The sequence below is a fragment of the Fictibacillus nanhaiensis genome (assembly GCF_023715445.1).
Lineage (GTDB): Bacteria > Bacillota > Bacilli > Bacillales > Fictibacillaceae > Fictibacillus > Fictibacillus nanhaiensis_D.
This window is the reverse complement of the sequence record NZ_JAMBOD010000005.1, coordinates 1-115,343: the sequence shown is the minus strand read 5'-3', so window position 1 is coordinate 115,343 and position 115,343 is coordinate 1. Positions and strand designations below refer to the sequence as shown.

The window sequence follows — 115,343 nt, the reverse complement described above, 5'->3', positions numbered from 1 at the left end:
TAACTCGGATTACAAGCTCTCTTGGCATAAACGGTTTAGCCAAATAATCATCACTTCCCAGTTCAAGACCTACTATCCGATCAAGGTCCTGATCTCTTGCCGAAATGAAAATTACTGGTATATCAGAATTCTTTTTGATTTCTTTTATGATTTCATAGCCGTCCATACCTGGGAGCATAATATCTAAAATCCAAAGATGAGGAGGGGATCCTTCAGAATTCTTTAATGCTTCCTCTCCGTTGTGAAAAACAGAAACATTCCAACCCTCTTTATCCATATAGGCTTTTAAGACGTGTGAAAGGTCTTGCTCATCCTCTACTAAGTAAATCATATACTCATTTGACATGGGCATTCCCCTCCTTTAATTATTTTTCAGCTAAAACAGAACGATCTGGCCAGTGAATAAATGGAACATCCGGCACAATCGACTCTAAATGTGAGTGGCATGTAAAGAACAGAACCTGTCTATCCCGTGCGAACTCTTGAATCAATGACAGCGTGCGACGTGTTCTTTTTTGATCGAAATTCACTGCAATATCATCCATTAGTACCGGGAATCCAGCAGGACCGGCATTCGCTGCAACAGCGAGCCGGATCGCTAAATAAACTTGCTCTGCTGTTCCACGGCTCAACTCATGAGGATAAAAGCGTGTTCCATCCCCTTTTAACACTAGCAGTTCGTTTGCATCCGTAAATAAAATAGATTGATATTCCCCTTCTGTTATTTTACTAAAATAACCACTCGAAGTCTCTAAAACTGCTGGCAGCTTCGTTTGCTGATAGTCTTCCTTTACTTTTTGCAGGGCATGCTGGGCAAGCTTAAAGCCCGCCCACTTCTTAACAAGCTGATTCCATTCCTCTTTTAATAGTTCATAACGGTGCATGTGCTCTGAATAGCTGCCGTCTTCAAGAAGCTGTTTCAGTTCCCATTTAAGTTTAGCCCTGTCTTCAGTAGCTGTTGAAAGCTCTGTTTGCTGTTCTTTTTCTTTTCTCTCGATATCTTCAAGGAGCTGAACGGAATCCTCGTATTTCTCAGTAACCTTTTCTGCCATACTGTCCATTTCAGTTGAAGAATAACCTAAGGATAAGAGCTGGTTGTAAAGTCTATCTCTTTCTTCAGAATGCTTTATATAGGAAGCCGTTCTTTTTCCATTTTCATAGTATTGTTCTGCTGTGTCAGCACCAGCTTCATTCAATAGCTTTACGACCTGGTTGTTTATGTGCTGAATCTGTTTTAGAAGTGTCTTTTTCCGTTCTGATAGTTCATTGCAATTTTTCCTAAAATGTTCTCTCTCCGTTTCTTTTCTTACCTGATTTTCTAATCTTGCATGTAATTCCTCTATCAGTTTAGGAACATCTTCAGTGATCTCTATGTGAAAGAACGATGCTAGTCTTTCAGCTGCCTCTTTAAAATGGGAAAGTTCTGATGCAATATTGTGCCGCTTTTGATTTGTGTTCACTTTTTGCTTAATGATTTCTTTTATTTTATAAAGACTGTTCATATAACCAGACATCAAAAGCTTCTCATTATCGCCTTTATATCCATTTGATCGCGCCCATTTTTCTGCTTGTTCATATACACTTGCTTCTTCTATTTCTAAATAATCAAGCTGTTTAGCAACCTGCAAATATACAGTATTTTCGTGCTGAAGAGCAGCAGTGAGCTGAATCCATTGTTTTCGGTTTACCTCATCCTCAAGTAAACGGTGATTGCTTGAGACAGGTGTGTCCTGTGTAGATCCGTCTTTTTTATAACTAGTTAAAATCATCACACCAGCTGCAAGCAAAAGCAGTACTCCAGCGAAAACAACTGAATTTTTATCAGATGTCCAGCCAGACCAAATTAACACTATTGCTGAAATAACAGGCAGCATCATAGCATAATAAGGCCGATTTTTTTGATGTTGATATGTTTTGCTTCTTTCCTGTTCATAGCGGGCATGTTCTTCTTCAGGTAAAAGCCTTTGTTTTTGCTCTGCTTCTTCTTTTTCTAATCTTTCAAGCTTTACTCTCGATTCTTCTAATTCCGTTTCTAACCTTCTCTTTTTCTCAGTCAAGGCTGTCCTTTTTTTCAGCATCTCTTCATGCTCATGTAAAGCAGAAAGAGAAACATTCAGCTGCATCAATTCCTCTTCTGGCCATATTTCTCCAATAGCTTCAAATAAACTAGATTCCTGATTTTGCAATTCCTCAGCATGGTTGGTTAATTCTTTAAGCTGTACCAGTAAATGCTCAAAATGCGGCAGTTTATTAAACAACTGTTTAATATCTCTTTTATATGAAAGCAATTGTTTATCCGTTTCCAGCAGCTTTAGTTCTTTTTCCATTTTAAGCAGCCGGTCTTCAATATATTGGAGTTCACTGTTTAGTAATGAACCTTCTTTTTGCCACTGCTCATAACGGTGGATACCGTTTTCCGGAAATGTCATTTTTTCCGGATCAAATGACTTCAGTTCATGCTGAAGCTGTTTGTATTTTTCCAAGACTGGCCGCAATTCAAACAAACGTTTTAAAGACCTTAACTCTCTTTGTATAAAATCTAATTCTTCCTGTGTTTGATGAATTTTCTTCTCGATGATTTCTTTTTGGTTATCGAGCATCTGGTAGCTTTCATTCTTTTCCCTGAAGGATTGCAAAGATTGCCCAGTAGCTTTTAACTGTTCTAACTTCTCGTTAATAACTGGCTTTTTTCCGGCTTTTTTAAATAATAGGGATTGTTTCCGTTCAAACGTTTGTTCAATTTCAAGCAAATCACGGTCACCTGATAAAGCAGTACTCAACAAGAAGTTACCAAGTTCTTCAGATGTTAATTTATCCAGCTTCTGCAACCCGTCAAGCCCAAAGCAATACGCCCCTGTAAATAAAGACACATCCATCCCATCTAAAAGATGCATGATAAAAGATTCATCTTTGTGCTGACCGGTTTCATCATAAATGGTTACGTCTCCAGCAGCCTTAGTGCCGGCAATTCTTTCAATTGTCCATCTCCCCAATTTTGGATGATCTACGGTTAATTTTCCACCGAGGCGGTTGCCGTTTTTCGGTTCATACCGGTGCTGTGCCTGGTTTTTCACAGGAAAACCGAACAGCACACACTTAATAAAATCCATCAAGGTTGTTTTTCCTGCTTCATTATCTCCAAAAAGCAGCTGAAAACCTGTACGTTCCAGTGATAATTTGCAATCCTTTAAGGCTCCAAAATGATAGATGTGCAAAGATACTATTTTCATAATTTCACCTAGCCTTTGTACAGCTCTGATAATAATAATTGTTCTGCTTGTTTCTTCACATCTTCCCAGTCTTCTTCTGTGAGAGAAAGATATTTTCTTGCTGTTCTATGAGTCTTTAATTCAGATACCGCTTTTTCAAGCTCCCTGTCATCTTGTAAAACGTTTAAAACATCTTGGAAGAAAGCAGACTGCTTAATAGACATTTCATCTTTCAATGCGGGACGAACATCATTTTTTATAGAAACAATATGGACAAAAGATGCAGCATCCTCTTCCCGCAAAATGTCCTCAAGTTCTTCTAAAAAAATGCCATCCAGCAATTCTTCGTACAATAGCGTATGGCCTGTTAATCTAATAGAAAGAAAAACCCCTTTATGCTGATGTTGGTATGTATTTTTTGCTTCTTCACACAATGTAATAATTTCCTGGAGACTTTCTGTTTCATCTAATTCAATGACTGCCTCATGCCATTCAATATCAGATGTTGCATAAAAAACGCTTGTTGCTTCATTTCCATTAAGAGTGACGATAAACCCGCCTTTTTCACCCGTTTCACCACTATGTCTTCCTTGTATATTTCCTGAATATCGAACTGGCGGTTCATCATGCAGATCCATTTTTTTATGAATATGTCCAAGCGCCCAATAGTCATAGCCCTTTTTTAAGAGTTCCGATAATAGAAAAGGAGCATACCGGCTATGCCCGCTATACCCGTCCGCTTGTCCGTGTAAAATACCGATATGGTACAGCTCATCCTGTTTCTCAGGAAAATGAATGGTACGGTTATCGGTCACAGCTGCTGTTTCATAACTAAACCCATGAAGACAGGCAATTTTCTGTCCCTCTCTTGCATAGTAATAACTCTGAATGCTGTTTCCTTGAAAAAAATGAACATTCTCAGGCCAATCAAGTGTGACCCACTGACCATCGAGCGGATCATGATTTCCATGGCTTATATAGACTTCTATATGATGATTCTCCAGTTTCAGAAAACAATCTTTTAAAAAGGACTGTGCTTTTAAGCTTCGCTGCCCGCTGTCATAAAGATCACCGGCAATGATAACAAAATCTACTTCTTCTTTGATCGCTATATCAATAAGTCTTTTAAATGACATAAATGTACTTTCAAATAGCCGTTCCAGCATCCCTTCCGGCAAAGAGGAAAGGCCCTTGAAAGGACTGTCTAAATGAAGGTCTGCGCAATGTAGGAACTTTATCATTTCACTCATCCTTTTTTTCTATCATTCTTCCCCTCATTTTAACATATATACGAAAACACGTTCGCTAAATTGTATACAAAAAAGGAGAGCAAGAATCACTCTCCTTCTTATAGGATCATCCGGTCGTATTTTTCTTCTCTTGTTTGGATAGAAGAATAGCCTGCTTAAATAGTTTCAATGATGGCGCGTTGCCGTACATAAGTACACCGCCACGATAAACACGTGCACCAATAACAGCAAATAGTAAAATGGCACCCACTAGAACACCAATGCCAAGGGCTACTTCCCATACCGGCAATGAAAGCATTCCTACCCGAAGCAGCATAAGCATCGGTGTAAAGAACGGGAAGTAAGATGCACCTGCAACAAAACCAGATTCCGGATTTTCTCTGCCGTACATTGCAATCATGAATGCTGCTACGATCAGAATAACAACAGGAGTCATTATGTTGTTCACTTCTTCTACTCTCGTAATCAATGAACCCAGCATTGCAAAAAGCGTCGCGTAAAGGAAGAATCCTAATACGAAGAACAATAGTGCATAGATGATCAATGGAATTGGAATCTCATTCAGTTTAAATTCTTTTATTATGCTTTCACTTCCGCTAAGTCTTTCATTTAATTTAGCAGATGTAATTCCTGCAGCAACAAATACCGCTAGTTGTGTAAGAGCTATTAGAACAATACCAAAGATTTTTCCAAACATCTGTTTAACTGGAGAAACAGATGAGATTAAGATTTCCATTACTCGGGATGATTTTTCAGTAGCTACTTCCACCGCAATCATACTGCCGTACATCATTACAGACATATACATGAAGAACAATAATACGTAAACAAGTATATATACTTGAGCTGCTTCTTCTTCACTTTTTGCAGTGTCGGACAATGAATCCTTTTCAAATGTCACAGGCAGGTAAATCGCTGCCAGCTGTTCTTGATTCAACCCGATGGATTCTGCTGCACTTTTATTCTTTATCTGTTGAAGTGCCATTTCAATGTCCGTAATCAAGTCTTGATTTGTAACATCCTCCGCCTTATAGCTTCCCGTTATCATTCCTGACGTATCTTTATCTAAAATAAGAAGACCGTCCAGCTCACCATTAAGAACGGAACTTTCGGCATCTTTCTCTGATTTACTAAAGGCTTCAGCTTTGATGTCTGCCCCTGCTGCTTTGAGTTGTTCTTTCAGTACTGGAAGTGTATTTCCTGTCTTATCGATGACTCCAACTTTTGCTTCTTCTTCTCCGCCAAACATTTTTGTGATCTCGTTCATGTTTGTCACGACAAACAATAAAGCAATCGTAATTAGTGTAGAGATCATGAATGGTTTAGACTTTATCTTAGATCGGTATGTATGCATCATAACAATCATAAATTTATTCATGAACCACACCTACCTTTTCGATGAAAATATCATTTAATGAAGGTTCTTCGAGTTCAAACTTCCTTACAAATCCTTTGGCTTGAATGGCTTGGAACAAATCATTGGCGACTTCTTCACGCTCTACTTGCAGCGTAATGCCATCCGCCGTCAGACGGTGTTTCAACACACCCTTTGTATCTTTCAAATATCTCAAATCAAAGTCCGCTTTTACAGAAACGTTCTTCTTGCCAAAAGCACGCTTAATATCTTTTAAGCTTCCATGTACGACAGAATTGCCTTTGTGCATGATGCATAAATGCTCGCAAAGTTCCTCAACATGCTCCATTCTGTGGCTGGAGAATACAATCGTCGTACCTTCTTTTTTCAATTCATGTACAGCGTTCTTTAATAGTTCAACATTTACTGGATCCAGCCCGCTGAAAGGTTCATCTAAGATTAATAGTTCCGGCCGGTGAAGAACGGCAGCAATAAACTGTATCTTTTGCTGATTCCCCTTTGAGAGTGATTCAACTTTTTTATTTAAGTATTCTTCTGCACCAAATCGTTTTAGCCATTTCTCTGTTTGTTCTTGTATAAGTGTTCGTGACATTCCGCGCAATTGGCCTAAATAGATAAGCTGCTCTCTTACTGTCAGCTTTGGATAAAGACCCCTTTCTTCGGGTAAGTAACCTACAAGATCACTAGTTTCATAAGAAATTTCTTTCTCGTTCCATGAAATTTCACCACGAGTAGGTGTTAATAAGCCAAGGATCATCCTGAAGGTTGTCGTTTTCCCAGCACCATTCGCACCCAGTAATCCAAAAATTTCACCTTTAGGTATTTCTAGATTCAGTCCTTCTACAGCTGTAAAAGAACCAAATTGTTTCCGGACATCTTTTATGGTTAACATAAACTTCCCTCCCGCTGTAAAATATACCATATTCTACCTTGTGCGTGGTGCTAAAAACCTAAGTTTCAAACAATTTATCAAGGATGTTGCAGGAAAAATCGGTCGAATGTTGAAATCAATTTTTAGATACGAAAGGAGTTAGACTTTTCATGAATACATATGCATTAACTGCTTACGAAAAGAACGGCGAAAAAATATTAGATGAGGCAATTACAGCATCTAATGATTCAGAAGCAAAACAACGGGGAGAAGCCCGTCTGGCTGAATTAAACATGCAAGAAAAAACGCACCGTCTGACTTCACCAAAAGGACAGTTGCTTCTTTTCCATCGCTGATGAGACTCATGGAAACGAGGGGAAAAACAGTGAGTGAGGTTTTAATTCGCGAAGCACGATATGAAGACAGCTATGAACTTTCTTATTTAATGGGGGAACTCGGATATCCAACCTCCCCTGAAGAAATGACAGAACGCTTAGAAACGCTTCTTCCCAATACAGCATACGCCTGTTTTGTAGCTTGTGTAAATGAACAAGTTATAGGTATGATCGGTCTTACGAAAGGCATCTACTTTGAAAAAAACGGCTGTTACGCAGGAATTTCCGCGCTTGTAGTGAGTGAAGAATTCAGAGGAAACGGCATCGGCAAACAGCTTGTTCGCTATGGAGAAGAATGGGCAAAGGAACAAGGTGCAACAGCTATCTTACTGAATAGCGGAAAACACCGAACAGATACTCATGAGTTTTACCGAAACTTAGATTATGATGATACAGGATTGCGATTTATAAAAGTAATGCTTTAAAAATGAGAAAACCGGGTGCTGAATCGCCAGCACCCGGTTTCTACTATTTTCCGATCATTTTATTGACCCCGTAATGTCTATGTTGTTTATTTAAGGTTAACCCAAACGCTCTTCACTTCAGTGTAGTTGTTCAACGCATAAGATCCCATTTCACGGCCGATGCCAGATTGCTTGTATCCGCCGAACGGAGATGCAGCATCGAACGCATTGTAGCAGTTCACCCAAACTGTACCTGCACGAAGCTTGTTAGATACATAGTGAGCTGTTTTTAAATTCTCTGTCCATAGTCCTGCAGCAAGACCATACTCAGAATCGTTCGCACGTGCGATTACATCATCCAAGTCATCAAACGGCATTGCCGCTACAACTGGTCCGAAGATCTCTTCTTTTGCGATCGTCATCTTATCATCAACGTCAGCAAAAATCGTAGGTTCTACGAAATATCCTTTCTCAAAAGGAACAGATCCTCCTGAAAGAAGTTCAGCACCCTCATCTTTACCTTTTTGGATATAGCTTAGAACGCGATTATGCTGTTCTTGAGAGACTAGAGGTCCCATTGTAGTTTCTGGATCAAGTCCAGGTCCTTGTTTGATCTTTTTAGCATGTGACACAAGGTCAGCTACTACATTATCAAACGATTTCTTCTGAATATATAAACGTGATCCGGCACAGCAAACTTGTCCTTGGTTGAACATGATTCCGCTAAGTGCACCAGGGATCGCACGGCTCATGTCAGCATCCGGAAGAATGATGTTCGGCGACTTTCCGCCAAGCTCTAACGTAACACGCTTCAATGAATTAGAAGCATTACGCATGATCAGCTTACCAACTTCCGTTGATCCAGTAAATGCGATTTTGTCCACATTTGGATGGTCAACTAGAGCTGCTCCTGTTTCACCAGCACCTGTTACTACGTTAAGCACGCCTTCAGGGAACCCAGCATCTTGAGCTAATTTAGCAAGGTATAGTGCAGAAAGAGGCGTTTGCTCTGCAGGCTTCAATATAACTGTACATCCAGTCGCAAGTGCTGCTCCAAGCTTCCAAGCCGCCATCAATAACGGGAAGTTCCAAGGAATGATTTGTCCAACTACACCAAGTGCTTCATGACGTGTATAGTTGAAAAAGCTTCCTGCAACAGGAATGGTTTGTCCAACAATCTTAGTGGACCATCCTGCATAGTAACGGAAATGTTCAATTGCCAGCGGAACGTCAGCGTTCGTTGTTTCTCCGATAGGCTTACCGTTGTCTAATGTATCAAGTTGTGCTAATTCTTCTTTATTTTCTTCCATTAAATCTGCTAGTTTGTAAATTAAGTAGCTGCGCTTTGATGCAGGCATCTTCGACCAGTATCCAGTTTCGAATGCTGCTCTAGCAGCTTTTACTGCCTTATCGATGTCTTCTGGCCCACCTTCTGAAACCACTGCAAGTACATCGCCAGTTGAAGGGTTTAATGTTTCAAATGTTTTTCCGCTTGCTGAGGAGACCCATTCTCCATTAATAAAATGTTTTTTTGTTCCGTTCAGGAACTCAGCCACCTTTGGTTTTAATTGTAGGTCTAATGTTTTTTCCATTTGAATCCTCCCTTTACAAAGTGAATCTTACATAAATATTATTCGTCAGGATTCATGAAAACCCTTTCATTTTCAACATTTGTAATAAAAATGAAACGTTTTTGACTAAATTCGGCAAGAGAGTGTCGAATCTTCAAGGATTTTTGATGAGGGATGATATGTCTCTGGGCGCGCATAAATCTCCCTGAGCGCGCATAAATCCTTCCCATACTCCCGTGAACCGCTATTTTCACAACAAAAAAACTCTTCCTGGGACAATATAAATCCAGAAAGAGCCCTCATCTAACATTATTTCATTGTCTGGAAGCGCATTTGCTTTCGGAATACCTCTTTTACCATGTAAGGAACGCCAAGCTGATCATTCGTTCTTGTGATCCACTTCGCCTTCTTCTTTACCTCATCAGGTGCGTGCGCCATGGCCACACCTAACCCGGCAAATTCGATCATATCCATATCATTGTACGAATCGCCGATTGCCACCATTTCATTTGGAGCAATTCCAAGCTTTTCCCCTAAGAACCGGAGTGCATTCCCTTTTGTTACTTTTTTAGCGGTTATCTCCAGCTGGCACTTTGTTGAGGAAGAATACTCGAAATCTGGCATATGCTCCTTCAAATACTTCATAGCAGACTCGCATTCTTTTTCATCAAAAAACTGTACATCCATTTTCGGCGGTGAAACTTCCTGAGATAATACATAATCTCCGAGATTCTCCGTAAAGGAAACAGGATAAAACAATGGATCGCCCGTACTTAACGTCAACTTTGCTACAAGCTGGCTTTTTTGCTTAAGCTGATTACCTACTGAGAAGCGCTCATGAACGACTCTCATGTGACATTCGTAGTTCTCGAGTACATCTACAATTCTGTAGGTATCCTCCACTGACAGCCGGTTTTCATGAAGCGGTTCATCAAGAGATGAAGCAATGAAACCGCCATTATGGCTGATGAGATAATTGTTGATCTTTAGTGCCTTTGCAATCTTTTGTGTAGATGGAAAGCTCCTTCCCGAAGCGAGTGTGACATATACCCCTTTTTGCTGCACATAATCAATGGCTTCTTTCGTTTCTCTATCGATGCGGAAATTGCTTCGCAGTAGGGTTCCGTCGATGTCAATCGCCAGTAAACGGTATACCATGTTGCTCCCCCCATTTCGCGAAAATAAAGTATAAGGACTCGAGTTAAGTCTATGACCTTTAAACATGCTTTAGAACGCTGACAAGCCTAGGAATTCTTGCTCCATAAGAAAAACCCCTGTTCGGTTAGAAACAGGGGTTTAGTTGATTTACTATTATTGTTGTTGGCCTTCTTCTTCAACCATTGGTCCATAAAGCTCTTCAAGGGGCTTTGTGATCACTTTGTTTAGATCGTTGATGATCATGCTCATGCGCTGTTCTGCTGCCATTAGCTTTGAGATTGTTTCATTTTGCTGAACGTCAGCAAATAGCTTTTGAGCTTCTTCAATCTCTTCCTGAGTTACTTCTTGACCGTTCATTTGTTTTTGCTGAAGATTAACTTGAATATCACGGAATTTCCCAAAAAGTTCTTTTGTTTCCGGATTATTATTAACTTCATCATAGCTATTTTTTAAAGCTTGGAAGTCCTCGCTGTTTCTTAGTGCTTTTTCTAGATCGTAAGCAACATCATATACGTTTGCCATTGGTAAAATACCTCCCATGAATTAAAGTACGGTACCCACTATAACAGACTCTACAAAAATAGTACAAGGATACCCTGAAACAGGCCAATAATTCCCCCTAAAAGGGCTCCGAGCCACGTGATCATTTTAAGCTCGCTTTTTGCGATCGATATGATGATTTCCTCTAAACGCTCAAGTGAGAATGTTTCAACTTGTTCTTCCACGATTTTGGCCAAGTGCATCTTTTCAAGAAGGACGTCAAGTCTTGCCACAAATAAATCTAATCCAGCTGCTACTGCTTTTGGTGTAAGCTCATCAATGAGCCAGTTTTCAAAAGTTTCAGAAAGAGTATTTACTGGTGTGTTTAAATATTCTTCGATCGGCAGTCTTTGCGTGACTTCTTTTGCCAGTCCTGCAGTAATATCCGGCATGTTCAACAGGGCAACAGCTTCTCCCATTCTTTTTTCCATAAAACCACGGTACTCTTGCTGAAGAAGTTTAAGCAGCGTTTCACGGGTATTTTCGTGTTTTAGGAATTTAATGAGTTCTGGCTGTACCTTTTCAGCGATACTTACATTTCCAAAAAACATAGATACCATATTAACGAGCATTCCTTTGTCCATCAGAAAAGCATCTATTCCGCTTGCTAAAGCTTTTCTGCCTTCCGTGCTCTCTAAATAGAGCACTCCTCTGTTTAATAGCCAGTCTACTACTTCCGGCAGCTTCTCTTCACCTGCGGCTACAAATTTTTCTGGCAGAACATCTTTCATTTCTTTGCTGTTCGATTCCTCAAGCATTCGTTTCATTCTGTTTGCAAGCCAGGTTTCGGTAGTAGTTTGGATGCGATTTTGAACATCATCAACGCCAAAGTCTTTTTTTAATAGCTCTTTTAATGTAATGTCACTTTGTAAAAAGCGTTTAACCTCACCTTGGACGAGTTCAGTCATCTCAGATTGAAAGCCGGTATCGTTGATTTTCGCCTGAACACCCTCTGCAGTTAAAAGATGATTTGTTACCGTTTCCCCAAGCTGTACAGCCAGTTGATGCCTTCGCTTCGGAATAAGTCCTGGTGTAAAAGGCACTCGGAATTTTCCTATATATAACGTGTTAAAGGGCCTGAATAACATACGGATCGCGATGGAGTTCGTCAAACCTCCAATAAACGCTCCGACAACGACCATGATTGTCAATGTAAGCCACATATTCATATTTGTTTCTCTCCATTACTGCTTATTCTATTTAATTAGTATAAGCCATTTTGAAAGTTACAAGCAATTTGGACCTAAGACGTAATTACATTTCATTGCCATCAGGTAAGATGTCAACATAATAGAAACGGTCCATATTTGTATACATATCTTTGGCTAATCTGGTTTCACCAAATTTAAACTTAATCGGAAAAGAAAAGTTTGGACCATCAAAAACATAGGTATGAAACTCTCCATTCTCACCGCAAATATCCTGTCCATCAGGATAATCATTTAAAAATTGCTGATCCATTATTCTGCCTGCAAAAGACTTATCTATTACAGAAATATCAATACAGCAGACAACAGTCTTAAAATCTTTCTCCAAAAATTCTTTCATCACTTGTTTTGAATCTTCTCCCCATATAGGAAAAATAGGTGTTAAGCCAGTACCTTCAAGCATCTTTTCTCTGTAGGATTTAATATCTTGTAAAAAGATATCGCCAAACATGATGTATGGGATGCCATCCGAGACTATTCCATTTACCGCTTGTTTCATTCGCTGCTGGTAGACTTCATTCGGACAATCACGCGGAATCCAAACTTTCCGAAGCGGTATACCGAGTGATTTCGCCTGCAGTTCCAGCAGATTATTTCGCACCCCATGCATCGTTGTTCTGTTATAGCCTTCGGTTAAAGTCGTCAGCAAAGAATCAATTTCCCAATCTCCTGATTCTTGCAATCTATGTAAGGCCAGAACAGAATCTTTTCCCCCGCTGAACGATACTACAATCCTTTTCTTCATACTCTCCTCCAGTATCTTAACTTTATCAATTAAAAGGCGGCAGATCGAACGAAAAATCTTCTGCTTTCAGTTCTAATAAAAGTTCATCTAGGATTTCCGCTGTCTGCTTCAATTCATGAAGCAAAATGATCGATCCATCTTTTGAATGATTGATTATGTTATAAACGATATGCACTGCACTTTTCTTATGCTCCCAATCTAGTCCTGCAACTTCCCATAAGAATGGTATAAGCTTTAATTCCTTCAGTACCTCAAGGGTATCCTCATTAAACTGGCCATAAGGCGGACGGAAGTATTTCATTTTCTGCCCAGTTAAATTTTCAATTTGCTTCTTATTCGTCCAGATATCGTGAAACTGCTCTTCCCGGGTAAGCCTAGTTAAATCTCTATGACGGAGCGAGTGGCCTCCTATAATATGACCTTCATCTATTACACGCTTCCATGGCCGGTGTTTATGGAGGAGTCTTGACTGCCAAAAGAACATCGCTTTAACTTCATGCTTTTTTAAAATATCCAAGATCGGGACCAGCACCGAAGAAGGTCCATCATCAAAGGTCAGAATTAGAGACTTCGAAGTTTGCTTGTTCCAATTTTGTTTATTTGTCCAGATTTCTTTATTTGACCAGTCGTACACGACCGTTGATGATGTGATTCATGGACACTTTCTCACCGTTATCTCCTCCTGCTCTATGAAACCCGTTTAGTATATAGCGCAACATTGCTATAATAATAACAAGCTTTTCCTTGAAAGGATATGAAATAGGATGCTCAATAAATTAAAGATGCACTACAAAAAATCTATTACAACCGACCTTTCACAGCAAACAGGATACCTCTGGTTTATCACAACGGATGGTGAACCGTTTGGCATCAAACGATCTGTTCTTGCCGAATCAGAAGTTCAGCTGCTGCACTCTATGTTTGATAAATATGAGATTGAAACATCCCTTACATACAACTCATCACAAATTAAATGGAAGAAAATCCTTTCAGGTGAACACACAATAAACGAACAAAGTTTTTACCGCTTTATTCATTTCTTCAGTAAACAGCCCATTACCGATCACACGGCATTTACAGAAGCGGTTAACGGACTTTTCCCTGAGGAAGCTGTTCTATTATTTAATGAAGAAAGCAAGAGCGGTGTGATTATTGAAACCTCAAAACAAGACTATAATGACACACCGTATGAAGCTTTAAAAGATATGCTTTCTACCGATTTTTACATCGATCTGTCCGTGTATATCGGCTTATTCAATTACGATCAAAATAAAGCAAAACAAATCTATGAACATGAAAGAAATAATTTCTTAACGGTCAAAGGCAGTTTACCCCCAAGATCGATCTATACGATTTCAGACATATTACCGTCTATACTGCTTCATGAAGCGAGTACCGAAACAAAAGAAACATTAACGGACATGCTTGCTGAATGGCTGGAAGATGACAAAGAAACTATAAACACGATTAAAGTTTTTGTAGAATGCAATATGAATATCTCACTTGCAGCTAAGAAATTATATATTCACCGCAACAGCCTGCAATACAGAGTAGACAAGTTTTTTGATAAGACAGGAATCGATGTGAAGCAGTTTAAAAATGCGCTTGCCGTTTATATGGCTATCCTGTCTCTCGAACAGAAATGAACCTTCTAGAATGGTCTCTTTGTGCACCTTGCATAAAGCGACCTTTTTATTTTGGGCATGTCGTCCATTTACGCCATCATTATGAAAGCGTAAACTTAAAACATCAAGAAAACGTTTACATCGGAAGGGGATTATTAAAATGGCAGAAATTAAGTTAAATAACATCGTTAAACGATATGATAACAAAGTAACAGCTGTACATGACTTCAACCTTGATATCTCTGATAAAGAGTTCATCGTATTCGTAGGTCCATCAGGCTGCGGTAAATCAACAACACTTCGTATGATCGCTGGTCTTGAAGAGATTTCGGAAGGTGAACTAGTAATCGATGAGCGCGTTGTTAACGATGTTGCTCCAAAAGACCGTGACATCGCGATGGTATTCCAAAACTATGCGCTTTATCCTCACATGAACGTTTATGACAACATGGCGTTCGGATTAAAGCTTCGTAAATTCAGCAAAGATGAAATCGACAAGCGTGTTAAAGAAGCTGCTCGTATTCTTGGTCTTGAGCAATACTTAGACCGTAAACCCAAAGCTCTTTCAGGCGGTCAGCGTCAGCGTGTTGCACTAGGACGAGCAATTGTTCGTGACGCAAAAGTATTCTTAATGGATGAGCCTTTATCTAACTTGGATGCAAAACTTCGTGTTCAAATGCGTGCAGAAATCACAAAGCTTCACCAGCGTCTGCAAACAACTACGATTTATGTAACGCATGACCAAACAGAAGCAATGACAATGGCGACTCGTATCGTTGTTATGAAAGACGGACGCATCCAGCAAGTTGGATCTCCAAAAGAAGTTTATGACACACCAGAAAATATCTTCGTTGGCGGATTTATCGGAAGCCCGGCAATGAATTTCTTGAACGGTACTTTAGAAGATGGCTTCTTTAAAATTGGCGACACTAAGATCGCAGTTCCTGGCGGAAAGATGAAAATCCTTCAGGACAAAGGTTATACAGGGAAAGAAATCGTACTTGGTATTCGTCCTGAAGACATTCATGATGAGCCTTTGTTCTTAGAGTCTTCTTCTAACACAAAGATCGATGCGAAGATTGACGTTGCTGAATTAATGGGAGCTGAAACGTTCCTTTACTCTACAGTAAGCGGACAAGATTTCATCGCACGTGTTGACTCACGTACAGACATCCGCAACGGACAAAGTATCTCCCTTGCGTTTGATATGAACAAAGCACACTTCTTTGACAAAGAAACTGAACTTCGTATTCGTTAATATACCTTTTTATACGAGTCCTGCTAATTTGAAGCAGGGCTTTTTTGTTGTATGAGACCCATAACATCCATAAAATAGGAACATATGTGATGAGGTCTTGTTTTTATGTGATGATTGTACATTTTTATGTGATTGTCCTTAATTTTTATGTGATTATGTATACCCCGTAAAGAAATAGAACAAATTCCCTGTTATTTTTTTTTTACTCGGGGAAAATGTTAAATGATTGACGAAACAGAAACCGCTTTATACAATTAATTCTATAAAATTTGTCGGGATTACCCCGGCTAGGAGGACTTCATTTGAAAAATACACTTAAATCTCTGTTGGCACTTACCCTTTCAGCTGTTCTTTTATCAGCTTGCGGAACGTCTGACAAATCAAAAGACACTGGTTCCGATAAAGAAGAAAACGTATTAACGATCGGTACAGAAGCTACATATCCACCGTTCTCATACCGAGATAAAAAGACGAATGATATTACCGGCTATGACGTTGACGTAGCAAAAGAAGTAGCAAAACGACTTGATATGGAACCTAAATTTGTAGCTACTGAGTGGAAGAACATGTTTACTTCACTTGATTCAAAAAGATTTGATCTTGTAGCAAACCAAGTAACTGTTACGGATGAAAGAAAACAAAAATATGTATTCTCAACTCCATATACAGTTTCAGGCGGACAGATAATCGTCAATAAAGACAATACAGATATTAAAGGAATCGAAGACCTAAAAGGAAAAGTTGTTGGTACTACACAAGGAAGCAACTATGCAGCAGAAGCTGAAAAAGCTGGAGCAAAAACAAAGTTTTACAAAGGTATCGCACAAGTTCTAACAGATCTTGATGTTAATCGTGTAGACGCTGCAATGAACGACCAGTTATTCATTTTAACGGAATTAAAGAAAACGGATTATAACGTTAAACCTGTAGGTGAACCTTTTAACAAGAATGAAATGGCATTCGCATTCCGAAAAGATGATAAAGAACTTGTTGATAAAGTGAATAAAGCTCTTGAGGAAATGAAGGAAGACGGAACTTTAACAAAGATCTCCGAAAAGTATTTTGGAGAAGATGTAAGTGAATAACCTTTCAGAAATTCTGGTCAACTCCCTCCCCTATTTGCTGGAGGGAGCTGTTTTTACTATTTTAATCAGCCTATTTTCAATCCTTGGAGCACTTATTTTCGGACTGGTTATTGCATTATGCCGGATGTCATCAAGCAAAATTCTTGCGGGGTTTGCTAAAGGATATATTTCTTTTTTCAGAGGAACACCATTATTAATTCAATTACTGATTCTATATAATGGCTTTACATTCATATATGTACCTGAGGGATGGCAAGCTGCTCTGGCTGGTTTGATCCTGCATTTCAGCGCCTATATCGCGGAATCATACCGTGGAGCCATTCAATCTATAGAAAAAGGACAATGGGAAGCCGCTTTTTCACTGGGGATGAACAGATATTTGACTTATAAAGAGGTTATTTTACCTCAAGCATGGAGAATCTCTATCCCTTCTGTCTGGAATTCATTAATCGATATCGTTAAAGCTTCCTCTCTTGCTTCTGTTATTACGGTACCGGAATTGACACTAATGGCTGACCAGATCAGCGCTTCTCAGCTGATCGTATTGCCAGTATTATTAGAAGCTGCAGTCATCTATTGGATTTTAACCTCTCTACTGGATGGCCTAAGAGTCGTTCTCGAACGGCGCATCAGAATAAGCCAATAAACTTCATGTCCTTGTATTAGGATATGAAGTTTTTTATTGCCACTCTCCAATAAAGAAAAGAACTTCTTGATCGCATGCATCGCAATAAAAGACATGCGGACATTGACTGTCTTTGAAGTCTGTCGGATAGCCATCCTCTAATTTAAGTTCGTCTACTTCCATATAAGGGCTATAATCATCAAAAAAATCACTTACTTTCCCTTGGTCTTGAATAGCCCGGCCGCATTCCGGACATCGGACATTTATCGTTTGAAAGTTGTTGCAAATTGGACACATTGCCATAAATAAATTACACTCCTTCATAAAAAGGAGTGGATTACTCCACCCCTTTACAGCCATGTTTTTATAAGAGTTAGCGTGATCCGCCTAATTGTTGTTGTGCCATCGCTACTAAACGTTTCGTAATTTCCCCACCTACTGAACCGTTAGCACGTGCTGTTGTATCTGGTCCAAGTGTTACACCGAACTCAGATGCAATTTCATTCTTCATTTGATCGATAGCCTGTTGTGCACCAGGTACCACTAATTTGTTACGTCTTGCCATGTTGTTTCACCTCCTTGATACATATTGTGTATACATCACAATTTCTGTATGCGCTTTTAAACCTGGCAATTTATAGTGTACTTCCCATACCATTTACGTTTTTCTTAATCATTATTTGCATTGAAAAAGAGTGCATTCTATAAAGAAAGAAGCGACTCAGCATCTGCTGAATCGCTTTTATTTTTTTAGCAGCTGTTTGTAAAATGAACGTAGAAGCGCCGCCTTTTGTTTGTTATTTGAAAAATAAGCTCGTATAAGGGTCCGTACTTTTTTATATTTATTCTGATAAGGATACCAGTTAATCTCTTTTTGCTTTATTCCAGGATCTTTCATAACGGACATTTGACGGCTGAATGTATACAGCCCTTCATCACCATGATATCTGCCGGTGCCGCTGCTTTTTACACCCCCAAAAGGCAGATGAGGATTTGCGACCGAAATAAGAACATCATTAATCACGGCGTTGCCCGTCACAAGTCTTGACGTAACACGGTTCGCTTTTGTGCTGTCTTTCGTCCAAACACTTGCATTTAAGCCGAATTCAGTACTATTCGCTTTTTGAATCGCTTCTTCCTCTGTAGTAAAAGCAATGACAGGCATTACAGGACCAAAAGTTTCTTCCCTGACAATCTTCATGTCTTCCGTGATATTTGTTAAGATCATCGGCTCAATATACATGCTTTCTCCCCACTTATCAGGGTGTTTACCTGTCAGTAATAATGCCCCTTTATCGATTGCATCTAAAACATGATCTTTTATAATCTCTTTTTGCTGTTGAAAAGTTAAAGAACCAACGTCCTCTCCTATCTTCAGCTTTTTCGTTTCCTCCACAAGGCGGTCTATAAATTCTCCATGAACTGAGCTTTGTACATAAACACGTTCAACCGACATACAGACTTGGCCGGCATTGGTAAATGCACCCCATACAGCACCATGAACAGCTCGTTTTAATGGAGCATCTTCAAACACGATCATCGGGTCTTTACCGCCGAGCTCCAACGTATATGGAATGAATCTTTTGCTTGCTTCTATACCAATTTTTCGGCCCGTTTCAACTGAGCCTGTGAAAAAAATACCGTCTGGTGTTCCAGAGACAAGCTCCTGACCTAACTCTTTACCTCCATGTGCTACTTGAATTACATTTTTCGGCAGATTGATCTCTCTTGCAATTTTTTCAATCAATAAACCTATAGTTGGTGTGACCTCAGATGGCTTTAATATTACTGAGTTACCTGCAATTAAAGCTGAAATAACAGGTGTCATGGAAAGTTGAAATGGGTAGTTCCATGGTGAAATGATTAAAACCGTTCCTAAAGGAAAATAATCAACATACGATGACTTTCCTACAAAAAGAAGCGGTGTAGAAATTCTTTTGCGCTTTAATACTTTTGGTGCGCGCTTTTCATAGTGCTGCAGAATATCTATAACTGGCATAAGATCTGCGGTTAATGCTTCTGTCCTTACTTTACCCGTTGCCGAACATATTTCTTCAACGATTTCATCCATATTATCAAGCAAATATTGCTTCATTTTCTTTATAAATGTAAGCCTGGTTTCTAATGAGCGGCTGGACCAAAACTTGAATGCTGCCGACGCTTTTTCATACATTTCAGGTACATGCTGAATTTCAGTTTCAAGCCACTGGTCAATTGTTTCGCCGGTTGCAGGATGTTTTGCTATTAATACATTTTTCATGTGGCGCACCTCCTTTGTCAAAACATTCATACATCTTTCATCATACCTTTTTTACGCTTTAATGTTTATTTATTTTTTCGAATTGATAATATGTCGATATTCTTAAACCTATAAACATAAAAGAAACGGGGTATAACCTTTATGAATAAAACAGTTTTAATTACCGGTGCCTCAAGCAATTAGTTTAGAGTTCGCATCACTCTTTGCCAAGGATGGATATCACCTCGTCCTAAACGCAAGAAACGAAACGAAGCTCAAAGAAATAGCTGAGCAATGGGTTTAAAAATAAAGCTTTAGCAAACTTAGTCCGTTTCCTTCCGCGAAAGTCAGTTTTGAAAATTGTCCATTATGTTCAAGATAAAAAATAAATTACCTTTAGGAACTGCCTGCTAACGGCTGTTCCTAATTTTTTATATCGACCACATATATTTCGAATTAAACACCTGTTTTGTTTCTTGATAGCATAAATGTAACAGTGTAATATTACACTTAAAGAGAATATTATAAACCAATAATCTGAAATCTATCTTACATACATATACTTGAATTGAGGTGGGAATAAGATGAATCAAAAATGGATGAGACACGAAGGACAAAAATGGGTTGAGGAAAAAATCATTACATCTGACCAGCTTGATCGAATTGTTTCCCGTTATTCAGATTCAAAAGAACAAAACAAATTTACGGGAATTCTTCCTGTATTAGCAAGCATCTTAATTGCTATCGGAATCTTATCGTTTATCGCATCAAACTGGGGTGAAATCCCCCCTCTTGTACGTCTTTCCCTTTTAATCGTAATCATGGCCAGCTTCTATCTAGCTGGTGAAAAGTTTATCAAAAAAGGGAATGAAATATTAGGTACATCCCTTAACCTGCTTGGTATTGTGACATTTGGTGCCAGTATTATTCTTTTAGGGCAAACCTTTCATTTAACCGCTGTAGATGCAAGGCTATTTGTGTTCTGGAGTTTACCTGCTGTTTATTATTTGTTCAGAGACAGGCACAAGCTTTTCTTCCTGCTTTTAATTGTTTTAACGATAGGCGGACAATTGTACAATATGGGAGAATTCAATAGCTTTAGTTATTTATTATTCCTTCTCTTTTTGATCAGTGTCGGAGGTTTTGTATTTTTATATCCAAGAAGGCAAGAAACTTTGCTTTTCACGCTAGGTGTAAGTGTTCAAGTGTTACTGTTTATTATTGTTGAAGATCTGAACCTGCTCTGGTTCTTCCTTTTCGGGTTCGCGCTTTATACTGCAGGACTTTGGGTAGAAAAACCAGTATTTAAACAATCGTTTAACAGGATTGGATCCCTTATTGGATTTGGTTTTGCCTATGGGTTTTATTTTACACTGACTAATGAATTTACTTCTGAATTTGAACTTCCAAATGCTGCCCTCTATCTGCCATTATTAATGGTTATCATTTGCCTTGCGATTATCGGAAAAAGAAAAGAAAATCGATTTTTGTATTTATGGGAATTGCTTATTTTTGTTCCTTTTTTCTACTTAGTAAATGCAGCAGATTCATTAATGGTTGGTCTTTTATATTTGGTTGTTATGTTTGTTTATTCTGGATTCATGCTGGCAGAAGGGTACCGGAATGAAAATCGGTCTCAGATTAATTTTGGAATCGTTTTATTCTTGCTGGTATGCCTAATAGGGTACTTCAACCTTGCATGGGATTTCATGCCTAAATCAGTATTTTTCTTATTGGGTGGAATTCTGCTGTTTATTCTTAATGCTTTCCTTCAGCGTAAGAAAAAGCGAATCCTGAGAAACGGAGGAAACGCATCATGAATAAAAAAAGAGGATGGATCATAGTTGTTATACTTCAAGTCCTATTTTTGCTTTTCATCGCGGGTAGCTATTACAGCATTGATTATTTTGGCAAAGAGATTAAAATCAAAACTGCTCCCGTCGACCCTAGAGAAATTTTATACGGTGATTATGTTACTCTCCGTTTTGAAATAAGTACGGTCTCCCTTGCAAAATGGGTAGGTGACGCTAGTTTATTAGAGCGCGGCGATCGATCAGTTTATGTTGTTTTATCTGAGAACAAAGAAGGTTATTATGTAGTTAAAAATGTTTATCCAAACAAACCAGATGTTTCAGATGAACAAATCATCTTAAAAGGGAGAGCTGAGCGAATCTGGGGTGAAACATCAGATCAGCTACAAATCGATTATGGTATTGAACGATATTATGTTCAGGAAAATACCGGGACGGAATTGGAACAGCAAGCAGGAGATATGGATGCTTTCGTAAGTGTTTCCCCATGGGGGTCACATAAAATCACATCATTAAAACCTCGGTAAAATAAAACCTCTTCTTAAGGGGGCTTTTTTTCTTCGGTTTAAGATTGTTATTTACGGGAAAATTGATAATGAGGTGAAAACAATGTCTGATACTAAAATAATTGAACTAAAAGATGCAATTAACGAATGGTCCGGAAATCAGATTTCAATACGCAAGGAAGAAACAGGTGATATTGACCAAATAAGAATTTCATTGCAAGAAGCGACATTCGAACAAAGAGATGCTCAAGACGAATACTTGGGAGACCATATATTGTTTTTACACGGCACAGCTTATGCAGCTGAAGAAGGTACACAGGTAGAACTCCCTTCAATTACTTATGAGATTCCAATTGACGGCATAACTGACATTAGACTTGATTCGGATATTGTATCTTTTGAAACAAGTAGAGCTCAATATGTTATAAATAAAAACTAAGAGCTGATCCAATTGGATCAGCTCTCTTTTTAATCTTGCAAGCTTCTTGTTACGCTGAAAGGGTATCTGCAGAAATAGCAATTTGATCTACTGCTTGACTAAGTTCTTCGATTACCTCAGCCATTACTTCAACTTCATTTTCAAGCTTCCCGCTCCGTTCTGTACTTCTTCCATTTTAGATAAAATCACATTAAAGAAATCCGTGATCTCTATTAGCTTCAGAAACACTGTCATTTATGTAGTGATGAATGCTGTCAACAGACTCCGAAACAGCTGCTATCCTTTTATGGGTGTTTTTCACAAGATCTGAAACACCCGATACTGATGTTTTTGTTTGATCCGCTAATTTACGGACTTCATGAGCTACAACCGAGAATCCCTTCCCTGCTTCTCCTGCTCTTGCTGCTTCAATTGCTGCATTTAAGGATAGAAGATTTGTTTGTTCAGCAATGGCAGTTAGATATCAACAACATCATTGATTTTAACGGTAGCTTGTTCTAAGTTAATCAGCTCCGCAGAAATTTGTTCAGATTGTTCTTTTACTTTATGAATCATCTGTTGATGTTCATCAAGCTTCCTTTATAATCACTTATTTACTGTATTCCAATATTTAGCGAATCGATGTGACATTTATCACATTTTGTCGCTCCTATGTTTTATCGACAACAGAAAGGGTATCTTCAAGTAAGCAAATATAACGATTACAAATAAACGAAACGAGGAGTGATTCACATGTGGAAGAAGAGATGGGCAGCCGGTACGCTGGCAGCAATGCTGACTTTAGGTGGATTAACTGCTTGCGGTGATGGTGTTGACCAGGATAACGGTGTAGATGACGGCGAACAGAACGATGAAATGGATGAAAAGAATAAAGAAGAAGGTTAAATACAAGAAAACGAGCTGGCTCAACCGAAGTTGAATCAGCTCGTTTTTGCTGTTTACGGTACGTGTTCTTTTATTTATTACACGTTCGCTCAAGAATGGCTTTTTACGCTCAGAATACGTCCAGTTACGCTCAAACTGCTCGAGCTACGCTCAAAACCCATCCCGTTTCACTCAAAATCACCCTACCAGCGCTCAAATACATCTATTTTTCACAATTACACCATTAAGCTGTTTTTTCAGCACGTTTTTCAGTTTTCCCTTGCTGAAGCTGATACATCTGGAAGTAGCGTCCCTTTTGTCCCATCAGGTCATCATGGTTTCCTCGTTCAACTATTACACCGCGGTCTAGAACAAGAATCTGATCTGCACTTTTAATAGTTGAAAGTCTGTGAGCTATAATGAACGTCGTTCTTCCCCGCTTCAATACATCAAGTGCCTCCTGAATAACGGCTTCTGTTTCTGTGTCGATGCTTGCTGTTGCCTCATCCAGAATCAAAATTGCAGGATTATATGCCAATGCTCTTGCAAACGAAATCAGCTGACGCTGTCCGGATGAAAGTGTGCTTCCCTTTTCTATAACCGGTTCATCCAAGCCTTTTGGAAGGTTATTGATAAAAGGCATAGCACCTACATCAGTTAGCGCTTTTTCCACTTGCTCTCTAGAGATCTCTGGATTATCAAGACTGACATTGGAAGCAATCGTACCTGTAAATAAGAACGGATCTTGTAGAACAATACCCATATGCTGCCGCAGTTCTTGTTTTGACAGTTCCATAATGTCCCTACCATCAATCATGATTTTCCCTTGTTTGATGTCATAGAAGCGGAACAGCAAGTTCATAATAGAACTCTTTCCAGAACCAGTATGACCCACAAGTGCAACAGTCTCGCCTTGCTTCGCCTCAAAAGAAATATTCTTTAGAACTGGTTCGCCTTCCACATAACTGAATGTTATATCGTTAAACTCTACATTACCTTTATATCGTTCGATCTCATTCTCTGTAACCTTCTGTCCTGGCTCATCCATTAATACAAAGACTCTCTCAGCCGAAACAAGCGCCTGTTCGAGTTGGGCAAGCTGGTTAACCATCCCTGTAACGGGGTGGAACATTCGGTTTAAATAATCTACAAAGGCATATAGAACACCGATTGAAATAACTGAACCTATACCAAGTGCCTGACCTCCAAAGTGCCAAATAAAAGCCATGAAAGCAAGGTTTTTCAAGAATAGAACAAGGTTGTGGCCTGTCATCGCATTCAAGCTTAACAATTTATTTTGAAACGTGAAGTATTCCTTATTCATTGTTTCAAATTCTTCAGTCGTTTCCCTTTGTCTCTTAAACGCTTGAATGATTGTCATACCGTTTATAGATTCGTTAATCATTCCGTTAATGTCACTAAGTGTGGAACGGATTTTGTGATTATATTTTGATGCGAACTTACGATATACCTTTATCCAAACGACTAAAATCGGTACGAGAACCAAACAGATCGTTGCAAGCTTAACATCTAGCAAGAATAATGCGGTGAAAATACCTGTGAGATAGATAATTCCCGTAAAGAAATTCGCCAGTACGTTAATAAATAGTTCTTTAATGGCTTCTGTATCATTTGTAATACGAGAAACGATTTTACCTGCAGGCTGGTTATCAAAATACGTGATCGCCACTCGCTGTACGTGAGCGAAAACGTCTTGACGGATTTTTTTGATAACCAAGTTTGATGAGCGCTGCAGCATGTAACGCTGCCCGTACTGAAAAAATGATGCAAATAAAAGTAATCCTAAATAAATCATCATAAGCTTCATGATTCCTGCTATTTCAGGTTCATAAAAAGCAAATGTTTCACGTACATTCAGCTTATCTGCCGGGTATGTTTCAGACTTCCCTTTAAAAGAAATCGTCACTTCTCCATTGTTGGCTGAACGTTCACCGTTAATAGAAACAGGCTGATCGATTATATAATAATCACGCTTTACCTGGACAACCCGAATCTCTTTTCCTTTATTTTCTCCCTGATCAAAATGATCACTTCGTTTATACCAGTTCCCATCATACTTCACTGCTGCTCTTTCTTCTTCACTTACCTGATACCATGGCTTTTCGATTCCAAGGATATGATCGTCTATCATAGTTTTGGCGATAAACGGCCCCGTAAGCTCAGCCGCAATTGCGACTGTCAGCATGAGCAAACCAAGGATGAAGTTCTTTTTATATTGAAGTGCGTATTGAAACAGGCGCTTCCCAACGTTCATGGCTACACCGCCTTATTATCATTTAAGTTTTGTTCGATCTGCTGGCGTTCATGCTGCTCTTTGTACCAGCCATCTCTGGCAATCAAGTCTTCATGTCTGCCTTCATCCACGATCTCTCCATCATCAATAACGATGATCCAGTCTGCATGTTCAACAGCAGATAACCTGTGAGTCGTAATAAAAGTTGTCTTACCCGCACGTTCTTTACGGATATTCCCGATAATAGCAGTCTCTGTTTTTGCATCAACAGCAGACAATGCATCATCTAAGATCAAAATTTCAGGATCAACACATAACGCACGAGCAATAGAAACGCGCTGCTTCTGTCCTCCTGACAACGCAACACCCTTCTCGCCAACGAGGGTTTTCAAACCCTCAGGAAGATATTCAACGTCATTTTTAAAAGAGGCCATTTCCATAACGTGGTTCAGCTTATCTGTATCAGCTAAACTATTTCCGAACAAAATATTTTCTTGAACGGTTTTAGAAAATAAAATAGCATCCTGCGGAACATATCCAATCCAACCTTGCAGGTCCTCAAGTGCGATATCCTCTATTCCGATTCCAGAAAAGCTGATTTTCCCTTTTCCAACCGGATATTCTCTCAGCAATTGCTTCAGCAATGTTGTTTTACCGCTTCCGGTACGCCCTACTATCCCGAGAGTCTCTCCTTTTTTGATTGTTACATTAATATCTTTTAGATTATCGGTTTCCGATGAAGGATATCTGAATGAGACATCCTCAAATTTAATTGTTCCTGGATCTGATAAAGGAACAAGGTCCTCGCCATTCTTAACATCTGGTTCGTACGCCAGCGTTTCATTTACTCGATCCAGTGACGCGCTGCCTCTTTCCATAACATTAATTAATTCACCTACTGCGATCATCGGCCAGATCAGCATTCCTAGATAGACGTTAAATGTTACAAGCTCTCCGAGTGTTATCGTATTATGAAAAACCATGTATGCTCCATAACCTAAACCAATTAAATAGCTCATCCCTACAAGGATCTTAATCGTTGGTTCAAAAAGAGCATCGATTCTTGAAACTGCCAGGTTCTTTTCGAAAACATCTTCCGTTACTTTATTGAACCGTTCTACATCCGCTTCTTCCTGCACATAGGCACGGATTACTCGGACTCCTTGGATACTTTCCAGAACAGAATCGTTCATTTCTCCGAATGCATCCTGTGCAACAGTAAAACGCTGATGTACTTTTTTACCGTATTTTTTAATGATGAACGCAATGACTGGCAGCGGAATAAGAGCCGCAAACGTCAATTTCCAGCTGATCATAAAACCCATGACAAACAGAATTGTAAGCATGAACAAACTTGAATCAACGAGTGTTAAAATTCCGAATCCCGCTGTCATTGAGATCGCCTTCAAGTCGTTCGTCGCACGAGCCATCAAATCTCCTGTTCTATTTTTCTCAAAGAATGTAGGAGTCATTTTTAATAAGTGACGCATGAAACTTGAACGCATTGTCCGTTCAATAATAAAAGCGCCCCCAAAAAGCTGATACATCCAGATGTACATCGTAATATACATCGAGATTAATACTGCTACAAAGATTCCAAGAGTTTTCATCATATCGTCTTTAGTAATCGTACCCATATGAATGGAATCTATTGTATTCCCGATTAGTTTAGGAGGGATAATCTCAATAATTCCAACACCGGTAAGCAGGACGATCGCTACTGTATACCGAATCCAATGCCTCTTAAAAAACCAGGCTAACTTGCCTAAAACCGAAAACATAACTTTCTCTCCTCTCAATCTCGCAATCTGCATGTAAACATATGTTTAAACGAGCTACCCAAAAAGTGTATGATCCTTGCGTTCTAGCCACACAAATAACACTCCATTTTTCATTTCGTTTCCTCCAGATTTTTTATAGGCTGTTTTCGCAAACTTTGTTGCTCTTGAAAGTGGTTGATTTCCGCTCCAGGATGCTCGCTTTCCGCGGGGCGTGCGGTGAGCCTCCTTGGCGCTTTGCACCCTTAGGAGTCTCACCTGTCCCGCTTCTCCCGCAGGAGTCTCGCACCTTGCTCTCCAATCAACTTGCCAATGAAGAGAATGAAAAAAATGACCTGAAAGCAACAATCTTTTAGAGAAGAGCCTTTTTATATATTGCATAAGAGAGTGATCTCTTCGAGCAAACGAAAAAACAAAAAAGCATACCACTCGAAGGCGATATGCTTTAAAAACCAGAAAAAAACACACGTCACGACTGGGGTGACCTGTGGTATGAATATGTATAGTGATCAGAAAAAATTAGAAAGGAATCCTAATACAATTCTTCAGGCAGGTCATGATATGAAGTTGTAGAGTCTTTGCCCATTGCAATACAGACCATTAATTGAGTAACAATCATTTTTTTCACCATGACACAACCATCCTTTCCAAAATTTTGTAGTTTTCAACTTTGGTAATCTTAACACTATTCTAATAACTATGTCAATTCCATTTAGATATGCATTTAATTTATTTTGCTGTTTACTATATGACTTGGAGTGCTGTATGGTGTGTCCATTTTTATTAAATTGTTTTATAAAGTTTCGACCAAAGGAAACATACGTTCTAATTATTAATATTAGACTTCTTCTTTGATATTCCTTTATAAAATTAAAATATTTTTGTTTATATTTTTCCCATAAAAATGTCCTTCACATAATATGAAGGACATTTTATCAAATAGTTTATCCAATTTGTCTCGTTAAGTTTGCCATTTCGATTGCAGAAACAGCCGCTTCCCAACCTTTATTTCCAGCCTTCGTTCCTGCTCGTTCAATCGCCTGCTCGATGGAATCTACTGTTAAAACACCAAAGATTACAGGAACACCGCTAGTCATAGCGGCTTGAGCAACACCCTTAGCAGCTTCATTACAGACATAATCAAAATGTGGTGTAGAACCGCGGATAACTGCCCCCAATGTGATTACAGCATCATAGTTCCCGCTGTCTGCCATCTTTTTCGCGATTAATGGAATTTCAAATGCTCCTGGCACCCATGCGATATCAACATCTTCCTCTGAAACGCCATGTCTCTTGAAAGCGTCCTGTGCACCGGAAACTAATTTATCTGAAATAAAATCATTAAAACGCCCTGCAACGATTCCTACTTTTAATCCTGATCCAATTAAATGTCCTTCAAACAATTTTGCCATCTTTGGTTCCTCCTGTTTTAGAAATGAAGCATGTGCCCCAATTTGCTTTTCTTTGTTTTCAAATAATCTTCATTACTTTCGTTGTGAGGCATCTGAAGTGCTACACGTTCAGTAACTTCAAGATTATGGCCTTTTAAACCGGCAATCTTTCGCGGGTTATTTGTTAGGAGTTTCATTTTATCGATCCCAAGTTCTTTTAAAATTTGAGCTCCGATTCCGTAATCACGCAAATCCGGTGCAAACCCGAGCTGCTCGTTCGCTTCAACTGTATCAAGACCCTCTTCTTGAAGCTTATAAGCCTTCATTTTATTAATAAGCCCGATGCCTCTTCCCTCTTGTCTCATATACAATAAAACGCCGCGGCCTTCTTTTTCAATCTGAGTAAGTGCCGCATGCAGCTGAGGCCCGCAGTCACAGCGGTTTGAACCGAACACATCTCCTGTCAAACATTCAGAATGAACCCGTACCAGGACAGGCTCACCATTACGGATATCACCTTTAACAAGTGCTACATGCTCTTTGTTATCTAATATATTTGAAAAACCGACTGCTTTAAAATCACCATATTCAGTGGGAAGCTTAATCTCGACTTCCCGCTTGACCATTTGTTCCGTCTTATTTCTGTACGTGATCAGATCTTTGATCGTGATCAGCTTCATATTGTGCTGTTTAGCCAATTCTACAAGCTCAGGCACTCTCGCCATCGTTCCATCTTCTTTCATAATTTCACAGATAACTCCTGCGGATTTGCTGCCCGCCATTTTTGCCAGATCAATAGCTGCTTCTGTATGACCTGCTCTTCTTAAGACTCCTCCTTTTTTTCCGATTAACGGAAAAATATGGCCAGGACGCTTAAAATCAGATGGAACCGAATCTTTATTCACAAGCTCACGAACAGTGGCGGCCCTTTCTTGCGCTGAGATTCCTGTTGTGGTTGAAATATGATCGACACTAATCGTAAAAGCCGTTCCATGTGAATCTGTATTCGCTGCTACCATTGGAGATAAATCCAGCTTTAACGCAATTTCTTCGGAGATCGGCGTACAAACTAAGCCTCGTCCATGTGTTACCATAAAATTAATGGATTCAGCGGTAATTCCTTCAGCCAGGGCAACGAAATCCCCTTCATTTTCACGATCTTCGTCATCCACTACGATAACAATTTTTCCAGCCTTTAAATCTGCTACTGCTTCTTCTATGGAGTGAAACATGAACTCTCCTCCTAAAATCCGTGCTCTTGCAAGAAATCAAGAGACAGCTTCGACTTTTGTTTCGTTTCTTCTTTTTCTGGAGACAGCATTCTAGATACATATTTCGCAAGCATATCACACTCAATATTTACAAGGTCTCCAGGTCCTTTTTTTCCTAACACTGTGTGTTCTGCTGTATGCGGAATTAAGGAAATCGTTATCGTATTTTTGGTCACATCAAAAATGGTTAAACTTGTTCCATCTATACATACAGATCCTTTTAGCATGAAATACCTCATGAGATGATCCGGCAGAGAAATGGTATAGTAGATCGCATTTTTTTCAGGACGCTTTTCTATAATTTCCCCAGTGCCGTCTACATGACCTGAAACAAAATGCCCGCCAAACCTTCCGCCTGCAGCCATCGCCCGTTCTAGATTGACAGTTGAACGGTTGTTTAAAAGTTTCAATGTTGATGATCTAAACGTTTCTGGCATAACATCCACAGTAAAATGGTTCGGATTGTATGAAGTCACGGTTAGACAAACACCATTTACTGCAATACTGTCACCAAGATTTACATCCTGCAGCACTTTTTCAGCAGATATCGTAAGTACAATCGTTTCGTTCCCTTTGCTGATGGATTTGATTGTTCCTAATTCTTCAATTATGCCTGTGAACAAATACCCTACCTCCATTTTTTATTTTTTGCTGCGTTCGATAATCGTAAATGTGCATGAATCTGGGAGTTTTCATGTTAAAAAAAAACCCCGAGAACGTAATAGTTCCCGGGGTTGTCATTAAAAGTTATAACGAAATAAACCTTTAAAATTACTGTTTAATTAAACAGCCGTTTAAAAGCGCTCACGTTCCTTCTCCCATCCAGACTATACTGTCGGCTTCGGACTTTCACCGAATCCACCGTTTTTGCTCAAAACAAAACCGGGTCACGGACTAAGAGGCATTTCATCAGCCTCATCACCGCCGGTTGGGAATTTCACCCGACCCCGAAGGACACTATTTACTTATGTTCATTATAATTAAACGGTAGAGAGAATTCAAATATGATTGCTATTACTGGCCGATTATTAGTTTTTCTTTCGGATAATGAATGTTTTCTGTAACCACTTTTCCTCGAATGATGAAAAGGAAGGAAAGGACACCGATTCTTCCGATAAACATGAGGATCATCAGAATCACTTTGCCCGTTGAACTTAATGTACCGGTAATTCCTGTTGACAGCCCTGTTGTACCGAATGCTGAGCATACTTCGAAAAAGATATATTCGATCGGCATTGGATCAGTAATTGCAATGATAATGGTTGACGTTGTACACAGCACCATGGCAACGATTATTACGATAAATGATTTTTGTATATCTTCAGGGTAGATTTCACGATTAAAGATTTTAATTGTATTTCTTCCTTTGGCATAAAAGAAAATAGCCAAAGCAGCTACTGCAAATGTCGTTGTCCGGATTCCGCCTCCAACACTGCTTGGGGATGCTCCAATGAACATCATAACACCTAAGAAAAGCATCGTCGGAACTGTAAACTCTGAGACGTCCATCGTTGATAAACCGCCGCTTCGAGTCGTCACGGACTGGAACATCGAATAGAAGAAAGTTTCATGCCATGTTTTCCCTTCAAAAAAAGCATTCATCTCCAACAGATAAATTCCCAGAGCTCCTGTTATGACTAATAAAGAAAATGTAATTGTTGTTACTTTAGTGAAAAGCGTAAACGTATAGCGCTCCAGGTACTTTCTTTCTTTTATAAAGTTATTAATCTCTACCAACACAGGAAAACCAATCGCACCTGAGGAAATTAAAAACATGGTTACGATCTGAACCAAATAATCATGACGGAACGGAATAAGGGAGCTCCCTGTAATATCGAATCCCGCATTCGTTGTTGCCGTAACAGAGGCGAAGAAAGCATGATAAAGCACATCAAGCTCCGTATCATAATAAGGCTGAAAAAGGATAAAGAACAATACGGTTCCGACGATCTCAATTCCAATGATCAGTGTTAATATTTGTTTCATAAGCTGAACGAGACCTGCTAGAGTGGATTGATTTTGATCGGTCATAATCAGCTGCCGTTCCCTCATCCCGATTCTTTTACCAATTAACAGCCAAATCGCTGTTCCTAGCGTCATTACACCAATACCGCCTATTTGTACAACGATAGCTAGGAGGATAACTCCGGTATGGTTAAACGTTTCAGAAATGTTTACTGAAGTCAGCCCTGTAACACTTACAGCACTTACAGCTGTAAATAATGTATCAATAAAAGAAAGCTTTACTCCTTCTTTATGTCCAACAGGCAAACTCAATAAAATCGTAGCCACAATTACGGAAAGTAAATAAAAGATTACGATTAGCTGAACAGAAGTTAAAAAATTCTTTTTTTGTTGTGTTGTAGCAGAATTATTTTTAAACATAATATATTTTCACCTGTCGGGAGGATTTTTCTATAACCTTCTGAAATCTTAACAATAGCATTTCCATTTAACAAGATGAAATCGAACATTTGTAAAAAAAAGACTCGTATTTCAAAAACTTTTATTCTCAGAAGTCTTACTCTTCTCTAATATGTTCATTAAATAACCGGATTCTCTTTTTCCAAACTAGTTACAAAACCTGCCAAAATAAGACCACTACGCATCGATAGGCGGGTGGTCTTTCTTCATTGAATGATAACTTTTCTCCTTAACAGGAAGGAATGCGATTAAACACATACAAAAAGCAACTAGTTCTAAACCAAGGATGTACCAAGGGTAAGGACCTAAATAATCCATAATTGATGCATTTCCTGGCTTTCTCATAAGAAACATATAGTTTGTATCCAGCAAAACATTGATGGCATAAACTCCTGCAGCATATAAGTTAAGACAAAGAAAGGATTGAAGAAATCGTAACCAGCTTATTCTGAATGACCGCACGATCGCAAAATACATAGCAGTCCATACGATTAAACCATGTGCGATAAAAAACTGGATAAACCTGAAATGCCATGCCTGCTGATGGAGCTCAGGCGTGAGAAGACCCTGGAGCGCACCCGTAAACCCAAACAGATAAACAAATGCAAATAGTTTTTTATTTTCTGTTACTAGCAAAACTGCACTCAAGAAAATATTAAAACTGCAAAGCTGAAGCGGAAGATACAATTTTATGGTCCACATCTCATTATATATAGCCCAACATTGGTAACTTACTTCCGATAATAACAAACTTATAAAAAGAAGTTTTTTTATATAGGAGATTTCCCTTATATAGGAACGAAGGATATACATGAAAAGGACGACAACAAATATGACCGACAAACTGAAGATATGCTCCCATCCAAATGTAACAAACCCATCCTCACCTTTGTTAAACCATTGTTCCATATCTTCCCCCTCCAGCCTAATACATTGATATTCAAATAAATATGCAAATCCCCTTTAAAAAATGGAAATTTCATTTGCGTAGCGTAACAGTGTTATGTTACATTATCTTCAAGGAGGTTGATTATGGAAAATTTAATCTCAAAAAAGGATCTTCTTGAAGCTGCAGATATATCATATGGCCAATTATATCGCTGGAAAAGAAAAAATTTAATTCCCGAAAATTGGTTCATACGTAAATCTACATTCACTGGTCAGGAAACATTTTTTCCAAAGGAAGACATTCTGCAGCGAATAGAAAAAATAAAAAACTTAAAAGATGACTTATCACTTGATCAGCTTGCTGATATGTTTTCCCCTTCACCCACTATTACTTCTTTATCAGCGGAAGAATTAACAAAACGTAACATTGTTTCTCCAACAGCTCTTGAGATGTACAGCAATCATTACGGAGTTTCCTACACTTTCTCATTTGATCAATTATTAACTCTTTACTTACTAGACACACTCCTTCAAACAGGAGAAATGAACCGTTCAGAAGGCATGGAATTGCTGCAGATCCTGCAGAATCATTCAAACGAAATAAAGGGTAAAGAAAGTGAATTGATCTTTATCCGTAAAATGGGTGTATCTTTTTTTATCCTCTCACCAGCACCAGCAGAGTTGCTGGTAGAATCTCAAACAAAAATCATAGCTCATTATAAACTGAATCAATGCATTGAAGAGTTGAAACTAAAGATTTCGTAATTATTGAGGAGGATATCCATGGAAAAAACAACTGAAAGAAACATTAGTATTTCAGGTTCAGGAACAGCTTCTGGCGGAGATTATCATCAAGTAAAAGTTAATGGGTCCGCACATATAAACGGAGATATTCAGTGCGAGACATTTAAATGCAACGGGAGTTCACATATCGAGGGAAATATTACAACAAAAACCGCGAAAATCAACGGTTCTGCCCATATCGAAGGAAACATGGATGCAGCTGAAATGACTATTAACGGCAGTACTGACATTGATGGAGACCTTCATTGTAAAGAACTTAAGGTTCAAGGATCATCTTCCGTAAAAGGGGACTTAAAAGGGGAAGAAATTATTATCCGGGGCTCTGCTTCAATAAAAGGAAATGTTTCTGGTGATGAAGTGGATGTTAAGGGACAAGTGAAAATAAGCGGCGATTGTGAGGCTGAATCATTCAACGCTCGCGGGAATTTTAAAATCAATGGGCTTTTGAATGCGGGTAACATCGATGTAGAGCTGCTTCGCCTTTGTGAAGCTAAAGAAATCGGCGGTGAAAATATCGTCGTAAAAAAGAATACAGATTCTTCAGGCTTCAAAAAGCTGATTAAATTCTTTATCGGACAGCAAACCGACCAGCTTACAGCTGATGTCATTGAAGGCGATCATATGTACCTTGAATATACACATGCAAAAATAGTGAGAGGCAGCACTATTGAAATCGGTCCAGGATGCGTCATTGACCGGATCGAATATAAGCAAAGCCTGGAATTAGATGAAAACGCAAAAGTTGGCGCACAAGAGAAAATTTAAAACACTCGTTATCTATAATATAGAAGCAGCCTTAAACATCTGTTTAAGGCAGCTTCTACTTCTATTAAACAATTCTAATGATTCCCTGCCGTTACCTTCAAACCTATAATTCCTGTAATAACAAACGCTAAAAACATAAACCGAAGCAGTGTTTTGGGTTCGTTAAAAAGAATGATTCCTAATATAACAGCCCCCGCAGCTCCTATTCCGGTCCATATCGTATAAGCAGTGCCTATCGGCAATACTTTTGTAGCTTGAGACAAATAATAAAAGCTTACTATCATACCTACAACGGTCACCACTGAAGGCCAAAACTTTGTAAACCCATTTGTATACTTCAGTCCAATCGCCCACACAATTTCAAAGATACCTGCAACAAACAAGTATATCCAAGCCATAATAAATACCTCCTAAAGAAAACTTGGCTGATGCTCAACCTTAATTGCTCTTATAATTTATTACTAAACTTGTCTACTGCATCGTTATCAATCAGTTAACAAGTTATGCTTTCTTAAAGTGAAAAAATAAAGCCCAGAAAGATATAGTATCTATATCCTCCCAGGCTTTTATCCTTCCGTGTACACAATGATCCATTGTGCGCTTTCTCTCGGACCAGACCAGTGAGTACACCGCGGAACCCTAGAAAGCTTTCTATTTTATATTATTTGCAATTGTTTAAAGTTGTCAAGCAACTGCTTCTTTTGCAATTCATTGTAAACGTCACACAATAAAAAAGCTTCCTGACATTTAATGTTAAACGATGTGCAGGTGTACAAAAACTTTTACGAGGTGGAAATATGCTGAAGATTGATGCTTTATCACACCGATTTGAGAACTTTGCAAAGTTAGAATGCTCCGGATCAAGTGATTTATATGAATTTTTGTCTTTAAATGTAGCAAATGACGAAGATCTGCTTCAATTAAGTACATATGCCCGTGAAGGACAGCCTGCTCCGAACCTCTTATTCGGTGCTGTTCATTATCTATTATTGATCGGATCACAACATGAACTAAAAGATTTCTTCCCTAGCATTACAAAACAGTTCAAGAATCCTTCAGATTCTTACGAGGCTTTTAAAAATTTCTGTTTGAAGTATCGTACGGAAATTATCTCTTTGCTTCAAACAAGGCTCGTACAAACCAATGAAGTTAGACGCTGCGGCTACTTCTATCCTTGTTTCTCATATATATACAATAGATCGAACAAACCTCTAGCTTTAATTGAAATTGGAACGAGTGCCGGCTTACAGCTTTTTTGGGATAAATATCGGTATTCGTATCATTCAGGAAAAGTTTATGGAAACCTTAAATCAAATGTATTAATAACATCCGAGTATCAAGGAGTAAAGGAGCCCCCTTTTTCACCAGAAAGTCCGCCTGTATCCCATCGCTTTGGACTTGATTTGCATATAAATGATGTTACGGACGATGAAGATGCACAATGGCTAAACGCTCTAATCTGGCCAGAGCATCATGAGCGGAGAGAACTATTCAAGAATGCCGCTATGTTCGTAGATAAAAACGATGCTGTTTTTATTGAGGGTGACGGGGTTTCACTGCTTCCTCATGTGATTGAACAAATTCCTGAAAGCTCCATGATCTGTGTTTTCCATACACATGTGGCCAACCAAATTCCTGCCCCACTTAAAACTCAGCTTCAGGAGATTATACATAAATTCGGACAAAAACGCGATATCGCCCATATTTACAACAATATGTGGGACTGTGAACTCCACATTGATTCCTATTTGAATGGTTTAGAAAAAACTGAAATTGCTGCAGAAACGGATGGCCATGGCCGATGGTTTACCTGGAAGTTATGAGCTTAATTTAAACAACTGTTTAAAAATCAAAAATGGCAGCCCTTTTTAGGACTGCCATTTTCTTTACATCTCTCTTTTTTCGACTTGACCGCTCCAAGCTGTTAGAAGAACGGCACCGAATACCATAACTCCGCCAATCCATGGAGTATGAATAATTCCAATAGAATCCACAATGATTCCTCCAACAAAAGCTCCAATTGCAATACCAAGGTTAAATGCAGCAATATTTATCGCAGATGCCACATTAACTGCTGATGGTACATATCTTTCGGCTAGTTTAACTACATACACCTGAAGACCAGGAACGTTCATGAAAGCTAACAATCCTAAAAAGAATATCGTAATCGTTCCCGCGACCTTAAATGGTGCAGTAAACGTTAAAATAATTAGGACAATCGACTGGACTACAAACATCCAGAACAAAGCTCTTATAGGATTTTTATCAGCTGCTTTACCACCAATGGTATTACCGATTGCAACAGCAATTCCGTAGCCTAATAAAATAAAGCTTACTGCCTTTGGAGCATACCCTGTCACGTTTTCAAGAATCGGTGCTAAATAAGTAAAAGCGACAAAAGTTCCTCCATAACCTAAAGCTGTTATTGCAAATGCAAGAAGCAAACGTCCATTTTTAATAACTTTTACTTGATCTTTCAAACTTGAAGCCGGAGTTTTCTTTAAGTTTTTTGGTACTAGGATTGCACTAGCGATGATGGCAACTACACCTAAAAGTGCTACTGCCCAAAACGTCGCTCTCCATCCAAATGTCTGGCCAATAAATGTACCTAAAGGAACACCTGTAACAGTAGCGACTGTTAGCCCTGTGAACATAAATGCAATAGCACTTGCCCGCTTATGCTCTGGAACCAAATCAGCAGCTATCGTAGCCCCGATCGAAAAGAATACTCCGTGAGAGAACGCTGTAATAAAACGTGCAATCAGCAGCAAACTAAAACTTGTAGAAAGAGCTGCAACACTGTTTCCTGCAATAAAAACTATCATGAGCAATAAAAGAAGTGTTTTTCTGTTCATTTTATTCGTTAAAGCTGTAAGAATAGGAGCTCCAAATGCTACACCCATTGCATAACCGGATATCAATAATCCTGCTAATGTGATGGATATATTCAAATCGTTGGCTAATGATGATAATAAACCAACTGGTACAAATTCTGTTGTTCCGATTCCAAATGCTGAAATCGCTAATGCTAATAATGCTGGGAAACCGCCTTTTGTTCTTGCGGAATCCATTTTTGCTGCAGCTGTATTCATATATATTTCCTCCAGTTAAATTTGATTAAGTCATGCGAACTGGTCAACTGAATGACTTGATGCTATTATGTTTGATATACGAACTTAAAGTAAGTACGCACTTTAAAGTAATGTAGGCACCAAAAAGTAATAAATGAATTCTGGAGGCTTTTATCTCATGAAAAAATATAATATACCTGTTGAAGCAGCACTTGAAGTGATCGGCGGAAAATGGAAAGTGGTAATCTTATGCCACCTTATAAAAGAAAAGCGAAGAACCGGGGAACTAAAAAGGTTAATGCCGGGAATTACACAAAAAATGCTGACACAGCAGCTGCGGGAACTGGAGGAAGACGGCGTGATTCTTCGCGAAGTCTATAATCAAGTTCCCCCTCGTGTAGAATATTCCCTAACGGAATATGGATGGTCTTTAAAAGGAATCTTAGATGCTCTTTGTGCATGGGGAGAACAGCATATTGAGAAAACATACCCAGACAAAGAAGATATTTTAGTAAAACCTGTAGAGATAAAGCAGTTATGATATAAAGAACGGCAGCCTATATTGGCTGCCGTTTTAGTTTTATTTACAAATTAATATTTTAGGAAAACATGAAATACATTATTAAAACTTAAATCGAGATATAGAAATTAGGGGGATTCATATGAACTTCAGCCGATTAACAGAAGAAGAGATGCTGAGTGCTATTAAGTATGGTTTAAATAAGTCGTCAGCCCCCCAGAAAATAATAATTGTTGGGGCAGGCATGGCGGGACTGACCGCTGCTTCCTTACTAAAATCAGCTGGACATGACGTACACATTCTTGAATCTACCCATCGGGTTGGCGGACGTATTTATACGATAAGAGCTCCATTTTCACATGGTCATTATTTTGAGGCTGGAGCTATGCGCATTCCGGAAACCCATAAACTTGTTTTAGAATATATTAAAAAGTTTAACTTACCAACAAATGAATTTATTAATAGCAATCCTCATGATTTTATCTATGTCAATGGTGTCCTTACCGTTCAAAGCAAGTACGAAGAAAATCCAGGTATGCTTCGTTTTCCAGTTGCAGAGACGGAGAGAGGTAAAACCGCTGAACAGCTCATAAAATATGCTGTTCAGCCTTTAATTGATTTTATAGAAAAGGACCCTGAAAAGAACTGGAGTATCGTTATACAAAACTTTCAGCAATATTCATTGGACAACTTTTTAAGACATAATCCCTTTGGAAGGTCTTTGTCCCCTGGTGCAGTTGATAAGATTAAGGTTCTCCTCTCACTTGAGGGGCTTCCAGAGCTGTCTTTTCTCGAAGTCCTGCGTGATATCCTGATCATTTTTATTAAGCCACAATTAAAATATTTAGAAATAACAGGCGGGAACGATCGTCTTCCCCGGGCTTTTCTTAAAGATTTAAGACATCATATTTACTTTGGACAGAAGTTGAGCCGTATAGTAAATGAGCAAAATAAAGTGATTTTATACACGGAAAGCCCTCAAACTTTGCACCGCTTCAGGTTTGAAGCCGATAGAGTCATCATCACAATTCCGTTTTCCGTTCTCAATTTTGTACACATTGAGCCTTTTCATTCCCTTTCCTATTACAAACGAAAAGCAATAAGGGAGCTCCACTATGTACCGTCGACTAAAATAGGAATTGAATTCAAGCACCGATTTTGGGAAAAAAACGGTTTAACCGGAGGTAAATCGGTTACAGATTTCTCTTCACGCTTTACACATTATCCAAGTAAAAATAAACCTGGAGTATCGTCAGGAATCGTTTTAGGAAGTTATACATGGGAGGACGATACAGTACCCTGGAGAAGCGTTTCAAATGAGATGAGGATAAAAGAGACCCTTCACTTTTTATCCCATTTTCATGGAGAACTAGTCTACCATCACTTTGTGACAGGTCATGCTCACAGCTGGTCATTCGATCCCAATGCTGGAGGTTGCTTTGCTATGTTTAAACCATATCAGGAAAGTGAATTATACGAAGCTATAAAAGCTCCAGAAGGAAAACTTCATTTTGCTGGTGAACATACTACACTTAAGCACGGCTGGATTGAAGGTGCAGTTGAGTCCGGTATAAGGGTCGCCTGGGAGGTGAATAGCACGTGAGGTTGAATTCGGGTACGCTTTTCAGCTCAGGAATCTGTCCACTTTCAAATAAATGAATTCGGGTGCACAATCTGTGCACCCTTCCTTTTTTATAGTTTTAAATAACGTTCTTTTATTATATTCCTGTGGTGTAATTCATGACCGGCAATAATAGTAATTAACGCCCGGGCCGTAACCTCATTATTATTTGCAGTTCCTTTTCTGGAAAGTGCTACACCACTTAAACTTTTAATTAAATGAATGGTAGACTGTCGTACACAGGCAAAATGATCAAGAAGGTCTTTTAATGACTGACTATCGAAATTTGCTTCTTCTACATATTGGTTTTCATCATACCCGGGAAGCGAAGCTGTTTCTCCTCTGGCGATTGAAAGGAGCCTGTAGCTCATAATCCTCTCCGTGTCAGTGATATGACCAATAACTTCTTTAATACTCCACTTCCCCGGCGCATACCTGAATTCACTTTGGGGTTCAGATAATGCGCTTAGCATTGTAACTGTCTCTTTCATTTGTTCATTTAAGATCTGAACGATATCCCCTTCAGGCACTAATTTCACATAAGTTTGATAATAATCTGCGTATTCGTAGGTTGCTGGGATTTTATCCATGTTTCACACCTCATTTAATTTATTTTATAGGACGTAATTTGGAGTTTCTAGGCCGTAAATCTTCTTTCTAGACCATAAAATGTATTTATAGGCCCTAATAATGATTTCTAGGCTGTAATTCGAAACTTATAGGCTTTTCGACAAAATACTTCACTGTATATGTTATTTTTCTATTTGCCTTCCTTTTTTCCTCTAACATTAATTCTTTATAAATTTTATTTCTTTTTATAAATGTATTTCACTTCTATTTCTATGAAAAACAAAGAAAATGAATGCTATTTAAAGGAAAAATCTGATTTAAACGCTTACATTCAATTACCTATTTTTTACTTAACATGATATAATCGATCGCGTTGACATCGGACCCGACTTTCATGAGAGTTGAAAGTCAAAAAACAGTTTTCATATAAAAGAGAGAGGTGTATTTTTTTGGATTTACAGACAATTAAACAGGAGTGGTTTGGGAACATACGTGGGGATGTTCTTGCTGGAATCGTTGTTGCATTAGCCTTGATTCCAGAAGCGATCGCTTTTTCAATCATTGCAGGTGTAGACCCGATGGTGGGCTTATATGCCTCATTTTGTATTGCGGTCGTGATTGCATTTGTAGGCGGACGGCCTGGAATGATTTCTGCTGCGACAGGTGCAATGGCATTAGTTATGGTTACTTTGGTTGCTGATCATGGTTTGAAGTATTTACTGGCCGCCACGATTTTAACGGGTGTTATTCAAATTATTATTGGGTTATTAAAGCTAGGTAAATATATGAAGTTTGTACCACGTTCCGTTATGGTGGGCTTCGTAAATGCGTTAGCTATTTTGATTTTCACAGCTCAGCTTCCTCATTTCGTTGGAGAATCATGGTTTATGTACGCGATGGTTGCTGGTGCATTAGCTATCATTTATTTATTCCCTAGAATGACTAAAGCAGTACCCTCACCTTTAATCGCGATTATTGTTATCACTCTAATCGCAGTTATGTCAGGATCTACTGTCCGAACCGTTGGGGATATGGGTGAATTAACGCAGGCACTTCCGATGTTTTTAATTCCGGATATTCCATTAACGTTTGAAACATTGCAAATTATTTTTCCTTATTCTTTTGCTTTAGCACTTGTTGGATTATTAGAATCCCTTCTAACTGCTCAGATCGTTGATGATATGACAGATACTGAAAGTGATAAGAATAAAGAAGCAAAAGGACAAGGTATTGCCAATATTGTGGCTGGATTCTTCGGAGGAATGGCTGGCTGTGCAATGATTGGACAATCAGTGATTAATGTTAAATCAGGTGGCAGAGGACGTCTTTCTACTTTTGTTGCTGGTTCTTTCTTAATGGTCCTTATCATTTTATTAAACGATGTATTGGTTCAAATTCCTATGGCAGCTTTAGTTGGCGTAATGATCATGGTTTCCATCGGTACTTTCGATTGGTCTTCACTAACGAGATTGCATGTTATGCCTAAAACGGATGCGGCTGTTATGATCGTAACAGTAGTAACTGTTGTTTTAACACATGATCTTTCAAAAGGTGTCCTAGCTGGAGTCATACTAAGTGCTCTATTCTTTGCTGCTAAAATCTCAAAAGTTAAAGTTGAATCTAGACTAACCAACAACACCAAAACTTATATTGTTAAAGGACAATTGTTCTTTGCTTCTGTTACAGATTTTGTTTCTCATTTTAATTTTTCTGAGGAAGTAGAACATGTAGTAATTGATTTATCGCAGTCTCATTTATGGGATGATTCAGCTGTTGGTGCAATTGACAAAGTGTTTACGAAATATCGTCAAAACAGCGTAAATGTTGAAATTACGGGTTTAAACAACGAAAGCTCACTACTTCTTAAAAAGCTGGCTGTTCATGATAAAGCAAATGCAAAAATTTCAGCTCATTAGAATAGGAGTTTCGGTAAAGGGTACACTTTTATGGTGTACTCTTTTTTTAGATAGATAATTGTTAGAATATTTTGATTTATATTCTATAATTCTATATACTAAAAGTGTGAAAGCGATTTCAATAGGAAAGGAAGCGAAGTATCATGTTTATTCATGAAACTGATCTCCGTAAAAAAGCCTTTGATGAGCTATTCAGTCCTCAAGTAGATACAGCAGAGGAAAATAATGCCCTTCACAATTACAGTGTTGCCCTTTTAGGCATTCTAGCGATAGTTATAAGTAAATTACTATAAGAAGAGCTAGCCATTAAATTTGGCTAGCTCCTTCTTTATTGAATTGGCATAAACGCAATGTTCCAAATGCCGTCTTCATCTTTTATCATTCTAAAACCTGATTTAGCTTCTGTATTTTTACTTGCCTCATATTGAATATAACCTTCAATTTCACCAACTGTAATAAACTTTCCTGTATCAATATTATTATAAGCCGTTAAAGTTTGGGCGATTGTACCCCGGTGAGACTCTGGAATTTTTTCATCTTCTTCCTTCGTCCATTGGACAAATTCTTCTCGGTCCGTGTAAAGTGCATATGTTACATCGTTTCTACTATCTAATTGAGACTGTATATATAACTTTGCGATACTTATGGGATTTAGATCTTTAAGATGTTTCTCATCAAGGTCTTTCTGGAATTTCTCATAAATAACTTCTTCTTCAGGAGTTAAGGTAAATCTAATGACATCTAAGTTATCTTGTTCTCCTAAAACCTTTGTATCAGAGTGGATTCTCTCAATCATACGACCGTTCAATCCCTTTGAAATCATATAAACTGAATCCCCGTCTGCAAAACGAATTGTTGTCCACATAACTTCAGACTTATTAGAAAAGCCGATGACAAACTGAACCCCAATATCTCTATTCAGGATACTTTTAACATCAGTTTCATTTGAGATTTTAAGTTGATCTGCGGAATCACTAACTAAGAAATTATAACCGATTTGTTTTACAGATCCACTTTCACTATCTGAGTTATCTATTTCCATGTAATCTTTTCCTAATAGGTTAATCACCTTATCTTCAGAAAAGCCAAGACCTATATTACTTTGAAGAAAACTTACTTTTTCTAAAATCTCTTTATCACTATATTTAGGGAGGGTTTTAATTGGTTCTTCACTAACAACCTTCGTTTCTTTATGTAGTGTTGCAGGCTTACTATTTTCGCCTGCATCCGAGAGGTTTAAAATTAAAAAAACGATCAAAGCACAAAGAGATACGAGTGTAATCGAACTAATTATTTTTGGAAAATACAATCGTCTGCTATTTTTGGAACTAGAATATTTAGCCTGATTCAGAATTTTTCTTTTTTCTTGTTCGGAAAAAACCCTGTCAGCAGCTAAATAATTCTCAAAGTCATTTTTCATTTCCTTAAGTAAATTATCCAAACTAAAACCCCCCTTTCATTTCGATTTTCGATTCTAAGCTTTTTTTCGCTCTTCTTAGACGAGATTTTACAGTATTAAGATTGATTCCTAATGTAGTCGAAATTTCCTCTAATGAAAACTCCTTAAAATAATAAAGAATAATAACCTCTCTATACTTGATTGGCAGCTGCAGAATCATTCTGCTTATTTGTTCTTTTTGCTCGGTTTGAAGATATTCTTCTTCCGGGGATAATCCGTTCGATCTTTGATAAAACGTGTTGGTTAATTGAGTCTTCGTATAATTCCAGCTTCGAACATAGTCTTTGCATTTATTGATCGCAATTCGATAAATCCACGTTTTCATTGTGGATTGCTCACGAAAATCTTTCAGGTTATTATAAGCACTGATAAAAATTTCTTGTGTGATGTCTTCCGCTTGCTGCCAGTTCTTTGTGTACGTGTATACTAACCTTTTTATTTCTTCACCGTATTCATCCATTAAATCATTTAATTGTTCAATCTCACTTTTTGGATACTCTTTTACGGCTGTATTACCCTTTACCACATACGTCGCCCTCCCAAGTATTAATCGTTTGTTAGACGGAGACCCAATATTAAAAGTTGCAATAAAAATGAATTAATTTCCATTATCGTTATTTTATCTGAAACTAACTCCATCTAATATATAAAAAAGACAGCTCCAATTTCTTGAAGCTGCCTTTATACATATTTATTTTAAAATATTCCAAATATCAGCAGGTCCTCCGCCTACATACCAAGCAGCAGATCCCCGTAAATGATATTTCTCCACAAGATCAGAGCGAAGTTTCATCGATGTTTCGTCTTCTACCCAGATCTGATGTTTTTCGCCATTTTCTATGAATTCTACATAATTTTGTAAAGTATGAGGATCCCACTTTTTGTCCAGACCTTTATCCTTAATCAGTTTTTCTGTTTCAAGGATCGTTCTGTCAATACTCCTAACTTGTCCATTCCCATCCGTTATCCACTCACGCGTATAAAATGGTACGCCCAGAATTATTTTATGTGCCGGTACTTCCCTCATCAACAGCTCTATTCCTTCACTCGTCCAAGGAATAGACGCCACAGAGCCTGCCTTTGGACTGCTTGCCCAATGCTCATCATAACCCATCATCACGATATAATCAGCCGCTTTTCCAAGACCTTCTCTGTCGAGGCTTCCCGACCAGAACGGATCTGCATTCTCCCGGCTGACATCTACTGAAACGGCTATATGATAAGGTTCTAATTTAGTTTTGAGCTCCTGAACAAACCCGACATAATCCTGTTTATTCTTAGGATCAATATTTTCAAAGTCAACATTGATTCCCTGACTTTGTGTACGCAATAGAGATTCAGTTACCTTTTTAATCACTTTTTCTCTTTTATGAGCATCTGTAAGAATTTCATTAGTGAGTTCAGGATCAAACTTGTTTCCAAAAAGCGGCCATACTTGCTTGCCTGCTTTCGCTGCTTCCTTGGCATAATTTATATTCTCATTTATTTCGATTAATTCTGTTTGACTTAACGTATACCACCTTGGCGATACAACATCTAAACCGTTTATGTGAAGCTGTTTATTATAAGCTTCACTTGTTCCATTATACTTCCAGCCAAGATTAAAGCGGTCCAACTCCAAAACACCGACCTCAAATTTGTTTATCCAGCCTGCTTTACCTCCTAATAACTGAAGTTGATAGTACTCCGCTGGAATCTTCAATTCAGCACCATGTTCAAGGACAATCGAGTCTAACCTATTAACCTTTATCAGGAGATCTGCGGAGACATTATATTTTCTTTCAATCTTCCATAAGGCATCTGCCCTCTCCACACGATGGCTTATCCACTCCTGAGGAATCATTATTTGCTGGCCCACATAAAGCCGAGTTCCTAAAATCTTATTTACACGCTGCAGTTCCGCTACTGTCACCCCATATTTTTTTGCAATAAGGTACAGAGTATCTCCAATTGCTACTGTGTGCCGTTTCGGTTCTGCTGCATCCTTCTGATCAATAATTGGAAATTCTTCACCCTTTGCCAAATGCTTTACTACCTGGGAATCCGAATTTGGTGATGAATATATAGCTGTGTTCTCAGCCGTAACTGCTGCAACTGAAATCGAATCATCAGCCTCAACGGGTTTTGAAACAATGACCAATGCCATTGAAAAAATGATTAAAGTAATAAAAACGGACTTATTCACTGTTCTCCTCCAAACGAACCTATTAATCTACTTATTTAGGTTACATTCTGTAAAGGAAGAACTGAACAGGTACATAGTGGAAAATACGTTTTTTCATCCGCATTTCCCCAAAGAATCAACGCCGGTTTAAACCTTATCTAGTCAATCACCTAAGAGATTCTTGCTGGACAAAGCAACCATTTTTTCTTATCTAGTCTAGTATACAATCGTTTTTTACTATTCTTCATATAATGTAGGACAAGTACACTTAATTTTGATATTTATATCAAAGAAAGAAGGGACGAAGAACGTCTATGAATTTTCACATCATGATTTCCGTTTTCGTCTTCCTTATGACTATGTTAGTTATATTTTGGAGACCTAAGGGCATTAACGAGGCTTGGCCAGCCGCGATTGGAGCTGGCATTATTATAATTACAGGAATCGTCACTCAAGATAATGTTTTTGATATCCTTCATAAGATTGGTGGAGCGTCAATCACAATCATTTCAACTATTGTAATGGCCGTCATTCTAGAAAGTTTCGGATTTTTTCATTGGTCGGCTTCCCGCCTGGCTGTATTAGCTAGAGGATCCGGGTACCGCCTTTATTGGTACATCCAATTGTTATGTTTTTTAATGACCCTTTTATTTAATAATGATGGAAGCATATTGATTACAACTCCTATCTTAATCTTGCTTCTAAGAAATTTCCGATTAAAACCTCATCATCAAATCCCGTATTTATTAACAGGAGCACTTATAGCAACAGCATCCAGTACACCGATAGGAGTAAGCAACATCGTAAATTTAATTTCTTTGAAAATTGTAGATATGACCTTGTTTATGTATACAGCCATGATGTTCGTGCCTGCTATGCTGGGGTTAATATTTATGTCCTTACTCATGTATATCCTCGTTAAAAACACGCTTCCCAAAAAATTGCCGCCAATGACTTATGATATTGAACAAGCCTATTTCACCAAAAAATTCCATCCTCTTAAAGGAACAGTATCTGTAGAGACAAAACGCCAGCGCACAAAATTCATGCTAAGGATTCTTCTGTTTGTTTTACTCATTCGTTGTTCGATCTTTGTAGCATCCTATTTATCTATCCCTATTGAAATCATTGCAGTTCTGGGTTCACTCGTTTTGTTAATCTGGAGATGGTATTACCTTAGGACAAACCCTTACGATATTTTAAAGAAAACGCCATGGCATATTCTTATCTTTGCTTTTTCAATGTATGTCATCATTTACGGACTTCATAATTCGGGACTGACTGTACTGCTGCTGAAAATTTGTGAACCGATTGTTGAACAAGGTATATTCCAGGCAACACTTCTAATGGGAAGCTTAGTATCCATTCTCTCAAACTTCTTCAACAATCACCCAGCATTACTTATTGGTACGATTACACTTACGGAAATGAACCTGGACCCGATAACGTTAAAAACCATGTATCTGGCAAGCATCCTTGGAAGTGACATAGGTGCTTTATTGCTGCCGATCGGTACCCTCGCTTCACTCATATGGATGCATATTTTAAAACAAAACAAAATAAAAGTGGAATGGAAGGATTATTTGCGGATTTCATTAATAGTGGTCCCTCTAACTTTAATTGTTACTGTTATCCTATTGTCCGCATGGGTCCATTTCATTTTAGGTTTACGCTGATGGTCTGGTGAAACTGATGAATATAGATAGGAGAAGATTAAATTGAATCATTTTAGTCACATGTTAAATAAACAAATAAAACTAAAAATTACCGGACACAGTTTTAAAGGAATACTAACCGATTTTGGAAACGACATTTTAGTCCTTTATGATGGACAAAAGTTCTATTATATTCCTCTTCTGCATGTCCATAAAATCACACTTTCTGAGGGGGACAGCGACGATGCCATTCAATCTCCTAACCTTCCTTTTACAGGAGAAGATACGCCAATTTCATATCGCAGCATTTTAACTAATGCAAAAGGACTGTATACAAAGATCAATATTGTTGGAAAAAAACTGCTCCATGGAACCATAATCAAAGTTCTAAGCGATTATTTGGTATTTTACTCCCCGGTATATAAACATATCCTCATTCCACTGGCTCATTTAAAGTGGCTGACACTGTATGAACAGAATCATACCCCTTACTCTGTTAATATGGCCCTTCCTGACGCTCCAAACTTAAGCCGTTCATTTGAAGAACAATTAAAGAAATGGGAAGGAAAAATAGTGGTATTCGATATGGGTGAGGACCAAGATAAAACAGGATTGCTCATAACCGGGAAAGGCAATCTGATCGAACTGATCAACGGAAATGGAGAAACCATTTATTTTAAATTGAATCATGTAAAATCAGTTTATATTCCATAAGCATGTATGTTTGGCTACCAGCATGAATCTCAACTAAACGGCGGGATTCAATGCTTTTTTTTTCCAATAAGAGCAAAACATTTCAGTTAGGTGATTTATGTAGTATAAAATATACGTATTCAGAAAATACCTTGTTTTAAATACGTAAGTACATTAAAGGAGAAAATGATATGTTGCAAAGCACTTTTAAAGAAAAGATTCTTTCTGTTTTAGAAGATAAAATACAATTGATAAAAAAAGACGAAGGTGCCATTTATTTAGTTGGACCGATTCGCCTGCCTGTAAATCTATATGGTGAGACAGTCGTTTTTAAATGGTACTGCTGGCTGGAAGGCTGTGAGCAAACCGATAATTTTGAAGAAGTGATCGATAAATTGTCTTCATCCAATCTGGCAGAATACCAGCAATCAAGCGTGCTCGTATATGGTGACTTTGAGTTTAATGAAGACGCTCTAATTCGCATGCACTCTATTTGCCATACAGGAGATATTTTTGGCAGCAAGCGCTGTGATTGCGGCTACCAGCTAAAACAATCGATGAAAATGATCGTGGAACACGGAACGGGCGCCTTATTCTATTTAGCAAATCATGAAGGACGCGGAATCGGATTGTTCAGTAAAGCGATGGCTTATGTCCTCCAAGAAAATGGACAAGATACTGTAGAAGCAAATGAAAGCTTAGGGTTTGTAGATGACTCAAGAAATTACGAAGATGCGATTGAAGTATTAAAAGTATTACGCTCAAAACCTGTAACACTTATAACAAATAATCCAAAAAAACTTGAGGCATTAACAAATGCAGGGTTACACGTTTCTGGCCGAACACCGATCTGGGGTGATATCTCTGAATTCAATGAGAAATACCTGCAGACAAAGATTAACCGATCCGGTCATTTAGAAGATGAAGGGACATTTACCGATGAGCAATCATGAATTCTATATGCAGCTGGCTTTGGACAATGCGAAGGCTATGAAAGGACAAACAGACCCTAACCCTTTAGTAGGTTCTGTAATTGTTAATGAAAACCGAATCGCAGGGGTCGGAGCACATCTTAAGGCTGGTGAGCCGCATGCAGAAATTCATGCGATACGCATGGCTGGAGAGAAAGCTCGCGGCGGTACGATATATGTTACACTGGAACCCTGCTCCCATCATGGAAGAACAGGTCCATGTGCACTAGCGATTGTAGAAGCCGGAATTAAGAAGGTTGTCATTGCCACACTTGACCCTAACCCGCTCGTTTCGGGCCGTGGTGTAAAAATCCTGGAAGATGCGGGCATTGAGGTTGAAATAGGAGTACTGGAAAAAGAGTCGCGTCAAATGAATGAAGTGTTTAATAAGTTCATCGTACAAAAACTTCCCTTCGTTACATTAAAATCAGGAATAACACTCGATGGCAAAATCGCGAGCCATACGAATAACAGCAAGTGGATTACATCAGCTGAATCAAGACTGGATGTTCATAAGCTCCGAAATGAAAATCAAGCGATTCTCGTGGGTGTAAATACAGTTATCCATGATGATCCTGAACTGACAACGAGAATACCAAACGGCAGAAATCCGATCCGTGTAATTATGGATTCTACACTAAAAATACCTCTAGAATCCAAAGTACTTAACGATAAACAAGCTGAAACATGGGTGTTTACAACAGAGAGCTGTGATACAGGAAAAATGAAACAGGTAGAAGAGCTCGGGGCAAAAGTATTTATGGCAGGAACGTCTCAGGTGGATCCCAGCATCGTTCTGAAAGTTTTAGGTGAACACCTTGTCTCTTCCCTTCTGATTGAGGGTGGAGGAACGATAAACGCTGCTTTTCTTGAGAACAAGTTGGTCGACAAAGCCATATTTTATGTAGCACCAAAGTTAATTGGAGGAAAGGATTCACCTTCTTTTTTTGGAGGTACTGGAATGGCAAAAATGGCCGACGCAATTGAGCTAAATGGGCTAACTGTCACACAAATCGGTCCAGACTTTAAATTTACTGGTTATCCAAAATACAAATAAGAGGTTTTGCTAATGAGATTTGGTTTTGATATAGACGATACTTTAATAAATTTACGAGAGCATGCTTTTCATATATACAATAAAAAGCTAAAGAAAAACGTTCCTATTGATATTTTTCATACGATTAAAACGTTAGAGATTCATGAACCTTTTGGTCTTTCAACAAAGGAAGGAAACCAGTTATGGCTGGATTCTATGGAAGAAATCTATTTCACAGATTGTCCTCCCTATCCGGAGGCTGTAGAAGTTTTACAAGAGCTTCACGACCAAGGACATGAAATCTACTATATAACAGCCAGACCTGCTAAACATTGTAAACAAACAAAAAAATGGGTAGAAGAAGCAGGCTTTCCCGTTCAAGAAGGCAGATTTTTCTGCGGTATGAAAGATGAAGAAAAGATTCATACCATAAAGGATTTGAACCTGGACTACTATTTTGACGATAAACCGAACGTATTAAATACCCTTACTGATCAATCTGTTCAGCTTTATGTGAGAGATCAATCTTATAATCAGCATATGGATATTCCAAGACTGACAAATTGGTCTGAACTAAAAGAAATCATAAAAAAACATACGAATAAAAATTAGTGCGCTCTTAGCGCTCTATTTTTTTGCCTGAAAATTTATAGTCTGTAGGCTCATACACTATCTCTATACCACTCTTTTTCATACCTTATCATGACATGACTTTTTCTGATGAGAAGAATGGTGGTGACTAAGGTTTGATTGAAATCAAAAAATCTCGTTACGGCAGAGGCATATTTGCTACACGCACTATTCAAAAGGGAGTATTGATTCATGAAGCACCTGTAATCGTATGTCCAAATGATGAATATAGGAAACTGCAAAAAACAGTTTTAAGAAATTACTATTTTAACTGGGGTGAAAATTACGATCACGTTGCAATCGCCCTTGGCTATGGTTCTTTATTTAACCATTCCTACACCCCTAATGCTGTATTCGAAAATAACTTAAAAAAAGAAACAGTAGATTTCTTTGCCCTAAAAAAAATTAAAGCAGGTGAAGAAATCCTTGTAAATTATAATGGTGACCCAAATGACAAAGAAGCATTATGGTTCGATGTCTGGTAGAAAAAGAAACAGCACGCTTAATCCGCGTGCTGTTTTTCATTATGAGTAAGGGCTATTGACAGGAAACTGAAAGGAAAAAATGGTCCCTTTTTTAATTTCACTTGTAATCTGTACTGTTCCATTCATCGCTCTAACTACGCTAAAGGCTACCATCATGCCAAGCCCCGTTCCTTTGGCACCTTTCGTTGAGTAATAAGGCTCGCCTAAACGATTAATCTGCTCTTTTGTCATACCTACCCCTGTATCTTTAATCTCTATTGTTACTTTGTTATTATCCTTGTTTACTATAATTGATAATTTTCCTCCATGAGACATAGACTCTATCCCGTTTTTCATCACGTTTAACATACATTGCCGGAACTTTTGCCGGTCTCCTAAAACAAATGTAGAAGGTGAAAATTGAGCTGTTATAAGAACCGAATGCTGATTGGCTGTCGGCACCAAGATCGTAATGATTTGACTAAGTTCATGCTGTACGTTTAATTCTTCCAAAGAATCAATCGTCGGTTTAGAGAATGTTAAGTAGTCTTGGATTACTTGTTCGGCTGAATCGAGACCTTCGCGTATCAATTCAAGGTATTCCTTTTGTTTATCAGGTGTGATTGTTTCCTTTTCCAGCAGCTGTACAAATCCTTTTGAAACAGTCAGCGGATTTCTTATCTCGTGTGAAATGGCAGCCCCCATTTGTTCAACCGCTGCTAATTTTTCAGATTTAAAGATTTGCTGCCTCATCTGAAGATCGGATCTCACAAACTCAATCGTGCTCGTGGTGATTAACATTCCGAGCGCCGGAATAACCAGAAACGCAAAATAGGCATCAACACGGTCCAGATCCATCTTCCCAATTTCCATCGTTGCAATCGTTGCTATACTTGTTAATACCGTTACACTAACTGATATAATGATCCTCTGTTTGGAACTCTTTCTCCAAAACAACGGATATACTCTCCATAACAGCAAAGCGAGCGATCCATAAATTAAAAGATTTAAAAAGAATCCGGTATCTATACCAAACAATCCTCTTATCAGTATAATAGCTAAAGAAAGGGTCGGTCCTATTCCCATATATAGACCACCTATAATGACAGGCACCTCTCTTAAATCAAAACGTGTGGTGTCCGTTAATTCATAGGCAAACGCAATACATGTCCATATCGCTGCAATACCGCATACAAGGGCTGCTCGTTTAGAAATTAACGCTGGTTCTTTTCTTTTTAAAGACCAAAAGATACAAGTGAAAATAAAAATAAGCAATAGAGACAAGTTATATAATAAATGCTGGGTAATCTCCAATCCGTTCACCATCCATTAGAACTATTAAAGAAAATATTACATTTAGTTCCAAGTAATGACAATACAATTTCATTCATACTTTTAATTTCAAAAAATGATTGATCCACTATTAATAGTGGTTTCTAGGATTGAGGGTGCATATAATGATGCTTTTCTTATTGCTATGTTTAATAACAGCAGGATTGGTAATAGAAGTGATACAAAAAAGAGTGCTGAAAATAAAAGATCCTGATATTCATGAGCTATGGACAGAACTCGAAAAGGAAGAATGGTACATAGTACTTATAAATGATACTCAGTTAAAAGAATGGATCACACTTGAAAAACAAAGCGGATTATTAAAGGATCCCTATTATGTCCGTAAAATAATGGATAGCGAAGGACACCGAGAAGGTTTTATCAACTATATAAAAAATAAAACGAAGTAAAACAAAAAGCACGCTTAATCTGCGTGCTTTTTTCTAAACAACTGTTTAATTAAGCATAAGATCTTATGCTTTCAATCGCCTGTTTCACGTTAGCAAATGTTTTTATGGAAGTAAAATCTATTCCCTCTGAAACAGCACTTATCGCCAGTTCCGGACGAAGACCTGTAACTAGTACATCAATTCCTAATAATCCAAGCACTCTGTATACATTAAAAATATGGGATGCCACTTCAGTATCAATGGCTACGATTCCCGAAAAATCTATGATAAGACACTCAATATTCATTTCAGGAATTTTTGGCAGTACACCATTCATTAGATGCTCTGTTCTGTCAGCATCAATTGACCCGATTAATGGTAGAACAGCAAGTCCATCCTGAACGGGTACGATAGGTGTAGATAATTCCCTAAGCTCTGTTTTTGCTTTTAAAAGCAACTCCTCAGAACGTTTCTCAAATGCAAGAACCGTCTCATTTAGGCTGATATCAAGCATGTGATGGACACGTTTTAAGATTAACACTACGTCTTTGGTATCCAGTCCATGCTCCAAACTAATATTCATTATGAAATCTGCAAATACCATCCGTGTGTCAGGATAACGAATCAGAATATCCGAGATTCTATTATGTTTCGCTGCTGCTTTCTCACCGTTTTCTCTGCTCCAGACAACTAGTTTTTCTGGGACAGATCCTTCATTACAGTCAATAGATTCACTTAAGAATTCTAGAAATTCAACATACACCTTTTTTGCTTGAGTTATATCTTCAGAGCTGACTTGAAAACCAAACTGTTCAATAATATCATCAACGATTTTATTAGCTAGAAGCTCTGAATTTTCTTTTAGATAATTAACAACCGTTAATGTCGCTTTCACAGCTTTCACACTCCGTATCTATTAGTTTTATTATGATAGTTTCTTTCCATTGTACCATTAAAAACCATAAACTGACTAAACTGTGAAAAAAATTAAGTATTTAAGTGTTTTTTTAAGAATCCCTACTCTCAAGAAAGATTTATTAAACTTTTGTAAATCATAACCCTGGACGGTTGAACTTCTTTTTATCCCGTGTTAATTTATTATCGAAAGCCGATATTGATTTTCGAAATCATTCAACATACTGGTGGTGAAGCAATGGAAGAGAAAGTTTTGCGAAAACTATTCCTCGGGTTTATTCAAATACACATCTTGCACCATGCCAAAGAACACCCCATATACGGTGTATGGATGGTACAAGAACTTAAAGAACATGGATATAACATCAGCTCAGGCACTCTCTATCCTATACTTCACAACATGGAGTCAGATGGTCTCTTATCAAAAGAAGAAAAAAATGTAGAAGGAAAAATAAGAAAGTATTACACCGCTACAGAAAAAGGAAATCATGTGCTAATCGAGGCAAGAAAAAAAGCATATGAACTTTTCAAAGAAATTAAAGATTAAATGAGGTGAAATCTGTGAACCTTGAAAGGAATCGTTTAAAAACTCTATTAGAAATACTACTAATCTCTACCAGACTTGGCTTAACATCTTTTGGCGGGCCAATTGCACATTTGGGATACTTTCACGAAGAATACGTAAGAAAAAGAAAGTGGATGGATGAAAAAAGCTATGCGGATCTTGTAGCATTGTGCCAGTTTTTACCCGGGCCAGCGAGCAGCCAGGTTGGCATTGGAATCGGCGTAATGCGCGGCGGCGTCTTAGGAGGCATTATCTCATTTATAGGGTTTACACTACCTTCAGTTATCGCACTAATACTATTTGCACTTATTTTAGACGGACTTGATATTGGTGACGTTAGTTGGATTCATGGGCTAAAAATTGTTGCTGTTGCTGTTGTTGCTCATGCCATTCTAGGCATGGCAGAGAAATTAACTCCCGATTTAAAGCGAAAGTCCATCGCATTGTTTGCTTTAGTGGTTACCCTGCTCTGGCAAACGGCTTTTTCACAAGTAGGAGTTATTATTATTGCTGGAATTATTGGTTTTCTCATATACCGGCAGCATACAGAAAATGAAGATACAGAATTTGAATTTCCTGTCTCTCGTACATTTGCAATGATTTGTTTAACATTATTCTTTGGTTTACTTGTGATTTTGCCTATCGTAAGGGAAGCAACGTCAATCGGCTGGATTGCACTCTTTGACAGCTTTTACCGCTCAGGTTCATTAGTGTTTGGTGGCGGTCATGTTGTCCTGCCTTTATTGGAGCGTGAATTTGTTCCGACAAACTGGATCAGTGAAGAAGCATTTTTAGCTGGATATGGTGCTGCCCAAGCTGTACCAGGACCATTATTCACATTTGCCGCATATATCGGAGCAGTTATGAACGGATGGCAAGGAGGATTACTAGCAACGTTTGCAATCTTTCTTCCAGCGTTTCTCTTGATCTTAGGTACACTTCCCTTTTGGAATATGCTCCGCCGAAACCCAAAAATCAAAGGCGCATTAATGGGTGTAAATGCGGCTGTTGTTGGGATATTGATCTCCGCATTTTATAAACCAATCTGGACGAGTACGATCATCAGACCACTGGACTTTGCTTTTGCTGCAGTGCTGTTTAGCATGCTAGTCTATTGGAAGCTTCCGCCATGGATCATTGTTGTAACAGGTGCAATCGGCGGAGTGTTATTGACATTTATTTAAACAAATGTTTAAAAAAGCTGCCGGGAATGGCAGCTTTTTTGTTTTCGTTTATCATTATCATGCACAGCAATTTTTGTTTTCTTTATCATTATCACAACAAGAAACTTCAATACTCTCAACTTCTTTAATTTCTATGCTGCAGCATTCATTTTGCTTTTTCTCTCCAATAAGTATCTTAATAAAGCTCATTTTTTTCACCTCCTTTCATGTATTTTTATTAAACGAAATAAAAGATGAAACCTGATACCGTAGACATTGTTACGACAGAAAGTACAAACGTAATCACTAATTCTTTCTTAAATATAGATTTTAAGAGCACAACCTCAGGGAGACTAGCCCCAGCAGAGGAAATCATAAGCGCCATTACAGGACCTAACGCCATACCTTTAGCAATTAAGACTTGAGAAATTGGTAGCATACTTGAAAGCCGTATATATAGGGGTATACCTACAATTGCAGCGATTGGAACGATCCACCAGTTATCACTACCAAATGTGCCGGCAATCCAGTTCGTTGGAACCAACCCATGGATTATGGCTCCTATTGCAGCCCCTATTATAAGATAAGGATAAACGCTCTTCATCAACCCAAGTGTCTCCTGAAGAGCAGCCGTTACGTCAAACTTTTTTGATTCTTTTTTATAGCCCGTCATCACGACGTTTTTCACTGATTTCTCAAATCCAAAAGCTTCTAACGCGAAACCTATTACCACAGAGAAAACGGCTGTAATTATGGTGTAGATAATAGTAACTTTCCAGCCAAGGATAACCCCCATTATGGTAATGATTGTTAGATCTAGTACGGGAGATGAGAACAAGAAAATCATTACAATAGAGAAAGGCAGCTTCTTTTTGAGCATGTTCACGACAACTGGGATGGTGGAACAAGAACAAAACGGTGTAATAAAGGCAAAGATTAGAGCAAATACAGCGGCTAAACCTTTGTTCTTACCGCTCAGATACTTCTCTACTTTTTCATATGGAATATAAGACTGAAGCAGGTTGATAACAAATGAGATAACCACGAATAATACGGTAAGTTCTAAAGCAATGCTCAAAAAACTTTTAATGGTTTCCAACCACATGATTTTTTTCTCCTTTTCGATCAAGCACAACAAACTTGGTTATTTTGAATCACTGTCTTTCTTGTAAATAAATTTCTAAAAGATACTTTTTTCTTTTCACCTGATTGGAGTTTCCAATTCTCCCTAGTTACTTGTTCTAAATCTTTACGCTGTTTTCGAATCATGTTTTCCAGATAATAAAGATTCATTAAAGCAGCCTCCCTTATATTAAAAAAATTTGAATATATACATCAAAAAAATTTGATGTTTTGTTTAAAAAAATACTACAGATTGTAGTACGTCATTTAACAACAAGATGGAAGGAACACACAACACAATTGATCAGATAGAAGACCTTTAAGTTCCTTAACATTCAAAGAATAATAGTTCCAGGTCCCTCTCTTTTCTTTTTGAATCAAGTCAGCTTCTAATAGAATCTTGAGGTGATAAGACAATTTAGATTGCGGCATATCGATGATCGGTGTTAAATCACAAACACATACACTTTCTTTAAGCGCTAAGATATTAATGATTTGTAGCCTCTGCTGATCGGCTAGAGCTTTAAATTTTTGTTCATACTTTTCAAAGTCAGTGTTTGCAGCTGGATTCATATTATTTAGTAAAGGTATTTCTTTCTTCATTTTTACCACTCCTAACATCAAAATTATTTGATGTAATTTCATTATATCCTTATTTTTCTAAATTGCAACTAATAAATCAAAAAAAATTGATGAGTCGCTTATATTTTTCTAAAACATAAACTATTACGGGAGGTGATCCTTATAAATTACTTTAGACAACAGCCATATGATCAACCATATTCCACTATTCAAATTGCCCAGCTGAATTTTTTAAAGCATGCAGCACTCGAACAACATTTTGAGCGGCTAAAAACTGCAAATGCAAACAATCACAACTTGTATTATCAGTATGCTGAACTGCAATACTATCATAAATCAAGGGCAACCCATTATAAGGGGCAATTCTCAGCAACTACCTTCTTGTAGATTCAAAAATTTATTCAAAAAGTACTCTCTATGGAGTGCTTTTTTTAATTAAACTGTATCATCCTTATAAATAATTCCATGCTCTACATATACTTTTAAAAGTGTCAGTGCTTCTCCCCAGCCTGCAGCACATCCGATACATGCATTTAAATCCTTCTCAGAATTTAAATATCCTGTTTCTTTCAGACTGACTAAAGTTCCATCTTTATACGACTCGAGTTGGAAACTGACTGTTGTTTTGCTTTCACCTGGAGACCATTGAAAAATAAATGTCCTGTTAGGTATAGATTCTAGTATCTTCCCACCGTCTTCAATATTCGTCTTATCTATACCATAATCGATCCATCTTAGTTTAATGTCGCCTGTTCCATCTGGATATATTTTTAAAAAGGTATCATCAGTAAACCAAGCATTCCAACCTTCTGAAGTAGTAAGTATTTTATAAATAAGCTCTTTTTCCGCTTTAATATACGTTCTATGCTTAATATATGGCATATTTCCATCCTCCTGTTCTTTACTCACTTCATGAAAAACATTTGATTTCCTTCTCCTTCTATCAAAAAGTTTTTTCTTTTTTTCATTTCCTTCACAACTTCTTCATAACTTCCTTTTACAATGAATTAAAACTAGAGCCTTGTGACTCTTGTTTAACATCTAGCTCGCTAATTTCTACAAACGGTATATTTAATGGGTAATCTTTTATTAGAAGGAGGATGTAAAATGAACATAAAGAAAAACTTATTCGCCACTTTACTGCTTGCTCTATCCCTTACTCTCGCTGGCTGTGGTAATGATGAAAAAGAAAATCAGAAAGAGAAAGAAGAAACACATGAAGGAATGGATCATTCAGGGTCTGGTAAAGTTCCAAAAGATTTAAAAGAAGCCACGAATCCAACATTTGAAGTAGGCAGTCAGGCAATCATTAATGCTGATCATATGAAAGGGATGAATGGAGCTGAAGCAACGATTGTTGGCGCTTATGATACTACTGTTTATACCGTATCTTATACTCCTACAACTGGTGGAAAAAAAGTAACTGATCATAAATGGGTTATACACGAGGAGATTAAAGATGCTGGAGATCAGGCATTAAAGCCTGGAACAAAAGTTATTCTTAATGCAGATCATATGAAAGGCATGAAAGGTGCAAAGGGTACCATTGATTCTGCTGAACGAACGACTGTCTATATGGTTGATTACATCCCTACAACAGGCGGTGAAAAAGTTGCCAATCATAAGTGGGTAACAGAAAGTGAATTATCCGCTGAATAATTAAAATAAGTCTCCGACATGGAGACTTTTTTATTTAGAAAAACGAATATGGACTTCCGTACCTTTTCCAAGTTCACTTTCAATCCAGATTTGACCGCCATGAGCTTCTACAATTCTTTTAACGATCGTCAAACCAATTCCACTGCCGCCAAACTCTCTATTCCTTGACTTTTCGCTTCTGTAAAACCGTTCAAACACTTGTTCAACTTCTTCTTTTGGAATTCCTTTTCCTGTATCCTTCACCGTTATATGAACGTGGTCGTTAACTTGCTTTGCTGAAACAGTTACTTTGCCATCGGCAGGGGTATATTTTAATCCATTGGTTAGGAGGTTAATAAAAACTTGAGTAATACGTTTTGCGTCCAGATTTAATTCAATGGGAACCTTAGAATTGCTTTCAAGTTTGACACCTTTTTGCACATAAGATCCTGATACTGCATTGATACTTCTGCTTATCACTTTACTTAAATCTTCTTGTTTAAGTTTAAGCACCGATTGTGGTGATTCCATTGCAGTAAGATGTTCCAGATCTTGTACCAAAAGTATAAGCCGTTCTATTTCTTCTTTAAGCGATTGAATTCTTTCCGGCGTTGGATGGAACACACCATCTTCAAAGGCTTCTAGGTGGCTTTTAATGGTTGCTAAAGGTGTACGTAATTCATGTGCAATGTCAGAAGTCATATTCTTTCGGGCTGATTCTTGCAGTTGAAGCTGAGAAGCTAATTGATTAAGTGATAAACCGAGTTCATTCAATTCATCGTTGCCTAATGTCTTAATTCTTGCATTAAGTTCTCCCTTAGCCATTTTTTCTGCTGCTTTCCTCATTTGGATAAGCGGAGTTGAAAGGTTTTTGGCAACAAAATAACTAATAATACAAACCAGGACGATTGCGCCTATTGATGTCCAAAGTATAGAACTTAACAACGCCCTTTCAAAGTGATGCGTTAATGGACTTATACTATTGAAGTCTGGTACATCTTCTTTAAACATGCTCAAATGATAATGTACTTCTAGCATGATAATAATGCTCGCAATGATAAGAATAGAGGAAGCAGCAAACACAAAACTAATCGTTAATCTAGCATGCAGGCCTCTAAACATGAGAACTCCCTCCTGTAAACTTATACCCCATCGCAAAAACGGTAACGATATATTCGGGTGCCTTTGGATTGCTTTCAATTTTTTGACGCAGGTTCTTCACGTGCTGGTCGATGGTTCTTGTACCACCTTCATAATCAAAGCCTAATATCTTCTCGATCAATTCATCTCTAGAGAATATACGGTTAGGATGTCTTGCAAAAGTAATCAGCAATTTATATTCATTTGGGGTGAGGTTAACAAGCTTTTCATTTACATACACCTCTTGTTTGTTAGCCGTTATTTTAAGTTCACCATCGTTATATGTAATCTGTTCAGCTAGTAATTCTCCATCTCCTGAACGGCGTAAGATCGTTTTTACTCTCAAAACAAGCTCGCGAGGGCTAAACGGTTTTACCATATAATCATCAGCACCGAGTGATAATCCTTTAATCCGATCTTCCTCTTTTACTTTTGCAGTAAGCATAAGTATCGGAACGCTTACTTTTCTCCTTATCGTTTGGCAGATTTCCTCTCCGCTTATATCAGGCAGCATTAAATCCAGTACAACAAGATCCACAGCTTTAGTAGAAATATAGTGAAGAGCATCCTTTCCATTTGACGCTTCCAGAGTTAAAAATCCATCTTTTCTCAAATAGGAAGAGACCACTTCCAGTAATTTTGGTTCATCATCAACAATTAAAATGGTTTTCATTCAACGTCTCCTCAAGGTTTATTTATCTGTATTATAACTGAGCATAGCGAAAAGCACGCCATTAGCGTGCTTCTCAGATGCAGATTTAAACACTTGTTTAAGTTAAGGGGTATATAAAAAAGATAGTCTAAAAGACAACAGACCGTCGCTGTTCCATTACAATCATCTTTGCTTAATTATTTTTTTCTGTTTCCATAATAATAAACCACAACTGGAACCAGCATTAAGGACAATATTCCTCCAGCAAATGATAATACCGTATAACTGGAATAAGCTACAATCATTCCAGACATAGCTCCTCCAGAAGCCCCTGCCAAGGCTATTAATACATCAATCGTGCCTTGAGTTTTAGCGCGGGTTGATGATTCTGTTGAATCTACTAATATAGTGGTACCACTGATTAATCCAAAATTCCAGCCTATTCCAAGTAAAGAAAGAGCAATAACAAGAAGTAACATAGAATCACTAGGCGCAATCGCTGCTATTACACCTGCAAGAAGCAATGTGATCCCTGAAGCAATAATCATTACAGTCCGGCCAATCTTATCAACAAGGACACCAGTAATGAGTGAAGGCAGATACATCGAGCCTATATGAACACCAATGACTAGACCTATTTCGCTAAGTCCGTGTCCATGATGTTTCATATGAACAGGGGTCATCGTCATAATTGCAATCATCACCAGCTGTGTAAGGATCATGACAGCAGCACCGATTGCAATGCCCCTTTTATCATTGGACTGATTACGATTAGTTATAGATAGTTTATTGATTTGCTTATTTTTACTAGATTCTAACATTTTTACGATTAAGAAAGGATCTGGACGAAGCATAAGAAAAATAATAAGACCAGCTATTATAAATGCCGTTCCCGATAAGATGAAAGGTCCTGCAAGGGCTGGAACACCAATAGATGAAGCAAAATCCCCCATCACATCGACTAAGTTTGGACCTACAAAAGCACCAACAGTTGTTGAAACTAAAATAAAACTAATCGCTGTCGCACGCTGATTCTGACTTGCCAAATCTGTACCTGCATAACGAGCTTGCAAATTCGTAGCAGTACCCGCACCGTATATAAAAAGAGAAACAAATAATAGCAAAATGCTGTTTGTTATAGCAGAAATAACAACACCTAACGCTCCCAGTCCCCCCGACATAAATCCGATCGTTAACCCTGTTCTGCGTCCATACCGTTGAGAAAGACGTCCTACTATAAATGCAGCCGCTGCTGAGCCGATCGTAAAAAGTGCAGCAGGCAATCCAGAAAATGCATCTGTACCTATCATTTGCTGTGCAAGAAGTGCACCCACTGTGATACCTGCAGCGAGTCCAGCCCCTCCAAAGATCTGCGAAATACTTACAACGAACAACGTTCTCTTATATATCTGTTTTAGTCTTTCAGATGAAATGCTGTTGCTCTGATCTAATGCTTCTATTTTGTCATTTAGCATACTCATTATCCCCTTTTAATGCCAGCAATCTTAACAACGTCTTTTGCAAGCTCGATATCCTCTTCCTTTACTTTTAGAAGGATGCAAGATGACGACATTTCAAGTTTAAAGGGAATTCCCCATGTACTTAATAATTGTTGTACCTTAAATGACTCACCAGTACTTATCGTTAAATGGACTAAATATATTGGGTTTCTTTTAAACCAAAACATAAGATCCTCTCCCGAATAAGTTACCTTTCTTCCATTCTATTCTTCATTGAAATATAATAAAAATGCATATTTGTAATACCCTCTATACGGTTTGGTTATGAAAAAGGAGAAGGAATCCATGGATTTTTATCAGCTTAAAACGTTTTATCATGTTGCAAAGCAAAAAAGTTTTACACGAGCTTCAATTGAACTCTCCATTAGTCAACCAGCTGTTTCAAGACAAATAGAATCATTGGAAAAGAAGTTTGGATTAACCCTTTTCCATCGGGTAGGAAGGGAAATTCAACTGACCGATTCTGGTTTGGTTTTGTTTGAAATGGCAGAAAAAATTCTCTCTTTAGTAGGCAAAACAGAGTCTGTTATGGAAGGGATGAAAAACCTAGAAAGTGGATCAATCGTGGTTGGAGCTAGTACTACAATCGGAAACTACTTGATGGCTCCGATTGTTATCAACTTTATGAAAAAATATCCTGGTGTAAGCATTAAACTAGAAATCCAGCCAACAGATGAAATTCTCAGTAAAGTTAAAAACAATTTACTTGATATAGCCATTATCCCAGAGGTGCCTGTAATTACATCGTTAATCAATGAGATTCTGTTACAGGATGAGATTGTCTTAATTGCAAGGAAGAACCACCCCCTTACCAATCAGAAAAATGTAAGACTTGAAGACTTAATCAATGAGAAGCTCGTTATGAGAGGGCAAGATTCCAATACACGCAAAACTATCGAAAAACACCTTAAACAACATGAGGTTAATCTTCAAAAGTATATCGAACTTGACTCAACAGAAGCGATCAAACAAGCAGTATTAACTGGAGAATACATTAGTTTCGTTTCGAGAAGAACCATTCAAATGGAAACAAAGTTTGGAGAGATTCAAGTAATAGAAGGAAAAGACTTAAGTACCATTAGAAACTTTCATATTGTCCGACATAAGGAGACTTTCCCTAGTCCTGTGGTAGACGCCTTTATTAGATTTATTAATCACGACTCCTGCGTAATTTAATTCAAATAAGAAGCTCAATCCATTAGGATGAGCTTCGATTTTAAACTTATGGAGAAGGGTATGTTTTGCACGTGCTTTTTCCACTTATTATTAAACACTTGTTTAATTTTATAGATACTTCCGATGCACCGTTTTCCGTCATACGTGAACAGAACAGGCTTCTGCTCGATCTTTGTCTCCATATGAACAGGTAGACCCCAGAGATGATAGATGTGAGGAAGAACCTTCTCCAGATACTTCACGTCATATAGGATTACTTGTTCAACATCCTCTCCATCAATTGTGCCATTTGTTGAGCATTCAAATCCTTTTCCTCATAGAGTTTATTAACGATGTTATGATAGTCCTCTTGATTACGATTTTGACTTAGTTTATTGGCAGCTTGAATTTCCTGTATTTTAATCTTAAACCCAACAATACCTTTTAGTTGCTTTTCTAATAACTGAGGAGAAAGATTATTCCATAAAACTGGATTCTTACGGTGTTTTTCATATTTTTGCAGCAACATTGTCAGGTCCTGTTTTAACTCTTCTTCACTCAAAATGCTGGCTGTACCATAAACATGTACAGATTGATAGTTCCATGTTGGGACATTTTCCTCTTCATACCAGGAAGAAGAGATATAGGCGTGTGGTCCTTGGAACATAACCAATACATCTTCACAGGAATCGAATGTTCTCCATTGAGGGTTCCCATAAGCCATATGCCCCGTTATATAATAAGTATCTCTTTCTTTAATTAACTGCAATGGCAAATGAGTGGCAATTGGTTTCTCTTGTTCTGTTGTTACAATCGTGGCAAAAGAGTTTTTTTGAACAAAATCCCATATATCATCAATATTTGTTACCTTAAAATACTTTGGAATATACAATAATAATCCACCTTTCAAAAAAAGTTATATGAGTGTTTTGGTCATTATGAAGTCAATTTGTTCTTCATCACCCATATAAAAAGAGTGGGCTCCAATTTGAACAAACCCCATTTTCTTATAAAAGGCAATAGCATTTTCATTTTTTTCCCATACGCCTAGCCAGATTTTCTTTTTATTACTTTCCATCGCAATTTCCATAGCTTTATTTAGCAGATATTTACCAAGCCCATGTTTTTGAAATTCATTCTTTATATAAATCCTCTCGATTTCAAGTGATTCATCACCCATTTCTTCAGACTGATCATCATCGGTATTGACCTTTAAATATCCAGCGACTTCATTATTAAAATAAATAAAAAAGAATTGCGATGAAATATTGGACAGTTCTTTTTCTAATTGTTTTAAGTTAAATGCCCTTTCCAAATAGGCATTCATGTTTTCGGGTGAATTCTGATGCTTAAATGTCTCATGAAATGTTTCATAACTAATTTCTTGAAGTTTGCGTGAAACTTCAAGGGTACATTTTTTTAAGTTTATAGCCATTTAAATATGTCGCTCCTTATATAATCAATAATTTCTCTTGTTTCCCTTTTTTACAAATTCCCAGTCTTTTTCTATATTTTTTCTTACTCTTTGAAGAAGATTGAAAATGCTTTCTATTTCTCTTTCGGAAAATCCCTCTAATGCCACAATATTAGAATAATCATTTTCTCTTTTTATAAAAGGATAAACATTCTTCCCTTTCTCTGTTGGAAAGAGTTTTTTAATTTTTTTGTTATGTTTATCTTCTTTCTTTTCAATAAAGCCATTAATTTCAAGTTTTTTAATAGCACGAGCTGCTGTTGTTCGATCTACTTTTATCATCTCAGCTAACTTTTCTTGAATGATCCCTGGGTTTTCACATATTCTCACAAGGTACAAATACTGCCCTTTTGTAAGGTCATATTCTTTAAATTCTATATTACTTATAGAATCTAATGCCCTTGCTATCATTCCAATTTCACGAAGAATTTCCTTCATAATTAGCTCCTTAGTACATATTTTTGTTGCAAATACAATAAAAACGGCATATATTAAATTTAACCTAAATTTGTTGCATTTGCAACAAAAAAATAATGATTAAGAGGTGAGTAAAGTGAAATATGTTTTTTATGTCTTAGGAATTTTAATATTAACCCTTGGTATTTCTTTCACTATACAATCAGACCTTGGAACTTCACCTTTTGATGCACTTTTGGTAGGACTTTCCGTTAATGTGGGGCTAACTGTGGGAAGTTGGGAAATAATAATAGCTTTAATAATGATATGTTGTAATTCATTTTTAAAAAGGCAAAGACCAGAAGTTTTGGGGTTGTTAACAGCACTTATAACAGGAATTTGTATTGATACGTGGCTTTTTTTATTGCACAATTTGATAACACCTGAACTATGGTACAGCAAAGTGGTTTGTTTTGGAATCGGCTTAGTTGTTATAGGATTAGGAACGGCAACATATTTACACACAAATTTTGCACCGATTCCAGTTGACCGATTAACATTAATCATACAAGAATTAACTAGAACAAATATATTTTTGTCGAGAACATTCATTAACCTCGTATTCTTGATAATGGCAATAATTTTAAATGGACCAATTGGCATTGGAACTTTATTATCCGTTTGTTTATCGGGGCTACTACTTAATCACTTTATGCCAATTACTAAAAAAGTATTAGACCGCATATTAACACACTCTAGTACATCACCAATTTATGACAAAGGAAAAAAGCATTCAATATAGAGTATTCCTTCCCCTGCTTTTGGAACAAATACATGTCTTCCCGTTGAGCTAGATCTTTAGTTAAGTAGTTTCGGATGAACGACATGTCGAATTCTAGTCCCGGACCCCCTTTTCAAATAGTTCAGCTGCTCATCTTCATAAAGTTTATTATTTTCAACAGTATTAACATAGGAATCATAAACAGCAAAACCATAAACAGATGGAAGAAAAAGTAACCACTCTGCATTTAAAACGGAGGTAGCTTTTTGAACCTGCCCAACAAAAAGCAATGAGACGGCTTCAAGAGTGTGTGAAAAGTAGAAAAAGACAACAGACCATACTATTACAAAAAATGCTGTGATAAGTCTATGTATGTAAAGTTGACCTAGACCTGGCATAAATAAGGACCATAAAAATGCCATAGTGGGTTCCCTTTTATCCAAGTAGTTTATTTCCATAGCTCCAATGCTAAAGGAATTATATCGGTGGTTCTCACGTTCAGCTAAAAGATACACTTTATTTATATCAACTGTAGTACGGTAACTATCCCATATTGCAAAAAGATAAACAGGAATATAAATAAGCAACCATCTTGTATTTAATACATCCTTCGCCATGTCAATTTTTCCTTGAAATGTGTAAATCATGGCTAAGTTAATATGTGAATTAAGATTAATTACTACTTCCCATATAAATAAGACAAATCCTCGTAAATATTTAGATAATAGCAAATGCCCAAATCCAGGAAAAGCACATGACCACCAGCTGATGCTATAAGGATTCCTTAGGTGCAATTGAGTGGTTCCAAGAATACTAACGTGAGCCTTATAGCGTCTTGCTGTATTGTCGTTTGTATGGTTTTGCATAATAATTCTCTAGGCTCCTATTCATTTATGTAGAAAATTAAACCATATTAATTATTTGTAATATGTTGGTACCTTATTCGTTGCCCGTTAGTAAAATAAAAAAGACAGCAAAAAAACACTCCTTCATAGGAGTGTTTTTAAACACTTGTTCAATTTTTTATAGATACTTCCGATGTACCGTCTTCCCATCAAACGTGAAAAGTACAGGCTTCTGCTCGATCTTCGTCTCCATGTGAACAGGTCTTCCCCAGAGATGATAAACATGCGGTAGTACTTTTTCGAGATATTTCACATCGAGTTCCATATCTTCATAGCTATGAACGAGGTAGAGCTCCCCGTTCTTCATGTAATCCGCATCATTTACTGTGATATACGGAAAGCCTCCGTTCACCCGCATACTAACGAGCTGATCACGAACTTCTTCCCACTGTTTATCGACAATCTTGTATTCCTTCCCCTGTTTTTGAAATAAATACATGTCTTCTCGTTGTGCCAGATCTTTAGTTAGATAGTTTCTTAAGAACGACATATCGGACTCCAGTTCGCGTACTTCAAACATTTTCTCACGTCCTGAGCCAGGTTTAACACCCTGTCTGATTAACTCTTCATCTGGGTTGTTATATCGTTCTTCAATGTCTTTAAACACTTGAAGTCCTAAGTAGTAAGGGTTGATGGATGTCTTCGATGGTTGGACAACCCCCGCGTTTAATTTGGCAAACTCGATCGTCTCATGAGAGGTTAAGTCCATTTCTTGCAGGATTTTGGCGTGCCAATAGCTAGCCCAGCCTTCGTTCATGATTTTTGTTTCGAGTTGCGGCCAAAAATACAGCATTTCTTCTCTCATCATTGATAGAATATCCCGTTGCCATTCTTCAAGCTCCCGACTGTATTGCTCAATAAACAAGAGAATGTCTTTTTCAGGCTGCGGCGGGAATGATTTTTTCTTTTTCAATGCCGGTTTTGGACTTTTTTTATCATCAAGCTTCCAGAGGTCATCGTAAGGTGTTTCCTTTTTAGCTATTATTTCATCATCTTCTCCAAACACATAGTTCAATTTGTTCCTTACAATTGATGGATCGATATGTTCCTGAATGGCAAGAACAGCATCTAGAAACTCTTCTACTTCTTTTTTTCCGTACTGATGTTCGTACTGAGCCACACGTTCTGCAGTAGCTGTCATACACTCAACCATGTCCCTTCTTGTGTTTGAAAAACGAACGTTATTCTTAAAGAAGTCACAATGGGCAAGAACATGGGCAATAATCAGTTTATTTTGTATGAGTGAGTTTGTGTCTAAAAGAAACGCATAACAAGGATCTGAGTTAATAACGAGTTCATAGATTTTACTTAACCCCAGATCATATTGAAGCTTCATTTTATGAAACTGTTTTCCAAAACTCCAATGTGAGAAACGGGTCGGCATCCCGTAAGCACCGAATGTATAAATAATATCTGCCGGACATATTTCATACCGCATAGGGTAAAAATCAAGGCCAAAGTGCTCGGCAATTTCCGTAATTTCAGCAATTGCTTTTTCTAGCTCTTTATTCTGTGTGTCCCAGTTCATGTTTTCCCCCTCCTGCTTTTTCCTTACTTTTAACTGTATGAAAGTAAACGGGCATTCATGAGAAAACAAGCCGAAAAACCGGACGGGTTTTAAAATTAAGCTTTTCGAACGGCCGGTAATAAATAAAACAGAAACGTACTTGCTGTGACGACTCCACCAATTGTGATAGTGAACTCTGAACTGGTGAATGAAGCCAAATAACCTGAAAGCATTGCTGAGACCGGCAACAAAATCCATGTCATCCATCTGCTTGTAGCTTGAACCCTACCTAAAAGTACATCAGGAGTATACGTCTGACGAATCGTACGAATACACGGATTGATCATACAAGCTGCCAATACTCCAATAGCATTCGTTATCGCAACTGTTAAAAATGTTGTTGAGTATGCAAGCCCTATTATGGAGAGACCACCAGCAAGATGAGCAAACATTAAAATCGTCTGATATCTGAATATACAGCTCATTTTATTCGTTATCAGCGCTCCGGCGATCGCCATAATCCCCCCTAACGAGAGTATGATTCCAATCTCAGCAGGCTTTAAAAGCAGGACTTCTTTCAGGTGAAAAATAAGTAATGTTAAAAACATGGTTGTTCCAAATGTAGATATCATGAGAGCCAAGTTTGTATACCAAATGATCTTTGTATGAAACACATGTTTAAATCCTTCTTTAAGTTCTGTAGTGAATGTGTGAAAAAATGTACGACGGTTAAAAGAGGTTACCTTGTTTTTGTACTCAATATGGATTTTAGTAAGCATCCAAAAAGTTAAAAAGAAAGAAAGTGCGTTTAAGAAGAGACCGACTCCAGGTGCAGTCATAGAAACAAGCAATCCTCCCAGTGCAGGACCAATTATGATTGCCGTTTGAAATAAGCCTTCAACCCATGCATTTGCTTCATGAAGCCGTTCTTTTTGGACGAGGTGCGGCAAAAATGCAAAACCAGCTGCATTATGAAGCTGGGTCAGCCATCCCATGAATAATGCACCTGCTGCAATATGCCAAAATTCGAGTGTACTGGTCTGATAGAGAACGGCAAGCAGAAGCAGCAAAACGCCTCGTGAAAGGTCACTGAAATAAAGAATTCTTTTCCGGTTATATGTATCCGCTATCCATCCTGCTATAGGCTGAAAGAAAACAGGTATCCTTTCTACTGCAGCTATGATCCCCATAGAAACCGCTGATCCTGTAATCTGAAGTACAATCAGCGGAAGTGCGAGAAGATAAATTTGATCGCCCAAAAATGAGATGAATTTACTTCCAAGCAAATTCATTACTTTTACATTCTTATATAACGGCTGTGTTTCCTGGTGTGAATTTTTACGTAAAGACTGCATAATTAAATCCCCCTTCTATCTGCTTAATAAAATTACTTATTAAGCAGATAGAATCCTTTTAAAGAAAATAAATTGTTGGGGACTGTCCCCCAACAATTTATTTCCCTTCGTCGTTTCAGGCTCGAGAGCTAATTAAATGATTCAAAAGGACTAGGGTTTTTACTGGATTTACTTTTTCTCTTTTGTACATCTGGTTTCTTCGACAATTATTTCCCGGCTTCAAGCATAATAATAAAGAAGCATTCACTAATGGCGAATGCTTCTTTAATTACCTCGCTTGATATACATCCAATACACTTGGCCAACCGTAATATTCTTGGGTCGGTTTTTCTAAACGATCGATCCAAACGGTTTCTTTTTCTCCTGAATCAAGCTTTCTCATCACTTTTTGTGTATTAGAGTTTTCAAATGACCTTACCCAAACGATTTCTCCTCCAGGCAGAGTGTTAGGATAATTATCTCCCGCTCCTTTACCTGGCTGGGTGAATCTTTTTGCTGTTCTAGTGGTCGTATCAACTATCGCTAAAAACGGTTTAGATCTTTTTTCTTCAGGGACTTCCCACCCCCACTCAATCTGTCTGCTTACAACCATATTCCGATCATTTCTCCACGTGAAATCACCATCTGCATAACCATCAAAACCTAGATCGATTTCTTTTCCGCTTCGTGAGTCCCAAATGGTTAAGCGCTTATTTTCAGAGATAAGTCTTCCAATTCCTTTAATATAAGCCAATCTTTCCGCTTTTGGAGACCAATGGAACCAATTCTGATTATTTAACATATTTGCGATAATTTTAGTGCTTGATCCATCCCTTGATACAATCATCAATGTATTGCTGTCAGCTGACAGTGATGCAGTTGGACACGCAATAAATGCAACAACTGTATTGTTTATCCCCCATTTGAATTTTGTAGTACTAATCGCAAAAAATGATTCACTCATTTCAGGGAGTGTTGTAATCTTTTTCACTTTTTTTAAATCCCCTTTTGCATCAGCAGGGACTGTAAAAATCTGAACAGGCGTCCATCCATCGGGCTGCAAATTAGCGGAAGAGGAAACTACAAACCCTTTACCATCAGGCGTCCAGCTGTAGTTGCCGACACCAAGTGTTACGTTCTGAAAAGAGGTGGCAGGCTTAGAGATGTCGATTACATTTAGTATCCTGCCACTTTTCCAAGCGAGCAATTGACCAGCTGGAGACCATCTCGGCATTTCAGCATCACCTGTAAACACCTTTCTTTTCAAACGAGTCACCCGGTTGTAAACCCATAACTCTTTTGATTCACCTTCACCAGCTAAGTAACTGATATACATACCATCACTCGAGAATTTTGGGTGTGTCAAATTGGTTCCATCTACAATCCTTCTTTCCACATCACCGTCTTTCAACCAAAGTCCATCTGTACGGATAAAAGCTGCTTTCACACTAGCCGCCTCAGAATGCTCAGGAAAATTTACAACAATGATCAAAAGGGTTATTAATAAAAGCACTAATCGTTTCAAATTATCACCTCTTTAATAACATGAACGAAATGAAGGAATTCATACAAAAAAGCTCAGAAACTATTGGTCTCTGAGCTTATCCATTTTATTTATTATTCTCCTGTTTCAGCAAAACGTTTAATGCGTGCTGCGATTTCGTCACGTACACGTTGGAATTCACTCCACTCTTTCCCTGCAGGATCATCAAATCCCCAGTGTTCGCGTTTTTTGTGGGGCGGTGTCGCCGGACACACATCATTTGCATGACCACAAAGTGTAACGACTAGATCAGCTTTTTCTAAAATATCTTTATCAATCACATCAGAAGTCTGATTGGTAATATCGATATCTACTTCTTTCATTGCTTTAATCGCATTCGGGTTTACGCCGTGTGCTTTAATTCCAGCAGAGTATACGTCATATTTATCACCAAGGTAGTGGTGTCCAAACCCTTCAGCCATCTGTGAACGGCAAGAGTTACCTGTACAAAGGAAATAGATGATTGGTTTTGCCATGTTTAAAACCTCCTAAGGATAAAAGAACTTCTTTCGAGACCATGATAATATAAGTATATCCTTATATCAATATTTATTTATATATTTCTTTGACATTTTATATAAACATATGGTTATATACTAATGAGGTGAGATCGATATGGAACTGGATCAGTTAACTGAATGTTACAAAGCGATGGCAGATAAAACACGTTTGAATATTTTAGCTTTACTCCGTCACGAAGAATTATGTGTATGTGAGTTGGTTGAAATATTAAAAATGACACAACCTAGTATTTCACAGCATTTAAGAAAATTAAAACAAGCCAAATTAGTTAAAGAACGACGCAACAGTCAATGGATCTTCTACTCCATCGATGGAGAAATCTATCCTTTTATAAAAGCAAACTTAGATGCACTGCCTGACATGTCAGAGAAGATTGAACAACTTAAACAATCTGGCGGTAAGGTTTGCTGCTAACATAGAGACTTAGGAGCAATTGGGGGGGAATTATATGGACAGCATGGCGATTACAGCCTTCGCTGTATTTTTAGTTACGATTATTTTTGTTATCTGGCAGCCTAAAGGTCTCTCCATTGGTTGGTCTGCTACAATTGGTGCAGCGATTGCGCTTCTTTTAAAAGTGGTAAGCCCCGCTGATGTCTGGACCGTTACCGGTATCGTCTGGAACGCAACATTAGCTTTTGTTGCCATCATACTCATATCGATTATTTTGGATGAAATCGGCTTCTTTGAGTGGTCAGCCCTTCATATGGCGAGGCTTGCTGGCGGAAACGGCAAGAAGATGTTTACATATGTCATCCTTCTTGGGGCTGCTGTTTCTGCATTCTTTGCTAACGACGGTGCAGCATTAATCCTGACACCAATCGTACTTGCGCAAGTTCGGGCACTTAATTTTAAAGAATCAATGGTTCTTCCTTTTATAATGGCGAGTGGATTTATTGCAGATACAACTTCCTTGCCGCTCGTCGTATCAAACTTAGTAAATATTGTATCAGCTGACTTTTTCAATATCGGTTTCGTTGAATACGCAAGTCGCATGATTGTGCCAAACTTCTTTTCCTTAATTGCGAGCATGCTTGTATTGCTTATCTTTTTCGGGAAAGATATCCCTGAAACGTATGACCTATCACAATTAAAAAAACCGAAAGAAGCTATTCGTGATCAAAAGCTTTTCAAGCTTTCTTGGGTTATCCTTGCTGTTCTTTTAATCGGTTATTTAACAAGTGAGTTTATTGGTATTCCTGTATCATTTATTGCAGGAGCTGCAGCACTGATCTTTATTTTAGCCGCACGAAAAAGCCCAGCTATTCAAACAAAGAAAGTTGTTAAAGACGCACCTTGGACGGTAGTTGTATTTTCAATCGGAATGTATGTAGTCGTTTACGGTCTGCGAAATGCTGGACTTACAGATATGCTCGGGAACTTGATTCAAGTTGTCGCAGATCAAGGATTGTTTGCTGCTACGATCGGTATGGGCTTTATTGCAGCGGTTCTTTCATCCGTGATGAATAACATGCCAACTGTTATGATTGACGCATTGGCTATTCAGGGAACAGATACATCTGGAGTCATCCGGGAAGCATTGATTTACGCAAACGTGATAGGCTCAGACCTTGGACCAAAGATTACACCTATCGGTTCACTAGCAACCCTTTTATGGCTGCACGTTTTATCAAAGAAAGGTGTTAAAATCACGTGGGGCTATTACTTTAAAATCGGGATCCTTCTAACGGTTCCAACTTTGTTTATTACTTTAACCGGCCTTTATTTATGGCTGCTGCTACTATCATAAAAAGGAGAGTGCAAATCATGATCCAGCGTATGCATGTCGCTGTAAACTGTTCTGATTTGGAGAAATCACTAGAATTTTATAAAAGCTTTTTCGGTAATGAACCTTCAAAAGTAAAAGATAACTACGCAAAATTCGAGCTCGATGAGCCGGGTCTCCACTTTTCACTGAATGTACGTCCCTTTGAAAAAGAAGGCGTGCTTAATCATTTAGGATTTCAGGTAAATAATACGGAAGATGTACTCGCTATGGGAGAACGCCTTCGAAAATCAGGTCTACTTTTAATCGACGAGATGAACACTACTTGCTGCTACGCTGTTCAGGATAAGGTATGGGTATATGACCCTGACGGAAACGCTTGGGAAATCTTTTACACAAAAGAAGACTCTGAGTTTGAATCTGCCGGAGATGCACGCGATCTTTCACTATGCTGCGCTCCTCCGCAAAAACCGCAAACCATACAATTAGGCTTTACAAAGAAATAGGTTTTACATGTGGCTGACTCAAAAGGTAAAGAAAGTACCCTTTTGATGTCAGCTTTTTATTGTTAAGGATGTTTTCAATAATGTAGGTGTCCTTTTTTTCCTCACGGGATATTTTCCGCGTCAAAAATCCGTTTGTTAGCATTTTTTAAGCCTCTATTTATAAAAAAAGAGAAGGATGCTTTCTTAAAAGTAAGCTCCTCTCCTTTTTTGTTTCCAATTATGGTGCAGTTTCGGTCACAGAAACTCTCTGCCTGTATACCACACAGGGTATTACTAGTCGTAAGGCAAGATTAATCCACGAAAATTGGTGCTTAATCCACGAAATTTTGGACTCAATCCACAAATTTCCACCATTTATCCACGAGTTTTTGGCTTATATCCACGAGTCTACACTCGTTGACAGATTTCGACTCCTCTCATACCACGAAACAAAACGCGCAGAGTCAATTCCTTATTGGATTAGTAAAGATATGGCCAGCTGAATGACTATTCTTGGACAATCCCGCATATTCTTTAGTAATCACAATAGACAGGGATGATTGCCATGTTAAGACGGAAAGTAGCTATTTTTTTTGGCAGCATGTTACTTGGTATTGGTATAAATGGATTTATTGTCCCTTTTCATTTACTTGATGGCGGGATGATCGGAATCAGTCTTCTCGTAAAATATGTATGGGGTTATAAAGTAGGTTTAACTCTTATATTACTTAGCATCCCCATTTATTTTTTAGCATGGAAGCTGGAACGGCGGTATTTTATCAATAGTGTCCATGGTCTTTTAGTCTCCTCCCTAATAATTGATCTGCTGTCACCATTAAGAGGCATGTTTTCAGTTTCTATCATCGAAGGTTCTGTGATTGGAGGCTTATTTATTGGAACAGGCATCGGCTGGATGCTCCGTTATGAAACGAGTACAGGCGGAACAGATTTACTCGCACTCTTTGTTTCACGCTGGCTTTCCATCAATGTCGGCATGGTGATTTTCTTTATTGATGCAGCTGTCATTTTAGCAGGACTCTATGTAATCGGTGAAGGAATTTTGTTATACTCGCTCGTTACTATTCTCTCGGTGGGCTTCGCGACCATGACGATGACTCTTATCCGGTCCATTAATTTTTATAGAAGCGTATAAAAAAGAGCCCGTTAGCAGGCTCATTTTTGTTAAACCGATTTATCCATGCATGCGATCAATCGATCTTCAATTTCTTTCGCTTTCTGTTCTAAATCTTTGTCATTAAGCAGTTTAACAAACTCTGTTGGCTTCGGCATTCCGATCTTTGTTTTCCCTTTCTCTGTGTACAACACGATCTTACAAGGCAAGAAGTATCCGATCATCTTGTTCTGTGTCAGTACTTCTTTTGCTTCATGAGGATTGCAAACTTCTAGAATTAGAAAATCATCGTTATAATCTAAGCCTTTTTCCTGCAGCTTTTCTCTTACATTAAACTGCCACAGAACTCCAAACTTTTCTTCCTTTAATTGCTCTTCTAATTTACGTGCCGCTTCTTCCATTGGCAGTGCCGTTTCTACAGTGTAATGGAACATAAACATCCTCCCTCTAAAGTCTCTTTCTTAATTTGTGTTGCCTGATTAAAAAGAAATTTATCATAAAATGTCTAACCAGATCTTAACTGACGTCGCTATAATTAAAGCCGCCAAGATAAATTGAAGGAGATTTGTATTTATTTTTTTCCCGAACTGAGCTCCAAGCGGAGACGCGATCAGGCTTGCAACAACCATAATTACAGCTGGCCATAACAATACTTGACCAGTCGTGATTTTCCCGATCGTTGCACCAATTGAAGAAATGAATGTGATAGCAAGTGATGTGGCAATCGTCATGCGAGTTGGAATCTTAAGAACAACCAGCATGATCGGTACAAGAATAAATGCTCCAGCTGCCCCAACGATACCTGCTGCTACTCCTACGATAAACGCCAGTGCCGCTGCAAGCCATTTATTAAACTTAACTTGATCTAACGGAATAGCATCGATGCCTTTTTTCGGAATAAGCATCATTACAGCAGCTGTAGTAGCTAATACTGCATACACAATATTAATTTGGTCCTCTGTCATACCCTGTGAGCCATATCCGCCGATAAAACTTCCTAAAAGAATAGCAGTACCCATATAGATGATTAGTGTCTTGTTCAAATAACCGCCTTTACGATAAGCCCATACCCCGCCTATCGTGGCAAAGAATACTTGAACGGCACTGATACCTGAAACCTCATGAGCGGTGTATGCTGTGAAGCCAAGCATCGCTGGAATGTATAGTAGCATTGGATATTTGATAATGGATCCGCCGATCCCTACCATTCCGGATATAAAAGAACCTATAAAGCCAATAAAAAAAATTGTTATAATGAATCCTATTTCCATGACTTCACCTCCCCATGACTGTTTTTAAAATTAGATAAATAAGTTGATCTTAGACTCATCTGCATCTGCAAGATAAGATGCTACACCTGCATAATCTAAACCATCAATAAGCTCATCTTTCGTAATACCCATAACATCCATGGACATCGTACAAGCAACCATTTTTACGTCCAGGTCATGTGCCATTTCGATTAATTCTTTAAGTGTTACGATGTTTTTCTTCTTCATCGTATACTTCATCATCTTGCCGCCAAGACCGCCATAGTTCATCTTTGAAATCCCCAATTTTCCAGGTCCTCTTGGCATCATTTTTGCAAACATTTTATCCATGAATGTTTTCTTCACATTTACGTACTCTTCTTTTCTTAAGATGTTTAATCCCCAGAATGTAAAGAACATCGTGACTTGTTTCCCCATAGCAGCTGCACCTGTGGCGATAATAAAACTTGCCATCGCTTTATCAAGATCACCGCTAAATACGACCATTGTTGATTTATCTTGTGTTTGTTCCATTTTTTATTGTCCTCTCCTTTTTTAAACCCAATACCTATACCTCTATAGGTATTGGGTTATTTAAAAAATTTTTAATTTACCCTTTTTTAATCCAGAACTTGAATACGCCTTCTTCTTCTTTGTGGTCTAATAATTTATGACCAGATGATTTTGACCATGCTGATAAGTCGTTTACAGCACCTTTATCTGTTGCCAGTACTTCTAAGATGTCTCCGCTAGCAAGACCATCCATAGCTTTTTTTGTTTTTACGATGGGCATTGGGCAAGATAACCCTTTTGTGTCTAAAGTTTGTTTTACGTTCATTTGAAGAACCTCCTGGTCATTTCAGTTTAAGTTTTGTTTTATTTACTCAGTGATTGCACAGCGGTTTGGACCAATTTCCATCTCGCGCTGTTCGTCAGATGTTGGATCAATTTTCCCCATGTTTGTCTGACGGATCTCTTGGTATGCATTAGGCTGTGGCGGTAAGTTTTCAGTTACAGCCTTACGGAATTCATCATCGCTTTCGATTTTTAACCCTTCGTTCTTTTCAAACAGCTCGCCTAGAGGAGCTTGAACAGCACCCTTTTCATCAAGTTCGCTGATTTTACCAAAGTGAGCTGGCAATACAACTAGATCTTTTGAAAGACTGGTGTATTTGTTGTATAAGGAATCACGCAGATCGCTTACCCAGTCCTCAGCTTTACCAGCAAGGTCTGGACGTCCGATTGAATCAACAAACAGAATATCTCCAGAAAGCAAGTATTGTCCGTCAACGATCATAGAAGTACTTCCGATCGTATGACCTGGAGTATAAAGCGGCTGAATTTCAATCTTTGTATTCCCGATCGTAATGTCTTTGCCTTCTTCTAATGCTTCATAAGAGAACGTTACTTCTTCAGCATCTTTTGGAGGCAGCCAGTACGTTGCGTTAGTTTTTTCCGCAAGACGGCGTCCGCCAGAAATGTGGTCAGTATGAAGGTGAGTATCAATCATGTGCTTAATTTCAATATTTTTTTCTTTAGCAAAATCTTCATAAGCTCCAATTGCACGAGCAGAATCGATGATTGCTGCTTCCCCATTCGATTCAACAAGGTAAGAAAGGCATCCTTTACCGATACGATTGAATTGGTAAATAGAGCCGCCATCTTTTAGGTCACCGATCTTAACTGGCAACAAGTATTCGCTCCAAGCATTCATACCACCTTCAAGGTAATACACATCTTTAATTCCAGCTTCATCAAGCATCTCTGCTACCATTACAGAAGAACCTTCTTTAGCACAAACAACTAATACTTCTTTTTTTGGAAGGTGTTCTAATACATCCTCTACGCCTTCAATTAGATCGAAATACGGACGGTTAATGGACTCAATACCTTTTCCTTCGATTTTCCAGTCTTTAAAATCACTTTCATTACGAACATCAAGAATAAACATTTTGCCTTCTACAGCACGTTTTGCTACTTCTTTAGCAGATAATGCTTTAACCATTCAACAAATACCTCCCTAGGTATAAATTTTAATAAAAATTTTTTATTCTGATTCAGTAGGTCCATTCCATTCAGACATACCAGGCAAAACGTTTTTCACGTGCTCAAAACCTTTTTCGGATAAGATTTGTGCAGCCATATCACTTCTGCTTCCTGTACGGCAAATAACATGAATTTCTTTAGTTCTATCTAGTGTATCTAATTTGCCTTCAAGTTCCCCAAGTGGAATAGATACTGCCCCAGGTATACGTTTAAACTCATACTCTGCCGGTTCTCTAACATCTAGAAGAATCATGTCTGTTTGATTCTCAGCCCAAGCTTTTTCTAATTCATCGTTTTGAATCGTATGCTCAAACTTAGCTGCTTCTTCTATTTCACCAGGGTTTGATTTTCTCAAATAATGTTTAAGAACATTTCCCTCTTCTTTTGTGCCTAAATATTGATTACCTGTGTTTTTAGCCCATCCTTGCATATCAGCCAATGAACCTTTATCTGTTGCCTGAACTTCAATGACTTGACCCGCTTCCAACTGATCCATTGCTTTTTTCGTACGTACAATTGGCATTGGACATGATAATCCTTTACAGTCTAAAACTTGATCTACTTTAATACTCATTCATATAACCTCCATATTTTCTTTTTCTGTTTCGAAACTATTTTCATATACCCGAATAGGTATATGAAGTTTCAAAAAAATTGCTATAAATACCCACAGGGGTATATTAAATGATAAAAGAGAATCTGTCAACAGGCTATGCTTATGACAGATATTAACGGCTTTTCACGAGAAGTTGTACGGCTTCTTTAACTAAATCGGAGTTTACTTGTTCTCCTTTTTCCATTTGTTCACGCAAGCATTGTTCAAGGTTTGTGCCGACAATTAATCCAATCGTACGATCAATAGCAGTTCGCGAAGCAGAAAGCTGGGTGATAACGGCTTTACAATCTTGCTCCTCTTCTAACATACGTAAGACGCCGCGAATTTGCCCCTCAATTCTTCTTAAACGATTTTTCATTTCTTGTGTGTATTCCACATCAGCACCTCCTCTTCCTACATACCTATAGGGGTATATTACACCATTCCAAATTTAATGTCAAACGTTACATTTAAAAGAATGAAATTGGCTGCAGGCAATGCCATACAGCCATTCATTCTTATTATTGTGCCACCTTTTGCATTCTTTCATGAACCAAATCCATAACTGCTTGCTTTAAGGAAGAAAGTGCTTCATCTGCTTTTTCGTTTGTTTTAGCCTGAACACCGAAATAAAACTTAATCTTTGGCTCTGTTCCAGAAGGTCTTACACAAAACCATGAACCATCTTCTAACTTATATTTAAGTACATTTGACTTGGGAAGGATAATTTCTTCCATATTGTCTTGAGCGATTGTATAACGAGTACTCGCTTGATAATCCTCTGTTACAGCGAGTTTTTGACCGTTAATTTCAAGCGGTAAATCGGCTCTGAATCCAGCAAGCAAGTTCACAATCTGTTCTGCTCCTGACTTTCCTTTTAACGTTAAAGATTCCAGACCTTCTTTATAATACCCGTACTTCTCATATACATCAATCAGGGCATCATAGAGCGTCTTACCTTGTTTTTTATAATAAGCAGCCATTTCTGCACCCATTAAGCATGCTTGTACAGCATCTTTATCTCGTACAAAGTCTCCAATTAATGAACCATAACTTTCTTCGTACCCGAAAATAAAGGAATGTTCTCCGCTCTTTTCATATTCTTTAATTTTTTCACCAATAAATTTGAATCCTGTAAGTGTATCTTCAGATGTTAAACCGTAAGATTCTGCAATAACACGTCCTAATTCTGAGGTTACAATGGTTTTAAATACGATACCTTTAGAGCAAAGGCTGCCTTTTTCTTTACGCTGAGAAAGGATGTATTCCAGCATGAGCGCTCCCGTTTGGTTACCCGTTAAGATCTCATATTCACCTTCAGTGTTTTTAACCGCAATTCCGACTCTATCTGCATCCGGATCTGTAGCCATAAGGATCTCTGCTTCTTTTTCTTTTCCATATTGGATAGCAAGTTCAAACGCAGCATGTTCTTCAGGATTAGGTGATTTTACTGTAGAAAAATTCGGATCAGGCTGCTCTTGTTCTTTTACAACTGTCACATTCGTAAATCCGAGCTGTTTGAGTCCTTCTCTCACTGGAATATTTGCTGTTCCATGAAGCGGAGTAAAAACAATGCTTAAATCATGCATCTCTTTAATTACTTCACGATTCAAACTAATCTTTGTGAGTTGCTCCATATAAGCTTTATCAATCTCATCACCGATCACTTGAATAAGTCCTGCATTTTTTAATTCTTCTTCTGTTTTTACATCGATTAATAATTCGTCTTCAACTGTATTTACCTTTTGAATCACTTCATCGGCTTCTTTTGGAGGCAGCTGTCCCCCATCTGGCCCGTATACCTTATACCCGTTATATTCCGGCGGGTTGTGGCTGGCTGTTATTACAATACCGCTATACGCTTTAAGGTATCTCACTGCAAAAGACAGTTCTGGTGTGGGTCTTAAACTTTCAAAAACATATGCTTGTACACCATTTGAGGCTAATGTTTTTGCAGCTTCCATCGCAAACTCCGGAGATTGATGTCTTGAATCATAAGCAATTACAACACCGCGTTTTTGAGCTTTTTCACCTTGTTCCATAATAAAATGTGCTAATCCTAGCGATGCTTTTCGTACCGTATACGTGTTCATCCGATTTGTACCCGGACCAATTTCTCCACGCATACCCCCTGTACCAAACTCTAAATTTTTATAGAAGCAGTCTTCTAGTGCAGTCCTGTTATCTTTAATTCCCTCTAATGCAGTTTTTAAAGATTGTTCTAATTTCTCGTGTTGAATCCATCTTTCATATGTTTTCTCCCAGGACATTGTACTGCCTCCCTTATTCTATTAAAGCTATTTGTACGGTTGTTTTTGTTTAGTTTCGATTTAAATCGATTATTTCCTGCCTTATCTATTAAATACGGCCTTTATTATACCGCTTTCATCAAAAAAAATAAAATGTCCTAATTAGACTCCACTAGGTTTTAGACAAGATTCGTTATATTTCCCGAGAAATAGAAAAAATGCGGCAAGCTTTTTGAAGTTTACCGCACTTTATTTATTGCTCTTTTCTAATGGATGTTTTCTAAAGGATTTTCTTTTGCTCGTTTGTTTTACTCTTCTTCGACAAGTTGATTGGAGCGCAAGGTGCGACACTCCTGCGGGATCAGCGTGCCAGCTACCTGATCATTCTTCTCGCAAGGCATGCGACGAGGAAGCTCGCTTCGGTGTTGTTTTTCTTTGAGACGCAGGAGCAGCACTTCATATATCTTTCCGCGAGGCTCACCGCACGCCCCGCGGAAAGCGAGCATCCTGTAGCGGAAATCAACCATTTCTAATAGCAACAATCTTTTAGAAAATAGCCTTGTTTATTTACTCTTATCTTTTTGTACAACTCCATATAAATCAAGACGTCTATCTCTAAGTAAAGTGACACTTCCTGTTTTACGCTGTCTTCTTAGGATTTCAAGATCCACATCACCGACTACAACTGTTTCAATATTAGGGTGGCACTCCCCGACAATACCATCTCTTGGGAATGAGAAGTCAGATGGCGTAAAGATACCTGACTGGGCATATTGAATGTCCATGTTTTCTACTTGTGATAAGTTTCCTACTGTTCCTGCAATCGCAGTGTAGATCTCATTCTCGATAGCGCGAGCTTGAGAACAATATCGCACTCGTAAGTAACCTTGGCGGTCTTCAGTACAAAATGGGGTGAAAATAATTTTTGCCCCTTGATCGGTAACAATACGGGACAGTTCTGGAAATTCAATATCATAGCAGATAAGAATAGCAACCTTCCCGCAATCTGTATCAAAGACCTGTAATTTGTCCCCAGCTGAAATACCCCACCATTTTCTTTCATTCGGTGTGATATGAAGTTTATACTGCTTATCGATTGTACCGTCTCTTCTAAATAAGTAAGCTACATTGTAGATGTCCCCATCTTCTTCAACGAAGTGTGAACCTCCGATGATATTCACATTGTATCTTACAGCAAGGTTTGTAAACAGTTCTATATATTGCTCTGTAAACTCTGTTAATTTACGGATTGCTAAGCTAGGGCTCTTCTCTTCACAGAACGACAAAAGCTGTGTTGTTAACAATTCAGGGAATACAGCAAAATCAGAGCCTTGGTCTGAAGCAACATCTGTATAATATTCTACTTGAGTCGCAAAGTCTTCAAAAGAATCAATCGATTTCATCATGTATTGAATCGTTGTAATTCTGACAGGTTCACTGGTTTTAAAATGTTTTTTAGTTTGGTTTGGAATGTAATCCACGTTATTCCATTCCATCAATGTAGCATACGCATTTGATTGCATATCATCCGGAAGATAGCTTTTATTTAAACGCATTATAGTAAAACCATTCATTAGCTGAAAGGTTAAAACAGGATCATAAATATTATGCTGGATAACCTCTCGTACATATTCTCTCGGTGTCATTTCCTTTGAATACTTGTGATAGTTTGGAATCCTTCCGCCTAAGATGATACTTTTCAAGTTTTTTTGTTCAGCCAGCTCTTTGCGTGCCTCATAAAGCCTAGCTCCTATTTTCATACGGCGGTACTCAGGATGAACCATAACTTCAATTCCATATAGATTAAAGCCTTCAGGGTCATGATTTGTAATATAGCCTTTGTCTGTGATTTCATCCCACGTATGCTTATCATCATATTCATCAAAATTTAACATCAGACTCGAACAGCTTCCGACGATTTTCCCCTCATACGTTACACAAAATTGCCCCTCAGGGAATATCCGGAGGTGGCTCTCCAGCTGATCTTTCTGCCAAGGCTCCATGGTGCCAGGAAAACATACTTTTTGAAGTTCTAAAATTTCATCAATATCTTCAAATTGTATATTGCGCATTTCTATCTTTTTCTCAAATTTTGAAACATCAATCTCGCTCATCTGTTCCACTCCTCTAACCTGCTTTAACTAATTATGCTTATTTCCAGTTTTTCATCCGTTCATAAAGTGAACCTGTATACAATTCTATCTCATTGCCGTCAGGATCCATAAAGCTTATCGTCCTTCCTCCGCCCCGCTCAATAGGTCCTCTTGTAATTTCTGCGTGCTTTGCTTCCAAATAAGCTGCTGCCTTAGGAAAACTCTCTTCAGTAACCGTAAAAGCAAAATGGTCTACACCTATTTGGTCTTTTTGAATAGGTTTTGCTTTTTTTATTTCCAGTAAACATAACCATACTCCGCCAATGTCCAAGTATACATCTGTATTCCCTTTATGAACGATTTTTGCACCTAAAATGTTTTGATAAAAATGAATCGCTCTACTTAGTTCTGAAACTTTAATGGTTATATGATTGATTCCCTTAATCTCAATCATGATTTTTGTTGTTCTGCTAGTTGTATAAGTGCTGCAAGTTCAAGCTCCGCTATTGATTCCATTTGATGATCGACTTCGTCAAATTGCATATGTTTGGTGACAGGGTTTGGAATTGCCACACAAAAGAGGCCTGCTTTCTTGGCTGCCGTAGATCCGTTCACGGAGTCTTCAAAAGCGATCGCTTCTTCCGGTTTAACCCCCAACGCCTCTACTGCTTTCACATATAATGCGGGATCAGGCTTAACTTTTTCGACATCATCTGCCGTTTTAATCACCTCAAAATAATGGAGAAGCCCTATTCTTTCAAGATGCTCTAGGACCCATTGGCGTGAGGAGCTTGAAGCAAGGCCGACCTTCAAGCTAAGTTCTTTTGCGGCTTTCAGATATTTTTCTATTCCTGGAAGCGGCTTTTGCTCTTTAATTAATGCCAGTGCACGTTCTGTTTTCTTTGATCTTAGCTCATCATGGTTAAGTTTTTTGTTAATTTGTTTTTCTAAGTATTCATATGGATCAAACATTGAGTGAGTGCCTATGCATTCTCCCCAAACTTCGAGGGGCAAGTCACTTCCATACTCTTTATACATTTCTTGAAAAGCATTGTAATGCTGGGTTTCTGTATCCAGAATCGTACCGTCAAAATCAAACACAAGTGCTTTAATCAAATGCTATCATCCTAACCGCGTTTTTATTTATTTTCTTAAACTTTTTATAAAGACGCAAGAAAACCGATTCTAGTCATACAGTTTTTCTTTTAATGCAGCACGTTGGTTCTGAATATAATCTTTTTTCCATTGCTAGTCGCAATAATTGCCCCTAGCTGATCTGTTCTATAGATGGTCATCTTCCTATTATTGAGTCGGTACAGCACTTCTTTCGATGGAAACTGATAAGGATTGTTTTTCCCGACAGAAATAACCGCTACTTTTGCTTTAACTCTTTTTAAAAATTCCATGGTTGTTCCTGTGTTTGCACCATGATGGCCAATCTTTACAACATCGGCCCTTACACCGCTGCGGCTTAAAATTTCTTTTTCCTCTTCAGCTCCTGCATCAGCCATCAAGAGAAAGTTTCTTTTTCCATGCTGAATTTTAATGACGGCTGAATAATCGTTGATATGTTTATAGTACGAACCTTTTGGTGCCAGCATTTCAACTTTTACCGAAAATCCCATTTTAAAACGTACGCCTGCTTTTGCCCGGTCTACAGGAATTTGCTTTTCATTAATCACACGGAAAAGGTCATGATAGTATTTTGTATCATATGGCAGGTTTGGCATGTAGAGAACACTTACGGGAAAAGCACGAATCACATCATCCAGTGAACCGATGTGATCATGATGGGGATGACTAGCTACTACAATATCTATATGGGTAATGCCTTCCCGTTTCAGGTACGTGATAATTTCCTCAGCATCATGCTCATCGCCTCCGTCGATCAGCATGGTTTGACCGTTCGGTGCTTCAACAAGAATACAGTCGGCTTGTCCAACATCTAAAAAGTGGATTTTTAATGGATCAAACCAGTCGGCATATGCAGTTTTGCCTGATACCAGCACGAAAATAAATATAAAACATAAACATAATGCCGCCGATCTGCTATATTTTTTCAAACTTCCACCCCTTCATTTAAATTGTCCGTCAAAAAACTTACTCTTAGTTATATGTAATTACTGCAGATTCAACAACAAAACCCGCTATCCAATACATGGATGGCGGGCGGAGTATTATGTGGTAATTTCACTTTTTTTGAAGAAACTTTTCATCGCGTGGTAGACATCTGCTTTTTCCTTTAAAATATAATGACTGAATTTAGGATTATCCATATTCTTATATACACTCATCAATGTAGAGTGTCTGTTATAGGCGTTTACTTCACCGTATCCAAACATATTTGAGTGTTCCATAATCTGCTGCACAAGTTTAACACATCTTGCGTTATCACTTGTCAGGTTATCACCATCTGAGAAATGGAACGGATAAATATTGAACCGGCTTGAAGAATACTTTGTTTCAATCAGTTCTAGCGCTTTTCGGTATGCTGATGAACAGATCGTTCCTCCGCTTTCTCCTTTATTAAAAAAGTCCACTTCAGAAACAACTTTTGCTTCAGTATGATGAGCAATAAATTCGATTTCTACTTTTTCATATTTTGAACGCAGAAAACGCGTCATCCAGAAAAAGAAACTTCTCGCCATATACTTTTCCCATATCCCCATTGATCCAGATGTATCCATCATTGCTAAGACAACGGCTTTTGATTCTGGCTTAATGACTTCATTCCAAGTTTTAAAGCGCAAATCATCATTGTGAATTGGAGCTACACTTGGCTTTCCGATTAATGCATTCCGCTTAAAGGCGGTTAAAATGGTTCTCTTTTTATCAACATTACCCATAAGTCCTTTTTTTCGTACATCGTTAAATTCGATCTTTTCTAACACGATCTGGTCTTGTTCTTTTTGTTTAAGGTTTGGCAGTTCCAGCTCTTTAAATAGCATTTCTTCAAGTTCCAGTATGGATACTTCTGCCTCTGCATAATCCACTCCAGGCTTATCACCTGCAGGACCTTTCCCCTTTCCCGCGCCGTTTTGTCCGGCACGTCCATCCCTCGCTACTACATCCCCCACCTGGCTATCTCCGTCACCTTGGCCTACGTGCTTGTTTTTGTCGTAGTTGTATCGGATTTTGTATTCATCCATTGAACGGATCGGAATTTTAATCACGTCACGTCCGTTGGACAAAATGATATTCTCTTCGCTTATCAAATCCGGCAAGTTGTTTTTAATGGCTTCCTGCACTTTTTCCATATGCCTTTGATGATCTTGATATCCTTTTCGGTGGAGGGACCAGTTTTCCTGGGACACAACAAAATTGTTCTTATTCTGTTCGCTCATCGTTATCCCCTCCAGAGCAGCAAGAGTCAATGCTGCTTTTCTTGATCAACCCGGGGCATATATTACTTTCTTGTAATCCGCTTTTATGAGAAAAAGGGTTGGTTACTCTATCTTATGCAAGTACTCACTAGAATTGCTAAACTTTCGAGATAAAAAAGCCTCTTTTCAAAAATAGAAAAGAGGGCTTGCCATTATTTCTTATATTCGTTTTTATCGTGCTGTTTAGGATCTGGTGTTTTGCCGCTTTTACGGACTTCTTCATTTGTTGAAACATGTTCCATAACTTTACCGTGCTCTTTCATTTCTTCATAATTAGATGCCATTGAACTGTTTTTTCTTTTTGGTTCTTCGTTATTTTGTTTTGTCATAGGGATTCACCTCTTAAAAGGAATTTTCCCTATTTATTCCTTTTTAAAACCATTAAAAACTTTCATTTCATCAACCGGCCAATAACGAATATTTGCTTCCCCAACAATATCCTTCATCTCAACAAAACCAATATGCCTGCTGTCGATGCTGTGAAGTCTGTTGTCACCCAGTACAAAGATTTTGCCTTTAGGTACGGTGTCGTGTCCCGTAATTTCCTCAAGAGTAAAATTTCCTGTCAGCGTACGATTGCCTGCAAATCTTTTAAATTCTTTTAAATAAGGTTCTTCTACTGGATTATTGTTAATATAAAGTTTGTCATTTTTATAAGCGATGTGATCACCAGGCAAACCTATCACTCGTTTAATATAATCCTCTTTTGGGTTGGCCTTAAAAACGATAAGATCGAATCGTTCAGGGCTGCTGATTTCATAGCCAATTTTATTGACAATAAGACGATTGCCATTTTGAATAGTCGGCATCATCGATTCTCCGTAAACAACATACTGCTCAATCAAAAACTTTTTTATAATAATAGCAAGAATGAGTGCAATACCTATCGCCTTAATCCAGTCCAACAATCCATTTCTTTCTTTTCGAGCCGAGCTCATACAGCTCACTTCCTTTAGTTAGCTTATTAGTATCAATTTACCATTTTTAAATTAGTAATTACAAGGTCAATTATTTTTATAGTAAAAATTATTATTCAAAGCTATATGGAATTTCTTTAGTTTTCCCTATTTTTCTGTAAAAAAACACACCCTAAAAGACCTTTTCTGTGTCTTAGGGTGTGTTTCGCATAACTATCTATTCAGCAGGCTACCCACATAGCGCAATAGTTCGTTCGCACTAGTTGTATTATAGCCATGCTCATCAACAAGCCTTGCGATTACTTCGTTTATTTTTTTCAATTGTGATTCGTCTGGTGTTTTAGATGAAGTCGTAATTTTGACAACATCTTTTAAATCAGCAAACAACTTTTTTTGAATCGCTTCTCTTAAACGCTCATGTGAATTGTAATCAAACTTCTTCCCTTTTCTTGCGTAAGCAGAAATACGGATTAAGATCTCTTCACGGAATGCTTTCTTTGCATTTTCAGAAATACCGATCTGTTCTTCAATGGATCTCATCAGCTTTTCATCCGGACTCATCTCTTCCCCGGTCAGCGGGTCCCGGAGCTTATTCTTGTTGCAATAAGCCTCTACGTTATCTAAATAGTTATCCATAAGAGTTTTTGCAGACTCCTCGTATGAATAAACAAATGCTTTTTGCACTTCTTTTTTCGCAATATCGTCATACTCTTTTCGGGCTGCTGAGATAAAGTTAATAAATCTTTCTTTATCTTCTTTTGAGATTGAAGCATGGTGATCGAGTCCATCTTTTAATGAACGCAATACATCCAGCGCATTTATGGATGGTGTTTCTTTACGAATAATGGCAGATGAAATTCGGTTAATGACATAACGCGGATCGATACCTGACATTCCTTCATCAGAAAACTCCTTCTTAAGCTCTTCCAAATCAACATGGTTAAAGCCTTCTACAATTTCACCGTCATACAAACGCATTTTCTTTAAAAGATCCATGCCTTGCTTTTTTGAATCTTTCAGTCTTGTTAGTACAGAGAAAATAGCTGCTACCCTAAGAGCATGGGGAGCAATATGCACATGGGACATGTCGCTCTCCGAGATCATTTTTGCATATATACGCTCTTCTTGAGAAACCCTCAGATTATATGGAACTCCCATTACAATAATTCTGGAATGCAAGGCTTCATTCTTCTTATTAGCGATGAAAGACCGATATTCAGATTCGTTCGTATGGGCAACGATTAGTTCGTCAGCCGAAATCAGCGCAAACCTTCCCGCTTTAAAGTTTCCTTCTTGTGTGAGAGATAGAAGATGCCACAGGAACTTCTCATCACACTTCAACATCTCTTGGAACTCCATCATACCCCGGTTCGCCTTGTTCAGCTCCCCGTCAAAACGATATGCACGAGGGTCTGATTCAGACCCGTATTCCGCAATGGTAGAAAAATCAATACTGCCCGTTAAATCAGCAATATCTTGTGACTTCGGATCGGACGGACTGAATGTTCCAATACCGGTTCGTTTATCTTCTGAAAAAAAGATCCGCTCAACGATCACATCTTCAATTCTGTTATCATACTCTTTTTCCAGTCTCATTGTATTTAACGGAGACAAACTTCCTTCTACACGAATGCCATATTCCTCATAAAATTCTTTTCTGAGATGCTGCGGTATTAAATGCAGCGGATCTTCATGCATCGGACAGCCTTTGATCGCATAGACTGCTCCTTCTGGCGTTTTTGTGTATTGTTCCAAGCCTCTTTTCAGCATCGTTACAAGAGTGGATTTACCACCCGACACAGGTCCCATTAACAGCAATATACGTTTACGGACATCAAGGCGTTTTGCGGCAGGATGAAAATACTCTTCAACTAGTCTCTCGATTGATTCTTCTAATCCAAAAATTTGATCGCTGAAAAAATGATACACCTTTTGACCATTTTTCTCTGAAATTCCAGCATCTTTAATCATGTTGTATACTCTTGAATGCGCTGACTGGGCAACAAATGGCCGATCACGTAAAATATCAAGGTATTCAGCGAAGGTACCTTCCCAGGCTAGACGCTGCTCTTCTTCTCGATGCAATTGGATTCTTGATAAAATATCCATGAGTACCTCCTTGATTGTATTGGCTCCATCAAGTGTTAATCTACTCTATGCGAGGATGTCCGTAATCATTCTGTTTGTATAGTGATTTTTATTTGAAAAAGTAAGAATTTCTATAATCCTTTTCATGGTAAAATATGTTTATCATTGTGTTATTGAAACGGAGAAAGTGTTATGAATCAGAAGCTTGGCCTTATATCGGTGAGTGTTTTATTAGCCGTTGTATTCTTTTCATTTGCTGGATTACGAGAGGAGTACGAAAACTATATTCCTTTTCAAAATGCAATTCAGACGCTCGTTGATGCAAAGAGTATTTCTCTTGAACAAAACAGCCGCCTATTAGATCAGAATGGCGGTCTCCTTTATGAGTTCAAAGGGGACGAAAGCCGTATTCATCTGGCCTATTTAGATATTCCACTCCATGTACGACAAGCTTTTATTGCGACTGAAGATCAAAATTTCCTGGAGCATCATGGAATTGACGGCAAAGCGATAGCTAGAGCATTTATCACGAACTCAGCAGAAGGGACTATTCAGCAAGGCGGAAGTACGATTACCCAGCAGCTTGCCCGCAATCTGTTTTTAAACCATGAACGTACCTATGACCGAAAGCTGAAAGAACTGCTTATTTCATATCGAATGGAACAGCAGCTAACGAAAGAACAAATTTTGGAGCTGTACATAAATGCCATCTATTTTCAGAATGGAATATATGGCATTGAAAAGGCGAGCTGGTACTACTTTAACAAGCCATCCGATAAGCTGGCTTTAAGTGAAACGGCACTCCTGGCAGCTATTCCGAATAATCCTGAATTGTATAATCCGTTAAAGAATCTTCCTAACACGAAGAACCGTCAGGAGTGGATTCTGCAGAAGATGGTAGAGCAAGGGTATATCGATCAGTCGACGTTTGAAACAGCTGTTAAACAACCGATTAAATTGCAGGTTTCAAAAAATCCTGTTCCCTTTCCTGGGATCATTGGGTATATAAAAGAAGAACTTCTGGAGTTAATCGCATCTGCCCCTGTAAATAAAGGGTTAAGTGCAGATCAGATTACGAAAAAACAGAATGAATTGTTAACTAGCGGGATCGTCATTGAAACATCACTGAATTCAAATTTACAAGCTGAAGCATTGAAAGCTATCCAAAAGAGACTGCCTTATCGTGATATAGAAGGATCAGCGGTTATTATTGATCATGTATCCAAACAAATAGTAGCCATGGTCGGCGGAAAGTATGTGGGAATCGAAGAGTTTAATCGGGCGTATCAGGCAAGACGGCAGCCGGGATCTGCTATTAAACCTTTGCTCGCCTATACTCCTTATGTAGATGTATTCGATGCCGGGGCGAACTCAGTTATATCTGCAGCACGGATTTGTGAAGGGAACTATTGTCCGAACAATTATGGCGGTGTTTCATATGGTACAGTTTCTTTGAAAAAAGCAATGTCAAGTTCCATTAACACAGCCGCTGTCCGGGTATTAAAGAAAACTGGTGTTGAAAAAGCATTTTCTTATCTGAGGCCGTTTCAGTTTTCTGATATAGAACGAAAAGATCATCAGCTGGCAAGCGCGCTTGGAGGATTTTCAAAAGGCTTTTCGCCACTTGAGCTTACAAGTGCCTATACTGCATTCGGCAACAACGGAACTTACATAAAACCTAGAATCATAACCTCTGTTAAAGATAAAAATGGGAAGATTTTATACAAGTGGAACGACAAGCCGGTTAGAGTTTGGAAAGAAAACACGAACGCTGTGATGAGGGACATGCTTGAGGCCGTAACAATCTCTGGAACAGCACGTGATGCACGGTTTTCCGGATCAGCGTACATAGGCGGAAAAACGGGAACCACAAATGATGTGAAAGATCTTTGGTTTATCGGACTGACAGACAGGTATACAGCAGGCGTCTGGGTAGGCCGAGACAAACCTGCTAGTCTTCGTTCCATTGAAGGATCTTCGCCAGAAGTCCTGATTTGGCGCGATATTATGGTAAAAGCACATCAAAAATGATGAAAAGCCCTGTCGCTTGGTGAAGTGGCAGGGTTTTTGCTTTAAAGTTGCACTCGAATTTTAATAAACTCAAAGCAGGGGAGTTTAATTCCTTGCTTAATTAAAATAATCCCACGTTAATCGAGATAATTCCTTGCTTAATTGAAATAATCCCACGTTAAATGTAAAATAACCACGAGTCGACATTCTCCGACAAAATCACTCTTAAATCTTTTATGTAATCGACGATACAAATGCATTGTATAACCGCAAGACCGTATACACGACCAGCAATCCAAAACCTGCCCAGAAGAATAAATGTATAAATACCATGCCCATTATGCCTGCTGTTGAAAAACTTGAGCCAATCTTTAAAAGAAAATAAAAGAAATAAACGAGAGCTGCTGACACAAACACGATAAGCATTAGCAAAATAGAATGGTTTAAGACAATTGCCAGCATTCCCCCGGCAAAAAAGAACCACCCTCCGCTCTTGCTCTGCTGCAGCAGGACACCTTCTGTATCCTTAGAAAAAAAGAACATGCTTAGATGTGTCAGTGTATCAGATAATAGTTTTAAAGCTGCAAATCCCATAAAGAACAATAAGAATAAACAAAACCAGACCGACAAATGAATAACATGACTCTCAAATAATTCAAGCATCCCCTGGTAAACACCAAAGTATTTGAGTTTTTTTATAACGAGCCTTTCGATATAAATAGCGAAACTGCAGCTAAAGAGAATAATTGAAAACAAAGGGAGATATCCTGTCATATAAACGTTTTTCTTCATTCTTTTACTCTTATCCCCCTCAATTTGTAAACTTTCGCAGAAATACATTCACATGAAAACCGTTTTCATTTATAATGGGGAGAGAGAATGGAAAGAATAAGACTACTTTCAAAGGAGGAGTTCAAATGGATTTTATCCTCATCCTACTAGTGATGCTCGCCTTCCTGACTGCAATCTTTACAGCAGGCTATAACGATCGTCCTGGAAAAAACTAATCCATATACATATGGAAGCAAAAACGTCCCTTTCAAGTAAGGACGTTTTTTATTTTTTCTTTATTTCAACTCTCCAAAGCTTTGCTGGCGTAAGGCCTCATAGATCAGAATGGCTGCTGTATTTGATAGGTTTAATGAACGAATATGATCATTCATCGGGATCCGCAAGCATCTTTCCATGTTCGCATCGATCAGTTCCCTCGGCAGCCCCTTCGTTTCTTTTCCAAACACAAAAAAGACGTCCTTCTCTGAATTCGAATAATCAAAATCGGAATACGTCTGTTCTCCGAATTTTGTTATATAATAAAATTCGCCTTCCGGGTATTCCTTAAAGAAAGCATCCAATGAATCATGGTGATGAATTTTAACATGCTCCCAATAGTCCAGTCCGGCACGCTTTAAGTACTTATCTTCCAAAGAAAATCCCAATGGATGAATTAAATGTAAATGAGTGCCTGTACCCGCGCATGTACGAGCAATATTACCTGTATTAGCAGGAATCAGTGGTTCAAATAAAACAACATGTATAGCCAAAAAGCTCACCTCAAAAACAATATTCCAACAAGTACTTATTATAGCACTTTTTCTGGAATATCACTCTAGATGGCGAGCTTTCCGTTTAAAGAATATGAAAAAATTTATATTGAATTCTTTTTGTATATGCCGTTGAGTCTTCATAGCCCCAATATCTCATTCTGCTGTTTGTTGTATGTGCATTTACAAGCGGCTCTCCCGACGGATCTTTTGCCACAACAATTGTCGTATGCTGATAATGTCCATCTCCGTCAAAATCATAGCAGATCACATCACCTGGCAGTAAAAGATGAGCGGATGATTTTTCCTGAGCCTGCAAGCTTGATTTGGATCCGCTTAAGTACCACCTTAGAGCATTAGCAACCGACCAGCTGTAGCTCCAAGAATTGTTCCTCATCCACCATCCTTTTGATTTAATGGATTGCGGCGTCATCGGAATCCCGCCTGCATGAATGCTTTGCGAAATGTAATTCGTGCAATCATTCTCAAATGTTTTAAAGGCGGGGTTATACGAATTCCACCATCGTTCTGCATACCTTACTGCGGCTAGTCTGTCATATCCGCCCTTTGTCGGTGCAATCGATTCATTCTCACGTTCGATCTTCGGCAGTTCCCGGTAGTTCCCTTCTGAATTCGCCGGTTCATCGCTTTTCATCTCACCATCTGTAAAAAAAACAGCACGTCGCTCTTGAGACATTTCCTCTACATAAAAATCAAACCCATGTTTTATCAAAAAACTATAGTGAACGAGATAATCCACTTTAATCTTGTCTTCAGACTCTGTAGTACGCAGCACACTTCCGTTCGCCTGATTGTTTACGATAAATGCATTTCTATCGGTATACATTTGTTTTTTACGTAAGAAGCTTTCCTGCTCTTCTTTTAAAAAGAAGCCTCTACCATCCGCATCTGCATGAATCATCCATTGGGACTGATTTTGGATATATTGTTTTAAAGTTTCCATCCACATAAGACATACCTCCCTGCTTCTTTTAACATATGAGAGGTACATAAAAAAAAAGAACCCCTTATGGGCTCTATGAAGTCTTCTGACAGCTATTCTGTTCAATCGATAATAAAATTTCCTTTTTGTCTAATCCTCCACCGTATCCAACAAGCGCACCATTGCTTCCAATGACACGGTGGCACGGAATAAAAACAGGTACAGGATTCTGGTTATTCGCACTACCTACAGCACGAACAGCCTTAGGTGCTCCGATCCCTTGGGCTACTTCCTTATATGAGCAAGTTAAGCCATAAGGAATTGTTGTGAGCTGGTTCCATACCTTTTTCTGAAAGGGGGTACCAAACAAATCATAGCGGATGTTAAACTCATGCAGATTACCTGCAAAATAAGCATTTAATTGCTGAACAGCATCAGCTAGATATTCAGGAGAATGAATGAGTTCCCCTTTAATAAAATGCTTAGCCATCCAAGAACGTAAGGATGGAAGGTTATCCTCCATTGAACCAAAATCGAGACGGCAGATTCCGTTCTCCGTTGCAATGATCGTTAACGGTCCGATTACGCTTTCCATTTCTTCATAATAGAGTAACGTTTTAATCTGACACATAATTATCCCTTCTTTTCATTACTTGCCCTTACTATATCGGACACTTTAAAGATATGCGATTACGAAATTTCTTGATTTCGAAGCATTTTAAGTCCTTTATCTATCTCTAACGCCACTAAATCGTCTTTTTCGCGCTCTTTTGCTGATGAAAGTTCCAATTCAGCTTCTTTTCCACCAATCTTGCCGATAGCCCAAGCCGCAGTTCCACGTATTACGGGTCTAGGGTCACTCTTTAATAAGTGAACTAAATCAGGTATTGCGGCCTCTTCTTTAAAATGGGCCAATGCTATGATGGCATTTCGCTGAATTGGTTTTTTGCCTCTCCAGCTCCCTGAAACATGCCCAAACTTTTCTTTGAACTCTTTATTGCTCATCGACAATAAGGGCTGTAATAGAGGCTTTGCAACCTCAGGATCGGGCTCCATTTCTGTATGGTGATGAAAGTCTTTTCCCTTATTCTTGGGACACACAGTTTGACACGTATCACAGCCGTATAGACGGTTACCAAGTTTTTCTCTGTATTGATCCGGCAAGAAATCTTTTGTTTGCGTTAAAAATGCAATACATTTTGAAGAATCGAGCTGTCCTCCCTGTACAAGAGCACCTGTTGGACATGCCTCCACACATTTATTGCATGAACCGCATTGGTCTTCCATGGGTGTGTCTGCCGGGAATGCTATATTGGTTACCAATTCTCCAAGATACATATAAGAACCAAACTCAGGTGACATAATGGCACAGTTTTTTGCACTCCACCCAATTCCAGCTCTCTCGGCTACGGCTCTGTCTGACAGTTCACCTGTATCAACCATTGATTTCACTTTTGCTTCTGGAACTCTTTCTATAATAAAAGTCTCAAGCAATGCTAGCTTTTCTCTTAATATATGGTGATAATCTTTTCCCCATGATGCTCTACAAAAAATACCTCTTCGTTCTCCCTTTATACTTTTCGGAGCATTTTTCATTTTGGAGGGATATGCAAGAGCAATCGAAATTATGCTTGAAGCTCCTATGAGAAGCCGTTCAGGCTCTGTTCTTTTATCAATGTCCTTTTCTTCAAAACCTGATTGATATTGAAGATCTTGCTGTACTCGGAGCCTTTGTTTTAATTCAGAAAAAACATCAGCATTAGCAAAACCGATTTTATCAATTCCGATTTCTTTACTATATGCAACAATCTCTTCTTTCAACTGGGCACTTGTCACGCATATCCCTCCTTTCACATTTATTTTCCATACGTATGGTAAACTACGAGTATATATTTAAGAAACGGGGTTCCGATATGATAACTATTTCACCAGAAATCTCAGAACTTGTCCCGCATTTTAAAATAGGCACAATTACTTACAATGATATCGCGATTAGCGAGTCTCCGCAAATGATTAAGGGCCGATTCCAGCTTTTTCTAGAATCCCTGAAACTAGAAGAGAAATCAGCAGCTGATTATCCAGGTGTTGCTGAATACCGGAATGTATTTAAGGCGCTTGGCACAGATCCATCCAGATACCGTCCGGCTTCAGAAGCTCTTTTGCGCCGGGTATTAAATGGCAAAGATCTTCCTCCAATCAATTCAGGTGTTGATGTTAACAATTTCTTTTCAATCCGTTTTGCGATACCAATTGGACTATATAACCTTGATAAAATTGAAGGCAATGTAGAAATTCGAATTGGAAGTACTGAAGATACATATGAAGGGTTAAATGGACGTGAAATGAATATGGAAGGCAAGCTATTGTCTGCAGACTCTATTGGAGCGTTTGGAAGCCCAATAGTTGACTCTAAACGGACGATGGTGGATGAAAGCGTCCAAAATGCATTGCACATCGTTTATCTGCAGCCTTCTATGGAGAAGCATGAAGCCGAAGAACTGCTGCAATCCATGGCACAGATGTTTACTCAAGTGAATGGCGGGACGGCTGAGATTCAGGTGATTTAAACAGGTGTTTAAATTATGTGTGGCTGAGGGGGTGCTTTGTATGAGCGAGAATTTTGTCGACTCGTGGATAGGCATCTTCAACTTGTGGATTAGCCTTTAAATCTTGTTGATTGAAGGCTGAATCTCGTGGATTGACCTCCAAATCTCGTGGATAAACAGCTAAAACTTGTGGATTGGCCGTTAAATCGTTTTTGATTGCCGGCATAAACAAAAAAATGCAGGGCTTCATTGAGTCAACGAAGCCCTGCATTAAAACCTACAACTAACTTGTTCTATATATAAGCAGCATGTATAGGATTTATGACAAGTTCTTTAAAAAATTTAATTCATTTTTACTCAACAAGTGTATATTTTACTGACAAAGTTGCTTCAATCTCATCGCCTTCATCTAATTCAAACACATATTCAGGCAAGTAAAAATCGTCACCTTTACCTAGAATGATATTTACTTTTGCCCCGCCGTTCACAAAATAATTTCCTGATCCCCTGTTCGGTTCGACTTTGTATCGGCCGGCCGGTATATCTTTACCGGCTATAAAAACTCCGGCAACTAACACTCTTGGCTCTTTCTTTTTGACAACAATGCCTTTTGTGATTATGTCGAGTTCTTTTTGTTTATCAGAAATCTGCTGGTTAAGAGCTTTTATCTCTCCATTTTTTTCTTCCATCTGCTGAGATAGTGTATCATATTCTTTCTGAACATCATCTCTTTGATTAATTATACTTGTAACTTCCTCAAACTCGGAGTTCATTTGACTCAATTCTGCTTGTTTATTTCTTTGTTCCTCTTCTGCTTCAGCTACTTCTACTTCAATTGCAGACAGATCATTCTTCAGACTCTCTATCTTATCATTAATCTCATCAGCCGTTATTTTTTTGTCATCTAACAAAATAGAAGCTTTGTTGTAACCCAATGCATGTGCACAATACCAACTAACAAGAACTAACACTAAGGTGATTGTCCCGAAATAAATCCACTTTTTTCTTAACTTTTTAAAATCAAAAAATTCTTTAAACACAACTTGTTACCCCCTTCTAAAAAGACATCACTCCTTAAATTTATTTTCTTAGTAAAACTTTATGTCATGAGTAATGAAACAAAAAAAGCATTCCTACTTTTGTAAGAACGCTTGCTCATTTATAATTTCTAATAAGAAAAAGCACTGAGATAATTAAGATTGTTATAAAAATCAGGATCAATCTCATGGAATAAAATATTTTATCAATCATGATTTCAATCACATTCATATAGCGGGCAATATCAGAAACTAAGAAAACTATCGAGGTAATGCAAACTGCGATTAAAACAAACCCTATGATCGTCCCCAGCTGCACTCTATACATATGTTTCTCCCCCCTTATACTTAACTATTCAGTGTACAAGAAAGAGGTTCACACATGGGCATGCCCCCATTAAAAGCAAAATAAAAACCACCCGTGAGAACGGGTGGTTTTCTCTGCGGCTGGAAGCCTTTGTTACTGGCCATGCCCTAAAGGGCTTCTGAAGGGTTCGCCAGGTGCACTACTTCTACGGGCCAGACCTCAAAGGCCTCCTGGTTACTTCCGTTGTTTTCTCTTTACCTCTTCGCCTGTGAATGGATCAATATATTCCATCATGCTTATTTGTTCTGCGACTACATCATCTTGAATTTGATTTCGAATATATTCTTCTATCACTTTTTTGTTTCTGCCTACTGTATCTACATAAAAACCGGTACACCAAAATTTTCGGTTCCCATATCGATATTTTAGGTTGGCGTGCCGATCAAATATCATTAAACTGCTTTTTCCTTTTAAGTAACCTACAAATGCAGATACACTTAGTTTCGGTGGTATGCTCACTAACATATGTACATGATCTCGACACGCTGTAGCTTAAATGATTTCTACACTTTTTCTCTCACACAGTGTCCGTAATATTTCTCCAATGTCTTTCTTAATCTTTCCGTATATCACTTGTCTTCTATACTTAGGTGCGAATACGATATGATACTTACAATTCCATTTTGTGTGTGCTAAACTATTTATGTCTTTTGACAATGAAAACTCCTCCGATGCTGGAATATTGGTTGGCGAACCAAAATTATTTTAGCATCTCGGAAGAGTTTTTTTTAATACCTCGCTGTAAGCTTTTTGGAACCCTAGGCCGAGCCTAGGGTTTTCAATTTTATAATAAAAAAGCCAATGCATATAGCATTGACTACAATTTAGTATGTAATGGTACCGGTGGTCGGGGTCGAACCGACACTCCAGAAGGAACACGATTTTGAGTCGCATTAATACTTCCGAGTGCTGCTCCGTATAGGTCACCGTTCATTTAATCGGGTATTAGGCGAGGTTCATTGCGTACGACTACGTAACCTCGTTTCCTTACCAATTATTGTACGTTAGCTTGACCGAGATTGCAAGCGCGGGAATTAACGTTGCTGAGATTCGCGATTCTCGAACATTAGACGGGTATACCCATCGATGAATCGTTTAAAATCGCCGTAGAATGCATGATAGCAACACGTGGCATAAAACTATCTGCATCGATTTAATTCATTATCTACATATTGTAGCAAACAGAAAAAAAAATAACGCCAATAAATGGCGCAAGCTACAATCTTAAATATGCTAATATGTTGCCTGATGGATTCTCTTGTAAGAAATAAAAACCATTACTTAAGTAAAAGTCGTTTAAAATGGGTATTGGTTCATATTCTACGCATACTACTCTTAATGCTGATAAATCAAAAATTAATTTGCAGTTATGTAGAGCCAATTCTAAGATATCCTTACCGCTAACTCTTCCTTTGTATGAATCCGATCTTCCAAGCTGTGCAATTAAAATGGAATTAAATACATCAGCATCTTTTCTATTTGTTAGTTTTTTTCTAGTGGTTCCGGAAACTTCACTGAAATCAAATTCTTTTACCAAAAGAGTAAAATACCCTATTATGTCATTGTTATTTTCTTCATCTATTACTAAGCTCGTTCTAGTAAAAGACCGTTCCTCGTTACTAATTGCGTAGTTATGTAAAAAAGATTGTACATCATAGTTTTTACGACATATAAATGAGGAAAGGTAATCGTTTAATTCCCTCTCCTCATTTCCCTCTTTAGCTGCATCAATTAGACTTCTTAAACTAACTACTTGCATTTTCTAGATTTCAGAATATTTGCTGCATGAGCAATTCTATCTTTTTCATTTAATTTTATGTCGTTAAATACATTGATTTCAGGCAATATAGTTCGCGAAGTTTCGAGGATTTTATTAGCAGTAGCTTCAGTTAGTGTGAACTTTTCATATAAAGTACTGGTAGCCATCTCATCATCTCCTCCCTTGTCCCGATTCCGCATATGATTTCCTCCAGTAAATAGTTGGTAATCATATTGTACGCAGGAATTCGGAAAAAGATACTAGTTAGTACTGTATCTGTATCTTATATTACATTACTTCCACTTAATTAACAATAATAAACATATGCACTAACTGCAATATATGCACTTCTATACTAGCTTATTCTACGTGAAATAGCTTATTCCTTCTGCTAAGCTACTTTAATAAAAAAGAGCCTAGAATGCTCCAGTATTTTTAATGCTTCAGTTTGCTTTGTAGTTCTGCTAGTTCACGCTCAATCTCTTTGTCATTTAGTGGTCGTGTCTTCACGCTTGCTTCTTCGGCAGTAACAACCTCGCTACGCTCAACGAGTCTTCCCGATAGTTTATAGTAAAGGTCCAAAGCTTTCATGGATGGGATCCCGTTTGATGACGTTCCCTTGATTGCTTTGATTAACTGGGAATCGACTAGGCTCCGGAACTCAATGAGCTTAACCTCCGATAGTTGTTCGCAATACTTAAGGAATATCGGGTCTTGTCTCCACGTATAAAGCGTCTGACGTGTAACCCCTAGCTCCTCGGCAATCTCCTCTTGAGTCTTCGCTTCCTCTTTTGACACATAGTCGTTGTTTACCAAAAGATGCGCTGCCTTAACCTTTTTCGGATTGTCTGCGTATAGATGCGATTCTAATTCTCGTATGTTCAATTTACTTCGCTCCTTTCGTTTTAGCGTAAGTCTTATCGAGCAATCGAAGTAATCGGAATGTGAACGAGATACGCTGACTAACCTTGTACCCCGTTAACTCTTCCGCGTGATTCCTCGACATCGAATTGTTTAACTCTATTGCTCGTAGTAAGGCACCGAATACAGCACCGTAAATATGCTCGGGTGTATCTGTCGGTTGTTGCTCGAGTGCTTCTAACGGCTTCTTCGTCGCATCGACTATTTCAGCGATATCTACTTCGATTAATCGTTGGTGCTTGTTTATCAACTCGAGATATCCGTACATCCACTCGTGATGTTTCGATAGTTCGTGCATTAGTTGACTCCCTTCGAAAATTTGGCGAGGCGCTTAGCCCCGCCGTGTGTTGCTCGGTTTTTATCGGATTTAGCCCGACCAGGTTCCCGAGACGTTCAACTGCTCTACTCTACGCTTTTTCCTCCGGCTAGAAACGAGGGACGAGTTCGCTTGAAGTCGTGCAATCGGAAGGCTTGCGTACATGATCGCGTTTAACCGTGTGACTGAATGTGCGTACGTCCCTTTCGCTTAACCTGTTGTAGCACCGATAATTCGTGCCCTACACTTACCGGCAATTGTTCCGCAACCTTTCGGCTTAACAAGTCTTCGTTACGGATATCTCGCAACTTATTGACGATTGACTTCGGACTAACCTTCGCTCCGTACCGTTCCGACTGCTTTTGAATCGCATCGGCAAGGTCGCCCATCTTATTGAGTAAAGCTGTCTTTTCTGGGTCACTTAAATATGCGATATCCTTCGATGCCTGCGATACTACCGCCTGTAACTCCGATGCGCTATACGCCCCGTTAACTGACGCTAGGATTCGATTCCCGACTTGTTCGGCTACTTGCCTATCAGCGTCACTAACGTTAACGGCTGCCCGTGCTGAACGTCGTTCTGCTTCGGCTTGCATCTTCGTACGTTCCTGCGCCCATTCGATTTGTAGACGATTAACCTCTGCTTCGAACTCGTTATAAGCCTCGTCAATTTCGAACTCACGATAACCGGGTGTATTGTATTTCGGATGCTCGCTGTTTTTTACTTTGTCCCGTGTCTTAACGTATTTCTGATGCGCTGACTGCACTTGCTTTCGAATGTCGTGATACTTACCAAAAGATACCGGAGTAGCCACGCCTGAGTCGATTAACTTCTGAGCTTCGCTCTTGTCTACCTTTACGACTTTATGCTGTTCGTGCTTGCCCTGCCCTTGATACATAAATAATCGTTGTTCCATAATGATCGCTCCCTTTAGTTTGTAAGTTATTGTTTGAACGGGTTCCATCCGTTGTCTTTCGTTTCTTTCTTGCCTGATCCGTCTAGCCCGGCTAATTTCGATATCTCCTTAGCCTGACGTTTGACCGCCTCAACATCTTCGCTATCTTCGATGAACTTAACGTATTGTTCGACGTTGTCTAGCGTAAAGCCGGCATCTAGCAATGACTTACGCTTTAACTCTTCGATGTATAGTTTTCGATAGTTCGTGCCTGCCGTTTCTAGTCCGGATTCAAGTTCGACTAACTCTCGCTCGTATCTTCGCTGCTCCCGTGCTAACCGTTCCTTAACGATGCCGTCAAGTTCCTTTTGACTGAATAACCTTTCGCCCATGCTTATCGACTCCTCTTTCGTAATGTTCTTACTACGGGTAGTTCTACGTTGCTTACGGTTTGGTCGGCGTATAACCCCTGTGACCTGACGAACTCTTTCGCAATGGATTCCGCTGTGTAGTGTGCCGGTCTATCGCTTTCGTCAGTGATGTATTCGCAATTAAAAAGAAGCGTTCCGTCCAGCCGGCTGTTTACCTTAACCGTGACGTTACGCCCCTCTTTTTGAACTCGTATTAAAACTCGGTCTGTCATGTCTTTGCTTACTTCGGTCATTTCGCCTGTCGGATCGTGCTTCTCGATAGGCTCTCGTTTTCTCCATAGCATCCTCGTAGCCCTCCTCACGTTGACTAAATACGATTGTCGATTGCCCAGGCGCTTTCCAATATACTGGCGCAGGTTTTAAGTGTGCGAGTTCCTCGACCTCAGCAAATACTTCCTCGACCCACTTCTTATGCTTATCGTTTAGATACGCTCTAGGCTTTCCATCGTAGCCGAATCGCTTAACTCTCATCTTCTTCGGTGAGTCTTTTCGTGGCATCCTCGTAATCCTCCGTTTCTTCTCGTCCTAGTAATTCGTCTAGCCTCGCCTCTAGTTTTCGATGTGTTTCTCTGAATCGTTCTATCGCTTCTCCTTACTCATGCGGATCCTCCAGTAGCTCACATATCGTTGATTTCCGTTTGATTGCATCACCTGCGAGCATAAACGGCTCTTCGAATGCGTGTGACTTGTACGGCTCACTCATCGTTATTAACCGGTCGCCGAATGATCGGGCCCACTCACGTTTGTTCTTAATGTAAATAGATGTACGGAGGATAACGATGTCATCCGTATCAACTTGCGCAAGTACGTGCTTAATCGTCTCCGTAAACGTATCCTTATTCGATAGCTTCGTAGGATAATATAGCGAGTGAATACCCACCGTTTGACCGTCGTCGATGTATTCAACGATGCCTAATCCGGTTCCCTCGGTTTCTCGGATTGCACACGCCTTGAATCTACGTTTATTTCGCTCAGTATCGTGCATATCTCGTTTGCTCCTCAACTGACTCGACTTTATCACTAAGCTCGTTGATTTTCTGTTCCAAGCGAGTTAGCTTCGAAAGTATGGTTAGTAAAACCGTTTCTTCGCTCATACGACTTTCACCCCCGACTTAAGGCGAATCTCTTCGAGCTGCTCGTCAGTTACGGTCACTCGAATCTGACTCGTAAACCCGTTAGCATCCTTTTGTTTAGCGTGTACTTTCGCATCTGAATCTATGATACTGGCGATTAGTCGTGCGTCAGTCGTTTCGATTAAGTGTAGCCCCGGCTCTACTTCCTCAAGGATTGTCGGCTCATCCTTCCGAGTGGTAATCAGCCGATTCAATCGGTGTAAGAATTGCCCCATCGATAATTTACCTTCACGATGCGCCGTTAATAAACGTTTCATTTGCGTTCTAATATTCATACGTTGACCTCCCGTTTGATTTCTCTAGTCTACTAGTCGCTTTCGGTTTTCCAAGTATTCGATAAACTCGTCAGTCGCTCGAAACTTTCGTGCTAGCTTCGCCGACACATTTCCGCTTACTTCACGATGACCCGCCTCAATCATTCCAACGGCTGAAACGGATATATCGAGAAACTCTGCAAACTGCGATTGAGTCATTGAAAGGTATAATCTGATCGCTTTGAATCGTTCATTCGTCATCACAATATCACTCCTTTTCTCACTATCTATTTAATTAAAATAAGCGTTAACCCGGCTTAAAGGTCAACGCAAATAGGATAACGATGTAGACAAGTGAAGAGGTGTCCTGACACAGCCGGCTTTTGCTATCGAACACCTGTTCGCCTTATCACATATACGTGTTTTTCCTCACTCTTTGTCATGCTTAATCGGGGTGAATCCGATCTTTTCTTCACGCACCCTATTGCGCTTCCTTCCGTGTTCCCTGAGACGAACCGCCGGCTCGATTGTCCGTTCCATTACAGTCGGCTTGTATGTCGTTACGTTCTCTTTGTAGTTCTGCTCGTCTGTAGCATCACGATTGTCACGATAGACATGAACGGGGAGGTATGTTCCCGTACGTTTGAATCTGCGCTCGGCTTCGGCTTGTTTCCATCGGCATTCGGGGCAGCAGTACCGTTGATCCCTACGTCTCGGTCTATACATTTCGAGGCAAAAAAGATAGGCGCACTCTCGATAGCTTGCGTATATGCCCCGAGCTTCTTCGATAGTCATGGCTCCGTATTCAACCTTCGTTAGCAAGTCGTCTTGTAGGTCAGGCTCGGTATATCCCGATAATTCTACGTGTGCGTACTCAAGCTCCGCCCATTGTTCCCGTGTGTAGCTTCTCCATTCTTCCCGTTCAATAGTTTCGCCAACGAACGCCCATACGCCCGCCAGTAGGTCGAGTGTGCCCCTGTCTACGTTGATTGTTTTGTCGAGGTAAGCCTCCGTGTCCCGTTTTAGTCCGTCTACATCGATTACCCCGGACCGGCTGAACCTTCGTTGTATGTCGCCTAGTGTCGGGGCTGTTGCCGTTGTTAGTGTCGCTAATTCCATCGTCATTTTACATCGCATCCTTTCATTTCCGTTTGATTTGTTGACTCGGTTAGTGAGTCGTGGTATATTCATTGTGAAAATGGCGTACGTATGCCCGCAGATGGTTTGAGCAGCTTACGACTTCCCGCCGTTTTTCTTGAACTTGAACTTGTTATTCTCTACGCCTAATTCTCGACAAACTTGCTTTACTCGGTCGCTTTTCATTATCTTTTTAAAGTTATCCGACTTAATGCCGAGCTGCTCACGTACTAGCTTCTTAGCGATTTCTTGTCCGTGTACCATCGTTTTTAGGAACTCGATGACTAAGTCTTCTTGCGAGCCTTCGCTGATGACTAACTTATCGATAGGGCTATACGCTTCTTGTCGAGCTTTCGGATACTCACGATAGATAAGATCCATCATCGAACGGTCTTTGTTCAGTACGTAGATATTTACGTCCTGCTCCTTATTGTTCGCACGCATCCGGTTTATCTCTTGCGTAAAGTCTACCGCTTGGTCAAGGTCACGATACTCGGCTACTAACGGGTCATCGAGTTTTATTCCGCTTTTACCTACTGTCGTACCTGCTTGGAAGCCACGATCAACTAATCCCTCGAGTAGTACTTCTGTAGCCCCACGATAAACGTACTCGCCCTTGAACATGTTTCCGATATACACCGCAGTATCGATGTCACGGTAATCGTTAGACCCACGTCCGCCGTCGTAGTGCTTAAGTTTGAACGACACGTCGCCTTCGAAGTGCGGTACTAACGACTCGATGTACTCTTTAGTCGCTACGATTAATAGCTGCCCGCGGTGCTTCTCTTGTATTCTCTTACACTCTCTGACTACGTTATCGATGCTTATTTTACCTTGACGTAGCTGATTGCCTGAGAATAGATACTCGTCGCAAAAGTGGAATACCATGTTTTCGCCTCGATGCTCAGGCGGTGGCGCAAGCACCGTAAAGTCATTGTCCTTCGTGATGTAATTCGGGTCGAAGCGTCCTGTGCCGTCCATAATGAACGTATTGTAAACCGTCCAGTCGTAGGCGATGCGTATGGTACTCGAGTACTTGAATGTGCCGTGCATGTTATCGACTGCCCCGCCCTCTGCGATTAACGTTTCCAACGCTCGGAACTTGGCAACGTCGTCGTGCCCGTACCTTGCGAATAGCACCGCTTTTAAACTTTGAGGAAACTGAAAACCTTCATATGCAGGCGTTTTGTCTCCGTGTTTAAGATTGGTGTCCTCGAGCTTGTTACGTAGCTCCCGAAGTAGCTCGTATGTCCCTTTATATTGATCGACCCCTACTGAGCGAATGCCTTCCATGAACTTCGTCAGGTCTTGCGTCGAGATTAGCGTGGATACGGATAGCTTCGGGCGTTCATCGATGAACAGATTTCCCCTGCGTATCTTCCGCTTAGTGCCTTGCAGAACGAATCTACCGAAGTCTTTCAACCCGTTCTTAACCGTCTGGAGTTTCAGCTGCTCCATCGTCATTAATACGATTGGGTAACGCTCTTGCTCAGCGAACTGGATATCGTACTGTTCACGTGTTTCGTATCTATCGCTACCTTTAATGTAGTAAGCGAACCTTCCGTGTTCACCGTTAATGTAATTCGCAAGGGCCTCGATATCCTCGACTTTCTCTTTTACGACGATGGCTCCGTACGTGGGATCCGTTCTAACAATGTGATGCAAGAACGTTCTCAGTCCGGTAGATTTTCCGTAACCCGGGGGACAGGCGAGAATGACAGGCTTAGTCAACGTCTGCTCCGACTTGAACCATTCGAACATGTGGTAGGCGAATAGCAACTCGCTTGATGTTCGTTGTCGACGGTCTTCGGTTGATAACTCGATTTCCCACCGCTCGACTAGTCCGTGTGTCTCCCTATCGTATTTGCTCGGCGGTACCGAATGTAGTTCCGCCACCTCTCGTGAGCCCGTAATTATTTCGTTGAATGTCGTCATGTTACATCGTATCCTTTCGTATTCGGTATAGTTTGCACCCGATTTTCACGCCGGGCGACTAGCGTTTCCCTGCGTTGGTTTCGTAAAGGGTACCGATTGTATACTTACTATAGAAAGAGTACCCGTTAGCATTCGATTGTCTGATTACGAGCGAACTTGTGAGCGAAGTGGGAACTTGTTCCCGTGGGCTTGCTCTTTGTTCGTTTGGTTTAAATTGCATTGCACTTACTTCGCTACACTCAGCCGTGCCATTGGACTTCTTTCGTTATCTTCGTTTGGGTTCTTTTCTCGGCGTATAGTAGAAGGGATGCGGTTGATGCGTTTCCTGCGCTTGCCCCGTTGTTACCTCCCTTCCGTCAATCTTCGCACTTGCTCAACGAATTCATTGCCGAACACTTGGTGGACTTTACTCTTCGTTGTGTCGGTTAGGTTTCGCTTGCCCGTTTCGATACACGCCACCATGCCTCGACTGATCCCGAGTGCCTTACCGTATTCAGTTTGCGATAGACCACGCATCTTGCGGACTGCTACGAACGTTTCGATTGTCATACGTATCACCTCCTTAAATTGTTTACATTTCGTTGATTAATGTTAAATAAAAGATCGCAACCGACTGGCTGCTCGTAGAACCTCCTCAATAACTAGCCGTACTGCGGGGCTAATATATACTTATCCCTCGAAGTTTTTTAGTCCTGTTTACACTTAGTGCTACCGACGAGGTAAAATGCACATATCGCAGTGAAAAAAGTACCGTATATTAGTCTAATAGCACAAAAGGACACTTTCGTGGGTCATTCTAATTTCTTCCAAACAGACTCGAACCTTACGGACTCTAAGCGTAAAAATTTTTCAAATCGATGTCTTTTCGGTGCTGATTTTGACTCGTTAAGCGTGTAGTCTTTTTCAGGCGTACAGTTTTCGTTTTTACCCTTACATGTTCTAATAACAATTTAATATGCAGATTTGGGACATCCGGAAAAATACTCCTCCCTTTAATGAACCAATTCGACACTCGTTCGTGGGACATCGTATACCATCTAATACCACGGAAGTATGCTCTCGTGGGACACAAGGTTCAATTCGAAAAAGCACCGTATATTTATATGAACCAAAAAAGCATGGGAATATGGATCAGCAAACGACAAAAAGCCACCGGATTTAATCGGCAGCCCTTTGTGATAGTATGATAAAGGGATAGGAGTGGATTCACTATTTGAGGTTTAAAACAAGGAAAAGAAAATGTATGATGAAAACTTTCTGAAAGGATTAAAAAGGACCTTAATAGAATACATAGTAAGAATAAAATACACTAAGTTTATTCAGCAAACGAGCAGGATTGTTGAATAAGGGTGAACATAGACTATGAAAGAACAAACCTTTTATAAATAATCTGAATTGGGGGCGAATTCGATTAAACTAAAGTTACTTAGCATTCTAATTGTACTTTTAAGTATTTTTCTATCTGGATGTAGCGAAAAAGAAAAATCAATCATTTGGAATGCTTCTGAAAGTTTTACGCAAGAAAATCTTACACTGTATGGAACCAAAGGGAAATTTGGAATGATTAAGGTTAACGGAGAAGCAAATGAGCCTGAGTTTCCAGTTGGTCAAGGTAGAAAATACGATGTTTACTTTTTTGATAAATCAAAAGAAATTAATGGGAAGAAATATAAGTTATCAGCCATTCATAAAGATTCTAAAGAAACTATTCAGCTTTATGAATGGGACATTGAGAATAACAAAAGTGGTGCAAAATTTTTCTTGGATAAAGCAGGATTATGGAAATTTACAGTTTCTATTGATGACGAGCCGTATACAAGTTTTATTATAGAGGCAGTAAAAAAATAAATCTTCCGCAATCGGGTGCGTTTCTTTAAGAATGAGATATTTTCAAAAAAAGAATTAAATTGAGGATGGAGATTTATGAGGGGTTTACTATTAGCAATTTTAGGTGCTATTGTTGGTTGGTTGCTTTGGGGATTATTCACAAAGGATTTCGAAACAGATTCCGTTCTTTTGCTCATCTTAGGCATTTTTATAGGACATAGTATTGGAAAAAAAGAAAGCTCTTCTACATAGAGAAGCAAATTTTCTTATTCAAGAATCGGGTGCTTTAGATGAATAAGGAATTTAATGAAAGAGGTACAAAATTGGATTTAGTGTATGAAGATAAATACCATCTGCATTTAGGTTATTACGAAAATAACTGTGACTATGAGTCCATAGCGTATAAAAGACAGTCAGAAGATGTTTGGGATATCTTCTTTGATTTTGAACAGTATGGATTAAAAAATAGTACTAAAGAAAATGAATTAACATTAGAGGGGATTGGAACAAGGATTTTTTCCATCCACGACAAGGAACTTAATTACGATATTGGAGTACAAAAATTTAAGAAATGGTTATTCAGAAATAAAATAATTTAATAATTAAACCCCTTATAAAGCACCCATTCTTTAAAAGGATAAGGAATGGCCCTCGAAGGTTTTGGAGAATCATCGGGGACTTTTTAGTGTACTCATTTATTCGTTGACAACGTAGATCCCGCGGCTTAGACTGAATGTAACATAATATTTAATGAGTTTCATTAAATCACTGGAGGGATTCTACATATGAATGAAGTTAACGCTATTAAATCGAAAAGGGATTTTAACGCAATCAAACGTGCATTACACGGTCGTAACCGATTACTACTAACACTCGGTACAGCATTCGGGCTACGAGTTAGCGATCTGTTAATGTTGAAAGTCGGGCAGCTAACTGGTGACTCGTTAACACTAACTGAGAGCAAACGAAGTAAGACTCGTACAATTACGTTCAGTAAGTCGGTTAAGGCGGAGTTAAAGCTTTTGGACGGATTACCCGCCGATTCATACGTATTCGCATCGAGAAAAGGCAACGCACCGATTACTCGAGTCCAGGCGTACAGAATATTAAACGATGCAGTTGAACGAGCCGGGCTGACAACGAAGCTAGGTCGGATTGGCACGCATTCCCTACGTAAAACATTCGGCTATCGATTGTATGAAAACGGCGTAGACATTACACGGATAATGACGATACTATCGCACTCTAGCGAAAGGGAAACGTTAAAGTACATCGGAGTTACGGCAGATGAAATAGCGGACGCATACGAGAGCATCGAAATATAAAAGAATAGGTACGAAGCACAGCACGCAGGCACTCGTTAAATATGGCGGGTGTCTTTCGCTATATTCTTGCCACCGAATGTACCATCTACCTACCATACGCACCCCGTACACTATCTACGTTTTACCGGGCTACGCCTTCACGACGAACGAACACCTCGAAAAACTCGGGGGTTGCCTTACGATTGCCATTCGAGGGATCCAACGATAGTTCCGTTGTATCAATTCGAGTCCTGGCGATTAGCTACAGCAGTTCAACGTACTTAATTCGCTTATCAAACCCACACGTTTATGCAGTTTCGTATACATAAACTAGAATCTTCACCGTTAATACAAACGTTGGTATACGGGCATTCTCGTTATGTATATTCGTACCCATATAATTTACAGACGTTGTGCAGCCGTTCAACCTTGATGTATCAACGATTAGCAATGTAAATGAACGTAACACAATCCGATTCTGTTACATACGGTATGCGATAGTATGTATACGTTAATCAACAATAGTTACATTACATTACTTTACATTTTCGGTGAGTTCACGGGGTTCAGTGCGTGCTGCTCGTATATTGCTTCATCAATCTAACACCCCCGGGGCATATACGTCCGCCAGCGCCTGCCGGGTAAAATAATGTTTCTTACAACATTTTCAATAACCTTAAGGTTAAGCGTTGTGTACATCGGCAGTACATTAGGCACCGAATCCCAACTCGTAAAGCTCCTCGTAGTATAAATCGTCTAGCTTTGCGGTAACCACACCATAGTAGTACGCTATAGGCTTTTTACGTATAGCACCGGACTTTAACTTACCGATTGTTTGCTTAAACGAATGTATTGCCACGTTTAATAACGCATCTGTGTCGTACATCTTACAGTTTGCTATTAACGTCATGCGCCAGTAATCCTCGATTGTTTTAGCGTTGTCCCAATAGCACCGCACTAACTTCCTAAATTCTTGTGGAACAGAATCACTTACGTATGTATCATCTAAGTCGTTCTTACGTATTATTTTAGTTTTTAGAGAAGTTAAGGTTTCTTTAAGTTCAATACCCTTTTCATCCTTACTCTCGCTTGCAGTTTCGGACTCTTCACGACTGGACACTTTCGCCTGGTCATGCTTATTTATAACACATATATCATAACCCCTACCGCCTTTTTTTCTTATCGTAGGTATACGATTAATCACGTTTAGTTCCTCGAGTAACTTTAACGCCCTTCTAACGGTCTTCTCCGACTTATCAATCGCTTTAGCCAACGTAGCAACCTTTAGCCACGAAACGCCTAATACTACGCAGCTATAACGAGATAGCGTCTTAAGTACGGTAACCGTCGTCTTATTAAATTCTGATGCGTTGTAATACAGATGCTGACGGACAGCTTCGTTTAAGTCTGCGAGCGTGTTAAACGATTGGTGCTCACGATAGTTTTCATACGTCCATTCCAAAGTAGATCCCTCCGAATAAGACGAAGAAAAAGCGAAACCCATCGATTAAATCTCTTGAAACTGTAAAACAATTCAAGTAAGATTAAATTATCAACTACCCCATTTATCTTTATATAGAGTGAGTGGGATGGGTCGGTGTTTCCCGCACCGGCTTTTTCTATGTCCTTTTTTTAAATATTTAAGTTGTTCAACGGTGAAAACTCTCGGTGCCTATCCGATACTTCACTGCTGAATAAGTTCACATAAACCCGTACCATTTCCATCGATGAATGCCCGAGTATCTTCTGTAACTCAAACACGCCTGCTCCGTTCATTACCGATAATTTAGCGAACGTGTACCTCAATGTGTGCGGGCTACATCGAACCCCCTTAATCCTCGCCTTACGTCCGTATTGTGCGACAATCTTCTGCAATGAACTTCGAGTCATAGCCGTTTCTTCGATAGATACAAATAAGTGATCCGTCTCACACGTACCTCTTAACGTCAGATAACGTTTTAGCTGCTCCTTCATTTTCGAAGTAATCGGTACATACCGGTGCATATGATTCTTTGTGTTCCGTACAAATACTTGTCCCTCGCTGAGTTTTACGTCTTCAACTAGAACCCCAGCGACTTCGTTTAACCGTAACCCTGTTTCTAATAGTAAGAGTAAATACGTATAGTCTCGTTGTCCTGTAAAAGTCCGTAGGTCAGGTGCATTAAGTAATTGTTTTAACTGTGTGATACTAAACGTTTGTACATTCGCCTTCCGGTCCTTTAACAGTGGATAACGCTCCATCGGATTAACATCGATATACTTGTAACTCGAAAGAAAATTAAATAACGTTCGAATTGCCCGGAGTTTCGTATTTATCGTGCCAACCTTTAATCCGCGTTCAACTTGCATGTTCTCGATATAGGTATCAATGTCGCTGCGTACGACCTGGTTTAAATCTAACGATTGACCCATACTAAATAAATAACGTCGGAAATCATTACACTCACGACGATAGTAGCTAAGCGTAAACTCCCGCAAAGCCTTGCGCTCGCAATCTGCGATGAATAACTGCATTGCTTCGTCGAAGTGTACCTCATGTCCCTTGAGCGTCTTTTCAACGGATTGGATCTCACGAGCATTTAGTCGATTGTCTCTTCGATTTCTTCGCAATAAAAAAGCCCCGCCTTCCTGTTGATTTAGGAAAACGAGGCTTAGTTGGCGTACGACCATTTAACGTGCCATTAAACGCAAAAAAGACGCCCTTGCAATACGCAAGAACGCCTTGTACTCGATATGTATGGTACCGGTGGTCGGGGTCGAACCGACACTCCAGAAGGAACACGATTTTGAGTCGTGCGCGTCTGCCAATTCCGCCACACCGGCATTTTAATGCTTTTTAAAAATTGAATGGAGGCGGCACCCGGATTCGAACCGGGGGATAAGGGTTTTGCAGACCCGTGCCTTACCACTTGGCTATGCCGCCAGATAAAATTCAAATGGAGCGGAAGACGGGATTCGAACCCGCGACCCCAACCTTGGCAAGGTTGTATTCTACCACTGAACTACTTCCGCATATATAAAAAATGGCTGGGCTAGCTGGATTCGAACCAACGCATGACGGAGTCAAAGTCCGTTGCCTTACCGCTTGGCTATAGCCCAACACATAAATGGGGCGGACGAGGGGAATCGAACCCCCGAATGTCGGAACCACAATCCGATGCGTTAACCACTTCGCCACGACCGCCACAAAATAATTTAAATGGCAGGGGCAGTAGGAATCGAACCCACACCAAAGGTTTTGGAGACCTTCGTTCTACCGTTAAACTATGCCCCTGTAAGGATAAATATGCTAATGAAAATGGTGGAGGGGGACGGATTCGAACCGCCGAACCCGGAGGGAGCGGATTTACAGTCCGCCGCGTTTAGCCACTTCGCTACCCCTCCACAAAATGAAGACAGGTTTTATTGTAAGGTATTTACGACCTATTTTCAATACGTTTTTTATTCCAATTAAGGAAGAAAAAACTGGTGCCGGCTAGAGGACTTGAACCCCCAACCTACTGATTACAAGTCAGTTGCTCTACCAATTGAGCTAAACCGGCAAAAAAAATGGTGGCTCGAGACGGAATCGAACCGCCGACACGAGGATTTTCAGTCCTCTGCTCTACCGACTGAGCTATCGAGCCAAGAGTTAAATCTCTTGGATGTAAAAACCACCAAAAAATAAAAATGGCGGACCCGACCGGGGTCGAACCGGCGATCTCCTGCGTGACAGGCAGGCATGTTAACCACTACACCACGAGTCCATTTGGTTGCACCTTAATAGGTACTACTGATATTTCATGGTCAAGAAGGTTCTCAACGTTGTTCATGAAATAAAAATTGGTTGCACCCTACGGGCACTACTGATATTTCATGATCAAGAAGGTACTCAAACGTTGTTCATGAAATAAAATTGGTTGCGGGGACAGGATTTGAACCTGCGACCTTCGGGTTATGAGCCCGACGAGCTACCAGACTGCTCCACCCCGCGATGATTATAAGTTTCAGACGATGTGTCCGAATATGTTATCTCTTCCTCTACACGAAATTCTTAAAGTGTATCCGTCGAGACATGTCGCTGCGATTTCACAGAAGCTTACGCTTCATGCTCCACCCCGCGATGACATAAATATGATATAAAAATGGTGGAGGATGACGGGTTCGAACCGCCGACCCCCTGCTTGTAAGGCAGGTGCTCTCCCAGCTGAGCTAATCCTCCATATTATAAAGTTGGTTATGTATAAAGTGGTGACCCGTACGGGATTCGAACCCGTGTTACCGCCGTGAAAGGGCGGTGTCTTAACCGCTTGACCAACGGGCCAGTTGTTTGTGTTAGAGAGTATGTATCTGGCGGAGAGCAAGGGATTCGAACCCTTGATACGGGGTTGACCGTATACACGATTTCCAATCGTGCTCCTTCGACCTCTCGGACAGCTCTCCAATATGGCTCCACAGGTAGGACTCGAACCTACGACCGATCGGTTAACAGCCGATAGCTCTACCACTGAGCTACTGTGGAATATGTATGGCTCAGCGACGTCCTACTCTTACAGGGGGAGACCCCCAACTACCATCGGCGCTGAAGAGCTTAACTTCCGTGTTCGGTATGGGAACGGGTGTGACCTCTTCGCCATCATCACTGAACCAATTATATAGAGAGTATGTTCTCTCAAAACTAGATACGACGTTTCCAAACTTCATGCTTTTTTAAGGATAAGCCCTCGACCGATTAGTATCTGTCAGCTCCACGTGTCGCCACGCTTCCACACCAGACCTATCAACCTCATCATCTCTAAGGGGTCTTACTCACTTAACGTGATGGGAAATCTCATCTTGAGGGGGGCTTCATGCTTAGATGCTTTCAGCACTTATCCCGTCCACA

At 39.0% G+C, this 115,343-nt stretch carries 126 protein-coding genes, 15 tRNA genes, 2 rRNA genes, 3 pseudogenes and 2 riboswitches (1 of these 148 running past the window's edge); of the genes and pseudogenes, 39 read left to right on the top strand and 107 right to left on the bottom strand.

Translation table 11 applies throughout. The annotated features are described in order from the left end of the window. The 5 genes from M3196_RS14450 to M3196_RS14430 all read right to left on the bottom strand — a co-directional run. A protein-coding gene (locus M3196_RS14450; RefSeq protein WP_251323021.1) for a response regulator transcription factor crosses the window boundary here: on the bottom strand, positions 1-346 show its 5' portion. Its footprint begins 332 nt before the window's first position; 346 of the gene's 678 nt are visible here — the first part of the coding sequence; the start codon lies at positions 344-346; its stop codon lies off the left edge, out of view. A 19-nt stretch (positions 347-365) separates the two neighbouring features. Then, positions 366-3,230 carry an ATP-binding protein gene (locus tag M3196_RS14445; protein WP_251323020.1) on the bottom strand — a complete coding sequence of 955 codons (2,865 nt, stop codon included), beginning with the start codon at positions 3,228-3,230 and terminating at the stop codon, positions 366-368. Between the two features lie 8 nt (positions 3,231-3,238). After that, positions 3,239-4,450 carry a metallophosphoesterase family protein gene (locus tag M3196_RS14440; protein WP_251323019.1) on the bottom strand — a complete coding sequence of 404 codons (1,212 nt, stop codon included), beginning with the start codon at positions 4,448-4,450 and terminating at the stop codon, positions 3,239-3,241. A 115-nt stretch (positions 4,451-4,565) separates the two neighbouring features. Beyond that, positions 4,566-5,837 carry an ABC transporter permease gene (locus M3196_RS14435; RefSeq protein ID WP_251323018.1) on the bottom strand — a complete coding sequence of 424 codons (1,272 nt, stop codon included), beginning with the start codon at positions 5,835-5,837 and terminating at the stop codon, positions 4,566-4,568. Beyond that, positions 5,830-6,726, bottom strand: coding sequence for an ABC transporter ATP-binding protein (locus M3196_RS14430; RefSeq protein WP_251323017.1), 897 nt, complete (start codon positions 6,724-6,726; stop codon positions 5,830-5,832). The genes M3196_RS14435 and M3196_RS14430 overlap by 8 nt, the downstream gene beginning before the upstream one ends. A gap of 149 nt (positions 6,727-6,875) precedes the next feature. On the opposite strand from M3196_RS14430, the gene M3196_RS14425 reads away from it, so the two are divergent. Together M3196_RS14425 and M3196_RS14420 are read left to right on the top strand one after the other, a co-directional pair. Then, positions 6,876-7,061: a YhzD family protein gene (locus tag M3196_RS14425; protein ID WP_066286575.1), complete on the top strand. Its 186-nt coding sequence runs from the start codon at positions 6,876-6,878 to the stop codon at positions 7,059-7,061. A 29-nt stretch (positions 7,062-7,090) separates the two neighbouring features. After that, a complete protein-coding gene (locus M3196_RS14420; RefSeq protein WP_251323016.1) occupies positions 7,091-7,525 on the top strand; it encodes a GNAT family N-acetyltransferase in 435 nt (144 codons plus the stop codon). 86 nt (positions 7,526-7,611) lie between these two features. Here the strand turns inward: M3196_RS14420 and M3196_RS14415 are convergent, their stop codons facing one another. The 6 genes from M3196_RS14415 to M3196_RS14390 form a co-directional block, all read right to left on the bottom strand. After that, positions 7,612-9,096 carry an aldehyde dehydrogenase family protein gene (locus tag M3196_RS14415; RefSeq protein WP_251323015.1) on the bottom strand — a complete coding sequence of 495 codons (1,485 nt, stop codon included), beginning with the start codon at positions 9,094-9,096 and terminating at the stop codon, positions 7,612-7,614. A gap of 288 nt (positions 9,097-9,384) precedes the next feature. Further along, entirely contained in the window at positions 9,385-10,233 is an 849-nt protein-coding gene (locus M3196_RS14410) for a Cof-type HAD-IIB family hydrolase (RefSeq protein ID WP_251323014.1), read from the bottom strand. Positions 10,234-10,386: 153 nt separating this feature from the next. After that, on the bottom strand, positions 10,387-10,755 hold the full coding sequence (locus M3196_RS14405; protein ID WP_251323013.1) for a YlbF family regulator: 369 nt from the start codon (positions 10,753-10,755) through the stop codon (positions 10,387-10,389). A gap of 50 nt (positions 10,756-10,805) precedes the next feature. Beyond that, positions 10,806-11,942 carry a DUF445 domain-containing protein gene (locus M3196_RS14400; protein ID WP_251323012.1) on the bottom strand — a complete coding sequence of 379 codons (1,137 nt, stop codon included), beginning with the start codon at positions 11,940-11,942 and terminating at the stop codon, positions 10,806-10,808. A gap of 85 nt (positions 11,943-12,027) precedes the next feature. Next, on the bottom strand, positions 12,028-12,726 hold the full coding sequence (locus tag M3196_RS14395; protein WP_251323011.1) for a diphthine--ammonia ligase: 699 nt from the start codon (positions 12,724-12,726) through the stop codon (positions 12,028-12,030). Between the two features lie 25 nt (positions 12,727-12,751). Continuing rightward, on the bottom strand, positions 12,752-13,360 hold the full coding sequence (locus tag M3196_RS14390; RefSeq protein ID WP_338082950.1) for a polysaccharide deacetylase family protein: 609 nt from the start codon (positions 13,358-13,360) through the stop codon (positions 12,752-12,754). 130 nt (positions 13,361-13,490) lie between these two features. On the opposite strand from M3196_RS14390, the gene M3196_RS14385 reads away from it, so the two are divergent. The 4 genes from M3196_RS14385 to M3196_RS14370 all read left to right on the top strand — a co-directional run bounded on the left by M3196_RS14385 (position 13,491) and on the right by M3196_RS14370 (position 17,340). Beyond that, entirely contained in the window at positions 13,491-14,372 is an 882-nt protein-coding gene (locus M3196_RS14385; protein WP_251323009.1) for a PucR family transcriptional regulator, read from the top strand. A gap of 139 nt (positions 14,373-14,511) precedes the next feature. Further along, positions 14,512-15,609 (top strand): ABC transporter ATP-binding protein, encoded by a 1,098-nt coding sequence (locus M3196_RS14380; protein WP_251323008.1) that lies wholly within the window; start codon positions 14,512-14,514, stop codon positions 15,607-15,609. Between the two features lie 302 nt (positions 15,610-15,911). Next, entirely contained in the window at positions 15,912-16,694 is a 783-nt protein-coding gene (locus M3196_RS14375; RefSeq protein WP_251323007.1) for a transporter substrate-binding domain-containing protein, read from the top strand. Continuing rightward, complete coding sequence (locus M3196_RS14370) at positions 16,687-17,340, top strand: amino acid ABC transporter permease (protein WP_251323006.1); 654 nt, start codon at positions 16,687-16,689, stop codon at positions 17,338-17,340. The genes M3196_RS14375 and M3196_RS14370 overlap by 8 nt, the downstream gene beginning before the upstream one ends. A 33-nt stretch (positions 17,341-17,373) precedes the next feature. Here the strand turns inward: M3196_RS14370 and M3196_RS14365 are convergent, their stop codons facing one another. The 3 genes from M3196_RS14365 to M3196_RS14355 all read right to left on the bottom strand — a co-directional run bounded on the left by M3196_RS14365 (position 17,374) and on the right by M3196_RS14355 (position 19,579). After that, a complete protein-coding gene (locus M3196_RS14365; RefSeq protein ID WP_251323005.1) occupies positions 17,374-17,622 on the bottom strand; it encodes a hypothetical protein in 249 nt (82 codons plus the stop codon). A 70-nt stretch (positions 17,623-17,692) separates the two neighbouring features. Next, positions 17,693-17,884, bottom strand: a complete 192-nt coding sequence (locus M3196_RS14360) for an alpha/beta-type small acid-soluble spore protein (protein ID WP_251323004.1) — start codon at positions 17,882-17,884, stop codon at positions 17,693-17,695. Between the two features lie 177 nt (positions 17,885-18,061). Further along, a complete protein-coding gene (locus tag M3196_RS14355; protein ID WP_251323003.1) occupies positions 18,062-19,579 on the bottom strand; it encodes an aldehyde dehydrogenase family protein in 1,518 nt (505 codons plus the stop codon). 563 nt (positions 19,580-20,142) lie between these two features. Here M3196_RS14355 and M3196_RS14350 point away from each other — a divergent pair. From M3196_RS14350 to M3196_RS14340, 3 genes are all read left to right on the top strand, one after another. Beyond that, positions 20,143-21,378: a DUF2157 domain-containing protein gene (locus M3196_RS14350; protein WP_251323002.1), complete on the top strand. Its 1,236-nt coding sequence runs from the start codon at positions 20,143-20,145 to the stop codon at positions 21,376-21,378. Beyond that, complete coding sequence (locus M3196_RS14345; RefSeq protein ID WP_251323001.1) at positions 21,375-21,896, top strand: GDYXXLXY domain-containing protein; 522 nt, start codon at positions 21,375-21,377, stop codon at positions 21,894-21,896. Before M3196_RS14350 ends, M3196_RS14345 begins: the two co-directional genes overlap by 4 nt. An 82-nt stretch (positions 21,897-21,978) precedes the next feature. Beyond that, entirely contained in the window at positions 21,979-22,314 is a 336-nt protein-coding gene (locus tag M3196_RS14340) for a hypothetical protein (protein ID WP_251323000.1), read from the top strand. Positions 22,315-22,504: 190 nt separating this feature from the next. On the opposite strand, the gene M3196_RS14335 is transcribed toward M3196_RS14340, so the two are convergent. Then, entirely contained in the window at positions 22,505-22,765 is a 261-nt protein-coding gene (locus M3196_RS14335; RefSeq protein WP_338082954.1) for a methyl-accepting chemotaxis protein, read from the bottom strand. Positions 22,766-23,046: 281 nt separating this feature from the next. Here M3196_RS14335 and M3196_RS14330 point away from each other — a divergent pair, with 281 nt between their 5' ends. Further along, positions 23,047-23,199 (top strand): hypothetical protein, encoded by a 153-nt coding sequence (locus tag M3196_RS14330; protein WP_165389501.1) that lies wholly within the window; start codon positions 23,047-23,049, stop codon positions 23,197-23,199. Positions 23,200-23,422: 223 nt separating this feature from the next. Here the strand turns inward: M3196_RS14330 and M3196_RS14325 are convergent, their stop codons facing one another. The 7 genes from M3196_RS14325 to M3196_RS14295 all read right to left on the bottom strand — a co-directional run bounded on the left by M3196_RS14325 (position 23,423) and on the right by M3196_RS14295 (position 33,205). Then, a complete protein-coding gene (locus M3196_RS14325; RefSeq protein WP_251322999.1) occupies positions 23,423-25,453 on the bottom strand; it encodes an ABC transporter ATP-binding protein in 2,031 nt (676 codons plus the stop codon). A gap of 2 nt (positions 25,454-25,455) precedes the next feature. After that, positions 25,456-27,213 (bottom strand): ABC transporter ATP-binding protein, encoded by a 1,758-nt coding sequence (locus tag M3196_RS14320; RefSeq protein WP_251322998.1) that lies wholly within the window; start codon positions 27,211-27,213, stop codon positions 25,456-25,458. Positions 27,214-28,154: 941 nt separating this feature from the next. Next, complete coding sequence (gene ribH / locus M3196_RS14315; RefSeq protein ID WP_251322997.1) at positions 28,155-28,622, bottom strand: 6,7-dimethyl-8-ribityllumazine synthase; 468 nt, start codon at positions 28,620-28,622, stop codon at positions 28,155-28,157. 17 nt (positions 28,623-28,639) lie between these two features. Continuing rightward, a complete protein-coding gene (locus tag M3196_RS14310) occupies positions 28,640-29,833 on the bottom strand; it encodes a bifunctional 3,4-dihydroxy-2-butanone-4-phosphate synthase/GTP cyclohydrolase II (protein ID WP_251322996.1) in 1,194 nt (397 codons plus the stop codon). 11 nt (positions 29,834-29,844) lie between these two features. After that, on the bottom strand, positions 29,845-30,495 hold the full coding sequence (gene ribE, locus M3196_RS14305; protein WP_251322995.1) for a riboflavin synthase: 651 nt from the start codon (positions 30,493-30,495) through the stop codon (positions 29,845-29,847). A gap of 183 nt (positions 30,496-30,678) precedes the next feature. Continuing rightward, positions 30,679-30,831: riboswitch (FMN riboswitch) on the bottom strand. A gap of 55 nt (positions 30,832-30,886) precedes the next feature. Next, positions 30,887-32,257 (bottom strand): TrkH family potassium uptake protein, encoded by a 1,371-nt coding sequence (locus tag M3196_RS14300; RefSeq protein ID WP_251322994.1) that lies wholly within the window; start codon positions 32,255-32,257, stop codon positions 30,887-30,889. A 216-nt stretch (positions 32,258-32,473) separates the two neighbouring features. Then, positions 32,474-33,205, bottom strand: a complete 732-nt coding sequence (locus tag M3196_RS14295; RefSeq protein WP_251322993.1) for a TIGR02206 family membrane protein — start codon at positions 33,203-33,205, stop codon at positions 32,474-32,476. Positions 33,206-33,328: 123 nt separating this feature from the next. Here M3196_RS14295 and M3196_RS14290 point away from each other — a divergent pair, with 123 nt between their 5' ends. Both M3196_RS14290 and M3196_RS14285 read left to right on the top strand, forming a co-directional pair. Next, on the top strand, positions 33,329-33,949 hold the full coding sequence (locus tag M3196_RS14290) for a YhbD family protein (protein ID WP_276531382.1): 621 nt from the start codon (positions 33,329-33,331) through the stop codon (positions 33,947-33,949). Positions 33,950-33,967: 18 nt separating this feature from the next. Next, positions 33,968-34,753, top strand: coding sequence for a polymer-forming cytoskeletal protein (locus M3196_RS14285; protein WP_251322992.1), 786 nt, complete (start codon positions 33,968-33,970; stop codon positions 34,751-34,753). A gap of 74 nt (positions 34,754-34,827) precedes the next feature. Here M3196_RS14285 and M3196_RS14280 read toward each other — a convergent pair whose 3' ends face one another. Beyond that, positions 34,828-35,151, bottom strand: a complete 324-nt coding sequence (locus M3196_RS14280) for a DMT family transporter (protein ID WP_251322991.1) — start codon at positions 35,149-35,151, stop codon at positions 34,828-34,830. Between the two features lie 155 nt (positions 35,152-35,306). Continuing rightward, positions 35,307-35,407, bottom strand: a riboswitch (guanidine-I (ykkC/yxkD leader). Positions 35,408-35,550: 143 nt separating this feature from the next. Here M3196_RS14280 and M3196_RS14275 point away from each other — a divergent pair. Then, positions 35,551-36,576: a DUF2332 domain-containing protein gene (locus tag M3196_RS14275; protein WP_251322990.1), complete on the top strand. Its 1,026-nt coding sequence runs from the start codon at positions 35,551-35,553 to the stop codon at positions 36,574-36,576. Between the two features lie 63 nt (positions 36,577-36,639). Here the strand turns inward: M3196_RS14275 and M3196_RS14270 are convergent, their stop codons facing one another. Beyond that, on the bottom strand, positions 36,640-37,845 hold the full coding sequence (locus M3196_RS14270; protein WP_251322989.1) for an MFS transporter: 1,206 nt from the start codon (positions 37,843-37,845) through the stop codon (positions 36,640-36,642). Positions 37,846-38,002: 157 nt separating this feature from the next. Here M3196_RS14270 and M3196_RS14265 point away from each other — a divergent pair, with 157 nt between their 5' ends. Together M3196_RS14265 and M3196_RS14260 are read left to right on the top strand one after the other, a co-directional pair. Then, entirely contained in the window at positions 38,003-38,365 is a 363-nt protein-coding gene (locus M3196_RS14265) for a winged helix-turn-helix transcriptional regulator (RefSeq protein WP_251322988.1), read from the top strand. A gap of 121 nt (positions 38,366-38,486) precedes the next feature. After that, on the top strand, positions 38,487-39,947 hold the full coding sequence (locus M3196_RS14260) for a flavin monoamine oxidase family protein (RefSeq protein WP_251322987.1): 1,461 nt from the start codon (positions 38,487-38,489) through the stop codon (positions 39,945-39,947). Positions 39,948-40,036: 89 nt separating this feature from the next. Here M3196_RS14260 and M3196_RS14255 read toward each other — a convergent pair whose 3' ends face one another. Continuing rightward, positions 40,037-40,555, bottom strand: a complete 519-nt coding sequence (locus M3196_RS14255; RefSeq protein ID WP_251322986.1) for a DinB family protein — start codon at positions 40,553-40,555, stop codon at positions 40,037-40,039. Between the two features lie 429 nt (positions 40,556-40,984). Here M3196_RS14255 and M3196_RS14250 point away from each other — a divergent pair, with 429 nt between their 5' ends. Together M3196_RS14250 and M3196_RS14245 are read left to right on the top strand one after the other, a co-directional pair. Beyond that, positions 40,985-42,451, top strand: a complete 1,467-nt coding sequence (locus M3196_RS14250; RefSeq protein WP_251322985.1) for a SulP family inorganic anion transporter — start codon at positions 40,985-40,987, stop codon at positions 42,449-42,451. A 143-nt stretch (positions 42,452-42,594) separates the two neighbouring features. Further along, on the top strand, positions 42,595-42,744 hold the full coding sequence (locus M3196_RS14245; protein ID WP_251322984.1) for a hypothetical protein: 150 nt from the start codon (positions 42,595-42,597) through the stop codon (positions 42,742-42,744). A 35-nt stretch (positions 42,745-42,779) separates the two neighbouring features. On the opposite strand, the gene M3196_RS14240 is transcribed toward M3196_RS14245, so the two are convergent. The 3 genes from M3196_RS14240 to M3196_RS14230 form a co-directional block, all read right to left on the bottom strand. Further along, complete coding sequence (locus tag M3196_RS14240; protein ID WP_251322983.1) at positions 42,780-43,892, bottom strand: hypothetical protein; 1,113 nt, start codon at positions 43,890-43,892, stop codon at positions 42,780-42,782. Between the two features lies 1 nt (position 43,893). Then, positions 43,894-44,436 carry a sigma-70 family RNA polymerase sigma factor gene (locus M3196_RS14235; protein ID WP_251322982.1) on the bottom strand — a complete coding sequence of 181 codons (543 nt, stop codon included), beginning with the start codon at positions 44,434-44,436 and terminating at the stop codon, positions 43,894-43,896. A gap of 165 nt (positions 44,437-44,601) precedes the next feature. After that, positions 44,602-46,095 (bottom strand): glycosyl hydrolase family 18 protein, encoded by a 1,494-nt coding sequence (locus M3196_RS14230; protein WP_251322981.1) that lies wholly within the window; start codon positions 46,093-46,095, stop codon positions 44,602-44,604. A 293-nt stretch (positions 46,096-46,388) separates the two neighbouring features. Between M3196_RS14230 and M3196_RS14225 the strand changes: the two genes are divergently transcribed. The 6 genes from M3196_RS14225 (at position 46,389) to M3196_RS14200 (ending at position 51,544) form a co-directional block, all read left to right on the top strand. Next, the gene (locus M3196_RS14225) at positions 46,389-47,750 is read left to right on the top strand and encodes an arsenic transporter (RefSeq protein ID WP_251322980.1); all 1,362 of its coding nucleotides are present in this window, start codon (positions 46,389-46,391) and stop codon (positions 47,748-47,750) included. Positions 47,751-47,792: 42 nt separating this feature from the next. Next, complete coding sequence (locus tag M3196_RS14220) at positions 47,793-48,443, top strand: DUF2642 domain-containing protein (protein ID WP_251322979.1); 651 nt, start codon at positions 47,793-47,795, stop codon at positions 48,441-48,443. Between the two features lie 170 nt (positions 48,444-48,613). Beyond that, positions 48,614-49,375: a GTP cyclohydrolase II gene (locus M3196_RS14215; RefSeq protein ID WP_251322978.1), complete on the top strand. Its 762-nt coding sequence runs from the start codon at positions 48,614-48,616 to the stop codon at positions 49,373-49,375. After that, positions 49,362-50,450, top strand: coding sequence for a bifunctional diaminohydroxyphosphoribosylaminopyrimidine deaminase/5-amino-6-(5-phosphoribosylamino)uracil reductase RibD (gene ribD / locus M3196_RS14210; protein ID WP_251322977.1), 1,089 nt, complete (start codon positions 49,362-49,364; stop codon positions 50,448-50,450). Before M3196_RS14215 ends, ribD begins: the two co-directional genes overlap by 14 nt. Before the next feature lie 12 nt (positions 50,451-50,462). Further along, a complete protein-coding gene (locus M3196_RS14205; RefSeq protein ID WP_251322976.1) occupies positions 50,463-51,041 on the top strand; it encodes a 5' nucleotidase, NT5C type in 579 nt (192 codons plus the stop codon). 134 nt (positions 51,042-51,175) lie between these two features. Beyond that, positions 51,176-51,544 carry an SET domain-containing protein gene (locus M3196_RS14200; RefSeq protein WP_251322975.1) on the top strand — a complete coding sequence of 123 codons (369 nt, stop codon included), beginning with the start codon at positions 51,176-51,178 and terminating at the stop codon, positions 51,542-51,544. 39 nt (positions 51,545-51,583) lie between these two features. Here M3196_RS14200 and M3196_RS14195 read toward each other — a convergent pair whose 3' ends face one another. Continuing rightward, positions 51,584-52,837 (bottom strand): sensor histidine kinase, encoded by a 1,254-nt coding sequence (locus M3196_RS14195; RefSeq protein WP_251322974.1) that lies wholly within the window; start codon positions 52,835-52,837, stop codon positions 51,584-51,586. Between the two features lie 143 nt (positions 52,838-52,980). On the opposite strand from M3196_RS14195, the gene M3196_RS14190 reads away from it, so the two are divergent. Further along, the gene (locus M3196_RS14190) at positions 52,981-53,265 is read left to right on the top strand and encodes a hypothetical protein (RefSeq protein WP_251322973.1); all 285 of its coding nucleotides are present in this window, start codon (positions 52,981-52,983) and stop codon (positions 53,263-53,265) included. A 49-nt stretch (positions 53,266-53,314) separates the two neighbouring features. On the opposite strand, the gene M3196_RS22115 is transcribed toward M3196_RS14190, so the two are convergent. Continuing rightward, the gene (locus tag M3196_RS22115; protein ID WP_251322972.1) at positions 53,315-54,139 is read right to left on the bottom strand and encodes an STAS domain-containing protein; all 825 of its coding nucleotides are present in this window, start codon (positions 54,137-54,139) and stop codon (positions 53,315-53,317) included. A gap of 258 nt (positions 54,140-54,397) precedes the next feature. Here M3196_RS22115 and M3196_RS14180 point away from each other — a divergent pair, with 258 nt between their 5' ends. Both M3196_RS14180 and M3196_RS14175 read left to right on the top strand, forming a co-directional pair. After that, positions 54,398-54,706 carry a PadR family transcriptional regulator gene (locus M3196_RS14180; RefSeq protein WP_251322971.1) on the top strand — a complete coding sequence of 103 codons (309 nt, stop codon included), beginning with the start codon at positions 54,398-54,400 and terminating at the stop codon, positions 54,704-54,706. A gap of 14 nt (positions 54,707-54,720) precedes the next feature. Beyond that, a complete protein-coding gene (locus tag M3196_RS14175; RefSeq protein ID WP_251322970.1) occupies positions 54,721-55,908 on the top strand; it encodes a chromate transporter in 1,188 nt (395 codons plus the stop codon). Positions 55,909-55,965: 57 nt separating this feature from the next. Here M3196_RS14175 and M3196_RS21990 read toward each other — a convergent pair whose 3' ends face one another. From M3196_RS21990 to M3196_RS14155, 5 genes are all read right to left on the bottom strand, one after another. Next, on the bottom strand, positions 55,966-56,097 hold the full coding sequence (locus tag M3196_RS21990; RefSeq protein WP_276531381.1) for a hypothetical protein: 132 nt from the start codon (positions 56,095-56,097) through the stop codon (positions 55,966-55,968). Between the two features lie 28 nt (positions 56,098-56,125). Next, entirely contained in the window at positions 56,126-56,992 is an 867-nt protein-coding gene (locus M3196_RS14170; RefSeq protein ID WP_251322969.1) for a permease, read from the bottom strand. A 20-nt stretch (positions 56,993-57,012) separates the two neighbouring features. Continuing rightward, positions 57,013-57,180 carry a hypothetical protein gene (locus tag M3196_RS14165; RefSeq protein ID WP_251322968.1) on the bottom strand — a complete coding sequence of 56 codons (168 nt, stop codon included), beginning with the start codon at positions 57,178-57,180 and terminating at the stop codon, positions 57,013-57,015. 96 nt (positions 57,181-57,276) lie between these two features. Continuing rightward, positions 57,277-57,612, bottom strand: a complete 336-nt coding sequence (locus M3196_RS14160) for an ArsR/SmtB family transcription factor (protein ID WP_276531380.1) — start codon at positions 57,610-57,612, stop codon at positions 57,277-57,279. Between the two features lie 414 nt (positions 57,613-58,026). Beyond that, positions 58,027-58,473, bottom strand: coding sequence for an SRPBCC family protein (locus M3196_RS14155; RefSeq protein ID WP_251322967.1), 447 nt, complete (start codon positions 58,471-58,473; stop codon positions 58,027-58,029). Positions 58,474-58,698: 225 nt separating this feature from the next. Between M3196_RS14155 and M3196_RS14150 the strand changes: the two genes are divergently transcribed. Beyond that, the gene (locus tag M3196_RS14150) at positions 58,699-59,250 is read left to right on the top strand and encodes a YdhK family protein (RefSeq protein WP_251322966.1); all 552 of its coding nucleotides are present in this window, start codon (positions 58,699-58,701) and stop codon (positions 59,248-59,250) included. A 30-nt stretch (positions 59,251-59,280) separates the two neighbouring features. Here M3196_RS14150 and M3196_RS14145 read toward each other — a convergent pair whose 3' ends face one another. From M3196_RS14145 to M3196_RS14130, 4 genes are all read right to left on the bottom strand, one after another. Further along, a complete protein-coding gene (locus tag M3196_RS14145) occupies positions 59,281-60,351 on the bottom strand; it encodes a HAMP domain-containing sensor histidine kinase (protein ID WP_251322965.1) in 1,071 nt (356 codons plus the stop codon). Further along, complete coding sequence (locus M3196_RS14140; RefSeq protein WP_251322964.1) at positions 60,344-61,042, bottom strand: response regulator transcription factor; 699 nt, start codon at positions 61,040-61,042, stop codon at positions 60,344-60,346. The genes M3196_RS14145 and M3196_RS14140 overlap by 8 nt, the downstream gene beginning before the upstream one ends. 176 nt (positions 61,043-61,218) lie before the next feature. Next, a complete protein-coding gene (locus M3196_RS14135) occupies positions 61,219-62,502 on the bottom strand; it encodes an MFS transporter (RefSeq protein WP_425311006.1) in 1,284 nt (427 codons plus the stop codon). Further along, on the bottom strand, positions 62,502-62,708 hold the full coding sequence (locus tag M3196_RS14130; protein ID WP_251322962.1) for a hypothetical protein: 207 nt from the start codon (positions 62,706-62,708) through the stop codon (positions 62,502-62,504). Before M3196_RS14130 ends, M3196_RS14135 begins: the two co-directional genes overlap by 1 nt. 118 nt (positions 62,709-62,826) lie before the next feature. Here M3196_RS14130 and M3196_RS14125 point away from each other — a divergent pair, with 118 nt between their 5' ends. After that, positions 62,827-63,717: a LysR family transcriptional regulator gene (locus tag M3196_RS14125; protein WP_251322961.1), complete on the top strand. Its 891-nt coding sequence runs from the start codon at positions 62,827-62,829 to the stop codon at positions 63,715-63,717. Positions 63,718-63,825: 108 nt separating this feature from the next. Here the strand turns inward: M3196_RS14125 and M3196_RS22240 are convergent. From M3196_RS22240 to M3196_RS14105, 4 genes and pseudogenes are all read right to left on the bottom strand, one after another. After that, positions 63,826-63,962, bottom strand: a pseudogene (locus tag M3196_RS22240) (SpoVR family protein); the annotation flags it as partial. Between the two features lie 8 nt (positions 63,963-63,970). Further along, a complete protein-coding gene (locus M3196_RS14115; RefSeq protein ID WP_251322960.1) occupies positions 63,971-64,588 on the bottom strand; it encodes an FMN-binding negative transcriptional regulator in 618 nt (205 codons plus the stop codon). Between the two features lie 24 nt (positions 64,589-64,612). After that, a complete protein-coding gene (locus M3196_RS14110) occupies positions 64,613-65,131 on the bottom strand; it encodes a GNAT family N-acetyltransferase (protein ID WP_251322959.1) in 519 nt (172 codons plus the stop codon). A gap of 24 nt (positions 65,132-65,155) precedes the next feature. Beyond that, complete coding sequence (locus M3196_RS14105; RefSeq protein ID WP_251322958.1) at positions 65,156-65,608, bottom strand: MarR family winged helix-turn-helix transcriptional regulator; 453 nt, start codon at positions 65,606-65,608, stop codon at positions 65,156-65,158. 115 nt (positions 65,609-65,723) lie between these two features. Between M3196_RS14105 and M3196_RS14100 the strand changes: the two genes are divergently transcribed. Then, positions 65,724-66,368, top strand: coding sequence for a YczE/YyaS/YitT family protein (locus tag M3196_RS14100; protein ID WP_251322957.1), 645 nt, complete (start codon positions 65,724-65,726; stop codon positions 66,366-66,368). Here M3196_RS14100 and M3196_RS22235 read toward each other — a convergent pair. The 6 genes and pseudogenes from M3196_RS22235 to arsC form a co-directional block, all read right to left on the bottom strand. Continuing rightward, positions 66,358-66,465: pseudogene (locus M3196_RS22235) on the bottom strand (SpoVR family protein); the annotation flags it as partial. The gene M3196_RS14100 and the pseudogene M3196_RS22235 overlap by 11 nt on opposite strands. Continuing rightward, positions 66,425-67,213, bottom strand: a complete 789-nt coding sequence (locus M3196_RS14090; RefSeq protein ID WP_251322955.1) for a hypothetical protein — start codon at positions 67,211-67,213, stop codon at positions 66,425-66,427. The gene M3196_RS14090 and the pseudogene M3196_RS22235, both read right to left, overlap by 41 nt. 157 nt (positions 67,214-67,370) lie before the next feature. Further along, positions 67,371-68,780, bottom strand: coding sequence for a SpoVR family protein (locus tag M3196_RS14085; protein ID WP_251322954.1), 1,410 nt, complete (start codon positions 68,778-68,780; stop codon positions 67,371-67,373). Between the two features lie 95 nt (positions 68,781-68,875). Next, complete coding sequence (locus tag M3196_RS14080) at positions 68,876-70,114, bottom strand: MFS transporter (RefSeq protein WP_251322953.1); 1,239 nt, start codon at positions 70,112-70,114, stop codon at positions 68,876-68,878. A 268-nt stretch (positions 70,115-70,382) separates the two neighbouring features. After that, the gene (locus M3196_RS14075) at positions 70,383-71,618 is read right to left on the bottom strand and encodes a hypothetical protein (RefSeq protein ID WP_251322952.1); all 1,236 of its coding nucleotides are present in this window, start codon (positions 71,616-71,618) and stop codon (positions 70,383-70,385) included. A 92-nt stretch (positions 71,619-71,710) separates the two neighbouring features. Next, the gene (gene arsC / locus M3196_RS14070) at positions 71,711-72,112 is read right to left on the bottom strand and encodes an arsenate reductase (thioredoxin) (RefSeq protein ID WP_251322951.1); all 402 of its coding nucleotides are present in this window, start codon (positions 72,110-72,112) and stop codon (positions 71,711-71,713) included. A gap of 139 nt (positions 72,113-72,251) precedes the next feature. On the opposite strand from arsC, the gene M3196_RS14065 reads away from it, so the two are divergent. The 4 genes from M3196_RS14065 (at position 72,252) to M3196_RS14050 (ending at position 75,522) form a co-directional block, all read left to right on the top strand. Next, on the top strand, positions 72,252-72,572 hold the full coding sequence (locus M3196_RS14065) for an ArsR/SmtB family transcription factor (protein ID WP_251322950.1): 321 nt from the start codon (positions 72,252-72,254) through the stop codon (positions 72,570-72,572). 43 nt (positions 72,573-72,615) lie between these two features. Continuing rightward, the gene (locus tag M3196_RS14060; protein ID WP_425311011.1) at positions 72,616-73,908 is read left to right on the top strand and encodes an arsenic transporter; all 1,293 of its coding nucleotides are present in this window, start codon (positions 72,616-72,618) and stop codon (positions 73,906-73,908) included. Positions 73,909-73,928: 20 nt separating this feature from the next. Continuing rightward, positions 73,929-74,390: an ArsI/CadI family heavy metal resistance metalloenzyme gene (locus M3196_RS14055; protein WP_425311010.1), complete on the top strand. Its 462-nt coding sequence runs from the start codon at positions 73,929-73,931 to the stop codon at positions 74,388-74,390. 544 nt (positions 74,391-74,934) lie between these two features. Continuing rightward, positions 74,935-75,522 (top strand): YitT family protein, encoded by a 588-nt coding sequence (locus M3196_RS14050; protein ID WP_251322947.1) that lies wholly within the window; start codon positions 74,935-74,937, stop codon positions 75,520-75,522. Between the two features lie 29 nt (positions 75,523-75,551). Here M3196_RS14050 and M3196_RS14045 read toward each other — a convergent pair whose 3' ends face one another. From M3196_RS14045 to M3196_RS13970, 16 genes are all read right to left on the bottom strand, one after another. Beyond that, on the bottom strand, positions 75,552-75,935 hold the full coding sequence (locus tag M3196_RS14045; RefSeq protein WP_251322946.1) for a DUF302 domain-containing protein: 384 nt from the start codon (positions 75,933-75,935) through the stop codon (positions 75,552-75,554). Positions 75,936-75,995: 60 nt separating this feature from the next. Then, complete coding sequence (locus M3196_RS14040) at positions 75,996-76,772, bottom strand: sulfite exporter TauE/SafE family protein (protein ID WP_251322945.1); 777 nt, start codon at positions 76,770-76,772, stop codon at positions 75,996-75,998. 30 nt (positions 76,773-76,802) lie between these two features. Beyond that, positions 76,803-77,285, bottom strand: coding sequence for a DsrE/DsrF/DrsH-like family protein (locus tag M3196_RS14035; protein WP_251322944.1), 483 nt, complete (start codon positions 77,283-77,285; stop codon positions 76,803-76,805). A gap of 76 nt (positions 77,286-77,361) precedes the next feature. Then, a complete protein-coding gene (locus M3196_RS14030; RefSeq protein ID WP_251322943.1) occupies positions 77,362-77,589 on the bottom strand; it encodes a sulfurtransferase TusA family protein in 228 nt (75 codons plus the stop codon). 42 nt (positions 77,590-77,631) lie between these two features. Further along, positions 77,632-78,756 (bottom strand): MBL fold metallo-hydrolase, encoded by a 1,125-nt coding sequence (locus M3196_RS14025; RefSeq protein ID WP_251322942.1) that lies wholly within the window; start codon positions 78,754-78,756, stop codon positions 77,632-77,634. A gap of 42 nt (positions 78,757-78,798) precedes the next feature. Continuing rightward, on the bottom strand, positions 78,799-79,371 hold the full coding sequence (locus M3196_RS14020; RefSeq protein ID WP_251322941.1) for a sulfurtransferase TusA family protein: 573 nt from the start codon (positions 79,369-79,371) through the stop codon (positions 78,799-78,801). Between the two features lie 154 nt (positions 79,372-79,525). Then, positions 79,526-79,789: a metal-sensitive transcriptional regulator gene (locus tag M3196_RS14015; protein WP_251322940.1), complete on the bottom strand. Its 264-nt coding sequence runs from the start codon at positions 79,787-79,789 to the stop codon at positions 79,526-79,528. A gap of 124 nt (positions 79,790-79,913) precedes the next feature. Then, a complete protein-coding gene (locus tag M3196_RS14010) occupies positions 79,914-81,662 on the bottom strand; it encodes a phospho-sugar mutase (protein ID WP_251322939.1) in 1,749 nt (582 codons plus the stop codon). A 542-nt stretch (positions 81,663-82,204) separates the two neighbouring features. Continuing rightward, positions 82,205-83,755 carry a bifunctional GNAT family N-acetyltransferase/carbon-nitrogen hydrolase family protein gene (locus M3196_RS14005; RefSeq protein ID WP_251322938.1) on the bottom strand — a complete coding sequence of 517 codons (1,551 nt, stop codon included), beginning with the start codon at positions 83,753-83,755 and terminating at the stop codon, positions 82,205-82,207. Between the two features lie 37 nt (positions 83,756-83,792). Next, positions 83,793-84,188 (bottom strand): VOC family protein, encoded by a 396-nt coding sequence (locus M3196_RS14000; RefSeq protein ID WP_276531379.1) that lies wholly within the window; start codon positions 84,186-84,188, stop codon positions 83,793-83,795. Continuing rightward, the gene (locus tag M3196_RS13995; protein ID WP_251322937.1) at positions 84,185-84,850 is read right to left on the bottom strand and encodes an HAD family hydrolase; all 666 of its coding nucleotides are present in this window, start codon (positions 84,848-84,850) and stop codon (positions 84,185-84,187) included. Before M3196_RS13995 ends, M3196_RS14000 begins: the two co-directional genes overlap by 4 nt. 89 nt (positions 84,851-84,939) lie before the next feature. Then, a complete protein-coding gene (locus M3196_RS13990; protein WP_251322936.1) occupies positions 84,940-85,797 on the bottom strand; it encodes a ComEC/Rec2 family competence protein in 858 nt (285 codons plus the stop codon). A 114-nt stretch (positions 85,798-85,911) separates the two neighbouring features. Next, complete coding sequence (gene yhbH / locus M3196_RS13985; protein WP_251322935.1) at positions 85,912-87,078, bottom strand: sporulation protein YhbH; 1,167 nt, start codon at positions 87,076-87,078, stop codon at positions 85,912-85,914. Positions 87,079-87,269: 191 nt separating this feature from the next. Beyond that, positions 87,270-87,446 (bottom strand): hypothetical protein, encoded by a 177-nt coding sequence (locus tag M3196_RS13980; RefSeq protein WP_251322934.1) that lies wholly within the window; start codon positions 87,444-87,446, stop codon positions 87,270-87,272. A 33-nt stretch (positions 87,447-87,479) separates the two neighbouring features. Beyond that, positions 87,480-88,055 (bottom strand): signal peptidase I, encoded by a 576-nt coding sequence (gene lepB / locus M3196_RS13975; RefSeq protein WP_251322933.1) that lies wholly within the window; start codon positions 88,053-88,055, stop codon positions 87,480-87,482. Between the two features lie 192 nt (positions 88,056-88,247). Then, positions 88,248-90,143: a PrkA family serine protein kinase gene (locus tag M3196_RS13970; RefSeq protein ID WP_251322932.1), complete on the bottom strand. Its 1,896-nt coding sequence runs from the start codon at positions 90,141-90,143 to the stop codon at positions 88,248-88,250. Positions 90,144-90,314: 171 nt separating this feature from the next. On the opposite strand from M3196_RS13970, the gene M3196_RS13965 reads away from it, so the two are divergent. Next, positions 90,315-92,153 carry a transglycosylase domain-containing protein gene (locus M3196_RS13965; protein WP_251322931.1) on the top strand — a complete coding sequence of 613 codons (1,839 nt, stop codon included), beginning with the start codon at positions 90,315-90,317 and terminating at the stop codon, positions 92,151-92,153. Between the two features lie 213 nt (positions 92,154-92,366). Here the strand turns inward: M3196_RS13965 and M3196_RS13960 are convergent, their stop codons facing one another. The 5 genes from M3196_RS13960 to queG all read right to left on the bottom strand — a co-directional run bounded on the left by M3196_RS13960 (position 92,367) and on the right by queG (position 96,452). Next, positions 92,367-92,924, bottom strand: coding sequence for a DUF5366 family protein (locus M3196_RS13960; RefSeq protein WP_251322930.1), 558 nt, complete (start codon positions 92,922-92,924; stop codon positions 92,367-92,369). 275 nt (positions 92,925-93,199) lie between these two features. Then, positions 93,200-93,673 (bottom strand): tRNA (uridine(34)/cytosine(34)/5-carboxymethylaminomethyluridine(34)-2'-O)-methyltransferase TrmL, encoded by a 474-nt coding sequence (gene trmL, locus M3196_RS13955; RefSeq protein WP_251322929.1) that lies wholly within the window; start codon positions 93,671-93,673, stop codon positions 93,200-93,202. Between the two features lie 85 nt (positions 93,674-93,758). After that, entirely contained in the window at positions 93,759-94,643 is an 885-nt protein-coding gene (locus M3196_RS13950; RefSeq protein WP_251322928.1) for an amidase domain-containing protein, read from the bottom strand. Between the two features lie 67 nt (positions 94,644-94,710). Continuing rightward, entirely contained in the window at positions 94,711-95,247 is a 537-nt protein-coding gene (locus M3196_RS13945) for a methylated-DNA--[protein]-cysteine S-methyltransferase (protein ID WP_251322927.1), read from the bottom strand. A 59-nt stretch (positions 95,248-95,306) separates the two neighbouring features. Further along, entirely contained in the window at positions 95,307-96,452 is a 1,146-nt protein-coding gene (gene queG / locus M3196_RS13940; RefSeq protein WP_251322926.1) for a tRNA epoxyqueuosine(34) reductase QueG, read from the bottom strand. Between the two features lie 77 nt (positions 96,453-96,529). Between queG and M3196_RS13935 the strand changes: the two genes are divergently transcribed. Next, entirely contained in the window at positions 96,530-97,183 is a 654-nt protein-coding gene (locus M3196_RS13935; protein WP_251322925.1) for a B3/B4 domain-containing protein, read from the top strand. Positions 97,184-97,515: 332 nt separating this feature from the next. Here M3196_RS13935 and M3196_RS13930 read toward each other — a convergent pair whose 3' ends face one another. From M3196_RS13930 to M3196_RS13855, 17 genes and pseudogenes are all read right to left on the bottom strand, one after another. Then, positions 97,516-98,202: a coiled-coil domain-containing protein gene (locus M3196_RS13930; RefSeq protein WP_251322924.1), complete on the bottom strand. Its 687-nt coding sequence runs from the start codon at positions 98,200-98,202 to the stop codon at positions 97,516-97,518. Positions 98,203-98,317: 115 nt separating this feature from the next. Further along, a complete protein-coding gene (locus tag M3196_RS13925; protein WP_251322923.1) occupies positions 98,318-98,527 on the bottom strand; it encodes a hypothetical protein in 210 nt (69 codons plus the stop codon). A 213-nt stretch (positions 98,528-98,740) separates the two neighbouring features. Continuing rightward, a pseudogene (tnpA, locus tag M3196_RS13920) lies at positions 98,741-99,223 on the bottom strand (IS200/IS605 family transposase). Between the two features lie 559 nt (positions 99,224-99,782). Then, positions 99,783-100,325, bottom strand: coding sequence for a hypothetical protein (locus tag M3196_RS13915; RefSeq protein WP_251322922.1), 543 nt, complete (start codon positions 100,323-100,325; stop codon positions 99,783-99,785). Then, positions 100,316-100,525, bottom strand: a complete 210-nt coding sequence (locus M3196_RS13910; RefSeq protein ID WP_251322921.1) for a hypothetical protein — start codon at positions 100,523-100,525, stop codon at positions 100,316-100,318. The genes M3196_RS13915 and M3196_RS13910 overlap by 10 nt, the downstream gene beginning before the upstream one ends. Before the next feature lie 235 nt (positions 100,526-100,760). Next, positions 100,761-101,210, bottom strand: coding sequence for a phBC6A51 family helix-turn-helix protein (locus M3196_RS13905; protein ID WP_251322920.1), 450 nt, complete (start codon positions 101,208-101,210; stop codon positions 100,761-100,763). A gap of 1 nt (position 101,211) precedes the next feature. Then, entirely contained in the window at positions 101,212-101,544 is a 333-nt protein-coding gene (locus M3196_RS13900; RefSeq protein WP_251322919.1) for a hypothetical protein, read from the bottom strand. 191 nt (positions 101,545-101,735) lie between these two features. Next, positions 101,736-102,479 carry a hypothetical protein gene (locus tag M3196_RS13895; protein WP_251322918.1) on the bottom strand — a complete coding sequence of 248 codons (744 nt, stop codon included), beginning with the start codon at positions 102,477-102,479 and terminating at the stop codon, positions 101,736-101,738. 26 nt (positions 102,480-102,505) lie between these two features. Further along, complete coding sequence (locus tag M3196_RS13890) at positions 102,506-102,850, bottom strand: hypothetical protein (protein WP_251322917.1); 345 nt, start codon at positions 102,848-102,850, stop codon at positions 102,506-102,508. A gap of 207 nt (positions 102,851-103,057) precedes the next feature. Continuing rightward, positions 103,058-103,387, bottom strand: a complete 330-nt coding sequence (locus M3196_RS13885; protein WP_251322916.1) for a hypothetical protein — start codon at positions 103,385-103,387, stop codon at positions 103,058-103,060. 94 nt (positions 103,388-103,481) lie between these two features. Further along, on the bottom strand, positions 103,482-103,874 hold the full coding sequence (locus M3196_RS13880; RefSeq protein ID WP_251322915.1) for a hypothetical protein: 393 nt from the start codon (positions 103,872-103,874) through the stop codon (positions 103,482-103,484). Next, positions 103,861-103,983, bottom strand: a complete 123-nt coding sequence (locus tag M3196_RS21985; protein WP_276531378.1) for a hypothetical protein — start codon at positions 103,981-103,983, stop codon at positions 103,861-103,863. The genes M3196_RS13880 and M3196_RS21985 overlap by 14 nt, the downstream gene beginning before the upstream one ends. Further along, on the bottom strand, positions 103,980-104,297 hold the full coding sequence (locus M3196_RS13875) for a hypothetical protein (protein WP_251322914.1): 318 nt from the start codon (positions 104,295-104,297) through the stop codon (positions 103,980-103,982). Before M3196_RS13875 ends, M3196_RS21985 begins: the two co-directional genes overlap by 4 nt. A 24-nt stretch (positions 104,298-104,321) precedes the next feature. Further along, a complete protein-coding gene (locus M3196_RS13870) occupies positions 104,322-104,537 on the bottom strand; it encodes a helix-turn-helix domain-containing protein (protein WP_251322913.1) in 216 nt (71 codons plus the stop codon). Positions 104,538-104,705: 168 nt separating this feature from the next. After that, positions 104,706-105,401: a hypothetical protein gene (locus M3196_RS13865; protein ID WP_251322912.1), complete on the bottom strand. Its 696-nt coding sequence runs from the start codon at positions 105,399-105,401 to the stop codon at positions 104,706-104,708. 108 nt (positions 105,402-105,509) lie between these two features. Then, a complete protein-coding gene (locus M3196_RS13860) occupies positions 105,510-107,348 on the bottom strand; it encodes a DEAD/DEAH box helicase family protein (protein WP_251322911.1) in 1,839 nt (612 codons plus the stop codon). A gap of 342 nt (positions 107,349-107,690) precedes the next feature. Next, positions 107,691-107,897: a helix-turn-helix domain-containing protein gene (locus M3196_RS13855; protein WP_251322910.1), complete on the bottom strand. Its 207-nt coding sequence runs from the start codon at positions 107,895-107,897 to the stop codon at positions 107,691-107,693. Between the two features lie 1,011 nt (positions 107,898-108,908). Here M3196_RS13855 and M3196_RS13850 point away from each other — a divergent pair. From M3196_RS13850 to M3196_RS13835, 4 genes are all read left to right on the top strand, one after another. Beyond that, on the top strand, positions 108,909-109,196 hold the full coding sequence (locus M3196_RS13850; protein ID WP_251322909.1) for a hypothetical protein: 288 nt from the start codon (positions 108,909-108,911) through the stop codon (positions 109,194-109,196). Between the two features lie 75 nt (positions 109,197-109,271). After that, on the top strand, positions 109,272-109,427 hold the full coding sequence (locus tag M3196_RS13845) for a tRNA U-34 5-methylaminomethyl-2-thiouridine biosynthesis protein (protein WP_251322908.1): 156 nt from the start codon (positions 109,272-109,274) through the stop codon (positions 109,425-109,427). A gap of 38 nt (positions 109,428-109,465) precedes the next feature. Next, a complete protein-coding gene (locus M3196_RS13840; protein WP_251322907.1) occupies positions 109,466-109,774 on the top strand; it encodes a DUF3986 family protein in 309 nt (102 codons plus the stop codon). A gap of 186 nt (positions 109,775-109,960) precedes the next feature. Beyond that, on the top strand, positions 109,961-110,500 hold the full coding sequence (locus M3196_RS13835; RefSeq protein ID WP_251322906.1) for a tyrosine-type recombinase/integrase: 540 nt from the start codon (positions 109,961-109,963) through the stop codon (positions 110,498-110,500). Between the two features lie 286 nt (positions 110,501-110,786). Here M3196_RS13835 and M3196_RS13830 read toward each other — a convergent pair whose 3' ends face one another. From M3196_RS13830 to M3196_RS13735, 20 genes are all read right to left on the bottom strand, one after another. Then, on the bottom strand, positions 110,787-110,948 hold the full coding sequence (locus tag M3196_RS13830; protein ID WP_251322905.1) for a hypothetical protein: 162 nt from the start codon (positions 110,946-110,948) through the stop codon (positions 110,787-110,789). A gap of 240 nt (positions 110,949-111,188) precedes the next feature. Then, positions 111,189-111,941, bottom strand: coding sequence for a helix-turn-helix domain-containing protein (locus tag M3196_RS13825; protein ID WP_251322904.1), 753 nt, complete (start codon positions 111,939-111,941; stop codon positions 111,189-111,191). Between the two features lie 170 nt (positions 111,942-112,111). After that, positions 112,112-113,089 carry a tyrosine-type recombinase/integrase gene (locus M3196_RS13820; protein WP_251322903.1) on the bottom strand — a complete coding sequence of 326 codons (978 nt, stop codon included), beginning with the start codon at positions 113,087-113,089 and terminating at the stop codon, positions 112,112-112,114. A gap of 128 nt (positions 113,090-113,217) precedes the next feature. Continuing rightward, positions 113,218-113,302 (bottom strand) — tRNA-Leu (locus tag M3196_RS13815). Between the two features lie 25 nt (positions 113,303-113,327). Next, positions 113,328-113,402 (bottom strand) — tRNA-Cys (locus M3196_RS13810). Positions 113,403-113,416: 14 nt separating this feature from the next. Next, positions 113,417-113,491 (bottom strand) — tRNA-Gly (locus M3196_RS13805). A gap of 12 nt (positions 113,492-113,503) precedes the next feature. Next, positions 113,504-113,578: transfer RNA gene (locus M3196_RS13800), tRNA-Gln, on the bottom strand. A 9-nt stretch (positions 113,579-113,587) separates the two neighbouring features. Continuing rightward, positions 113,588-113,663 (bottom strand) — tRNA-His (locus tag M3196_RS13795). 16 nt (positions 113,664-113,679) lie between these two features. Next, positions 113,680-113,753, bottom strand: a tRNA-Trp gene (locus tag M3196_RS13790). Between the two features lie 25 nt (positions 113,754-113,778). Further along, positions 113,779-113,863 (bottom strand) — tRNA-Tyr (locus M3196_RS13785). 82 nt (positions 113,864-113,945) lie between these two features. After that, positions 113,946-114,021: transfer RNA gene (locus M3196_RS13780), tRNA-Thr, on the bottom strand. 8 nt (positions 114,022-114,029) lie between these two features. Further along, a tRNA-Phe gene (locus tag M3196_RS13775) sits at positions 114,030-114,105 on the bottom strand. Positions 114,106-114,149: 44 nt separating this feature from the next. After that, positions 114,150-114,225 (bottom strand) — tRNA-Asp (locus tag M3196_RS13770). A gap of 150 nt (positions 114,226-114,375) precedes the next feature. After that, a tRNA-Met gene (locus M3196_RS13765) sits at positions 114,376-114,452 on the bottom strand. Between the two features lie 152 nt (positions 114,453-114,604). Then, positions 114,605-114,680, bottom strand: a tRNA-Val gene (locus tag M3196_RS13760). Positions 114,681-114,707: 27 nt separating this feature from the next. After that, positions 114,708-114,782, bottom strand: a tRNA-Glu gene (locus M3196_RS13755). A gap of 27 nt (positions 114,783-114,809) precedes the next feature. Beyond that, a tRNA-Ser gene (locus M3196_RS13750) sits at positions 114,810-114,901 on the bottom strand. Between the two features lie 4 nt (positions 114,902-114,905). Beyond that, a tRNA-Asn gene (locus M3196_RS13745) sits at positions 114,906-114,980 on the bottom strand. Positions 114,981-114,989: 9 nt separating this feature from the next. After that, positions 114,990-115,105, bottom strand: a 5S ribosomal RNA gene (gene rrf / locus M3196_RS13740). Between the two features lie 65 nt (positions 115,106-115,170). Beyond that, positions 115,171-115,343 (bottom strand): 23S ribosomal RNA (locus M3196_RS13735); the annotation flags it as partial.

Bases quoted from the DNA above. Each gene is read 5' to 3' on its own strand.
- arsC (WP_251322951.1), bottom strand. From the start codon at position 72,112: ATGGCAAAACCAATCATCTATTTCCTTTGTACAGGTAACTCTTGCCGT.
- M3196_RS14395 (WP_251323011.1), bottom strand. From the start codon at position 12,726: ATGAAGAAAAGGATTGTAGTATCGTTCAGCGGGGGAAAAGATTCTGTT.
- M3196_RS14415 (WP_251323015.1), bottom strand. From the start codon at position 9,096: ATGGAAAAAACATTAGACCTACAATTAAAACCAAAGGTGGCTGAGTTC.
- ribH (WP_251322997.1), bottom strand. From the start codon at position 28,622: ATGGCAAAATTGTTTGAAGGACATTTAATTGGATCAGGATTAAAAGTA.
- M3196_RS14010 (WP_251322939.1), bottom strand. From the start codon at position 81,662: ATGTCCTGGGAGAAAACATATGAAAGATGGATTCAACACGAGAAATTA.
- M3196_RS14265 (WP_251322988.1), top strand. From the start codon at position 38,003: ATGAAAAAATATAATATACCTGTTGAAGCAGCACTTGAAGTGATCGGC.
- M3196_RS14225 (WP_251322980.1), top strand. From the start codon at position 46,389: ATGAATTTTCACATCATGATTTCCGTTTTCGTCTTCCTTATGACTATG.
- M3196_RS14345 (WP_251323001.1), top strand. From the start codon at position 21,375: ATGAATAAAAAAAGAGGATGGATCATAGTTGTTATACTTCAAGTCCTA.
- M3196_RS14245 (WP_251322984.1), top strand. From the start codon at position 42,595: ATGTTTATTCATGAAACTGATCTCCGTAAAAAAGCCTTTGATGAGCTA.
- M3196_RS14340 (WP_251323000.1), top strand. From the start codon at position 21,979: ATGTCTGATACTAAAATAATTGAACTAAAAGATGCAATTAACGAATGG.
- M3196_RS14125 (WP_251322961.1), top strand. From the start codon at position 62,827: ATGGATTTTTATCAGCTTAAAACGTTTTATCATGTTGCAAAGCAAAAA.
- M3196_RS13915 (WP_251322922.1), bottom strand. From the start codon at position 100,325: ATGCAAGTAGTTAGTTTAAGAAGTCTAATTGATGCAGCTAAAGAGGGA.
- M3196_RS13890 (WP_251322917.1), bottom strand. From the start codon at position 102,850: ATGGGCGAAAGGTTATTCAGTCAAAAGGAACTTGACGGCATCGTTAAG.
- ribD (WP_251322977.1), top strand. From the start codon at position 49,362: ATGAGCAATCATGAATTCTATATGCAGCTGGCTTTGGACAATGCGAAG.
- M3196_RS14295 (WP_251322993.1), bottom strand. From the start codon at position 33,205: ATGGAACAATGGTTTAACAAAGGTGAGGATGGGTTTGTTACATTTGGA.
- M3196_RS13970 (WP_251322932.1), bottom strand. From the start codon at position 90,143: ATGGATATTTTATCAAGAATCCAATTGCATCGAGAAGAAGAGCAGCGT.
- M3196_RS13870 (WP_251322913.1), bottom strand. From the start codon at position 104,537: ATGACGAATGAACGATTCAAAGCGATCAGATTATACCTTTCAATGACT.
- M3196_RS14020 (WP_251322941.1), bottom strand. From the start codon at position 79,371: ATGAGTATTAAAGTAGATCAAGTTTTAGACTGTAAAGGATTATCATGT.
- M3196_RS13980 (WP_251322934.1), bottom strand. From the start codon at position 87,446: ATGACAAAACAAAATAACGAAGAACCAAAAAGAAAAAACAGTTCAATG.
- M3196_RS13925 (WP_251322923.1), bottom strand. From the start codon at position 98,527: ATGTATAGAGTGCAGCTGGGGACGATCATAGGGTTTGTTTTAATCGCA.
- M3196_RS14320 (WP_251322998.1), bottom strand. From the start codon at position 27,213: ATGTTTTCGGTTTTAGGCAAGTTAGCCTGGTTTTTTAAGAGGCATTGG.
- M3196_RS14205 (WP_251322976.1), top strand. From the start codon at position 50,463: ATGAGATTTGGTTTTGATATAGACGATACTTTAATAAATTTACGAGAG.
- M3196_RS14065 (WP_251322950.1), top strand. From the start codon at position 72,252: ATGGAACTGGATCAGTTAACTGAATGTTACAAAGCGATGGCAGATAAA.
- M3196_RS14005 (WP_251322938.1), bottom strand. From the start codon at position 83,755: ATGAGCGAGATTGATGTTTCAAAATTTGAGAAAAAGATAGAAATGCGC.
- M3196_RS14135 (WP_425311006.1), bottom strand. From the start codon at position 62,502: ATGAGTATGCTAAATGACAAAATAGAAGCATTAGATCAGAGCAACAGC.
- M3196_RS14000 (WP_276531379.1), bottom strand. From the start codon at position 84,188: ATGATTGAGATTAAGGGAATCAATCATATAACCATTAAAGTTTCAGAA.
- M3196_RS14325 (WP_251322999.1), bottom strand. From the start codon at position 25,453: ATGAACGTTGGGAAGCGCCTGTTTCAATACGCACTTCAATATAAAAAG.
- M3196_RS14445 (WP_251323020.1), bottom strand. From the start codon at position 3,230: ATGAAAATAGTATCTTTGCACATCTATCATTTTGGAGCCTTAAAGGAT.
- M3196_RS14190 (WP_251322973.1), top strand. From the start codon at position 52,981: ATGATGCTTTTCTTATTGCTATGTTTAATAACAGCAGGATTGGTAATA.
- M3196_RS14155 (WP_251322967.1), bottom strand. From the start codon at position 58,473: ATGCCATATATTAAGCATAGAACGTATATTAAAGCGGAAAAAGAGCTT.
- M3196_RS13900 (WP_251322919.1), bottom strand. From the start codon at position 101,544: ATGCACGAACTATCGAAACATCACGAGTGGATGTACGGATATCTCGAG.
- M3196_RS14300 (WP_251322994.1), bottom strand. From the start codon at position 32,257: ATGTTTAAAAATAATTCTGCTACAACACAACAAAAAAAGAATTTTTTA.
- M3196_RS14310 (WP_251322996.1), bottom strand. From the start codon at position 29,833: ATGTTTCACTCCATAGAAGAAGCAGTAGCAGATTTAAAGGCTGGAAAA.
- M3196_RS14025 (WP_251322942.1), bottom strand. From the start codon at position 78,756: ATGGTTAAAGCATTATCTGCTAAAGAAGTAGCAAAACGTGCTGTAGAA.
- M3196_RS14255 (WP_251322986.1), bottom strand. From the start codon at position 40,555: ATGGATAAAATCCCAGCAACCTACGAATACGCAGATTATTATCAAACT.
- M3196_RS14165 (WP_251322968.1), bottom strand. From the start codon at position 57,180: ATGAATCTTTATTATCTGGAAAACATGATTCGAAAACAGCGTAAAGAT.
- M3196_RS14105 (WP_251322958.1), bottom strand. From the start codon at position 65,608: ATGAAGGAAATTCTTCGTGAAATTGGAATGATAGCAAGGGCATTAGAT.
- M3196_RS14215 (WP_251322978.1), top strand. From the start codon at position 48,614: ATGTTGCAAAGCACTTTTAAAGAAAAGATTCTTTCTGTTTTAGAAGAT.
- M3196_RS14385 (WP_251323009.1), top strand. From the start codon at position 13,491: ATGCTCAATAAATTAAAGATGCACTACAAAAAATCTATTACAACCGAC.
- M3196_RS13935 (WP_251322925.1), top strand. From the start codon at position 96,530: ATGATAACTATTTCACCAGAAATCTCAGAACTTGTCCCGCATTTTAAA.
- M3196_RS14360 (WP_251323004.1), bottom strand. From the start codon at position 17,884: ATGGCAAGACGTAACAAATTAGTGGTACCTGGTGCACAACAGGCTATC.
- M3196_RS13885 (WP_251322916.1), bottom strand. From the start codon at position 103,387: ATGCCACGAAAAGACTCACCGAAGAAGATGAGAGTTAAGCGATTCGGC.
- M3196_RS14380 (WP_251323008.1), top strand. From the start codon at position 14,512: ATGGCAGAAATTAAGTTAAATAACATCGTTAAACGATATGATAACAAA.
- M3196_RS14425 (WP_066286575.1), top strand. From the start codon at position 6,876: ATGAATACATATGCATTAACTGCTTACGAAAAGAACGGCGAAAAAATA.
- M3196_RS13875 (WP_251322914.1), bottom strand. From the start codon at position 104,297: ATGAATATTAGAACGCAAATGAAACGTTTATTAACGGCGCATCGTGAA.
- M3196_RS14350 (WP_251323002.1), top strand. From the start codon at position 20,143: ATGAATCAAAAATGGATGAGACACGAAGGACAAAAATGGGTTGAGGAA.
- M3196_RS13910 (WP_251322921.1), bottom strand. From the start codon at position 100,525: ATGCGGAATCGGGACAAGGGAGGAGATGATGAGATGGCTACCAGTACT.
- M3196_RS14050 (WP_251322947.1), top strand. From the start codon at position 74,935: ATGTTAAGACGGAAAGTAGCTATTTTTTTTGGCAGCATGTTACTTGGT.
- M3196_RS14285 (WP_251322992.1), top strand. From the start codon at position 33,968: ATGGAAAAAACAACTGAAAGAAACATTAGTATTTCAGGTTCAGGAACA.
- M3196_RS14275 (WP_251322990.1), top strand. From the start codon at position 35,551: ATGCTGAAGATTGATGCTTTATCACACCGATTTGAGAACTTTGCAAAG.
- M3196_RS13965 (WP_251322931.1), top strand. From the start codon at position 90,315: ATGAATCAGAAGCTTGGCCTTATATCGGTGAGTGTTTTATTAGCCGTT.
- M3196_RS14090 (WP_251322955.1), bottom strand. From the start codon at position 67,213: ATGCAAAACCATACAAACGACAATACAGCAAGACGCTATAAGGCTCAC.
- M3196_RS14045 (WP_251322946.1), bottom strand. From the start codon at position 75,935: ATGTTCCATTACACTGTAGAAACGGCACTGCCAATGGAAGAAGCGGCA.
- M3196_RS14030 (WP_251322943.1), bottom strand. From the start codon at position 77,589: ATGAACGTAAAACAAACTTTAGACACAAAAGGGTTATCTTGCCCAATG.
- M3196_RS13850 (WP_251322909.1), top strand. From the start codon at position 108,909: ATGATTAAGGTTAACGGAGAAGCAAATGAGCCTGAGTTTCCAGTTGGT.
- M3196_RS14040 (WP_251322945.1), bottom strand. From the start codon at position 76,772: ATGGAAATAGGATTCATTATAACAATTTTTTTTATTGGCTTTATAGGT.
- M3196_RS13860 (WP_251322911.1), bottom strand. From the start codon at position 107,348: ATGACGACATTCAACGAAATAATTACGGGCTCACGAGAGGTGGCGGAA.
- M3196_RS13840 (WP_251322907.1), top strand. From the start codon at position 109,466: ATGAATAAGGAATTTAATGAAAGAGGTACAAAATTGGATTTAGTGTAT.
- M3196_RS14330 (WP_165389501.1), top strand. From the start codon at position 23,047: ATGTGGAAGAAGAGATGGGCAGCCGGTACGCTGGCAGCAATGCTGACT.
- M3196_RS14080 (WP_251322953.1), bottom strand. From the start codon at position 70,114: ATGCAGTCTTTACGTAAAAATTCACACCAGGAAACACAGCCGTTATAT.
- M3196_RS14270 (WP_251322989.1), bottom strand. From the start codon at position 37,845: ATGAATACAGCTGCAGCAAAAATGGATTCCGCAAGAACAAAAGGCGGT.
- M3196_RS13865 (WP_251322912.1), bottom strand. From the start codon at position 105,401: ATGACGATGGAATTAGCGACACTAACAACGGCAACAGCCCCGACACTA.
- M3196_RS14150 (WP_251322966.1), top strand. From the start codon at position 58,699: ATGAACATAAAGAAAAACTTATTCGCCACTTTACTGCTTGCTCTATCC.
- M3196_RS13960 (WP_251322930.1), bottom strand. From the start codon at position 92,924: ATGAAGAAAAACGTTTATATGACAGGATATCTCCCTTTGTTTTCAATT.
- M3196_RS14130 (WP_251322962.1), bottom strand. From the start codon at position 62,708: ATGTTTTGGTTTAAAAGAAACCCAATATATTTAGTCCATTTAACGATA.
- M3196_RS14440 (WP_251323019.1), bottom strand. From the start codon at position 4,450: ATGATAAAGTTCCTACATTGCGCAGACCTTCATTTAGACAGTCCTTTC.
- M3196_RS13950 (WP_251322928.1), bottom strand. From the start codon at position 94,643: ATGTGGATGGAAACTTTAAAACAATATATCCAAAATCAGTCCCAATGG.
- M3196_RS14140 (WP_251322964.1), bottom strand. From the start codon at position 61,042: ATGAAAACCATTTTAATTGTTGATGATGAACCAAAATTACTGGAAGTG.
- M3196_RS14180 (WP_251322971.1), top strand. From the start codon at position 54,398: ATGGAAGAGAAAGTTTTGCGAAAACTATTCCTCGGGTTTATTCAAATA.
- M3196_RS14085 (WP_251322954.1), bottom strand. From the start codon at position 68,780: ATGAACTGGGACACACAGAATAAAGAGCTAGAAAAAGCAATTGCTGAA.
- M3196_RS14110 (WP_251322959.1), bottom strand. From the start codon at position 65,131: ATGGCTATAAACTTAAAAAAATGTACCCTTGAAGTTTCACGCAAACTT.
- M3196_RS13855 (WP_251322910.1), bottom strand. From the start codon at position 107,897: ATGACAATCGAAACGTTCGTAGCAGTCCGCAAGATGCGTGGTCTATCG.
- M3196_RS13835 (WP_251322906.1), top strand. From the start codon at position 109,961: ATGAATGAAGTTAACGCTATTAAATCGAAAAGGGATTTTAACGCAATC.
- M3196_RS14260 (WP_251322987.1), top strand. From the start codon at position 38,487: ATGAACTTCAGCCGATTAACAGAAGAAGAGATGCTGAGTGCTATTAAG.
- M3196_RS14145 (WP_251322965.1), bottom strand. From the start codon at position 60,351: ATGTTTAGAGGCCTGCATGCTAGATTAACGATTAGTTTTGTGTTTGCT.
- M3196_RS21985 (WP_276531378.1), bottom strand. From the start codon at position 103,983: ATGAGCGAAGAAACGGTTTTACTAACCATACTTTCGAAGCTAACTCGC.
- M3196_RS14430 (WP_251323017.1), bottom strand. From the start codon at position 6,726: ATGTTAACCATAAAAGATGTCCGGAAACAATTTGGTTCTTTTACAGCT.
- M3196_RS14035 (WP_251322944.1), bottom strand. From the start codon at position 77,285: ATGGAACAAACACAAGATAAATCAACAATGGTCGTATTTAGCGGTGAT.
- M3196_RS13880 (WP_251322915.1), bottom strand. From the start codon at position 103,874: ATGCACGATACTGAGCGAAATAAACGTAGATTCAAGGCGTGTGCAATC.
- yhbH (WP_251322935.1), bottom strand. From the start codon at position 87,078: ATGAGCGAACAGAATAAGAACAATTTTGTTGTGTCCCAGGAAAACTGG.
- M3196_RS13895 (WP_251322918.1), bottom strand. From the start codon at position 102,479: ATGGAACAACGATTATTTATGTATCAAGGGCAGGGCAAGCACGAACAG.
- lepB (WP_251322933.1), bottom strand. From the start codon at position 88,055: ATGAGCTCGGCTCGAAAAGAAAGAAATGGATTGTTGGACTGGATTAAG.
- M3196_RS21990 (WP_276531381.1), bottom strand. From the start codon at position 56,097: ATGAGCTTTATTAAGATACTTATTGGAGAGAAAAAGCAAAATGAATGC.
- M3196_RS14365 (WP_251323005.1), bottom strand. From the start codon at position 17,622: ATGGCAATGTGTCCAATTTGCAACAACTTTCAAACGATAAATGTCCGA.
- M3196_RS14400 (WP_251323012.1), bottom strand. From the start codon at position 11,942: ATGAATATGTGGCTTACATTGACAATCATGGTCGTTGTCGGAGCGTTT.
- M3196_RS14290 (WP_276531382.1), top strand. From the start codon at position 33,329: ATGGAAAATTTAATCTCAAAAAAGGATCTTCTTGAAGCTGCAGATATA.
- M3196_RS14160 (WP_276531380.1), bottom strand. From the start codon at position 57,612: ATGAAGAAAGAAATACCTTTACTAAATAATATGAATCCAGCTGCAAAC.
- M3196_RS14355 (WP_251323003.1), bottom strand. From the start codon at position 19,579: ATGAAAAATGTATTAATAGCAAAACATCCTGCAACCGGCGAAACAATT.
- M3196_RS14170 (WP_251322969.1), bottom strand. From the start codon at position 56,992: ATGTGGTTGGAAACCATTAAAAGTTTTTTGAGCATTGCTTTAGAACTT.
- M3196_RS14280 (WP_251322991.1), bottom strand. From the start codon at position 35,151: ATGGCTTGGATATACTTGTTTGTTGCAGGTATCTTTGAAATTGTGTGG.
- M3196_RS14405 (WP_251323013.1), bottom strand. From the start codon at position 10,755: ATGGCAAACGTATATGATGTTGCTTACGATCTAGAAAAAGCACTAAGA.
- M3196_RS13845 (WP_251322908.1), top strand. From the start codon at position 109,272: ATGAGGGGTTTACTATTAGCAATTTTAGGTGCTATTGTTGGTTGGTTG.
- M3196_RS13945 (WP_251322927.1), bottom strand. From the start codon at position 95,247: ATGTGTCAGATTAAAACGTTACTCTATTATGAAGAAATGGAAAGCGTA.
- M3196_RS14410 (WP_251323014.1), bottom strand. From the start codon at position 10,233: ATGGTATACCGTTTACTGGCGATTGACATCGACGGAACCCTACTGCGA.
- M3196_RS14435 (WP_251323018.1), bottom strand. From the start codon at position 5,837: ATGAATAAATTTATGATTGTTATGATGCATACATACCGATCTAAGATA.
- M3196_RS14060 (WP_425311011.1), top strand. From the start codon at position 72,616: ATGGCGATTACAGCCTTCGCTGTATTTTTAGTTACGATTATTTTTGTT.